The organism is Roseateles sp., from assembly GCF_039595595.1.
Classification (GTDB): Bacteria; Pseudomonadota; Gammaproteobacteria; order Burkholderiales; family Burkholderiaceae_C; genus Roseateles.
Genome location: NZ_JBCNLG010000008.1, coordinates 1 through 111866 on the forward strand (window position 1 = coordinate 1; position 111866 = coordinate 111866).

Annotated in this window: 110 protein-coding genes and 1 tRNA gene (1 of these 111 running past the window's edge); 56 read left to right on the plus strand and 55 right to left on the minus strand. The window is 69.3% G+C overall.

Going from position 1 to position 111866, the window contains the following annotated elements:
• Nucleotides 1-252: 252 nt before the first annotated feature.
• Together ABDW61_RS11880 and ABDW61_RS11885 are read left to right on the plus strand one after the other, a co-directional pair.
• Complete coding sequence (locus ABDW61_RS11880; RefSeq protein WP_343639148.1) at nt 253-996, plus strand: SDR family oxidoreductase; 744 nt, start codon at nt 253-255, stop codon at nt 994-996.
• Nucleotides 997-1054: 58 nt separating this feature from the next.
• Complete coding sequence (locus ABDW61_RS11885; protein WP_343638874.1) at nt 1055-1366, plus strand: hypothetical protein; 312 nt, start codon at nt 1055-1057, stop codon at nt 1364-1366.
• 77 nt (nt 1367-1443) lie between these two features.
• Here ABDW61_RS11885 and ABDW61_RS11890 read toward each other — a convergent pair whose 3' ends face one another.
• The 24 genes from ABDW61_RS11890 to ABDW61_RS12005 form a co-directional block, all read right to left on the minus strand.
• Entirely contained in the window at nt 1444-2181 is a 738-nt protein-coding gene (locus tag ABDW61_RS11890) for an AvrPphF family type III effector (protein WP_343638876.1), read from the minus strand.
• A 145-nt stretch (nt 2182-2326) separates the two neighbouring features.
• Entirely contained in the window at nt 2327-3232 is a 906-nt protein-coding gene (gene rsgA, locus ABDW61_RS11895) for a ribosome small subunit-dependent GTPase A (protein WP_343638877.1), read from the minus strand.
• On the minus strand, nt 3229-4503 hold the full coding sequence (locus tag ABDW61_RS11900; protein ID WP_343639150.1) for a M48 family metallopeptidase: 1275 nt from the start codon (nt 4501-4503) through the stop codon (nt 3229-3231). The genes rsgA and ABDW61_RS11900 overlap by 4 nt, the downstream gene beginning before the upstream one ends.
• 139 nt (nt 4504-4642) lie before the next feature.
• Nucleotides 4643-5821, minus strand: coding sequence for a LytR C-terminal domain-containing protein (locus ABDW61_RS11905; protein WP_343638878.1), 1179 nt, complete (start codon nt 5819-5821; stop codon nt 4643-4645).
• Between the two features lie 9 nt (nt 5822-5830).
• The gene (locus tag ABDW61_RS11910; RefSeq protein ID WP_343638879.1) at nt 5831-6769 is read right to left on the minus strand and encodes a type II secretion system F family protein; all 939 of its coding nucleotides are present in this window, start codon (nt 6767-6769) and stop codon (nt 5831-5833) included.
• A gap of 87 nt (nt 6770-6856) precedes the next feature.
• Nucleotides 6857-7828 (minus strand): type II secretion system F family protein, encoded by a 972-nt coding sequence (locus ABDW61_RS11915; RefSeq protein WP_343638881.1) that lies wholly within the window; start codon nt 7826-7828, stop codon nt 6857-6859.
• A gap of 11 nt (nt 7829-7839) precedes the next feature.
• Complete coding sequence (locus ABDW61_RS11920; protein WP_343638883.1) at nt 7840-9213, minus strand: CpaF family protein; 1374 nt, start codon at nt 9211-9213, stop codon at nt 7840-7842.
• Nucleotides 9210-10388 (minus strand): AAA family ATPase, encoded by a 1179-nt coding sequence (locus tag ABDW61_RS11925; RefSeq protein ID WP_343638885.1) that lies wholly within the window; start codon nt 10386-10388, stop codon nt 9210-9212. Before ABDW61_RS11925 ends, ABDW61_RS11920 begins: the two co-directional genes overlap by 4 nt.
• On the minus strand, nt 10385-10855 hold the full coding sequence (locus ABDW61_RS11930) for a TadE/TadG family type IV pilus assembly protein (protein ID WP_343638887.1): 471 nt from the start codon (nt 10853-10855) through the stop codon (nt 10385-10387). Before ABDW61_RS11930 ends, ABDW61_RS11925 begins: the two co-directional genes overlap by 4 nt.
• Entirely contained in the window at nt 10852-11352 is a 501-nt protein-coding gene (locus ABDW61_RS11935; RefSeq protein WP_343638889.1) for a TadE/TadG family type IV pilus assembly protein, read from the minus strand. Before ABDW61_RS11935 ends, ABDW61_RS11930 begins: the two co-directional genes overlap by 4 nt.
• Nucleotides 11353-11359: 7 nt before the next feature.
• Nucleotides 11360-12706: a Tad domain-containing protein gene (locus ABDW61_RS11940; RefSeq protein ID WP_343638891.1), complete on the minus strand. Its 1347-nt coding sequence runs from the start codon at nt 12704-12706 to the stop codon at nt 11360-11362.
• Nucleotides 12707-12721: 15 nt separating this feature from the next.
• On the minus strand, nt 12722-13012 hold the full coding sequence (locus ABDW61_RS11945; RefSeq protein WP_343638893.1) for a hypothetical protein: 291 nt from the start codon (nt 13010-13012) through the stop codon (nt 12722-12724).
• 2 nt (nt 13013-13014) lie between these two features.
• Nucleotides 13015-14772, minus strand: a complete 1758-nt coding sequence (locus ABDW61_RS11950) for a type II and III secretion system protein family protein (RefSeq protein ID WP_343638894.1) — start codon at nt 14770-14772, stop codon at nt 13015-13017.
• A 68-nt stretch (nt 14773-14840) separates the two neighbouring features.
• A complete protein-coding gene (gene cpaB, locus ABDW61_RS11955) occupies nt 14841-15704 on the minus strand; it encodes a Flp pilus assembly protein CpaB (RefSeq protein WP_343638895.1) in 864 nt (287 codons plus the stop codon).
• Nucleotides 15701-17065 carry an ATP-binding protein gene (locus ABDW61_RS11960; RefSeq protein WP_343638896.1) on the minus strand — a complete coding sequence of 455 codons (1365 nt, stop codon included), beginning with the start codon at nt 17063-17065 and terminating at the stop codon, nt 15701-15703. The genes cpaB and ABDW61_RS11960 overlap by 4 nt, the downstream gene beginning before the upstream one ends.
• A 14-nt stretch (nt 17066-17079) precedes the next feature.
• Nucleotides 17080-17628, minus strand: a complete 549-nt coding sequence (locus tag ABDW61_RS11965) for a prepilin peptidase (protein WP_343638898.1) — start codon at nt 17626-17628, stop codon at nt 17080-17082.
• Nucleotides 17629-17641: 13 nt separating this feature from the next.
• Nucleotides 17642-17821, minus strand: a complete 180-nt coding sequence (locus tag ABDW61_RS11970) for a Flp family type IVb pilin (protein WP_343638899.1) — start codon at nt 17819-17821, stop codon at nt 17642-17644.
• 97 nt (nt 17822-17918) lie between these two features.
• Nucleotides 17919-18116: a Flp family type IVb pilin gene (locus ABDW61_RS11975; protein ID WP_343638901.1), complete on the minus strand. Its 198-nt coding sequence runs from the start codon at nt 18114-18116 to the stop codon at nt 17919-17921.
• Between the two features lie 121 nt (nt 18117-18237).
• On the minus strand, nt 18238-18438 hold the full coding sequence (locus ABDW61_RS11980) for a Flp family type IVb pilin (RefSeq protein WP_343638903.1): 201 nt from the start codon (nt 18436-18438) through the stop codon (nt 18238-18240).
• Nucleotides 18439-18448: 10 nt separating this feature from the next.
• Nucleotides 18449-18994: a response regulator gene (locus ABDW61_RS11985; protein ID WP_343638905.1), complete on the minus strand. Its 546-nt coding sequence runs from the start codon at nt 18992-18994 to the stop codon at nt 18449-18451.
• 104 nt (nt 18995-19098) lie between these two features.
• A complete protein-coding gene (locus ABDW61_RS11990) occupies nt 19099-19764 on the minus strand; it encodes an isoprenylcysteine carboxylmethyltransferase family protein (protein ID WP_343638906.1) in 666 nt (221 codons plus the stop codon).
• 14 nt (nt 19765-19778) lie between these two features.
• On the minus strand, nt 19779-20663 hold the full coding sequence (locus ABDW61_RS11995; RefSeq protein ID WP_343638907.1) for a phosphatase PAP2 family protein: 885 nt from the start codon (nt 20661-20663) through the stop codon (nt 19779-19781).
• Between the two features lie 315 nt (nt 20664-20978).
• On the minus strand, nt 20979-21719 hold the full coding sequence (locus ABDW61_RS12000) for a response regulator transcription factor (RefSeq protein ID WP_343638908.1): 741 nt from the start codon (nt 21717-21719) through the stop codon (nt 20979-20981).
• Nucleotides 21720-21775: 56 nt separating this feature from the next.
• Nucleotides 21776-23470: a histidine kinase gene (locus tag ABDW61_RS12005; protein WP_343638909.1), complete on the minus strand. Its 1695-nt coding sequence runs from the start codon at nt 23468-23470 to the stop codon at nt 21776-21778.
• Between the two features lie 374 nt (nt 23471-23844).
• Here ABDW61_RS12005 and orn point away from each other — a divergent pair, with 374 nt between their 5' ends.
• The 9 genes from orn (at nt 23845) to ABDW61_RS12050 (ending at nt 37499) form a co-directional block, all read left to right on the plus strand.
• Complete coding sequence (orn, locus tag ABDW61_RS12010) at nt 23845-24411, plus strand: oligoribonuclease (protein WP_343638910.1); 567 nt, start codon at nt 23845-23847, stop codon at nt 24409-24411.
• Nucleotides 24412-24465: 54 nt separating this feature from the next.
• Entirely contained in the window at nt 24466-26439 is a 1974-nt protein-coding gene (locus tag ABDW61_RS12015) for a chorismate-binding protein (RefSeq protein ID WP_343638911.1), read from the plus strand.
• The gene (locus ABDW61_RS12020; RefSeq protein ID WP_343638912.1) at nt 26384-28684 is read left to right on the plus strand and encodes a hypothetical protein; all 2301 of its coding nucleotides are present in this window, start codon (nt 26384-26386) and stop codon (nt 28682-28684) included. The genes ABDW61_RS12015 and ABDW61_RS12020 overlap by 56 nt, the downstream gene beginning before the upstream one ends.
• Before the next feature lie 498 nt (nt 28685-29182).
• Nucleotides 29183-31144, plus strand: a complete 1962-nt coding sequence (locus ABDW61_RS12025; protein ID WP_343638913.1) for a DEAD/DEAH box helicase — start codon at nt 29183-29185, stop codon at nt 31142-31144.
• A 36-nt stretch (nt 31145-31180) separates the two neighbouring features.
• Nucleotides 31181-31900 carry a cold shock and DUF1294 domain-containing protein gene (locus ABDW61_RS12030; RefSeq protein ID WP_343638914.1) on the plus strand — a complete coding sequence of 240 codons (720 nt, stop codon included), beginning with the start codon at nt 31181-31183 and terminating at the stop codon, nt 31898-31900.
• Nucleotides 31900-32418, plus strand: coding sequence for a GNAT family N-acetyltransferase (locus ABDW61_RS12035; RefSeq protein ID WP_343638915.1), 519 nt, complete (start codon nt 31900-31902; stop codon nt 32416-32418). The genes ABDW61_RS12030 and ABDW61_RS12035 overlap by 1 nt, the downstream gene beginning before the upstream one ends.
• A 22-nt stretch (nt 32419-32440) precedes the next feature.
• Nucleotides 32441-33973, plus strand: a complete 1533-nt coding sequence (locus tag ABDW61_RS12040) for a hypothetical protein (protein ID WP_343638916.1) — start codon at nt 32441-32443, stop codon at nt 33971-33973.
• Nucleotides 33970-34683, plus strand: a complete 714-nt coding sequence (locus ABDW61_RS12045) for a hypothetical protein (RefSeq protein WP_343638917.1) — start codon at nt 33970-33972, stop codon at nt 34681-34683. The genes ABDW61_RS12040 and ABDW61_RS12045 overlap by 4 nt, the downstream gene beginning before the upstream one ends.
• The gene (locus ABDW61_RS12050) at nt 34683-37499 is read left to right on the plus strand and encodes an ATP-binding protein (protein ID WP_343638919.1); all 2817 of its coding nucleotides are present in this window, start codon (nt 34683-34685) and stop codon (nt 37497-37499) included. Before ABDW61_RS12045 ends, ABDW61_RS12050 begins: the two co-directional genes overlap by 1 nt.
• Here the strand turns inward: ABDW61_RS12050 and ABDW61_RS12055 are convergent.
• Nucleotides 37493-38464 carry a metallophosphoesterase gene (locus ABDW61_RS12055; RefSeq protein WP_343638921.1) on the minus strand — a complete coding sequence of 324 codons (972 nt, stop codon included), beginning with the start codon at nt 38462-38464 and terminating at the stop codon, nt 37493-37495. The genes ABDW61_RS12050 and ABDW61_RS12055 overlap by 7 nt on opposite strands.
• A gap of 260 nt (nt 38465-38724) precedes the next feature.
• On the opposite strand from ABDW61_RS12055, the gene tssI reads away from it, so the two are divergent.
• Genes tssI through ABDW61_RS12090 form a run of 7 tightly spaced genes read left to right on the plus strand, consistent with a single transcriptional unit; the run spans nt 38725 to nt 52173 of the window.
• Entirely contained in the window at nt 38725-40809 is a 2085-nt protein-coding gene (tssI, locus tag ABDW61_RS12060) for a type VI secretion system tip protein TssI/VgrG (RefSeq protein WP_343638922.1), read from the plus strand.
• A gap of 13 nt (nt 40810-40822) precedes the next feature.
• Nucleotides 40823-42373, plus strand: a complete 1551-nt coding sequence (locus ABDW61_RS12065; RefSeq protein ID WP_343638923.1) for a hypothetical protein — start codon at nt 40823-40825, stop codon at nt 42371-42373.
• Entirely contained in the window at nt 42370-46437 is a 4068-nt protein-coding gene (locus ABDW61_RS12070) for an RHS repeat-associated core domain-containing protein (RefSeq protein ID WP_343638924.1), read from the plus strand. The genes ABDW61_RS12065 and ABDW61_RS12070 overlap by 4 nt, the downstream gene beginning before the upstream one ends.
• Nucleotides 46438-46440: 3 nt before the next feature.
• Nucleotides 46441-47361: a hypothetical protein gene (locus tag ABDW61_RS12075; RefSeq protein WP_343638925.1), complete on the plus strand. Its 921-nt coding sequence runs from the start codon at nt 46441-46443 to the stop codon at nt 47359-47361.
• Nucleotides 47362-47418: 57 nt separating this feature from the next.
• On the plus strand, nt 47419-47820 hold the full coding sequence (locus tag ABDW61_RS12080; RefSeq protein WP_343638927.1) for an SMI1/KNR4 family protein: 402 nt from the start codon (nt 47419-47421) through the stop codon (nt 47818-47820).
• 55 nt (nt 47821-47875) lie between these two features.
• On the plus strand, nt 47876-51901 hold the full coding sequence (locus ABDW61_RS12085; RefSeq protein WP_343638928.1) for an RHS repeat-associated core domain-containing protein: 4026 nt from the start codon (nt 47876-47878) through the stop codon (nt 51899-51901).
• A gap of 26 nt (nt 51902-51927) precedes the next feature.
• The gene (locus ABDW61_RS12090) at nt 51928-52173 is read left to right on the plus strand and encodes a MafI family immunity protein (RefSeq protein ID WP_343638929.1); all 246 of its coding nucleotides are present in this window, start codon (nt 51928-51930) and stop codon (nt 52171-52173) included.
• A gap of 369 nt (nt 52174-52542) precedes the next feature.
• Here the strand turns inward: ABDW61_RS12090 and ABDW61_RS12095 are convergent.
• Both ABDW61_RS12095 and ABDW61_RS12100 read right to left on the minus strand, forming a co-directional pair.
• Nucleotides 52543-52619, minus strand: a tRNA-Arg gene (locus tag ABDW61_RS12095).
• A 171-nt stretch (nt 52620-52790) separates the two neighbouring features.
• Nucleotides 52791-54776, minus strand: a complete 1986-nt coding sequence (locus tag ABDW61_RS12100) for an OPT family oligopeptide transporter (RefSeq protein WP_343638930.1) — start codon at nt 54774-54776, stop codon at nt 52791-52793.
• 316 nt (nt 54777-55092) lie between these two features.
• Here ABDW61_RS12100 and ABDW61_RS12105 point away from each other — a divergent pair, with 316 nt between their 5' ends.
• The 8 genes from ABDW61_RS12105 (at nt 55093) to ABDW61_RS12140 (ending at nt 77224) form a co-directional block, all read left to right on the plus strand.
• Nucleotides 55093-56544 (plus strand): bifunctional diguanylate cyclase/phosphodiesterase, encoded by a 1452-nt coding sequence (locus ABDW61_RS12105; RefSeq protein ID WP_343638931.1) that lies wholly within the window; start codon nt 55093-55095, stop codon nt 56542-56544.
• Nucleotides 56545-56733: 189 nt separating this feature from the next.
• The gene (locus tag ABDW61_RS12110; protein WP_343638933.1) at nt 56734-57444 is read left to right on the plus strand and encodes a response regulator transcription factor; all 711 of its coding nucleotides are present in this window, start codon (nt 56734-56736) and stop codon (nt 57442-57444) included.
• Complete coding sequence (locus ABDW61_RS12115; RefSeq protein WP_343638935.1) at nt 57441-59096, plus strand: FecR domain-containing protein; 1656 nt, start codon at nt 57441-57443, stop codon at nt 59094-59096. The genes ABDW61_RS12110 and ABDW61_RS12115 overlap by 4 nt, the downstream gene beginning before the upstream one ends.
• The gene (locus ABDW61_RS12120) at nt 59096-61057 is read left to right on the plus strand and encodes a CHASE2 domain-containing protein (RefSeq protein ID WP_343638936.1); all 1962 of its coding nucleotides are present in this window, start codon (nt 59096-59098) and stop codon (nt 61055-61057) included. The genes ABDW61_RS12115 and ABDW61_RS12120 overlap by 1 nt, the downstream gene beginning before the upstream one ends.
• A gap of 88 nt (nt 61058-61145) precedes the next feature.
• Nucleotides 61146-61865 carry an aquaporin Z gene (aqpZ, locus tag ABDW61_RS12125; RefSeq protein WP_343638937.1) on the plus strand — a complete coding sequence of 240 codons (720 nt, stop codon included), beginning with the start codon at nt 61146-61148 and terminating at the stop codon, nt 61863-61865.
• 269 nt (nt 61866-62134) lie between these two features.
• Entirely contained in the window at nt 62135-70096 is a 7962-nt protein-coding gene (locus ABDW61_RS12130; RefSeq protein ID WP_343638939.1) for an SdrD B-like domain-containing protein, read from the plus strand.
• A 54-nt stretch (nt 70097-70150) separates the two neighbouring features.
• Nucleotides 70151-74377, plus strand: coding sequence for an OmpA family protein (locus tag ABDW61_RS12135; protein ID WP_343638940.1), 4227 nt, complete (start codon nt 70151-70153; stop codon nt 74375-74377).
• 252 nt (nt 74378-74629) lie between these two features.
• Nucleotides 74630-77224: an RICIN domain-containing protein gene (locus ABDW61_RS12140; protein ID WP_343638941.1), complete on the plus strand. Its 2595-nt coding sequence runs from the start codon at nt 74630-74632 to the stop codon at nt 77222-77224.
• A 202-nt stretch (nt 77225-77426) separates the two neighbouring features.
• Here the strand turns inward: ABDW61_RS12140 and ABDW61_RS12145 are convergent, their stop codons facing one another.
• The 27 genes from ABDW61_RS12145 to ABDW61_RS12275 all read right to left on the minus strand — a co-directional run bounded on the left by ABDW61_RS12145 (nt 77427) and on the right by ABDW61_RS12275 (nt 91428).
• Entirely contained in the window at nt 77427-78488 is a 1062-nt protein-coding gene (locus ABDW61_RS12145; protein WP_343638942.1) for an integrase, read from the minus strand.
• Between the two features lie 8 nt (nt 78489-78496).
• Complete coding sequence (locus tag ABDW61_RS12150) at nt 78497-78751, minus strand: hypothetical protein (protein ID WP_343638943.1); 255 nt, start codon at nt 78749-78751, stop codon at nt 78497-78499.
• On the minus strand, nt 78744-78875 hold the full coding sequence (locus ABDW61_RS12155; RefSeq protein WP_343638944.1) for a hypothetical protein: 132 nt from the start codon (nt 78873-78875) through the stop codon (nt 78744-78746). The genes ABDW61_RS12150 and ABDW61_RS12155 overlap by 8 nt, the downstream gene beginning before the upstream one ends.
• Nucleotides 78872-79399 (minus strand): DUF551 domain-containing protein, encoded by a 528-nt coding sequence (locus ABDW61_RS12160; protein ID WP_343638945.1) that lies wholly within the window; start codon nt 79397-79399, stop codon nt 78872-78874. Before ABDW61_RS12160 ends, ABDW61_RS12155 begins: the two co-directional genes overlap by 4 nt.
• The gene (locus tag ABDW61_RS12165; protein ID WP_343638946.1) at nt 79392-79733 is read right to left on the minus strand and encodes a hypothetical protein; all 342 of its coding nucleotides are present in this window, start codon (nt 79731-79733) and stop codon (nt 79392-79394) included. Before ABDW61_RS12165 ends, ABDW61_RS12160 begins: the two co-directional genes overlap by 8 nt.
• The gene (locus ABDW61_RS12170) at nt 79730-81133 is read right to left on the minus strand and encodes a metallophosphoesterase family protein (RefSeq protein ID WP_343638947.1); all 1404 of its coding nucleotides are present in this window, start codon (nt 81131-81133) and stop codon (nt 79730-79732) included. Before ABDW61_RS12170 ends, ABDW61_RS12165 begins: the two co-directional genes overlap by 4 nt.
• 1 nt (nt 81134) lies before the next feature.
• Entirely contained in the window at nt 81135-81326 is a 192-nt protein-coding gene (locus tag ABDW61_RS12175) for a hypothetical protein (protein ID WP_343638949.1), read from the minus strand.
• Between the two features lies 1 nt (nt 81327).
• Complete coding sequence (locus tag ABDW61_RS12180) at nt 81328-81570, minus strand: hypothetical protein (protein ID WP_343638951.1); 243 nt, start codon at nt 81568-81570, stop codon at nt 81328-81330.
• Between the two features lie 2 nt (nt 81571-81572).
• Nucleotides 81573-81842, minus strand: a complete 270-nt coding sequence (locus tag ABDW61_RS12185) for a hypothetical protein (RefSeq protein WP_343638953.1) — start codon at nt 81840-81842, stop codon at nt 81573-81575.
• The gene (locus ABDW61_RS12190) at nt 81842-82525 is read right to left on the minus strand and encodes a hypothetical protein (protein WP_343638954.1); all 684 of its coding nucleotides are present in this window, start codon (nt 82523-82525) and stop codon (nt 81842-81844) included. Before ABDW61_RS12190 ends, ABDW61_RS12185 begins: the two co-directional genes overlap by 1 nt.
• Nucleotides 82518-83000 (minus strand): hypothetical protein, encoded by a 483-nt coding sequence (locus ABDW61_RS12195; protein WP_343638955.1) that lies wholly within the window; start codon nt 82998-83000, stop codon nt 82518-82520. Before ABDW61_RS12195 ends, ABDW61_RS12190 begins: the two co-directional genes overlap by 8 nt.
• 139 nt (nt 83001-83139) lie before the next feature.
• Nucleotides 83140-83271, minus strand: coding sequence for a hypothetical protein (locus tag ABDW61_RS12200; protein ID WP_343638956.1), 132 nt, complete (start codon nt 83269-83271; stop codon nt 83140-83142).
• Nucleotides 83268-83585: a hypothetical protein gene (locus ABDW61_RS12205; protein WP_343638957.1), complete on the minus strand. Its 318-nt coding sequence runs from the start codon at nt 83583-83585 to the stop codon at nt 83268-83270. The genes ABDW61_RS12200 and ABDW61_RS12205 overlap by 4 nt, the downstream gene beginning before the upstream one ends.
• Entirely contained in the window at nt 83582-83875 is a 294-nt protein-coding gene (locus ABDW61_RS12210) for a hypothetical protein (RefSeq protein WP_343638959.1), read from the minus strand. Before ABDW61_RS12210 ends, ABDW61_RS12205 begins: the two co-directional genes overlap by 4 nt.
• Nucleotides 83872-84111: a hypothetical protein gene (locus tag ABDW61_RS12215; RefSeq protein ID WP_343638961.1), complete on the minus strand. Its 240-nt coding sequence runs from the start codon at nt 84109-84111 to the stop codon at nt 83872-83874. Before ABDW61_RS12215 ends, ABDW61_RS12210 begins: the two co-directional genes overlap by 4 nt.
• Nucleotides 84108-84344: a hypothetical protein gene (locus ABDW61_RS12220; protein WP_343638963.1), complete on the minus strand. Its 237-nt coding sequence runs from the start codon at nt 84342-84344 to the stop codon at nt 84108-84110. Before ABDW61_RS12220 ends, ABDW61_RS12215 begins: the two co-directional genes overlap by 4 nt.
• Complete coding sequence (locus tag ABDW61_RS12225) at nt 84341-84553, minus strand: hypothetical protein (RefSeq protein ID WP_343638964.1); 213 nt, start codon at nt 84551-84553, stop codon at nt 84341-84343. Before ABDW61_RS12225 ends, ABDW61_RS12220 begins: the two co-directional genes overlap by 4 nt.
• The gene (locus tag ABDW61_RS12230) at nt 84550-86454 is read right to left on the minus strand and encodes a YqaJ viral recombinase family protein (RefSeq protein WP_343638965.1); all 1905 of its coding nucleotides are present in this window, start codon (nt 86452-86454) and stop codon (nt 84550-84552) included. The genes ABDW61_RS12225 and ABDW61_RS12230 overlap by 4 nt, the downstream gene beginning before the upstream one ends.
• A 10-nt stretch (nt 86455-86464) precedes the next feature.
• Entirely contained in the window at nt 86465-87283 is an 819-nt protein-coding gene (locus ABDW61_RS12235; protein ID WP_343638966.1) for an ERF family protein, read from the minus strand.
• 12 nt (nt 87284-87295) lie between these two features.
• Entirely contained in the window at nt 87296-87538 is a 243-nt protein-coding gene (locus ABDW61_RS12240; RefSeq protein ID WP_343638967.1) for an acyl carrier protein, read from the minus strand.
• A gap of 93 nt (nt 87539-87631) precedes the next feature.
• Nucleotides 87632-87811 (minus strand): hypothetical protein, encoded by a 180-nt coding sequence (locus ABDW61_RS12245; protein WP_343638968.1) that lies wholly within the window; start codon nt 87809-87811, stop codon nt 87632-87634.
• Between the two features lie 81 nt (nt 87812-87892).
• Nucleotides 87893-88138 carry a hypothetical protein gene (locus ABDW61_RS12250; protein WP_343638969.1) on the minus strand — a complete coding sequence of 82 codons (246 nt, stop codon included), beginning with the start codon at nt 88136-88138 and terminating at the stop codon, nt 87893-87895.
• Nucleotides 88139-88142: 4 nt separating this feature from the next.
• Nucleotides 88143-88787 (minus strand): hypothetical protein, encoded by a 645-nt coding sequence (locus ABDW61_RS12255; RefSeq protein ID WP_343638970.1) that lies wholly within the window; start codon nt 88785-88787, stop codon nt 88143-88145.
• On the minus strand, nt 88784-89143 hold the full coding sequence (locus ABDW61_RS12260) for a hypothetical protein (RefSeq protein WP_343638972.1): 360 nt from the start codon (nt 89141-89143) through the stop codon (nt 88784-88786). The genes ABDW61_RS12255 and ABDW61_RS12260 overlap by 4 nt, the downstream gene beginning before the upstream one ends.
• 161 nt (nt 89144-89304) lie before the next feature.
• Complete coding sequence (locus ABDW61_RS12265; protein WP_343638973.1) at nt 89305-89961, minus strand: hypothetical protein; 657 nt, start codon at nt 89959-89961, stop codon at nt 89305-89307.
• 61 nt (nt 89962-90022) lie between these two features.
• A complete protein-coding gene (locus ABDW61_RS12270; RefSeq protein ID WP_343638974.1) occupies nt 90023-90223 on the minus strand; it encodes a hypothetical protein in 201 nt (66 codons plus the stop codon).
• A 470-nt stretch (nt 90224-90693) separates the two neighbouring features.
• Entirely contained in the window at nt 90694-91428 is a 735-nt protein-coding gene (locus ABDW61_RS12275) for a hypothetical protein (protein WP_343638976.1), read from the minus strand.
• On the opposite strand from ABDW61_RS12275, the gene ABDW61_RS12280 reads away from it, so the two are divergent.
• A complete protein-coding gene (locus tag ABDW61_RS12280; protein ID WP_343638978.1) occupies nt 91427-91681 on the plus strand; it encodes a hypothetical protein in 255 nt (84 codons plus the stop codon). The two genes, ABDW61_RS12275 and ABDW61_RS12280, sit on opposite strands and share 2 nt — an antisense overlap.
• Nucleotides 91682-91684: 3 nt before the next feature.
• A complete protein-coding gene (locus tag ABDW61_RS12285) occupies nt 91685-91888 on the plus strand; it encodes a hypothetical protein (RefSeq protein ID WP_343638980.1) in 204 nt (67 codons plus the stop codon).
• Nucleotides 91889-92040: 152 nt separating this feature from the next.
• On the opposite strand, the gene ABDW61_RS12290 is transcribed toward ABDW61_RS12285, so the two are convergent.
• A complete protein-coding gene (locus tag ABDW61_RS12290; RefSeq protein ID WP_343638982.1) occupies nt 92041-92181 on the minus strand; it encodes a hypothetical protein in 141 nt (46 codons plus the stop codon).
• A gap of 194 nt (nt 92182-92375) precedes the next feature.
• Here ABDW61_RS12290 and ABDW61_RS12295 point away from each other — a divergent pair, with 194 nt between their 5' ends.
• From ABDW61_RS12295 to ABDW61_RS12430, 28 genes are all read left to right on the plus strand, one after another.
• Entirely contained in the window at nt 92376-92735 is a 360-nt protein-coding gene (locus ABDW61_RS12295) for a hypothetical protein (protein WP_343638983.1), read from the plus strand.
• A gap of 13 nt (nt 92736-92748) precedes the next feature.
• On the plus strand, nt 92749-93036 hold the full coding sequence (locus tag ABDW61_RS12300) for a hypothetical protein (protein ID WP_343638984.1): 288 nt from the start codon (nt 92749-92751) through the stop codon (nt 93034-93036).
• Between the two features lie 2 nt (nt 93037-93038).
• The gene (gene rdgC, locus ABDW61_RS12305; protein WP_343638986.1) at nt 93039-94217 is read left to right on the plus strand and encodes a recombination-associated protein RdgC; all 1179 of its coding nucleotides are present in this window, start codon (nt 93039-93041) and stop codon (nt 94215-94217) included.
• Complete coding sequence (locus tag ABDW61_RS12310; protein ID WP_343638987.1) at nt 94214-94492, plus strand: hypothetical protein; 279 nt, start codon at nt 94214-94216, stop codon at nt 94490-94492. The genes rdgC and ABDW61_RS12310 overlap by 4 nt, the downstream gene beginning before the upstream one ends.
• Complete coding sequence (locus tag ABDW61_RS12315; protein ID WP_343638988.1) at nt 94489-94926, plus strand: hypothetical protein; 438 nt, start codon at nt 94489-94491, stop codon at nt 94924-94926. The genes ABDW61_RS12310 and ABDW61_RS12315 overlap by 4 nt, the downstream gene beginning before the upstream one ends.
• 121 nt (nt 94927-95047) lie before the next feature.
• Nucleotides 95048-95368 carry a hypothetical protein gene (locus ABDW61_RS12320; protein ID WP_343638990.1) on the plus strand — a complete coding sequence of 107 codons (321 nt, stop codon included), beginning with the start codon at nt 95048-95050 and terminating at the stop codon, nt 95366-95368.
• Entirely contained in the window at nt 95365-96897 is a 1533-nt protein-coding gene (locus ABDW61_RS12325; protein ID WP_343638992.1) for a DNA cytosine methyltransferase, read from the plus strand. The genes ABDW61_RS12320 and ABDW61_RS12325 overlap by 4 nt, the downstream gene beginning before the upstream one ends.
• A 163-nt stretch (nt 96898-97060) precedes the next feature.
• Nucleotides 97061-97912: a phosphoadenosine phosphosulfate reductase family protein gene (locus ABDW61_RS12330; RefSeq protein WP_343638993.1), complete on the plus strand. Its 852-nt coding sequence runs from the start codon at nt 97061-97063 to the stop codon at nt 97910-97912.
• Nucleotides 97913-97916: 4 nt separating this feature from the next.
• Entirely contained in the window at nt 97917-98294 is a 378-nt protein-coding gene (locus tag ABDW61_RS12335; RefSeq protein ID WP_343638994.1) for a nucleoside 2-deoxyribosyltransferase domain-containing protein, read from the plus strand.
• A complete protein-coding gene (locus tag ABDW61_RS12340; protein WP_343638995.1) occupies nt 98291-98497 on the plus strand; it encodes a hypothetical protein in 207 nt (68 codons plus the stop codon). The genes ABDW61_RS12335 and ABDW61_RS12340 overlap by 4 nt, the downstream gene beginning before the upstream one ends.
• On the plus strand, nt 98497-99255 hold the full coding sequence (locus ABDW61_RS12345) for a hypothetical protein (protein WP_343638997.1): 759 nt from the start codon (nt 98497-98499) through the stop codon (nt 99253-99255). Before ABDW61_RS12340 ends, ABDW61_RS12345 begins: the two co-directional genes overlap by 1 nt.
• On the plus strand, nt 99252-100595 hold the full coding sequence (locus tag ABDW61_RS12350) for a replicative DNA helicase (protein WP_343638998.1): 1344 nt from the start codon (nt 99252-99254) through the stop codon (nt 100593-100595). The genes ABDW61_RS12345 and ABDW61_RS12350 overlap by 4 nt, the downstream gene beginning before the upstream one ends.
• Nucleotides 100592-101155 (plus strand): hypothetical protein, encoded by a 564-nt coding sequence (locus ABDW61_RS12355; protein ID WP_343638999.1) that lies wholly within the window; start codon nt 100592-100594, stop codon nt 101153-101155. Before ABDW61_RS12350 ends, ABDW61_RS12355 begins: the two co-directional genes overlap by 4 nt.
• On the plus strand, nt 101152-101628 hold the full coding sequence (locus ABDW61_RS12360; protein WP_343639000.1) for a hypothetical protein: 477 nt from the start codon (nt 101152-101154) through the stop codon (nt 101626-101628). Before ABDW61_RS12355 ends, ABDW61_RS12360 begins: the two co-directional genes overlap by 4 nt.
• Nucleotides 101625-101867, plus strand: a complete 243-nt coding sequence (locus ABDW61_RS12365) for a hypothetical protein (protein WP_343639001.1) — start codon at nt 101625-101627, stop codon at nt 101865-101867. The genes ABDW61_RS12360 and ABDW61_RS12365 overlap by 4 nt, the downstream gene beginning before the upstream one ends.
• Entirely contained in the window at nt 101864-102355 is a 492-nt protein-coding gene (locus ABDW61_RS12370; protein WP_343639002.1) for a recombination protein NinB, read from the plus strand. Before ABDW61_RS12365 ends, ABDW61_RS12370 begins: the two co-directional genes overlap by 4 nt.
• On the plus strand, nt 102352-102570 hold the full coding sequence (locus ABDW61_RS12375; protein ID WP_343639004.1) for a hypothetical protein: 219 nt from the start codon (nt 102352-102354) through the stop codon (nt 102568-102570). Before ABDW61_RS12370 ends, ABDW61_RS12375 begins: the two co-directional genes overlap by 4 nt.
• An 11-nt stretch (nt 102571-102581) precedes the next feature.
• Nucleotides 102582-103253: a recombination protein NinG gene (locus ABDW61_RS12380; protein WP_343639005.1), complete on the plus strand. Its 672-nt coding sequence runs from the start codon at nt 102582-102584 to the stop codon at nt 103251-103253.
• Between the two features lie 49 nt (nt 103254-103302).
• Nucleotides 103303-103830, plus strand: coding sequence for a hypothetical protein (locus ABDW61_RS12385; RefSeq protein ID WP_343639007.1), 528 nt, complete (start codon nt 103303-103305; stop codon nt 103828-103830).
• Entirely contained in the window at nt 103809-104372 is a 564-nt protein-coding gene (locus tag ABDW61_RS12390; RefSeq protein ID WP_343639009.1) for a Hin recombinase, read from the plus strand. The genes ABDW61_RS12385 and ABDW61_RS12390 overlap by 22 nt, the downstream gene beginning before the upstream one ends.
• On the plus strand, nt 104359-105777 hold the full coding sequence (terL, locus tag ABDW61_RS12395; RefSeq protein ID WP_343639011.1) for a phage terminase large subunit: 1419 nt from the start codon (nt 104359-104361) through the stop codon (nt 105775-105777). The genes ABDW61_RS12390 and terL overlap by 14 nt, the downstream gene beginning before the upstream one ends.
• Before the next feature lie 21 nt (nt 105778-105798).
• Nucleotides 105799-107229, plus strand: a complete 1431-nt coding sequence (locus ABDW61_RS12400; RefSeq protein ID WP_343639012.1) for a phage portal protein — start codon at nt 105799-105801, stop codon at nt 107227-107229.
• Nucleotides 107226-108146 (plus strand): phage minor head protein, encoded by a 921-nt coding sequence (locus ABDW61_RS12405; RefSeq protein ID WP_343639014.1) that lies wholly within the window; start codon nt 107226-107228, stop codon nt 108144-108146. Before ABDW61_RS12400 ends, ABDW61_RS12405 begins: the two co-directional genes overlap by 4 nt.
• Before the next feature lie 148 nt (nt 108147-108294).
• Nucleotides 108295-108840: an HNH endonuclease gene (locus tag ABDW61_RS12410; protein ID WP_343639015.1), complete on the plus strand. Its 546-nt coding sequence runs from the start codon at nt 108295-108297 to the stop codon at nt 108838-108840.
• The gene (locus tag ABDW61_RS12415) at nt 108837-110180 is read left to right on the plus strand and encodes a hypothetical protein (RefSeq protein WP_343639016.1); all 1344 of its coding nucleotides are present in this window, start codon (nt 108837-108839) and stop codon (nt 110178-110180) included. Before ABDW61_RS12410 ends, ABDW61_RS12415 begins: the two co-directional genes overlap by 4 nt.
• Nucleotides 110180-110635 carry a hypothetical protein gene (locus tag ABDW61_RS12420; protein WP_343639018.1) on the plus strand — a complete coding sequence of 152 codons (456 nt, stop codon included), beginning with the start codon at nt 110180-110182 and terminating at the stop codon, nt 110633-110635. The genes ABDW61_RS12415 and ABDW61_RS12420 overlap by 1 nt, the downstream gene beginning before the upstream one ends.
• A 9-nt stretch (nt 110636-110644) precedes the next feature.
• Nucleotides 110645-111637 (plus strand): major capsid protein, encoded by a 993-nt coding sequence (locus ABDW61_RS12425; protein WP_343639019.1) that lies wholly within the window; start codon nt 110645-110647, stop codon nt 111635-111637.
• A gap of 2 nt (nt 111638-111639) precedes the next feature.
• A protein-coding gene (locus ABDW61_RS12430) for a hypothetical protein (RefSeq protein WP_343639021.1) crosses the window boundary here: on the plus strand, nt 111640-111866 show its 5' portion. The gene runs 298 nt beyond the window's last position; only the first 227 of its 525 coding nucleotides appear in the window; the start codon lies at nt 111640-111642; the stop codon falls past the right edge of the window.

The following is a 111866-nucleotide window of genomic DNA, read 5'->3' on the forward strand; positions in this document are numbered from 1 at the left end:
GACGAACCGAGGTCGGCCGCCACGACCCTCGCTCTCCCTCGGTATGGCGCCCAAGCGCCTACCCTGGGCGGGTCGGCCTGTGGCGGCCTGGGCGTACTTTGCTACATACAAGGGCGGGGGAGAGGGGGCGCCCAGCTTCCCTATGATGCGGGGATGGACTCCGCCCACGCCGCCCTCGATCCCGTCGCTGCCGATGTGAACGCCTCGCCCGAGGTCGTCCCGCTCGCGGCGGCGTCACCGCTCAAACATCCGATGCAGACGCGCTTCGCGGCCGTGACCGGCGCCGGATCCGGCATTGGCCGCGCCGCGGCGTGCGCGCTGATGCAGGCGGGCTGGCAGGTCGCGCTGCTGGGCCGCCGCGAGGACGCGCTGCGCGAGACCGCCGCCATCTCCCCCGACCGTGCCCTGGTGCTGCCCACCGACGTCGCCGACGAGGCGCAGGTGGCCGCCGCGTTCGCCGAGATCGAACGCCGCTGGAGCCGGCTGGACTTCCTGTTCAACAACGCCGGCCGTGGCGCGCCCGCGATGGACATCGACGAGCTGAGCGTCGAGACCTGGCGCGCTGTCGTCGACGTGAACCTGACCGGCAGTTTCCTGTGCGCGCGAGCCGCGTTCGGGCTGATGAAGCGGCAGTCGCCGCGCGGCGGTCGCATCGTCAACAACGGCTCGATCTCGGCGCACGCGCCGCGGCCGGGCTCGATCGCATACACGGCGACCAAGCATGCGATCACCGGTCTGACGAAGACGCTGGCGCTCGATGGCCGCAAGCACGACATCGCGGCGGGCCAGCTCGACATCGGCAACGCGGAGACCGATCTCACCGAACGCTTCAAGCATGGCGTGGCGCAAGCGCACGGCGGCACGATGGTCGAGCCGGTGATGGACGTCGATCACGCGGCGAGCGCGCTGCTCTACATGGCGGAGCTGCCCTTGTCGGCCAACGTGCCGTTCCTGACGGTGATGGCCACGAAGATGCCTTACATCGGCCGAGGCTGATGACGGCTTCGACTCCGACGCACTTGAAATTGCTTGATCGCCCCGACTTGAAAGCCTGATGAACGCCTTGTCCGCTCTCTTCTCGATCGCTGCCCGCCTGGTGCTGGCGGTGGCTTCGCTGGTGCTGTTCCTGGCGCTGCTCGCCGCGGGGCTGGTGATTTTCGGCGTGGTGCTGCTGTGGAGCTTGATCCGCGGCCGCAAGCCGACGCTGCACACGGCGACCTTCCAGCGCGCGGCGCAGTTCCGATCCCAGGCGTTCCGCGCCGGCGGCATGGGCGCGGCGGGACGCGCGCCGCGAGGCGAGGTGATCGATGCCGAGGTCCGCGAAGTGCCGGACGCGACGCCGGCCGATCCTCGGTTGGAGCGCTGATGCGATCAGCGCTCAGGGCAGAGTGCCGCCGGCGCTGAAATAGTCGCGCCCGAAAGATAGTCGCGCCCCGAAAGCATTCACTCGGTGGATTGAACTGGCGGCGGTAGCACGCTGACCGGAACGTGCGCGCGCTTGGGTAGCGTGACAATCAATGCTTGAGCATTTGGAGCGTTCATCGCAGCACTCACATCAAAATAGACGTCTCCCCCGCCAGCCCGACGGAAATCCCCGAGGGTCATGGAGACCAATTCACGATCGCCGCGTTTGGCATAGCCCGCGATTTGCCGCAAGGCCTGTGAGCCATACATCACGTTGACAACAGGCGTTCCCAAGTTGTGAGCCTTCATATCAACCGGCATGTGCGTGGGAATATTCCCGTATCCACTATAGCCGGCCATCATTGTGTGGTATGAATTCTCACGCACCACATTATGGTTGGCGATCATCGCGTGCGACTCGGGATTCCCAGACAGCGCGCCGTTCTTGATCCACTTCTTCTCGGTGACTCGATAGAGCACAGAATCATCGGTCAGACGCAGATTTCGAACAGGATCGTGCTCGCGCAGGAATACTTCGCGGGCCGCGTCCGGAAGGGTATCCACCGACGTATACATCTTCCCGCCAATGGAAACCCTCGGCGCGTGGGCGGTTGAGCTGGTACTGGCGCGGGAACGCAACCCGGCCAATTGACCTGTTCCTTCCAACGTGCCGGAAGGCGTGGCCGTACCAATGGCTGTGCCGGTCTGCGAAGACGGCGACGACGACGTATGGCGGGTCACATTTCCGCCGCCGCCACCAAAACATACATTACCCATGAATGATCCGATCCGAAATTGATCTTCGGATCGTGCATCGAATCCAATTCCGCTCGGTTGTACAGGCGAAGAATGAGATTCAGAAGCGAAGGCTGGCAATCTGCATGACGTCGTCACCGGCCCAAACTTGCGAGCAGGGGCGGATTCAGTACTTCGGCGGCGCGCTGAGCTCTTCCCAGAGCTCGTCGTAGATCCGATAGCGCGACGGGCTGATGCGCCCGGCCTCGACCGCCGTCAGCACCGCGCAGCCTGGCTCGTGCCGGTGGCTGCAGTTATGGAACCGGCACTCGCCCAGATACGGCTTGAAATCCGGCATGTAACTCGCCAGATCCGGCGCGGCAATTTGTCGCAGTCCAAATTCCTGGAACCCCGGCGAGTCGATCAGCGCATCCTCCCGCGCTGCATCCATCCAGTACCACTGTGTCGTCGTCGTCGTATGACGGCCCGAATTCAACGCCTGCGAAATCTCCCCGACCTGCGCCTGCGCATCCGGCACCAGCAGGTTGATCAGCGTGCTCTTGCCCGTGCCGCTCGGCCCCAGCACCAGCGTCGACTGCCCGTGCAGCAGCGGGCGCAGCGTCTCCCGCGACTCCTGCGCGCGGCCTTTCAGACTCAGCTCCAGCACCCTCTGACCCATCGCCTTGTACGGCGCCAACCGCGCCCGCGCCGCATCGGCGCCCGGCAGGTCGGTCTTGTTCAGCACGATGTCAGCCGCGATCCCCGCGCTCTGCGCCGCGATCAGCGCCCGCGTCAACTGCGACTCCGAGAACTGCGGCTCCACCGCCACCAGTACCAGCAGCCGGTCCAGGTTGGCCGCGAAACTCTTGGTCTTCCACTCGTCCTGCCGGAACAGCAGGTTGCGCCGCGGCTCGACCTTCTCGATCACGCCCTCGTGATCGCTGCTGCGCTGCCAGCGCACCCGGTCCCCGACGACGCAATCGCTCTTCTTCCCTCGCGTCAGGCAGTGCACCCGCGTGCCGTCCTGGTCCTCGACGACGTAGTGCCGGCCATGCCCGCGCACCACCAATCCGATCTGCGCGGTCTTGCTCATGCCGGACGTCCCGTCGGCGCGCCCAGCGCGGCGATCGCCGCCAGGCGCTCGCTGGCCGGCGGATGCGAGTAGTAGAAACGCGCGAACACCGGGTCCGGCGTCAGCGTGCCGGCGTTGTCCTCATGCAGCTTGAGCAGCGCATTCGACAGGTCCGCGCCGCTGGCCTGCGCGCAGGCGTAGGCGTCGGCCTCGAACTCGTGCTTGCGCGACCAGAACGACATCAGCGGCGTCAGGAAGAACGAGAACGGCGGCAGCGCCAGCATGATCAGCAGCAGCGCCAGCGCGTCGTTGGGCGCGTCCAGGCTCGGACGCACGCCCAGGCCCAGGTAGAAGCCCGCCTGGCCGCTCAGCCAGCCCAGCAGCGCGAAGCCCGCCAGGCTCAGCGCGAACATCAGCGCCATGCGCTGCGGCACGTGCCGGCGCTTGAAGTGACCGAGCTCGTGCGCCAGCACCGCCTCGACCTCCGGCGGATTCAAGCGCGCCAGCAGCGTGTCGAAGAACACCACCCGCTTGGCCGCGCCCAGGCCGGTGAAGTACGCGTTGCCATGCGCCGAGCGGCGGCTGCCGTCCATCACGAACAGGCCCTTGGCCGCGAAGCCGCAGCGCGCCATCAGCGCCTGCACGCGCTCGCGCAGCACGGCGTCCTCCAGCGGCTGGAACTTGTTGAACAGCGGCGCGATGACCGTGGGATAGAGCACCAGCATCAGCAGGTTGAAGCCCATCCACGCGCCCCAGGCCCACAGCCACCACGTGGCGCCGGCCTTGGCCATCAGCCACAGGATCAGCGCCGCGATCGGCAGGCCCAGCAGCGCTCCCAGCGCCAGGCCCTTCAGCCCGTCGGCGATGAAGAGCTTGAGCGTCGTGCGGTTGAAGCCGAAACGCTCCTCCAGCCGGAAGGTGTTGTAGAGCGACCAGGGCAGGTCCAGCAGGCTCGAGATCAGCGCGAACGCCGTCAGCAGACCGAGCTGGTAGCCCATGTCGCCCAGTTCGGCGCGCCACGACAGCACCCCTTGGTTCAGCAGGTCCAGCCCGCCGAGCAGCGTCCAGCCCATCACCAGCGCGGTGTCCCAGGCCAGGTGCAGCGTGCCGAAACGGCCACGCGCGACGGTGTAGTCGGCCGCCTTCTGGTGCGCCGTCAGCGGCACCGTGCCGGCGAAGGCCGCGGGCACCGCGCCGCGATGCCGCGCCACATGGCGCATCTGCCGCGACGACAGCCAGAGCTTGAACAGGAAGGACAGGATCACCGCCGCGACGAAGACGGCGGTGAGCATCAGCGGGGAGTGACTCAGCGCCGAAGGCGCCGGGGCGGCGGCGAGCGCCGCGGGTGAGATCTGCATGGGCTCGAAGTGTAGGTCCCCGGGCAGGCCGTCCGTTGAACCGCCGCGAGCCCCCGGCGGCGGCGCATCCCGTTCAGAGGCCGGCCAGCGTCTGCGCCGGCGCCACGCCGCGCGCGGGCCAGTCACGGCCGATCACGAGGCGCACATCGCCGCGCAGTCCCGCCTGCTCGCGCAGCTCCGAGGGCGTGTCCGGTGGCATCGCCCGCGCGACGCAGCGCGCGGCCTCGGCCTGGCCGGCGCCATAGTCCACGCGTGTCCGTACGACGTCGTAGGCCGGCTGGTTGGTCAGGCGCGCGCGCGGCAGGCCGCGTCGCGTCAGCCAGCCGTCCACCCGCGCCGCCAGGCCGGTCGCGCCCATGCCATTGCTGACCTCGAGCCGCTTCGGGCGCTCGCACGCGCTCGGTGGCGGCGCCGTGTCGCCGGGCGAGCCCATGGCCGCGATCGTCGCGGCGGTCGTGACCGTCGCCAGCGCACTCTCCGGGACACGCGCCGTGGGAATCGTGGCCGTGTCGAGCTCCGGCAGTGGCGACAAGGCGACCTCCGTCGCCGGCCGCGCGGCGGCGAGCCGCGACATCGCTTCCTCGCGGTTCGCGCGCGCCATCGCGTGCGAGGGATCGAGCTTCAACGCCTCGTCGAGCGCCGCGAGCGCCGGCGCCGGTTCGTCCTTCAGCAGCAGCACGTAGGCGAGGTTGTTGTGAGCGCGAGCGCGCTGCGGCGCGAGCGCCACCGCATGGCGCAGCGCGGCCTCGGCCTCGTCGATCCGGCCCGCCGACGCGAGCGCGCGCCCCAGTCCGTCCCACGCGGCCTCGGACGCCGCGTCGCGCTGCGCCGCCTTGCGATAGGACTGCGCCGCCCGCGCCCAGTCGCGCGAGCCCTCGAAGTAGCGGCCCGCGGCGAGGTAGGCCTCGACCGCCTGCGGCGTGTCGTCGATGCGGTACACCGGCGCGATCTGGTAGCCGCGCGGCGGCGCCTCGGACGGCCACAGCGCGCAGCCCGCCAGCGTCAATGCCGACGCCGCCGAGCCGAGCGCGACCGCCCGACGCACCCGGCCAGCGCGCGCGTCCCGTCGCCGCGCGGCAGACGCCACCGCCTCGTGCGGCGCGCCAAGACCGTGCGCGGGATCCAGATCGAGTGCGACATCGACGCCATCGCGGGCGCCGGGGACGTCACTGGCGAAATCGGGGCTGGCGCCGTCGAACGCCGGGGCGGGCAGGGCGGACGCAGGCGACGGAAATCGGCTTTGCACACGCATGACTCCTCCTCAGTTGCCGGCCATCGTGGGCAGCAGGACGCGGTAGATCTGGATCATGGCCGGGCCCATCAGCACGACCATCAGCGAGGGAAAGATGCAGAAGATCAGCGGGAACAGCAGCTTCAGCGCGATCTTGGCGGCGGCCTCCTCGGCGCGCTGGCGGCGCCGGGTGCGCAGCATCTCCGCATGGATGCGCAGCGACGCGGCGATGCTGGTGCCGAAGCGCTCGGCCTGGCTGATCATCGTGACGAAGCCGTCCACCTCCTCGACACCGGTGCGTATCGCCAGGTTGCGCAGCGCACGCTCGCGGTCCGAGCCAGCGCGCAGCTCCAGGTTCACCAGCCGCATCTCATCGGCCAGCGCCGGACTCTTGAGCTGCAGGTCATCGGCCACGCGCAGCATCGCCGCCTCGGTCCCCAGGCCCGCCTCCATGCACACCGTCATCAGGTCCAGCGCATCGGGGAAGGACTCGAAGATGTCGCGCTGGCGCAGCGTCACCAGCCGGTTCAGCACCACGTTGGGCCCGTAGTAGCCCACCGACGCCAGCACCAGCAGCAGGAGCATCAGCGGCGCGCCGCGCGGCAGATCGCCGCCGGTGGACATCAGCGCGAAGCCCGCCAGCGGCAGTCCCAGCGTCAGCAGCGTCTTCAGGCCGAAGAAGGCGGTGCCCGCGATCGGGCTGCGGATGCCGGCGTGCACGAAGCGCAGCCGGATGCTGGACTTCTCGAAGCCTTCCTCCGGCATCGACAGCCGGCTGATCGGCCGCGTCAGGTCGGCCACCACCTGCATCAGCCGGTCGCCGGACGGCGCCCGCGCCGGGTCGCCGCCCTCGATCGCGCGCAGCCGCTGCCGCGCCGGATCCGGCTTGAGCAGCGCGCCTACGCCCAGCACCGCCGTCACGACGACCACGAACACCAGCGCCAGCACCATCCATTGCATCGGGGACATGTCGGGGACTCCTTGGCGGCGGCCGCGTGGGAAGGGCTTGGGGACGTTGAGCAGCGGGGCGTGGCAGCGGCGCGTCGGCGATGCGCGTCAGACGCGGATGCGGATGATGCGGCGCATCCAGAAGATGCCTGCGGCCATCATGGCCAGCGACACGCCCACCATGCGCAGGCCCATCGGATCGGTCCACAGCACCGCCATGAATTCGGGATTCACGATGTTCACCACCAGGCCCACGCCGAAGGGCAGCGCCGTCAGGATCAGCGCCGACAGCCGGCCCTCGGCGGACAGCGTGCGGATCTCGCCGAGCAGGCGCAAGCGCTCGCGCACCAGCGCCGCGATCTTGTCGAGCAGCTCGGCCAGGTTGCCGCCGGATTCGCGCTGGATCATCACCGCCACGACGAAGTAGCTGACGTCGGCGATCGGCACCCGCTCGGCCAGGTGGGCCAGCGCGTCGTTGGCCGGCACGCCGTAGTTGATCTCGTCGAACAGCACCCGGAAGTCGCGGCCCAGCGGCGCGGGCATCTCCTCGGCCACCATGCGGATCGCCGACGGGAAGGCATGGCCGGCGCGCATCGCGCGGCCCATCAGGTCGAGCGCCTCGGGGAACTGGCGCTCGATGCGCGCGATGCGGTCCGCCGCGCGCGAGGCCACGCGCCACCACGGCAGCGCGCCCAGCGCCAGCGCCGCGCCCAGCCCCACCACCATCGGCTTGCCCAGCAGCGGCGGCAGCAGCAGCCCGCAGGCGGCCAGCGCGATCGAGAGCAGCAGCAACTCCGCCACCGACGCCGTCACCGCCGCCGCGCCGGTCAGCCGGCGCAGCCTGCGGCCCGGGCCGGTGAGCGCGATGAGCGCGTTCAGGCGCGGCAGCCGCTCGGGCGCCATCGTGCGCTCGATGCTGGCCGCGCCAGCGGGCACGTCGCCCGACAGCGCCGCCAGCCGCGCCTTGATGCGCCGCGCCTGCGCGCTATGGCGCGAAGCCCACAGGATGTACAGCCCCTCCAGGGCGAGCAGCACCGCCAGGAAGGCGACACCGGCGAACAGGATCAGGCTGACGTCCATGACGGCGCTCCTCAGATCTCCACGCGCATCGGCGTGAACAGCGTCTGCGGCAGGTCGATGCCGCGCGCGCACAGGCGGTCCCAGCAGCGCGGCCGCACGCCCGTGGCGCTGAAGTAGCCCTGCACCGCGCCATTGGCGCCCACGCCGGTCTGCTTGAAGGAGAAGATCTCCTGCAGCGTGACCGTGTCGCCCTCCATGCCGGTCACCTCCTGGATGCTGGTCAGCTTGCGCGTGCCGTCGGACAGCCGGTTCGCCTGCACGATGACACCGATCGCCGAGGCGATCTGCGCCCGCGCGGCCTTGGCCGGCAGGTCCACGCCGGCCATCGCGATCATGCTTTCCAGCCGCGCCAGCGCGTCGCGCGGCGTGTTGGCGTGCACCGTCGTCATCGAGCCCTCGTGGCCCGTGTTCATCGCCTGCAGCATGTCCAGCGCCTCGGCGCCGCGGGTCTCGCCCAGGATGATGCGGTCCGGCCGCATCCGCAGCGCGTTGCGCACCAGCGCGCGCTGCGCCACCTCGCCGCGGCCCTCGATGTTGGGCGGCCGCGTCTCCAGCCGCACCACGTGCGGCTGCTGCAGCTGCAGCTCGGCCGCGTCCTCGATGGTCACGATGCGCTCGCTGTGCGGAATCGCGCCGCTGAGGATGTTCAGCAGCGTCGTCTTGCCCGAGCCCGTGCCGCCCGAGATCAGGATGTTGGCCCGCGCCTGCGACAGCGCCGCCAGGAAGCGCGCCATCTCCGCCGACATGGACTTGAACTCGATCAGGTTCTCCGCCTTCAGCGGCACCGCGGCGAAGCGCCGGATCGAGAGGATGGGACCGTCGATGGCCAGCGGGGGAATGATCGCGTTCACGCGCGAGCCGTCGGGCAGCCGCGCGTCGACCATGGGGCTGGCCTCGTCGACGCGCCGGCCGATGCGCGACACGATCTTGTCGATGATCTTGAGCAGGTGGTCATCGTCGGCGAAGCGCACGTCGGTCAGCTCGAGCCGGCCGCGCCGCTCCACGTAGACCTGCGCATGGGTGTTGACCAGGATGTCCGACACCGTCGGATCGGCCAGCAGCGGCTCGATCGGGCCGAAGCCCAGCATCTCGTACTGGATGTCGCGCACCAGCGCGCGGCGCTCGGCGGCGTTGAGGACCAGGTTCTCCTCGAACAGCAGCCGCTCCACCATCTGCCGCAGCTCGTCGCGCAGCGCGTCGGTGCCCAGGCCGTCCATGGCCTCCAGGTCCAGCCGCCCCAGCAGCAACTGGTGGATGCGCGTCTTGGTCGCCTGGTAGGCCTGGGTCGGCGCGGCGGCCGTCTCCTCGGGCGCGCCGTCGGCGGGCGCGAAGCCCGGCAGCGCGGCGCCCAGCCGCTCGCGCAGCGTCATGGTCATGTCCTTCATGCGGATGCTCCCCGGAACAGGCCCGACAACCAGCGCCGCTGCGGCGCCGGCGCTTGCGGCGCGATCTCGGCGGCCAGCTCGCGCAGCGCGCGGGCGATGCTGCTGGCGGGCGCGATGCTGTCCACCGGCACGCCCTGGTTGACCGCCGCGGCGACGGCCTCGTAGTGGTTGGGCAGCGTCAGCGGCTCGTCGATGGCCAGCGTGCGGCGCAGGTCCTCGAGGCTGAACTGGCTGTCCTTCTGATAGCGGTTGACGATCCAGCGCACCTTGTCCGCCGGATAGTCGAGCGAGCGGAACACCTCGCGCAGCCGCTTGCCATCGCGGATGAAGGGCAGCGTCAGCTGCAGCACCGCGAACAGGCGGTCGGCTTCGTCCAGCACCGCCAGCGTGGCCGCGCTCAGCGAACGGCCGACATCGACGACGACGAAGTCGAAGCCCTCGCGCGCCTGGCGCAGGATGGCCTGCACCTGCGCGGGCGTGACGTCGGCCGCATGCGCCGGATCCTCCGGCGCGGCCAGCACCCACAGGCCCGGGCCGGCCTCGGTCATCGCCGACTGCAGCAGGTCGGCGTCCAGCCGCGCGATGTTGCGCGCGACATCGGCCACATGGCTGGGCGGCGTCTGGTTGCCCAGGAACAGCGCGGCGTCGCCGAACTGCAGGTTCATGTCGATCAGCGCGACGCGGCGGCGTCCGCCGGCGGCCAGCAGGTGCGCCAGGTTGGCCGCGACGAAGGTCGCGCCGCTGCCGCCCTTGCAGGACAGCAACGCCAGCAGCTCGCCATGGCGCGCCGGCTGGGCGGCGATCGCGGCGCCCGCGCCGCGCTTGCGCTGCAGCCGGCGCAGCGCGGCCAGCACGGTCTCGCCGGCGGCCGGCGCGGGCAGTACCTCGCGCACGCCGGCGCGCATCGCGCGCATCAGGAAGTCGGGCGAGAGGTCGGGCGCGACCAGCACCACGTCCACCTCCGGATGCGCGCCGGCGAGCCGCTCCAGCGCGAGGAAGTCCTCGGCCGCCGCGCATTCGGCCAGCAGCAGGTCGGGCCGGCTGCCGTTGACGATGGCGTTGACCTCGCGCAGCGGCCGCTCCAGCGCGGCCACCGAGAAGGCGGGCTCGGCACGCAGCGCCTCGGTCCAGGCGAAGGCATGCGCGGGGTCGGCCGTGACGATCTTGACTTTCACTGGCACACCTCGTTGGCGGCGCTGTTCATGTACTCCTTGCGCAGCGTCGTGGCGAACGCGGGCAGGGTCAGGCTCAGCGGGACAAAGGGAATCATCGTGCGGTGCGTGTAGCCGCTCAGCGCGACCTGCACCGCCTTGCAGTCCGCCGGCGTGCAGGTGTTGGCGGCACTGGGCGGGTTCAGGTAGCTCACCGTGATGTTGGACGAGCTCAGCGTCGGCAGGCGCGAGATCATCCGCGTCTTGATGTGGCTGTCGTTCATGTCGCAGACCACGGCCAGGCGCGCACCGTAGCGCGTGGCCTCGACGGCGGCGTTCCAGGTCCACAGCAGCCGGCCCATCTCGATCACGCCCAGCACCAGGGTGCTGAGCAGGCCGCAGACCAGCGCGAACTCGACGGCCGCGACGCCACGCATGCGAGCGCGCACGCGCGGCCGCGACATCGATGCGCAGCGGAGATGGCGGTTCATAGCTGCGCCCTCATCGTCACGGCGATGGTGTTGAAGTTCATGTCCGGGATGACGAACTTGACCACCGACCGGTAGGGATAGTTCTGGATGCTCGCGGACACCAGGTTGACGGTGCCGCTGCCGGTCAGCTGGTTGGCGTGCGTCGACGGGCACAGCGACGCGTCGCAGATCGCGACCATCGCCGTCGTCAGGCCCGGCGCGAGCACGCTGCCGCTGCAGTCGGTGGTGCCGTAGACCGCGAGGCAGCGCGCCTCGGCGGCGATGGTGGTGTCACCCGGTCCGTGCTGCGAGAGGTGGCGGGCGGCGTCGCGCACCGACTTGTCGAGCATGTTGTAGCTGAACACCGCGCGGCCCAGTTCGCTGGCGCCGAAGACGAGCAGCAGCAGCGGCGACATCAGCAGCGCGAGCTCGACCGCCGCGACGCCGCGCAGGGCGCGGCGGCCGGCCGCGTTGCGGGAGCGGGGCGGGACGGCGGTGAAGGCGCGGGCGGCGCTCATGGCGTCCTCACTGCACCAGCGCCGGGACCATCGGTCCGATGCTGGCGGAATCGCCCGCCACGCCGGAGGAGGCGCAAGGGCTGCCGGTGGCGCTCGACAGGCCGATGTACTCCATCTTCAGCGTGTCGTTGGGGTTGTCGATCGGCTGCAGCATCAGCATGCAGCCCCAGCCCAGCACGGTGGTGGTGTGCGTGCCGCCGGTGAGCGCGGCGCAATCGATGATGGGGGCGATCACCAAGCGGCGGTCGGCGCCGTACTGGACATGCTGGGCGGTGGTGGTGGTCGGGTTGTAGGCATTGCTGATCGTCAGGCCGGTGACGGCGTTGCCCGCCGCGACGCTGCTGCCATAGGGCGAGTGCGTGCCGCGCTTGGCGATGAAGTCCGGCAGCGCGTTGGCGCCACTGGGCCAGTTGGTGGTGGTGTAGCCGTAGCCGGTGAAGTCCGGCGGCGCGTTGGTGACGTTGGTCGAGCCCGTCTGGTAGAGGCCGAAGCGCGTGTTCCAGGCCTTGGCCGCGGCATTGCCCATGTTGCCGGGCGCACCCACCGGCGAGCTCACGTTCAGCGAGCACATGCCGTTGCCGGTGAGCAGGCCCGCGAGCTCGCTCTCGCCGCCATTGGGCGGGCTGAAGTCGATCCAGTTCCAGTTGCCGCCGCCGTCCTTGAAGCGGCCGGTGACCCAGCTGCCTGGCGTCAGGCCGAAGGGCGGCGAGGCGCCCGCGCCGGCGCCGGCCTGGCGGCACACGCCCAGCGGCACCGCGCAGTTGCTCTGTGCTGGCGTCAGCGTGGCGGTGGCGATGGCCGCGACCGACTGCGCGCCGAAGCCCATCACCTGCATGAAATAGGGCGAGAAGCCGCCGCGCTGCAGCGTGCAGCGCACGTACTTCGATGACGCGGCGGCAGCGCCCGCGGTGCTCCACAGGCTGCCCGCCGCGAGCGAGCTGCCGAAGCCGACGGTGATGTCGCTGTCGGCGATGGCCGCGCCCTGGAAACCGACGCGGTTCTGCTTGGCGATCGCGCGGCCGGCGGCCTCGGCGCGCGGAAAGGCCGCGGCCGGGATCGACGGCGCGCCGGTCAACTCGTAGCTGGCCGCGAGCGCGCAGGCATCGGCGGTGTTCTGCAGCTCGGTCTTCGCGAGGTAGAGCCGGCCGCCATCGATCGCCAGGCCGAGGAAACCCACCATCACCGTCAGCAGCAGCGCCACGACGATCGCCACCACGCCGCGCTCGCGGCGCGCGGGCGCCGCGACACGCCGCCCGGCGCGCGAGGCGCCCGAGACGCGCGGCGTGCCCGGGACGCGCGTGGACGGTGCGATCGGCACGATCGTCGCGACGGTGATGGGCGCGCGCGGGGACATGGCGTCGGTTCCGGCTCAGCGATCCGCGGCGCCCGCGCCGACGCCGATGTTGATGACGTTGCTGGGCGGGGGCGCCTTGTAGCTGTCGACCACGCGCACGCCGGCCTGGCGCGTCAGGCGGCCATCGGCTTTGGTGCCCAGCGACGCGTTGCGCGAGGGCGCGGCCGGATCGAGCACCTGCTGCGCCATCAGCGCGCGGCTGGCGTCGCCGAAGTCGCGGTCCATGGCTGGCGTCGTGGTCGCGGCGCAGCCGCACAGCAGCGCCGCGGCCGCCGCGCAGAGCGGGAGGATGACGGGGGTCTTCATGATCACTCCTTGTCGAATCCGCCGCGGGCGGGCGGGGCGTTCTTCGCGGGCGCCGGCGCCGGGCCCGCAGGGTCGGCGTCGGCCGCGGGCTTCGTGCCTTCCATGCGGCCCTGCAGGATCAGGTCGCCGCGCGTGGGCGGCACGTAGTTGTCGGTGGGCAGCCGGTAGCCGGGCGGCAGCGGCTGCACCAGCCGCGGCGTGATGACGAAGACCAGCTCCGAGCGGTCGGTCTGGAACTGCGTGCTGCGGAACAGCGCGCCCACCACCGGCAGCTCGCCCAGGAAGGGGAAGGCCTTGATGTTGGTGGTCGTGTTGTTCTTGATCAGCCCGCCGATGGCGAAGCTCTGGCCGTCCATCAGCTGCACCGTGGTCTCGGCCTTGCGCGACGTGAACGAGGGCAGCACCGAGTTCAGCGAGCCGGCCGTGATCTGCACGCCGGAGGCGTTGAGCTCCGACACCTCCGGGCGCACGCGCAGGTGGATGCGGCCGCCGCCCAGCACCGTCGGCGTGAACTTCACCGAGACGCCGAATTCCTTCTCCTCCAGCGTCACCGTGCTGCCGCCGATGCTGCCGCTGTTCTGCACCACCGGGATCAGGATCTTGCCGCCGGCCAGGAAGCTGCCGGTCTGGCCGCTGATGGCCATCACGGTCGGCTCGGCCAGCACCTTCACCAGGCCGTCGGTCTTCTGCATGTTGAGCGCCGCGTTGGTGGCGCTGCGGCCGGGCACGGTGCCGTAGGTGGTGGTGTAGGTCGGGCGGCCGAAGGCGTCGTAGGTGACTGTGACGTTGCCGCCGCTGATGCCGGGCAGCGGCACCTGGCCGCCGACCACCGCGTCGACCGAGCTGAAGGGCACGTTCTTCGGCCCCGTGCCGGTGATCTGGCCGATCACGCCGGCCGAGCCGCCGAAGATGCCGCCCAGGAAGCGCACCATCGAGCCGTCGCCCGGCGCGTAGGCGCGCGAGAAGTCGATGCCGAAGGCGTCCAGCAGCGACTTGGAGATCTCCGCCACCTTGACCTCCAGCATCACCTGCTGCGGCGCGCCGACCTGCACCATGTTGACCACGCGCGCGCCGGCTTCCTTGCCGTCACCGCGCACGAAGGCGGTGGCCAGATCGATGGCGCGCGTCATCGCCTCGGTGTCCGAGACCTCGCCCGAGAGCACGACGGAATCGAAGGCGGCGCTGACGCGCAGGTTGCGCTCGGCCGGCAGCAGCTGCTGCAGCACGGCCTGCAGCGCCGCGGTGTCCATGCCCACGACCACGTCGAAGGCGGTGCAGGTGCCGGCGCGGTCCAGCATCACGACGTTGGTCGAGCCGATCGCCTTGCCCAGCAGATAGATCTCGGTCGGCGCGAGCAGCAGCACGTCGACTTCGCCGACGCCGGGGCGCGTGTCCTGGGTCTGCGCGGCGCCCTTGGCATTGGCGTCGTCCTTCTTGCCATTGCTGCCGTTGGTTTCGGCGGGACGCGCGGCGCGGGTGTTCTCCGGGTTGCCGAGCAGGATGCGCGTCACCGGCTGGGCCGGCCGCAGCACCGTCGACTTGCCCACCGGCACCGTGACCGCCGGGGCGGTCTCGACGCGCGAGCACATCGCCGCGCCGGATCCCGTGGAAGCGGCGCGGGCCGCGGCGGCCGTCGCGGTGACCGGCGCGGTGGTGGGACCGGGCGCGCCGAAGCAGGCGGCCGGCGACAGCAGGATCGCCAGGGCCGTCAGCCCGGCGAGCGGCGCCGAGACGGGGATCAGGAGCGGGGACGTGGGCATGGGCGGTCTCCGGTGAGGCGGGCGTGGCGCGGTCGGGGGGCGGTCGGGAGCGGTCAGGGGCGGTGCGGTCAGAAGCACTCGGTGACCTTGTCCAGGCCGCGGATCAGTTCGACGCAGCCGGTGCGCGCGACGGCGGCGACTGGCACGGCGGCGGGCGCGGCGGCGCGGCGCGTCGCGGGACGGGGCGCGGCCGGCGCGGGCGGCGGCGCGGCGGGCTCCGCGCGCGCGGCCATGCCGAGCAGCGCCGCCTTGGTCGCGCCCAGGCCGGCATTGGCGGCCTTGGGATCGGTCTGGTTGCGCAGCACCAGCGAGAGGTTGCCCACGCTGCGCGCCAGGTCCAGCAGCTCGGCCTCGTCGGGCGTGACTTCGAGCGTCACCGCGTTGACGACCTTGGGGCGGGTCGTATCGCGGTCGGCCTCCTGCGCGACGGCCAGCACCAGGATGCGCTCGAGCACGATCTTGGAGATCGAGTGGTCGCGGTCGTTGCGCGCCGCACCCTCGTCCTGCGTGTTGACCATCACGTCGACATAGGTGCCGGGCAGCGCGAAGCCGGCGACGCCGACCACGTCGTTGACCCGCACCGTCATCGCGCGCTTGCCGGTGGGCACCACCGCGGACAGGCCGCCCTTGGTGCCGACCGGCGCCAGCCGCGCCTCGGTCAGCGGCTCGCCGCGCTGCATCGACACCAGCACCACGCGGCCTTCCAGCGCCGCCGGGTCTTCGAAGGCGCCGGCGGGCACGCTGCCCTGCGGCCAGTCGGCCATGCGCACCATCTCGCGCGAGATGCGGCCGCCGAGCTCGATGTCGGCGTTGGCGATCGCGATGCGGCCCTGGTTGCCGCTCTGGCCCTGCATCCAGCGCGCGGCCATGACGACCGCGGCCAGGCCGGCGATCGCGGCGATGAAGAGCATCAACAGACCTCGTGACCTCATGGCTGCCTCCTGGACGGCTCGGCGGTGGCGGAAGAAGAAGCGGCGGGCGTGTCGCCGAAGTGGGTGCGCCAGGCCCAGTCGAGCAGGCCGGCGTCGAGCGAGGGCTCGACCTCGAGATAGCGCGCGCGGCTGGCCACCAGGCGCAGCAGGTCGCGCGGATGGCAGGCCAGCAGCGAGCGGCCGTGGCGCTGGTGCAGGCCGTCGATCAGGTGCACCAGGCCGAAGGCGTCGTAGGGCACGCCCTCGTCGGCGCAGGCGGCTTCGAAGATGCGGCCGTAGGACGCGGCGTCCACCGGGCCGACCTCGATCTTGTGGCCGATGCGGCGCAGGAAGGCGTCGTCCAGGTCGCGCGGCGACAGGTTGGACGAGAACACCAGCATCATCTCGAAGGGCACGGTGAAGCGCGCGCCCTGGCGCAGCGTCAGATGGTCGTGGCGGCGCTCCATGGGCACGATCCAGCGGTTCATCAGCTCGCGCGGCGTGACGCGCTGGCGGCCCAGGTCGTCGACGATGAACAGGCCGTTGTTGGCCTTCAGGTGCGGCGGCGCCTCGTAGTAGCCGGCGCGCGGATCGAAGCCCAGGTCCAGCATCTCCAGCGTCAGCTCGCCGCCGCAGGCGACGACGGGGCGTTCGCACAGCACCCAGCGGGCATCGGGCCGGTGGCGGCTGTCCAGGCCGCCGCGGTTGGCCGCGGGGCCGTCCAGCGGCTGGTGGACCAGCGGGTCGAAGACGCGGATCACCTCGTCCTGCACGCTGATCGCGTACGGCACCGCGACCGGGCCGGGCAGCAGTCGCGACAGGCTGCGCGCGATGTAGGTCTTGCCCGAGCCGGCCGGCCCGTGCAGCAGCATCGGCCGGTGCGCGTTCATCGCGGTGCCGAGGCGGTCGACCAGCTCGTCGGCCAACACCAGCCCGGCGAAGGCCTCGCGCGCGATGCGCAGCGTGACCGGATGCAGCGACGCGGCCTGCGCCGCGACGCGCTCGGCATAGAGCTCGGCCGGCACCGGCGCTGGCCCGATGTAGGCGCTGCGCGAGCACGCATCCAGCGCGCGGGCGCGGCCGGCGAGGGTCAGGTCGTACTCGACGTCGGCCTCGTGGGCGCCGCGGCGCGCCACTTCGAGCAGGCCGTCGCGGCGCATCGCCTGGCACAGCGCCTCGACGATCACGCCGCCCAGGCACAGCCGCGCGCCCAGCTCGACCAGCCGGCCGGTCGCGCCCTGCAGCAGCGTCTTGGCCAGCAGGTCGGTGAGGAAGGCCGGCGACAGGCCGGTCTCCTCGACCGTGCGCGGCGCGGCGGGCAGCGCGCCGGCGGACGGCGCGGTCCGCGGGGCCGGGGCGTGGGGGAATTGAAGCAGGGACATGGGGCGGTCCTGTCCTAGATCAGCGGGGGCGCGATCAGCGCCATGGCCGTGCCCATCGCGATCGCGACCGCGTAGGGCAGGCGCGCGGCGGTGCGCGCCAGCGGCGAGGCACCCGGGGCATGGGCCGAAGATGCGCGGCGCTGAGCTCTCATGCTGGCCATCACGCGGGCCAGCACGCTGGCGTCGCGCATCGCGAGCAGCGACAGCAGGCCGCCCGCGAGCATCGTGTAGAGCACGGCCGCGGCGACCGTGGCCGCGCCGGCGAAGGCGCCGACGACCGCCATCAACTTCACGTCGGCAGCGCCCATCGCGCGCAGCAGGTACAGCGGCAGCATCAGCGCCAGGCCGGTGGCGGCGCCGCCGAGCGGCGACCACCAGCGCTCGCCGGCCGGAGCGGGGCTGCCCGCGGCCAGCGCCGCGGCATGCAGGCCCAGCGCCAGCGCCAGGCCGAAGGCCAGCCAGCGGTTGGTCACGCGCCGCACGCGCAGGTCGCTGCGCACGGCGCCGCCCAGCACCAGCGCCAGGGCGGCCAGCGTGACGGGGGCGGAGACCAGGGTCGACATGGCGGCGGTCCGGTCAGAGTGCGGCGGTGATCGCCGTGGAGATCGCGGTGAACACGGCGTCGAGCTTGGAGCCGACGAGCGTGACCGACGCGATGATGAAGACGGCGATGAGCGCGGCGATCAGGCCGTACTCGATGGCGGTGACGGCATCGTCGTCGCCGGCCAGTGCCTGGAGGCGGTGCAGCAGTGTCATGGTGGATCTCCTGGGGAGGGAGCGGAAACCGGTGGTGGACCTGGAAGACCTGGAAGAAGCGCGGCCGGCATGGGCCGGCACGGCCGCGCCGGCGCCGTCACAGCGCCGCGGTCAGTGCGGTCGAGATCGCGGTGAACACCGCCGCCAGCTTGGAGCCGACGATGGTGACCGAGCCGATGATGAACACGGCGATCAGCGCGGCGATCAGGCCGTATTCGATGGCGGTGACGCCCTCGTCGTCCTGGACGAATTGCTGCAGTGCGCGGGTGGCCTTGGAGAGGGGGAGCAGTTGCATGATGAAAGTCCTTGAAGTGGGGAGGAAAGGAGATCCATCGGGGTCGGATCCATACCCTGCCGGCCTGTTGGGGGAGGACGCCGGCCGGCGAGGCGCGTCTTCGGTCCTGTGCGTGTTCATGTCAGAGCGCGGCCACCACGGCCGACGACCAGTACTGGTACAGCGCCGCCAGCGACGAGCCGGTCAGCGTCAGCGCGCCCAGGATCGCCACCGCGATCAGCGCGGCCATCAGGCCGTACTCGATCGCCGTGGCGGCGCGCTCGTCGCGCATCAGCGCGGTGGCGATCGCGGCGGCGGGGATCGGGTGGCGGGGCGTGTCCATGGCGTTCACTCTAGGCATCGCGGTCACGGCGCGCAGCGGAGGAAGGCGCCATGTCGCGGGGGGAGCTTGACCCTTGGCGGGGGGGAGTTTTGTCATGGGCCGCGTCGTCCTCCAGCGGCGCGAAGGCGCTCAGCGGCGCGGCGCCGGGGCGGCCGAGTCCGCCCAGCCGCACCAGCGTGCCCAGCAGCTCGGCGGCCGGCAGGTGCTTGGCGAGAAAGGCCTGCGCGCCCAGGCGCAGCGCGCGGTCGCGCGTGGCGTTGTCGTCGTGGCAGGTCAGCACCAGCACGCGCGACTGGATCAGCAGTTGCGGCAGCAGCGCCAGGCCGTCCTCGCCGTTGAGGTCGACATCGACGACGACGACATCGGGATGCAGTTGCCGGGCGGCGAGCAGCGCCTGCTCCCCCGTGGCGACGGCGCCCAGGCAGCGCAGCGTGCGCGGCGAGCAGGCAATGAGCCGCGACAGGCCGTCGCGCACCGCTTGCTGGTCGTCGACCAGCAGCACGCCGAAGGGGCCGGAGGCGGTGACGGCGTTGACAGTGGAAGGCAGCGGGCTCATGGATCGATGCTAGGCAGCGAAGGCGCGCATGGCGCGGGAGCTTGCGGGCGGCCGGGGAGGGAGATTCCTCCCACGCCGCGCGCGGCGGAGCGGCGTCGGAGACGTCAGTAGACGAAGGGGATCAGCCGGTAGGGCACGCGGCGGCGATAGGCGCGGTATTCGGCCTGCAGGTCGTCGAGCATGGCTTCCTCGCGGCGCATGCGCACCACCTGCGCGACATAGAGCAGCGCCAGCACGGCGGCATTGCGCGGTGATGCGTTGACCAGCAGGAAGCCGCAGTGGCCGATCAGGTAGCCGAGGTAGATCGGGTGCCGGACGATGCGATAGGGCCCGCGAACGACCAGCCCGCGCCGCGCCGGCAGCAGGCCGAAGGAGCGGCCGAGCGTGACCTTCGAGGCGAACTGCCAGGCCAGGCCAGCCAATTGCAGCGCGGCGCCGGCCCACTCCGGCGCGAAGGCGCGCGTGCCCGAGGGCGACAGCAGCACGACGAAGCCAGTGGCGTAGAGCGTCGCGGCGATGGCGGAGATCGACAGGTCGCGGCGCTCGGCGCGCCGGGCCAGCAGCACCAGCAGCAGCGTGTAGCCCTCCGAGAGGATCAACAGCAGGAGCGTGCCGCGCGCCGGGTCCTGCCACCAGGCGTAGCCCCAGCGCGCCAGCACGAAGGCCAGCGCCAGCAGCGCGAAGCTGCGCAGCAGCCATTCGGTGAGGCGGCCCTCGCGGCGGGGCGCCGCGCTCACGCCGGTCATGGATCTGGCGAAGGGGATGGACATGGCGGGCTCCAGGTTCAGCGGGGCGCGGTGGGGCGGGGAGAGCGGAAGGGTCCGAGATGGCGGGAAGGGCGGGAAGGGCGGGAAGGGCGCCACGCGATGGCGGCCGCCGCGACCGCCATGCCCGCGATCACGTCCACGACGTAATGGCCGCCGAGCACCGGTGTCGCGGCCAGCATCAGCGCGTTGAGGGCGAGCGCCGGCCAGCGCAGCGGCGTCGCGAAGAGCGCCTGGGCCAGCAGCACCGCCATCGCCGCATGCAGAGAGGGCATCGAGATCAAGCCCTGCATCGCCTGCAGCGACAGCGTGCGCAGGCCGCCGTCGCGCAGCGCCTCGAAGTGCCAGAGGTCGGCGGCCGGGCCGAGGCCGAAGTGCTTGAAGGCGCCCGCCGCCGGGATCGGCGCGGACAGCAGGATCACCAGCAGCGTGACGGCGGCGTAGCGATTCATGAAATCGTGCAGGCGGTCGCCGCGGCCGCTGAAGCCCAGGTACAGCACGACGGCGAGGATCTGCGGCAGGCCACTGTCATAAGCCGCGCTCAGCACGATCTGCGCGAGGGCCGGCAGCGCGGCCTGGCTCTGCCGCAGGACACGCCAGTCGATGCCCAGCGCGGCGTCCCAGCGCGCGAGCGTGGCGTCCGTCAGCGGCGGCGCGAGCGCGATCAGCAGGTAGCTGAGGCAGGCCGCCGCGGCCTGGAACACCAGCAGCAGCGCCGCGCATCGCAGCGCCGGCGCGATGCGCGGGTCATGGCGATAACGCGGCGCCAGCAAGGGCAGTGCCAGTGCCGCGAGAGCCGCGGCCAGCACGGCGAAGTCGCGCGCCACCAGATGCCAGCCGCCAAAGGCGATCCCGAGGGCATCGGCCGCGATCACCAGCGTGGTCAGCAGCAGGGCGGGGCGCAAGGGCTCGCGCCGGACGAGCGACAGCACAGGGCGCAAAGCCCGTGAGACGGTGGGCGCAGGGTCCGATGGCGACGAGGGAAAGAGCGGCGAGGGAGTCGGTGACGCCGGGCGGATCGGCACGACCTTCGCGCTTCGGGGACGCTGCGAGGACACGAGGTCCGGGCCGGCATGCGCGGAGGCAGCGCGGTCGGCGGGGGTGCCGGGGGTGCCGGGGGACGTCGGCAGGCGGTGGATCGACATGGCGGCCTCGTGCAACGATGGCCCCATGGTGGGCGCGCGTGCGCGCCGGCGCCAGGGAGGCGCCGCGCCGGCGGCCTAGGACAAAGCTCCCCCCGCCGGGCGCGCGGGCTCGCGATCCAGGCCGTGCGCCGTCGCGTAGACGTGCAGCTCCAGCCGGCCGCGCACGCCCAGCTTGGAATAGATCGCGGTGAGGTGGTTGCGCAGGGTGTGCTCGCTCATGCGCAGCGTGTCGGCCACCGCCAGCAGCTTGGCGCCGGCCTGGCGCAGCAGCACGCCGATGATGTCGCGCTCGCGCGGCGTGAGGCTCGCGAGCCGCTCGGCCTCGGGGTCGCGCGGCGCCGTCTCGCGGGCGGCGCCGCCGTCGGTCAGCAGGCCCAGCACCTCGCCCATCAGCGCGCGGTGCAGCCAGACCTCGCCGTCGTTCACGCACTCGATGGCGCGCAGGATGGTCGCGGCCGGCGCCGACTTGTGGACCACGCCGCGCGCGCCGCGCATCACCGCGCTGCGATGCCGCGTGGCGTCGTCGGCGCCGGTCAGCACCAGCACCTGTGCCTTGCCGCGGCGGCGCAGTTCCTCCATCGCGGCGCAGGCGTCCTCGCCGGCCAGGTCCAGGTCCAGCAGCAGCAGGTCGGCCTGCGCCAGGCCGTCGTGATGCAGCAGCTCGTCCAGCGTCGAGGCGCAGCCCACCATCTCCATGCGCGGGCGCGACGCGTCGATCAGCTGGTGCAGGCCCCAGAGCGTGATCTGGTGGTCCTCGGCGACGAAGACCCGGATCGGCCGCGGCGTCTGGCCCGGCAGGTGTGCGCTGAGGTTCATCGGTGTTCTCCTTCGTCGATCGTCCGGCCGCGCATCGACGCGGCCGGCTTGGGGATTCAGGCCGGAATGCGGAACAGCAGTTCGGTGTCGAGGCCGTCGCGGCGCGAGATCGTCAGCGTGCCGCCGAGCTCGGCGACGCGCTCGTGCAGCGAGTGCGGATGAAAGGCCGGCGCGGGCCGTCCGGTGACGGAGCCGCTGTCGTCGCTCACGCGCAGCGTGACCGCGCCGTCCTCGCCGCTCAGCGCGATCGAGACATGGCGCGCCTGCGTGTGCTTGCGGATGTTGTTCAACGCCTCGTTGAGCAGATGGAACATCGCGCCGGCCAGCGCGCGCGAGCTGGGCAGCGATTCCGGACAGTGGACCTCGACCTCGATGCCGAACAGCAGCGCGAAGCGCCGCGCCTGCCGCCGCACCGCCGGCACGAGCGCGTTGTCGCCGCCGCGCGCGCCGGTGCGCAGGCCCGAGATCAGCTCGCGCAGCGAGGCGACCTCGGCATTGACCAGCTCCGCCAGCGCGTCGACCTCCGCCCGGGCCGGGTTGTCGGCCGGGATGCGCAGCGCCACGCATTCGACCGCGTACTTGAGGCCGAGATAAGGCTGGATCGCGCTGTCATGCAGATCGCGGCCGATGCGCGCGCGCTCATGCGACGCGCTCTCGTCCTGCAACTGATCGACCAGCCCGGCCTGCTCGATGACGCGCAGCAGCTCGGGCATCGCGTCGGTCAGCGCGCGCAGGTCCTGGCGGTGCGCGCGCAGCCCGTGATAGCCGATCACGACGTGGCCGTGCTGGCGGTCGTAGCGGGTCAGCGGCGCGATGTGCAGCCCGGCGACGTCGAGCATGCGGGCCAGCGATTCCAGCGGCGTCAGCAGCGCGCGCGAGGGCCGCGGACCGGCATGGACGCGGATGCGCGGGCGCGGATCCCACCAGCGGCGCGAGGTGAAGCTCAGCGCCTGCGGACCGGTCTGCGCGAGCAGCTGTTCCAGCGCCTGATGGACCTCGGGCCGGGCGCGGAAGCCGCCGTCCTCGCGGCTGGCGATCATGGCCGGCGCGCCGAAGCGGCTGGGCAGCACCAGCGCGAGCACGTCGGCCTGCGTGCCCTGGCGCAGGCGCTCGACCAGCTCGCTGCAGATCGGCTCCAGGCCGCGGCGCGGATCGAGGCCGGCCTCGATCTCGTCGATCAGCGCGATGCGCCGGTGCAGCGCGCGCATCGGCCGGGCCAGCAGCGCGGCGGCCGGGATCAGCGCGAGCAGCAGGATCTGGGCGTAGCCGCCGAGTCCCTCGGCCGTGGGCAGCGGCGCGCGCCCGGTGTCCGGATCGATCGCGATGGCCACCGTGCCCAGCGCGGCCAGCAGCAACCCGTGGCCGACGCCGTAGCCGATGCTCGCCAGCACCACCGGGTGGACCAGCGCCAGCATCAGCATCATGTTGCCGACGCTGAAGTGCCACATCATCGACGTGGCCCAGGCCACGTCCAGCCAGTAGGCGGCCAGGCCGGGAACGATGGGGCGCTCGCGGGCGTCGGCCCACATCAGCAGGCCCGCCCAGGCGATGTAGACCAGCATCGTGACGGCGGCCCCAAGATCGACGGCGGGCTTGCTCGAGATGAGCAGCAGGCTGCACATCAGCGCCGTGACGACACGCAGGCCCGCGGAGAAGCGGCGCATCTCGGCCGACGGCCCCGGCACCTGGCGGACCGGCGCCGCGGTAGCGGCCCCTGCGGGGGCGCCGGGCCGGCTGGCGGGCTCACGCACGCCGGCGGCTCCGGCAGGCCCGGCGATCCCGTCCGCGAGGGACGGGTCCAACGACTCGCGCATCATGTTGTTGACCTCTGGGCACTGCCGTGGTGGGCGGCGTGCTTGCGGCAAGTCTGACACCGGCGCCGTACGCCGTACCCCCCGGGATCGGGTGCCCCGCCGTGGCGGCGCGTCAACTTTGCGGCGTTTTCCCGCATGGGGACGGGGCTGGCGGGCCGCGCCGGCCGCTCGTCCGCGCTGACGGGCGGGGTGTTCCCGGGACGCCCGCCAACGCTGCGACAATCCGCGCCATTCCCGCCGGCCGGGCGGCGCTCCTTGCGAAGAGGGGGCCCCCGGTCCGCCAGACCTCAAGAGAAGACAAGGACGCCGCCATGAGCGACAACCCCGTGCTGCCGCTGAATGACCAGAACCTGATCTGGATCGACCTGGAGATGACCGGCCTGTTCCCCGACAAGGACCGCATCATCGAGATAGCCGTCGTCGTGACCGACGCGCGGCTGACGGTGCGGGTCGAGGGACCGGTCTTCGCGATCCACCAGTCCGACGCCATGCTGGACGGCATGGACGCCTGGAACAAGGGCACGCACGGCAAGAGCGGCCTGATCGACCGCGTCAAGGCGTCGACGATCGCCGAGGCCGACGCCGAGCAGCAGGTCATCGATTTCCTGAAGGCCTATGTCCCGGCCGGCAAGTCGCCGATGTGCGGCAACTCGATCTGCCAGGACCGCCGCTTCCTGGCCAATTACATGCCCAAGCTGGAAGACTTCTTCCACTACCGCAACCTGGACGTGTCCACGCTCAAGGAGCTGGCGCGCCGCTGGAAGCCGTCCGCGATGGAAGGCTTCAAGAAGGCCCAGAAGCACACCGCGCTGGCCGACATCCACGAGTCCATCGACGAGCTGATCCACTACCGCGAGCAGTTCCTGAAGCTGGACTGAGCGCCGCGGCCGGCCCCTTCACGAGCACCGCGCACCCGCGCGACCGAGACCCCGATGGACATCCCGCGCCGCTCCCAGGACCTGTGGGCGGCCTTCGACTTTCCGCGCCATCCGCTGGCGCGCGAGGACGGCGAACGCCTGCGTGGCGCCTTCTTCGCGCCGCCGGCGGAGCGCCTGATCGCGCGCGATCCGGATCGCCTGCGCGCCGTGCTGCGCCTGGCGCATGCCGCGGCGCGCGCCGGCGCCTGGGTGCTGGGCGGGCTGCGCTACGAGGCGGCGGGGGCGCTCGATCCGGTGCTGCGCACGCGGCCGGCGGGGGCGGCGCCGCTGGCGGAGTTCCATGTCTGGCATGAGGCGCCGGCGCCGTGGCCCGAGGCGCTCGCCGCCGCAGGCGCGGGCCGCGCCCACCCGATCACGCCCTGGCGCGACGTCCAGGCGGATGAGGCCGAGCAGGCGCAGGTCGAGCGCATCCGCGATTACATCCGCGACGGTGACTGCTATCAGGTCAACCTGACGACACGGCTGGACGCGCAGCCATTGCCGCTCGGCGGCGAGGGCGATGCCTTCGACCCGGCGTTGCATTTCTTCGCGCTGCACGCGGCGCAGCCGGGCGGCTTCGCGCTGTTCCTGCGCACCGGTGGCGGTGACGAGGGCAAAGGCGAAGGCGAAGGCGAGGGCGGTAACGCGTCGGGCAGCGTGGCGAGCGTGTCGCCCGAGCTGTTCTTCGACTGGCGTCCGCTGCCGGAGACGCCGCAGGCCAGCCACACCTGGCTGCTGTCGGCGCAGCCCATGAAGGGCACCGCGCCGCGCGGCCGCGACCGCGCCGCCGACGAGGCCGCCCAGGCCTACCTGCGCACCAGCGCCAAGGAGCGCGCCGAGAACCTGATGATCGTCGACCTGCTGCGCAACGACCTCTCGCGCGTGGCGGTGACGGGCTCGGTGCGCGTGCCGCGGCTGTTCGAGCTGCATGCGCTGCCGACGGTCTGGCAGATGACCTCGACGATCGGCGCGGTGACGCGCGCGGGGCTCGCGCTGGACGAGGTGATGGCGGCGCTGTTCCCCTGCGGCTCGGTGACCGGCGCGCCGAAGAAGCGCGCGATGGAAGTCATCGACGGCCTCGAGCCCGGGCCGCGCGGCTGGTACTGCGGCGCGCTGGGCCTGCTGCAACCGGGCGGCGCGGCGACCTTCAACGTGCCGATCCGCACCGTCGAGCAGCACGGCACCACGCTGCGCTGCGGCGTGGGCAGCGGCATCACGCTGGACTCGCAGCCGCGCGGCGAGATCGATGAATGGTGCGCAAAGGCGCGCTTCCTGAGCCGGGCGCGGGCGCCGGTCGAGGCGCTCGAGACCATGCGGCTGGAGAAGGGCGAGTTCGCGCATGCGGCGCGCCACCTCGCGCGGATGCAGCGCACGGCGCGGCACTTCGGCCTGGCCTGGTCGGCGGACGCGGTCAAGGCGCGGCTGGTCGAGATCGCCCGGCGCCATCCCGGCGGCACGTGGCGCGTGCGGCTGACGCTGGCGCGCGATGGCGCGCTGAGCGATTCGGCGCAGCCGCTGCCGGCCGCCGAGGACCCGGGCCCGCTGCGCGTCGCGCTGGCCTCCGCGCCGATCGACACGCGCGGCGCCGACGCCGAATTCATCCAGCACAAGACCACCCGCCGCGAGCTGTACCAGGCCTTCCTGGACGCGAAGCCGGCGGATTGCTTCGACGTGCTGCTCTTCAACCGGGACGGCGAGCTCACCGAGGGCTGCCTGACCAACCTCGCGCTGCAACGCGCGCCGGACGGGCCGTGGCTGACGCCGCGCGCCGATGCCGGCCTGCTGCCCGGCACGCTGCGCGAGGAGCTGCTGGAACAGGGCCGGCTGCGCGAGGCGCGGCTGACCCTGGACGATCTGCGGCGGGCGCATGCGCTCGCCATCTTCAACAGTGTCCGGGGCTGGCGCGAGGCGCGGCTGCGGCACGAGGACCTTCATGACGACGACTTCCCAACGGCGCCGCCCGGCGGCGCGCAAGACCAGAGCGGATGAGGCGGCGGCGCTGCCGGCCGAGGCGGCCATCGACCCCGTGATCGACCCCGTGATCGAGGTGGCGGCCGATTCCGTCGAGGCGCCCAAGCCCGCGCGCAAACGCGCGAGCCGCGCGAAGGCCGTGGCGGCCGACGCTGGCGGCGTGGCTCTCGGCGAGGTGGCGGCCGCCGCGCCGGCCGAGGCCGAGCCGGCCCCCGAGCCGCAGGCGCCCGCGCCCGCGCCGAAGAAGCGCCCAGCCCGCAAGCGCGCGGCCGCCGTCCAGAGCGTTCCTCAGGCTGCGGTGGAGGCGGCAGTCGACGCTGCGGTGGAGCCGGCTGCTGAGCCGGTCCAGGCCGTGCAAGGCCAGGAGCGCGAGGAAGGCGAGGAAGGCGCCGGGCCCGCGCCGGCCCGCAAGGGGCGCCGCAAGCCGAAGGCCGAGCCGGTCATCGAGGAGGCGCCGCCCGAGCCGCCGCGCTTCACGCTCGGCCCGCGCGAGGACGACGGCGTGTTCGGCGACTACGAGTTGCGCGACGCCGAGACCGCCGGCACCTTCCGCCTGCGCCTGTTGGGCCGCCACACCTGGCGCTGCGATTGCGCCGGCTATCGCGCCCAAGGCACTTGCGAGCATGGCGCGCAACTGCTGTCGCTGTTCGACGAGGCGCAGCATCGGGCGCTCGATGCCGGCTGGCCGGCGCGCGAGGCCGAGGTCTGGCTGGTGCCGGGCCCCGAGCGCGGCCTGCAGTGGGTCTGCGGCCGCGATGTGCCGGAGCGGCTGCGCGACCAGGACGGCCTGGACGAGCAGCAGCGCCGCGCCGCAGAAGGCGGCCATGCCTGGCTGCAGCAGGTGCTGAGCGACGCCCGCGCGCTGGGTGTGGTGCTGCGCGTGGACGCGCCGGTGTGGCCGCAGCTCGCTTGCGGCCGCGATGCGCAGGCGCGCGTGCAGCGCATCGAGGCCCTGATGGCCGACGGCATCGCGATGCGCGCGCTGCTGCGCGAAGAATTGCCGGTCCACGCGTGGGAAGCGGCACTGTTCGCCGTCTGCGCCGGCCGCGCGCTGATCGCCGACGACCTGGGCCTGGGGCAGCGCGGCGCCGCCATCGCGGCGATCCGCCTGTGGGCCGAGCTCTTCGGCGTGAAGCCGGCCGTGGTCATCGCGCCCGAGGCCGCGCACGCCGCATGGCAACGCGACCTGAAGCGCTGGCTCGGCGACGAGGCGAAGTCCGTGACGGTGGCCGCGACGCCGCCCGCCAAGGCGCAGCCGGCGCTGCTGGTCGTCGATGGCATCGAGGCGGTCGACGCCGGGCAACTGGCCGCGCTGCGCGCGCTGCCGGCGGCGCAACTGCTGCTGATCGCGCATCAGGAGCCGCTCGGCGACGCGCGGCTCGGCGAATGGATCGAGTGGCTTGACGATGCCTGCCGCGGCCCGCTCGCGCGGCTGCAGTCGCTGCCGGCCGATGCCGGCAAGAAGCTCAAGCGCGAGGCCCTCGCCTCGGTCGTGCTGTCGCGCCGCAGACGCGAACTCGACGAACTCCCGGCCGCCTTGCTGACGCCGCTGTGGCTCGATGGCGCCGGTGCGAACGGCGCCAGCCTGCCGGCCGCGCCGCTGAAGCAGCTCCGCCAACTGGCCGAGCGCTGGCGCGCGCTGCGCTTCCTGTCGAGCAGCGAGCAGCAGCAGGTGCTGGAGGCGCTCGCGCTGCTGCCGCCGGCCTCGCGCCAGGCGCTGGCCGCGAAGGCCGAGGCCGTGCTGGCGCTGCGCCGCGAATGGATCCAGGGCGCGGTGCCGGCGGCCTCGCGCCTGGTGGTCTGCGCGCGCTCGGAGACGCTGCTGGACAGCCTGTCGATGTCGCCGCAGCTGCGCCGCCTGCCGCCGCAGCGCCTGCGCGCCGGCGACGCGGACGAGTCGCGCGAGGCCGCGCTGTCCGCCTGGCGCGGCGCCGAGGCCGGCGTGCTGCTGGCCAGCGATGACGCGCTGGGCGGGCTCGAGCCCGGTGCGCTGGCCGACGACCGCGTCGCGCTGGTGCACGCGGACCTGCCGTGGCAGCCGGCCGTGCTGGAGCAGCGCGTCGACGCGATCTGCGGCGGCGATGCGCGCGGCGTGCCGGCGGCGCTGCTGCTGATCGAGGAGTCGCTCGACGCGGCCGTGCTGCGCGCGCAGCGCGACGGCGTCGCCTTCCCCGACTGGCTGGATGCCGCGCCGGCCTGGCTGGATGGCGATCAGCTCGACGCGCTGATGGCGGCGCTGCCCAAGCTGCTCGAAGGCCTGTGATTCGGCGAACCGGCGCCGCGGGAACCGCGGCGCAACTGCGGGATCTGGGGCACTGATGAAATCGTGCTAGGTGAAAACTCGAAAAGTCGCTATACTCTCGGGCTTCACCGTTTCGTGCGGTGCTTCGTACGTCTCCTCTGACCTCTTGCAGTCCGCTGCGCCGACCCCCGAGCGGGGTTCACGCAGGCTCCGGTTCTCCACCGGGGCGGTGATCCGACAGCGGATCGCTCGCACTTGCATGCCCTCGGGTTCGGTCGGCGGCGATGCCGTCGCTTGACTGTTCCCCGGCGCCTCACCAGGCCCTTCATGCCGATCGCAAGTCCGTGTCCACGGGCGCGCCGCGCATGTGTCTTTCTTTCCTGGTGATCGACGCGAGCTTTCTCCCAGCGACATCACTTTCCGCCGCGACCACTTGATTTCGCGCGGCGGAACTGCGCTCCGGCGCTGACGCCCATCACAGGGACGTCCGCCCTGGCGCGCACTCTTGGACTGCAAAGAATGAGTTTCGAACACGACATGAACGCCGACGCCCAGAACCAGACCGTGGACCCGAGCCAGGACGACGAGCTCGACCAGGCCATCGACGCCATCGAACTCGGCGCCGATGCCGAGACCACGGGCACGCCGTTCTCCGCGCTGGGCCTGCACGACGCGCTGCTGCGCGCCGTCAAGGATTCCGGCTACGAGAACGCCACCGAGGTGCAGGCCCAGGCCATCCCGCCGGCGCTGACCGGCGTGGACCTGATGGTCTCGTCGCGCACCGGCTCGGGCAAGACCGCGTCGTTCATCCTGCCGGCCCTGCAACAGGTGCTGGACGCCCGCGCGGCCCGCGCCGCCGGCAACAAGACCCGCGTGGTCGGCCCGCGCGTGCTGGTGCTGGCGCCGACCCGCGAGCTGGCGATGCAAGTCGCCAAGTCCGCGATGACCTACGGCCGCCACATCCAGGGCCTGCGCGTGGCCACCGTGCTGGGCGGCATGCCCTACGCGCAGCAGCTGCGCGCGCTCAGCGGCCAGCTCGACATCCTGATCGCCACCCCCGGCCGCCTGCTGGACCACATCAACAGCGGCCGCTGCAAGCTCGAGAACGTGACGATGTTCGTGCTCGACGAGGCCGACCGCATGCTGGACATGGGCTTCATCGACGACATCAACTTCGTCGCCGGGCAGATCCCGGCCGAGCGTCAGACGCTGATGTACAGCGCGACCTTCGCCGGCAACACCGGCCGCCTGGCGGCCCAGTTGATGAAGGACCCGCAGCGCATCGACGTGTCGGGCCACACCGAGACCCACGAGAACATCGAGCAGCGCCTGCACTGGGCCGACAACGGCATGCACAAGCGCAAGCTGCTGGAGCACATCCTGGGCGAGCGCGATGTCGACCAGGCGGTGGTCTTCACCAGCACCCAGCAGGACACCGAGTGGCTGGCCGAGCAGCTGGAGGCCATCGGCCACCGCGTCGCCGCGCTGCACGGCGGCATGCGGCAGGGCAAGCGCAACCGCACGCTGATGGCGCTGCGCCGCCGCGACCTGCGCGTGCTGGTCGCCACCGACGTGGCCGCTCGCGGCATCGACGTGCCGACCATCTCGCACGTCATCAACTTCGGCCTGCCGATGAAGGCCGAGGACTACGTCCACCGCATTGGCCGCACCGGCCGCGCCGGCCGCTCCGGCATCGCGGTGACGCTGGCCGAGCGCGGCGACATCTCGATGATCAAGCGCATCCAGCAATTCACGACGCAGCAGATCCCGGTCTCGCGCATCACCGGCCTGGAGCCGCGCAACGAAGAGCCGCGCATCTTCCCGTCGCGTCCGGGCGGCGATCGCGGTGACCGCGGCTTCGGCGGCGGCCGCGGCGGCTTCGGTGGCAACCGCGGCGGCTATGGCCGTCCGCAGGGCGGCGGCTTCCGCGGCAATGACCGTGGCGGTGATCGCGGCGGATTCGGCGGCGACAACCGTTTCGACAACAGCGCCCGCTTCGAGCGTCCGGAAGGCCAAGGCCGTGCGCCGTTCGGCGAGCGCCGTGAAGGCGGCTTCGGCGGCGGCCAGCGCTTCGAGCGCCGTGATGGCGCTCCGCGCTTCGGCGGCCGCAACGAGCGCCCGCAAGGCGACCGCCCGTTTGGCGACCGTCCGCGCTTCGGCGATCGTCCGCAGCGTGACGGCCAGGGCTTCGGCGGCCAGCCGCGCGGTGCGTTCGAGCGCCGTGAAGGTGGCAACGCTGGCAACGGCGGCGGCTTCGAGCCGCGCCGTGGCGGCTTCGATCCGCGCTTCGACCGTTCGGCCGAGAACAACGACCGCTACGGTCCGCGCGCCGAGCGTCCGGCGTTCAAGGGCAACGAGCAGCGCTTCGAGCGTCCGGAAGGCCGTCCGGCGGGCAAGCCGTCGTTCGCCAAGGGCCCGCGCGGCCAGGGCGGCGATGAGCGCGGCGGCTTCGTCAAGAAGGGCCCGCGCAAGGGCTTCTGAGCCCTCGCGGGCTCGGCCGGGGAAGGGCGCTGACGCATGCGCGTGGAGGGCCGGATCGTCCAGTGGGATGACGCGAAGGGCTACGGCTTCATCGCGCCGTCCGATGGCGGGCCCAAGCGCTTCGTGCACATCAGCGCCTTCGCGCTGCGCGCGCGCCGGCCCTTCGTCGGCGAGCGCGTGAGCTACCAGCCCGGCGCCGACGCGCAGGGCAAGCCCCGCGCGCTCGAGGTCCGGAGCCTGGAGCCCAAGCCGGCGCCAGCCGGCCCCGCGCCAGGCCAAGGCGGCGCGGCCCGTTCGCGCGGCCGCTCGCAGCCGCCGCGCGGCTCAGCCCCATCCCCCGACCGTTCGGCGGACACCGGCGCCTCGCTGTGGCTGGTGCCCGGCTTCGCGCTGCTGGTGCTGCTGACCCACCTCGCCTGGCCCTTGCCGCGCGGGCTGTGGGGCACCTACTTCGCGATGAGCTTCGCCACTTTCGTCGTCTACGCGCTGGACAAGCGCGCGGCGCGGCTGGGGCAATGGCGCGTCAAGGAGGCGACGCTGCATGGGCTCGCGCTGCTGTGCGGCTGGCCCGGCGCGCTGCTCGCGCAGCATCTGCTGCGCCACAAGAGCGCCAAGCCGTCCTTCCGGCGGCTTTTCTGGTTGAGCGTCGCGCTCAACATCCTGGTTTTCGTTTGTCTCTTCACGCCGCTGCTGTCGCCTTTCTTCTCGGGGATCTCCGACCACTGGAACACGCGATCGGCCGGCGACTTCGTTTGATGCTGCAGTTGAAAGTGATCGGCACGGCGGACCTTCCCGCCGTGCTCGCCTTGCAGGCCCAGTGCTATGGGCCCGAGTTCCTGGAAAGCGCCGAGGCCTTCGAGGCCAAGCTGCGCGCGGCGCGCCACCTGCACTGCTCCTACCTGGCCCTCGAGGCCGGCGAGCCGCTGGCCTATGTCGTCAGCCTGCCGGTGGACGACGCGCAGCTGCCGGCCCTGAACGCGTCCGAGGTCGCGCCGGCGCGCGCGCCGCGCACGCTGTACCTGCACGACCTGGCGGTGTCGCCGGCGGGCCGCTCGCGGCAACTGGGCCGCAAGCTGCTGCGGCAGGTGGTGAACCGCGCGCAGGACATGGGCCTGGCGCAGATCGCGCTGGTGGCGGTGCAGGGCTCGCGCGAGTACTGGCAGCGCCAGGGTTTCGCCGCCGCGCACGCGCTGCCGGGCTCCGCGCTGGCGCAGAAACTGGCCAGCTTCGGCCCCGGGGCGACCCTGATGCGAAGGGCGCTCGGACCCGTGTGAGGGGGCGCGATAATCCCGCCCCATGACAGTGATCCCGGGAGGCGCGGACGACGCTCTGCGCGACGATCTCCCCGAACCCTCTTTCGAAGACCATTTCCGCGACGGCCAGCTCCCGCAGGATTCGCTCCTGTGGTGGCAGCTGGAACGCAACGATGCCCTGCTGAGCGCGCAGCGCGCGCTGTTCCACGGCCCGGCCACGCTGGTGCGGCTGCGCGTGTGGGTCTTCATCGAGCTGATGAGCCTGCCGCACTCGCGGCTCTCGCGCGACGACCTGAACCGCCATTTCCACGTGCTGCGCGACGAGGCGCTGGAGCTCGTGCTCAAGCGCCTGCGCGACGCGCAGCTGCTGGCCTGGGACGCGTCCAACCAGCAGTACGGCGTGACGCCGCTGGCGCAGCAGCTGATGGCGATGGTCTCGCCCCTGACGCAGGGCCAGGCCGCCGACGAGGACGGCGACCTGGCCGGCCTGCTCGCCAACGTGGCGGGCGCGCAGCAGCTCGGCACGCTGGAGCCGGCGCAGCTGCAGCATCTGCTGGCCCAGCTCTCGCGGCTCTACAACGAGTTCGCCGATGCGATCGCCTCGGGCTCCGAGTTCCATCTGCGCCGCGCGCGCATGCGCTTCGAGCGGGCGCTCAAGCTGGTCGAGCGCGCCAGCGAGGCGCTGTCCGCGATCATCCGGCAGGCCGAGAACGACGGCAACGCGCGCCTGGAGCGCCTGGCGCGCGAGCTCGGCCTGGCGCAGGCGCGGCTGCTGGCGATGGCCAGCCAGTTCAACCGCGCCCTGCAGCAGGCCGACCGCCAGCGCGTCACGCTGGGCTCCACCGGCATCACGACGACCGACGTGCGGCGCTGGCTGCAGGAGGTGCCCTTCCTCGAGAACCTGGCGCTGGGCGCGCTGTCGCGGCCGGTGCATCCGGTCTTCGTCGCGCAGCATGAATTGCTGGACGGCTGCGAAGCCGAGTTCGAGCGCGACCGCCCGGTGCCACCGACGCCCGAGCCGCTGCCCACCGGCCTGGCCGCGCCGCCGGGCGAGCTGGCCGTGATGAGCCTGCCGCCGGAGATGGCCCAGTTGCAGGCGCTGCTGGGCCGCTGGAGCGGCGACGGCGTGCCGATGAACGACCTGCGCCCCGCGGTGCTGGGCGGCAGCTACGCGCGCGCGGCCTACCGCGCGCAGCTGCTGCCGCTGCTGGGCGATCCGCAGGCGCAGCATCTGGCCGGCGCGACCGGCGACATGGCGCGCCAGCCGTGGCGCGTGCGCTGGTCCGCCGAACAGGGCGAGATCGATGACGAGCACGTGCGCTGGATGAGCCAGGGCGTGCTGCACTCGACGGACGTGGAGCCGCCCGCCGAGCCCGAACCCGAACCCAAGTGGCGCCCGCCCGAGGAAGCGCCCCGGCGCGGCCGCCGCAAGGCCGCCGCCGCTGCTGCCGCGCCTGATGCGCCTGATGCGGCTGCCGCTGCTCCTGTCGAAGCGGCCGCAGGCGACGCGATCGCCGCCTCTCCCGAACCTGCCGCCGACGCCAGCGTCGCGGCTGAACCGCCTTCCCAGTCATGAGCAATCAACTCGACGACGCCGCCCAACTGGCGGCTCAACTGCTGGCGCGCCGCTGGCTGCCGCGCAACCAGCCGCTGGTGCGCCGCGCGCTGATCGACCAGGAACTCTGGCGCGCGGTCAACGAGCGCGTCGCCGCCGTCGGCCTGCGCGTGGTGGACAACGTCTACGCCGACCACATCACGCTGGCGATGCTGCGTCCGGCCGAGGTCGCCGTGTTCGGCGAGACCGGCCTGGCCTCCAACAACAACCTGGACCTGCCGCGCGACGGCGTGGCGCTGCTGGTGGTGCTGTGGGCGCTGATCGTGCTGCCCAAGCGCCAGCGCCAGCTCGCGCGCGCCGAGGAGGCCGCCGAGGGGCAGGGCGAGATGTTCGCCAAGGACAAGCCGCTGCCCAGCGCCGCGAGCAGCGCGCCGACGCTGTCCTACCGCAGCCTGCTGGCCGACTTCGGCAACCAGTTGGGCAAGAAGATGCGGCTGGACGCCAACCTCAAGCTGCTGGAGCGCCAGGGCTTCATCACCCGCAAGGGCGAGGACATCTGCGAGGGCCCGCTGTTGGACCTGCTGCTGGACTACGACACGCTCGCGCCGCGCATCCTGGACGGCGCGCTGGCCGACGTGCTGGCGCGCAGCACCGATGCCGAAGCCGGCCCGATGCTGGGTGCCATCCTGGCCGCCCGCCACAACGAAGAATCCGACCTGAGCGACGCCTGATGTTTCACCTGCAATCCCTGGAACTGCTGCACTGGGACTACTGCCGCCGCGTCTCGATGCCGCTGGACGGCAACATCATCACCATCGCCGGGCCCAACGGCTCGGGCAAGACCACGCTGCTGGACGCGATGCGGACGCTGCTGGGGCTGGAGTGCTCCGGCGGCCGCACCTACAAGACCTATGCCCGCCATGCCAACGCCGAGCACGCCTGGCTGCGCGCGCTGGTGGACAACCGCCCGCGCGGCCGCCAGAACAGCAGCCGGCCGTTCGCCAGCTCGCTGCTGTACGCGGACCAGGTGACGCTGGCCTGCCGCATCTCGCGCCAGGGCGGCGACTGGGTGCGCCGCTACATCCTGGTGGACGGCGTGCATGAGATCGAGGAGCTCGACACCAAGGGCGACAAGGACTGGCTGGGCATCGAGGCCTGGAAGAAGCGCCTGGAGGCCGCGGGGCTCACCCGCGCGATCGGGCGCGTGCTGGCGCTGGAGCAGGGTCAGACCGACCGGCTCTGCGAGCTGTCGTCCAAGGAGCTGCTGCGCCTGGTGTTCGAGGTCTTCGGCGACCAGGAGGTGCTGGATCGCTACGAGCTCGCGCGCAACCACCAGCAGCAACTGCTCAAGGAGGTCGAGCAGGCGCAGCACGAGCTGTCGCATGCGCAGGCGCAACTGTCCGACCTGTCCAACCGGGTCAACAGCTACCAGCAGTACCAGCTGCGGCTGAAGGAGCGCGAGCGCCTGGCCACCGAGGTCGTGCCGGTGCTGCAGTGGAGCGAGCAGCGCCAGCGCACCGCGCAGCAGCTGCGCGAGCTGCATCGGCAGCGGCTGTTCGCGCGCTCCGATGAGCGCGGCATCAGCGACAAGCGCGCGCAGTTGCTCGCGCTGTTCAAGGCGCAGGAGGCGGCCAAGGACAAGCTGGCCGACCTGGAGCAGCAGCGCAAGCAGGCGCGCCAGGCCTTCGAGGCGGCGCGCGAGGGCGAGCGCCCGATGGAGCAGCTCGCCAAGCGCGAGGAGGATCTGAAGGCGCTGGCCGCGGTGGAGACCGATGGCGCGGCGCTGACGGCCAAGCTCGAGGAACTGGGCACGCGCCAGCATCAGCTGCGCGAGAGCTTCACGCGCCAGAACGACCAGCAGCGCAAGGCGCAGCAGGCGATGGACGAGCTGACCGGGCACCGCGTGCCGCCGCCGCCGGCGGAGGTCACGCGCTTTCGCAAGGCGCTGGACGAGGCCGGCATCGCGCATCACGTGCTGGCCGACGCGATCGACATCGCCGACGACCAGTGGCGCGCCGCGGCCGAGGGCTTCCTGCGGCCGTCGCGCTGGGTGGTGGTGCTGGCCCGTGCCAGCGACGAGAGCCAGGCCTACCGCATCGCCTCGCGCGAGCGCTACCGGCATTACGTCGTCGCCGATGGCGAGCATGCGCCGGCGGTGAGCCCGAAGGACAGCCTGCTGTCGGTGCTGAAGTTCAACGCCAAGGCGCCGGGCTGGCTGCTGCGGCAACTGGCTTCGATCCGCTGCGTCGCGGACACCGAGAAGGGCGCCCAGGTCGGCGGCGAGTGGATCACCACCGAGGCCTACTACCGCGATGGCCGCGGCGGCCGCAGCCTGTGGGTCGAGCCGCGCGAGTACCAGTTCGGCGACTCCGCGCTCGATGCGCGGCGCGCCTCGCTGGACAAGGAGCTGACGCGCTACGACCTGGAGCTGTCCAAGCTCGCCAAGGAGCAGCTCGAGATCGAGCGCCAGCTCAAGGACGCGCAGCGCGCGGCGCAGGGCCACAAGGCGGCGCAGGAGCTGGTGGAGCGGGCCGAGGAGTTCGCCGAGGCGCGCGCGCGCCTGCCGGGCCTGCGCCAGTCGCGCATCGAGGCGGCGACGCGGATGGCGGCGCTGGATCAGGAGCATGACCGCTCGGTGGCCGCGGCGACGCGCGCCGAGCGCGACTACGAAGCCGCGCAGGCCGGCCTGAAGGCCAGCGAGGAGAACGTGCTGCGCGCCGAGCGCGACTGGGCCAGCAAGCGCGACGACCTGATCGCCACCGCCCGGGCCTCGCGCGAGGCGCGGGCGAAGTTCCCGGCCGCGTGGGTGCATCCGATGCGGCTGGCCGCGCTGCGCGACGAGTTCGAGAACGCCAAGCAGGCGGAGATCGCCTCGCGCCATGTGCAGCAGGAGCTGGACACCGGCGTGTGGGAAACCGATGCCGGCGTGCAGGAGCGGCATGCGCGCATGCAGATGGCGGTGCTGGAGCAGACCACGCAGCTGGACGACCGCCGCGCCAGCAACGAGATGGCGCGCATCGCCGCGTTCAACGCGCGCGAGCGCTACATCGACGTGCTGCGCGCGACGGTGCGGCGCTACAAGAAGAATGTGCAGGAGCTGGGCGAGCTCGCCGGCGTGCATGCGCAGGCCGAGCTGCCGCACCTGGACAACGACGACACGGTGCTGGCGCAGGCCGGGCTGCACGTGAAGTTCAACTTCGACGGCAAGGGCGAGGTGGGCCTCAACGACGGCGAGGCCTCGGGCGGGCAGCAGGTGCTCAAGAGCCTGATCCTGCTGGTGGGATTGATGAAGGACGACGACGCGCCGGGCGGGTTCGTCTTCATCGACGAGCCCTTCGCCCACCTGGACGTGCGCAACATCCAGCTGGTGGGCCACTTCCTGAAGAGCACGCGCGCGCAGTACCTGCTGACGACGCCGATCACGCACAACGTCGAGGTCTTCGAGCCCTCGGAGATCACGCTGGTGACCAGCAAGAAGCCGCGCGGCGAGCGCTGGGCGCCGCCGATCGCGGTGCTGGCGCGGCGGCCGGAGAAGTCGGTCTACTGAGCGGAGGAGTGGGTGGAGGACAGGGTGGGGGACCGGGCGGAGGAGATGGCCTCGCGGGCCGCGTCGCCGATGCGGAACATCACCCACTCCGGCCGCATGTTGATGCGGATCGGATAGATGCTGACGCCCAGGCCGCTGGTGATGTAGATCGGGCGGCCGCCGACCCGGACCCAGCCATGGGTCTGGTCCTTGGGCCAGCCATGCGGCGCCACGGCCGAGCCCATGAAGGGGATCCAGACCTGGCCCCCGTGCGTGTGCGCCGCGACGGTGAGGCCGGGCAGCGGCGCGAGCTCGCGCGCGCTGGCGGGATCGTGCATCAGCGCGAGCGCCTGCGCGCCGCGCGGCAACTGGCGCGCCGCGCGCTCCGGCTCGCTGTGGCCGGACATGCGATCGCCGACGCCGACCACCCAGACTGGCGAGTCCGGCCGCGGCGAGGCTGGCCGCGGTGAATCCGGCCGCGGTGAATCCGGCAGCGGCACGGCCTCGTTGAGCAGCACGGTGATGCCGGCGGCGCGCAGCGCGCGGTTGAAGCGCGTGCCGTCGGTCCACCAGTCGTGGTTGCCGAGCACCGCGTAGACGCCGCGCGGGGCCTTGAGCCGGCCCAGCACGGCGGCCACGTCCTCGGGCGTGGTGCCGTCCTCGCCGCGGCCGGAGATGAAGTCGCCGGGCAGCAGCACCACGTCGGGGTGGGCGGCGTTGATCTGGTCGACGAGGGCGTTGGCGCGAGCGATGGTCATCACGCGGCGCACCTCGTGCGCGATGTGCCAGTCGGAAGCGACGGCCACTTTCAGGCCCTGCGGCCCGCGCCAGCCGGGGACGTCGACGGCGATCTCGCGCGCGGCCACCCAGCGCGGTTCGATGACGAAGCCCCAGATCGCCAGCAGCGCGGCGGCCAGCAGCAGGAAGAGCAGGGATTTGAAGAGCTTGCGGAGCGCGGACAGGAACACGGCGGGAAGGGATGGCACCAAAGACGGGGCCGCAGTATGAGGGACGCGGCGCGAGCGCCGCGCGAAGGTCTCGTCAAACGGCGTGCCCGGCCCCCGCGATCCGGCCCGAAAAGACACCGCTCGTCACGAGCTTCACATCTGCCGGCATGTCTCCCATGCAGGTCGTCACCCTTGAGCAAATAGGGGTCCTGAATCAGCCTCGCGGGTGGTGACTTTCGTCGCTTTACCCCCCTGGGCGGCGCTGCCTCTAATGCAAGCCCCACCGAGCACCGCGCGACATGACCGCTTCACTACGGCTTGAATCCCCTCTGCCCGACGGCACGCTGCGCGTGCACGAGTGCTACGCCCGCGAGGCGCTGAGCGAACTGGGCGAGATCCGGCTCCGGCTTCTCAGCGAGCAGATGGACATCGCGGCCAGCGACCTGCTCGGCAAGCCGGTGACGGTGGTCATCGCGCTGCGCGATGCCGGCGTGCGCCGCCTGAGCGGCCACGTCGCGCGCTTCGTGCAGGGCGGCTTCGAGGGCCGCCACGCGGTCTACGAGATGACGCTCAAGCCCTGGCCCTGGCTGATGACGCGCACCGCGGACTGCCGCATCTTCCAGGACATGAGCGTGCCCGACATCGTGGCCGCGGTCTTCCAGGACCATCCGGCGGCGCGTTTCGAGCTCAAGCTGATGCGCCCCTACCGCCCCTGGGTCTACTGCGTGCAGTACCGCGAGACGGACTTCAACTTCGTGGCGCGGCTGCTGGAGCAGGAGGGCATCTACTGGTACATCGAGCACGACGAGCGCGGTCACAAGCTGGTGCTGTGCGACGCGGCCGGCGCGCACGACACGACCCCCGGCTGCGACTCGCTCCCTTTCTACGGCAACGTCGAGCAGGCGCCGCCCCTGCTCGAGCACATCAGCCGCTGGACCAGCGAGCAGCGCATGCAGCCGGGCAAGGTCGTGCTGACGGACTACGACTTCGAGCGGCCCTCGGCCTCGCTGCTCAGCGAGCAATCGCGCGAGCGCGACCATGAGCTCTCCGACGGCGAGGTGTTCGACTTCCCGGGCGGCTACCGCCAGTCGGCCGATGGCTCCCAGTACGCGGAGGACCGGCTGGACGAGCTGCACAGCGCGTTCAACGTGCTCAGCGGCAGCAGCAACGCGCAGGGCATCTGCGTGGGCCGGCTGCTGTCGATGAGCCGCCATCCGCGCGACGACCAGAACGGCAAGTACCTGATCACCGCGACCACGCTGACGGTGCGCCAGGCCGCCAGCGAATCGGGCAGCGGCCGCACCGAGCTGCGCTGCGACTTCGGCGCGATCCCGGCGGCGCAGCAGTTCCGGCCGCCGCGCCGCACGGCCAAGCCGATCGTGCCGGGGCCGCAGACGGCCACGGTGACCGGGCCGGGCGGCGAGGAGATCCACACCGACAACTACGGCCGCGTGAAGGTGCAGTTCCACTGGGACCGCCGCGGCCGGCGCGACGAGCGCAGCTCCTGCTGGATCCGCGTGTCGCAGCCGTGGGCGGGCAAGGGATGGGGCGGCGTGTCGATCCCGCGCATCGGCCAGGAGGTGGTGGTCGACTTCCTCGAGGGCGATCCGGACCAGCCGCTGATCGTGGGCCGGCTCTACAACGCCGAGCAGATGCCGCCGTTCAGCCTGCCCGATGGCGCGATGGTCAGCGGCATCAAGACCAAGACGCACAAGGGCACCGGCTACAACGAGATGTCGATGAACGACACCGCGGGGCAGGAGCAGATGACCCTGCACGCGCAGTACGACATGTCGACGACGGTCCTGCATGACCAGACCAACACGGTCAAGAACAACCGCACGACCACGGTGACGGTGAACGACACGCTGACCGTCAATGCCGACCGCACGATGAGCGTGGTGGGCAAGCTGGCCGAGACCGTGAACGCCGGCCATGAGATGACGGTGACGGCGGGCGGCTACACGCAGACGATCACCGGCGCGACCACACGCACGGTGACCGGCGACCTGACCAACACCGTCAACGGCAAGCGCGAGAACACCGTCAACGGCCGCTTCGTGGAGACGGTGACCGCGGGCGAGGAGAAGACGGTCACGGCGGGCAAGCGCCTCACGGTGAGCGGCGGCTACACGCAGGCCATCACCGGCGCGCTGGACGTGCAGACCACCGGCGCGGTGACGCATGGCGCGACCGACACGATGGCGCTGCACGCCACTGGCGCGGGCGCGTACACCTCGGCCAGCTCGCTGACCTTTGGGGTGGGCGGGTCGACCGTCGTCATCGATGGCGGCAGCATCACGATCAGCGCGGGCGGCTCCGTCATCAAGGTCGACGCCAGCGGCGTGTCGGTCAACGGGACGGAAATCTCCCTGAACTGCTGAAGAAAGGGTGGCCATGGCCATCAACCCGGTGCAGCGCCGGCTTGCCGAGCTGCTGCAGCACTGGCAGGCGTTCATCGACCTGCCTGACAAGCGCCTGCTGCTGTGGCAGGCGCCGGACAGCGGCAGGCGGCTGCTCGACTGCTTCTTCGAGATGCAGCGGCACGAGGACCCCGAGGGTCAGGCGGCGAGCGGCACCAGCGGCGACACCTTCATCGTCTTCGAGGCGCCATTCGAGCAGGCGATCGCGTATTCGCGGGCGCTGAAGGAGGCGCTGGCGGGCCAGTACGCGGCGAGCCACGACGAGTTGCGCCGCGCGGGCCAGACGCCGGACTGGCGCTTCGAGCCGGACGAGGCGCCGGACACGGCGGCTGCGTTCGTGCGGGCGCTGGGCTCGCTGGCGGGGCATCACGCGGTGTTCGGGCATCTGGTGGCGGTGCTGTCGCCGTCGGTGGTGCATGACGACGAGGCCTGGGCCGCGTGGGTCGAGCGCGCGCTCCAGGCCGGCGTGCCCGAGGGCGTGCGGCTCCTGGTGCCGGACTTCGTCGAGGTGCCGCGGCTGGAGCGGCTGGCGGCGGCGGATCGTCCCGAGGTGCTGGTGCAGGCGCTGGCGCTGGATGCGTGGTCGGTGGCGCAGGAGACCTTCGCGCAGGAGCCGGCCGTGGGGCCGGGCGGGGTGTTCCGCAACCTGCTGACGGGCTTGTTCGCGTTGGCGGAGAAGGGCTCGGCGGAGCAGGTCCTGCTGAAGGCGCGCGATGCGCTGGCCTTCGCGCGCCAGCAGGGCTGGCCCGATCAGGAGGTGGCGGTGCGGCTGCTCACGGCCGGCGTGATGCTCAAGGAGCGCCGCTGCGACGAGGCCGTCAATCACTATCGCCACGCGCGCACGTCGGCGGAGACCGCGCGCGCCGCCGGCCATCCGGCGGGCGGTCAGCTGGTGCTGCAGTCATGGTTCGGCGAGGCGGCGGCGCTGCTCGCGGCGGGCCAGCCGCGCGAGGCGGCGCCGTGCTACGAGGCCGCCGAGCGGCTCGCGGCCGAACTGCCGAATCCGCTGCTGCGCATCGAAGCGCTGCGCATGGGGACCTTCTGCCTGGCGCGAGCCGGTGACACGCGGGCTGCGCTCGAGTTCGGCCGGCCCGCGCTGGACGTGGGCGAGCGGCTGCGGGCGACGTCGCGGCCGATGACGACGCTGCCGCTGCATTGCTTCGAGATGCTGCGGCTCATCGAGCCCGAGCGCGCGGGCCGCATCGAGGCGATCCGGCATGAGTTCGATCGCGAGCAGGCGCGCCGGCGCGCGCTGCTGGATCAGCAGGCCGCGGCGCTGGAGGCATCGAGCGAGGTGGCCGAGCTGCGGCGGGTCGAGCTGCAGCACTTCGATGAAGGCGAGGCGCTGCAGCAGCAGGCGCAGGAGCGCGCCGACCGCGAAGCGGCGGCGGGCGAGGCGGCGTTCGTCGAGCTGTACACGCAGTCGCAGGGGCTGTTCGGGCCGTCGTGGCCGGTGGCGATGCCGGGGGCCATCACGGCGGCGCCGGCGAAGGCCGAAGCGAAGGCCGAAGAGGCGGCCGCATGAGCCTCTCCGCCAAGCACGGCGATCCGCAACTGGGCCTGGACATCCACCTGTGCACCACGCCGGCCGGCCCGATCCCGCTGCCCACGCCGCATCTGTCGGTGGTGTTCGATCCCTTCGACTACGTCCCCTTCATCGGCGCGACGGTGAAGGTGATGGGCATGAAGCGGGCGACGGCGGGCACGTCGGCGATCGTGGTGCACATCCCGCCGGGTTTCCCCTTCGCGCCGATGATTCCGGAGAAGGACGACGAGCTGTTCATGGGCAGCGCCACGGTGGTGGCCGACGGCGACCCGCTGTCGTACCAGGCGCTGCCGGTGCTGGGCTGCCAGGTGGCCGGGATGCCCAGCCCGATGCGGCTGAAGAAGAAAAAGCTCAAGCCGCCCAGCCTGCTGCCCACCAGCTTCAACCTGGCGATTCCCAACACGGTGAAGGTGGGCGGGGCGCCGACGATCTCGATGGCGGGCATGGCCGCGCGCGGGCTGTTCGCGGGGCTGGGCAAGCTGGCCAAGTCGCGGCTGGGCAAGGCGCTGGGGGCGAGGTTCAAGAAGTTCCGGCAGAAGCTGTTCAAGAACATGGACCCGGGGTTCCTCAAGTGCAAGGTGCTGCGCGCGGAGCCGGTGAACATCCTGACCGGGGAGGTCAGCGTCGAGCAGAGCGACTTCAGCCTGCCGTGGCGCATTCCGGTGGACTGGGTGCGGAGTTACGCGTCGGGACGCGAGCGGGCGGGGGCGTGCGGCGTGGGCTGGGAGAGCCCGGCCGACGCGCGGCTGGAGATCGACGCGGCCGATGGCAGCGTGGTGTTCCTGCATCCGGATGAAGGGCCGGCGCTGTTTCCCGAGCTGCCCAGTGCGCAGGGCGATGCGGCCGCGGTGCTGGAGCTGATGGATGGGGCGCTGCTCAGCGACCACGGCGACGAATGGCGCGTGCGGACCAAGGGCGATCTGATCTATCACTTCCCCAAGAAGCGGGAGATCCTCACGCAAGAGCAGGTGAGGGAAGTGCCGCTGGAGCGCGTGAGCGACCTGTGCGGCAACTGGCTGCAGTACGAATGGGTGGAAGGGCGGCTGAGCGCGATCCGCGAGTCGGGCGGACGGCATTTGCTGGTGGAGTACGCGGGCCGCTTCATCCGGTCGCTGTCGCTGTACGTGCCGGAGGCGGAGTTCAGCCACACCTTCGTGAGCTACGAGCACGACGCGCAAGGCTGCCTGGTGGCGGCGAGCGATGAGCTGGGGAATCCGTACCGGTTCACGTACGACGGCCGGCACATGGTGCGGCACACCAACCGGACGGGGCTGTCGTTCCATTACGAGTACGACAAGAGCGGCGACGGGGAGTGGCAGGTCGTGCACGCGTGGGGCGACGGCGGGCTCTACGACTACCAGTTCGCGTACTGGCCCGCGATCCGCGAGGTGCGCATCACCGACTCGCTGGGGCATGTGTCGACCGTGCAATGCGATGAGAACGGGCTGCCGATCCTGGAGATCGACCCGCTGGGCGGTCGCACGATCTTCGAGTACGACGAGGTCGGACGCACGACGGCGGTCGTGGATGCGGCGAATCGGCGCACGGAGTTTGCCTACGACGAGCGCGGCAGCCTTCTGAGGGTCAAGTGGGCGGACGGCAGCTCGATGTCGGTGGAGGTGGACGCTGGAGGGCGGCCGGTAGCCGTCACTGATGCGGTCGGAGCCAATTGGCATCAGCGCTGGGACGAACGAGGTTTGCTCGTCGAGCAGACCAGTCCGCTGGGTGCGGTCACGATTTACGAGTACAGCGACGACGGTCTGCTTCTGAGCATGACCGATGCACTGAAGGCCACGACGCGTCTTGGCTACAACACCGACGGCTATCTGACCAGCGTGAGGAATGCGCTGGGGCAGGTGACGCGGCTCGAGCGAGATTTGCTGGGTAACGTGCTCGGCCGGTCTGATCCGCTCGGCCGCGCGGTCCGCTACCGCTATGACCGAAAGAGTCGCCTCATCGAGACGAATTTGCCAGCGGGCGGACGCGTTCGTTTTGCCTACGACGCGCAGGACAACCTGACTCACCACGAAGATGAGAACGGTGCTCGCACGAGCTTCGAGTACTTCGGCCAGGGGTTGGTTACCAAGCGACATCAACCCGATGGGTACGTGGTGGAGTACCACTACGACACCGAAGAGCAGCTCATCGGCGTGAGCAACCAGCGCGGGGAGACGTATGAGCTGCGGCGAGATGCGCTGGGGCGCGTCGTCGAAGAGGTCGACTATTGGGGCCAGGCCACGCGATACGTCTTCGATCTCACCGGCCATCTGAAGCAGAGCATCGACCCGCTGGGGCGAGCCATTGACTTCACGACCGACAAGCTCGGCCGAATCCGGCGTAAGCGCTTCCAGCATCCCTTCGATGCGGGTCGGCAGTTCGAAGAGACCTTCGACTTCGACGCGAACGGCAATCTCACCGGCTGCGCGAATGAGCACGCGACGGTGCGGCGCACGTTAGACCTCGAAGGACGACTGCTCGAGGAGAAGCAAGGCGACTTCGTGATCAGGAACTCGTTTGATGCCCTGGGGCGTCGAATCCGTCGTGAGACGACCTCAGGCAACACCATCGCCTACGAGTACGACGCGCTCGGGCAGCCAACGGCCATCCAGATCAACGACGAGCCGCCCATCACGATCGAGCGCGACGAGGCGGGACAAGTCGTCAAGGAGGTGCTCGCACCTGGCCTGGAACGACAGTATCAATACGACGCTGAAGGCCGCCTCACGGGGCAGGGGACTCGTCGCGATGCCGAGTGGCTGTTCATCAACCAGTACGCCTACGACGTGGCGGGCAATCTCACGCATCGCAAGGACAGCCAGTACGGCCTCGACCAGTACCGCTATGACCCGCTCGGACAGGTCGTCGAGCACATCGATCCGCAGGGCCGACTGAAGAAGTTCTTCCAAGATCCGGCCGGGGATCGATTGACCACCGGGGTCAAGCTAGGCGAAGGACCTTGGCGCCGCGAAGGCTGGTGCGAGGGCGTGCATTACCGCTTCGACGCTGCAGGCAATCTGGTGGAGCGGCGCGATGAGCGCGAACTCGGCGACGCCGAGGTGCCGATGACGCTTGCGTTGGAATGGGACGCGAATCACCGACTGGTGCGGCGCTCGTTGCGGCCGACCTTCGGCGCGAGTCAGTCGGAGGCGGATGCTGTCTATGGCTATGACCCGCTGGGGCGACGAGTCCTCAAGCATTCCGACAGCGGCTCGATCCAGTTTGGGTGGGACGGGGACGCGCTGGTGTCAGAAGCGACCGATGGTGCGTTGCAGAACGCGATTCGGCGCGAGTACGTGTATCTCCCCGATAGCTTCGTGCCGGTGGCGCTCGTTGATGGAGAAAGCAGCTACCGATACCACAACGATCCGAACGGATGTCCGACACGCCTGACTTGCGTTGACGGGCGAGTCGTGTGGTCCGCCCGCCACGACGTGCATGGGCGGGCTCAGGTCTTCGTCAACGAGGTCGTCAATCCACTGCGTTTGCAGGGACAGTATGACGACGGCGATACCGGACTGCATTACAACCGATATCGATATTTTGATCCGCACTGCGGTGGATTCGTCTCCCAGGATCCTATTGGGCTACGCGGCGGAGAAAACGCCTACGCTTTGGCGCCGAACATTTTCAGCTGGGCCGATCCTCTCGGGCTGGTCAAGGCGCCGCCGTCGTTGCCGAATGAGCCCGGGATCTACATTATTACCAACGGAAGTGAATCCTACGTTGGGAGTGCAGGTTATGGTGCTCGCGGTATGTCAAAGCGCATATCCGGCACCGATCACAAGATCGCCCAGGATCTGTTGAGCCGCGAGGGTACGAAAGTCCAATATGTGCGCGTCAGGATGGGGACTGCTCCGCTCGGTAGTGATCGGAATAACATCTTGCGCCACTTTGAAAAGCGAGAATATGATAAGCAGGTTGCGCGAGGTTTTACCATGCTGAACGACGCACCTATTCAAGATCCAAAAAAGGTGGCCCACACGTTGGGATTGATTAACGAGCACGGGGTAAAGGCTTCCGCTCGGCGAACAACTTGCAAATAGAAGATGAGCACTAAATCGTATTTCAATCAAAGCAGGCAGCGGTTCTTGGATCCTCTCGCACCTGGCGTTGTCGGTGTAGGTGGTCGAGACGAATGCGATTTTCTTGGCGAGAATTCAACTCGTTTTGCTTGGGGTAAGGTCCCCGACGCTTCGCAGTTGCAGGATGTGCGACTGATCTATCTGTTGCCCACTCCTGCACAGGCGCGAAAACCCGTGCTTCCAGAATTTGTCTCTCAATTGCCAGAGGCTTGGCTACTCGCCATGCCTGCGCCTTTCCTGAACGGCTTGCGGCTCGAACAGCTGCCTCCACTGTTGAGAACGCTGGTCATTGACATGGACGCTCGCTTTATTCCGGCGGATTCTCCGCGCTGGCCTGATGAACTTGTATTGAAAGACTTGCGCGGTCTGATGTTTCGTGGCGGAGATACCGTTTCGGCTAATTGGGCCCGAATGGGGATTGAGCCATTTCGCGTTCCAGGCCTTGAATTTCTTCACTGCCAGATCGATAAGCAGTGCGAGGTTCTTGCTGCGCTGGAAACGTTCCAGGGGCTGGTCCATCTTGAGTTGACCGGAGTGGCAGATCACAACATATTCGAGAGCATCTCCGGTCGGCTTGAGGTACTGTCCATCAATAATTCGGGCAAGGCATTTCCCGTCGCGAATATTTCCCGTCTCTTGGCTTTGAAGACGGTTGTTCTGAACGGCGTCAAAGCACCGGTCGATTGCCGCATCTTCAAGGATTTGCCTGGTCTTGTTGAATTGGAAGTATTGAATTCCGGAAAAATCGAGCATCCCGAGGCGCTGCTCGAATGCGCTGGCTTGCGAAGTATCTCGTTCCGCAACTGCAAAAGCCCGTTCAAAGGCGACTTGAAGCGGGCCATGGAGGAGCGCGGGTATGAGAGGCTTGAGATCAGGTTTGCTTGAAACGCGAAGCGCCGCAGTCGCCGCCTGCGGTAATTCTTTGAGTGGATATTCCAGAAGGTGGCGCTCGTGCAGACAATGATTTCAAATATCCAGCGGCTGCATGCGCAGAGGGCGCCGGCAAGCGATGCTGAACTGCAGCATGCAGTTACACAAGGAAGCTGGTCTGCTCTGCCTGGTGCTCTGCGGCAGCTCCTGAAACTCAGTAATGGATTCCTCACGCCCGGCGGCGTCCATCTTTATGGGACTGGCGATCTCGCCGAGCGCAATCAGACTTTTGAGATCAGCGAGTACAGCCAGGGTTACCTGCTGATTGGCGATGACAGCGGTGGCAAGGGGTATTTGATGCGTCTTGGCGATGAGGACTCCGCGATCTTCAGTTCTGGTTTGGGCGATCTGGACGTAGCCGGCTTCCGGCAAGAGGCCGCGACGTTGCAAGAGTGGATCGACGCGTTGAACTGACCGTCATGCCGAACCTGATCTGCGTAATTCCATCGAGCACCCAAGGACCCGCCGCATGAGCCTCTCCGCCAAGCACGGCGATCCGCAACTGGGCCTGGACATCCACCTGTGCACCACGCCGGCCGGCCCGATCCCGCTGCCCACGCCGCATCTGTCGGTGGTGTTCGATCCCTTCGACTACGTCCCCTTCATCGGCGCGACGGTGAAGGTGATGGGCATGAAGCGGGCGACGGCGGGCACGTCGGCGATCGTGGTGCACATCCCGCCGGGTTTCCCCTTCGCGCCGATGATTCCGGAGAAGGACGACGAGCTGTTCATGGGCAGCGCCACGGTGGTGGCCGACGGCGACCCGCTGTCGTACCAGGCGCTGCCGGTGCTGGGCTGCCAGGTGGCCGGGATGCCCAGCCCGATGCGGCTGAAGAAGAAAAAGCTCAAGCCGCCCAGCCTGCTGCCCACCAGCTTCAACCTGGCGATTCCCAACACGGTGAAGGTGGGCGGGGCGCCGACGATCTCGATGGCGGGCATGGCCGCGCGCGGGCTGTTCGCGGGGCTGGGCAAGCTGGCCAAGTCGCGGCTGGGCAAGGCGCTGGGGGCGAGGTTCAAGAAGTTCCGGCAGAAGCTGTTCAAGAACATGGACCCGGGGTTCCTCAAGTGCAAGGTGCTGCGCGCGGAGCCGGTGAACATCCTGACCGGGGAGGTCAGCGTCGAGCAGAGCGACTTCAGCCTGCCGTGGCGCATTCCGGTGGACTGGGTGCGGAGTTACGCGTCGGGACGCGAGCGGGCGGGGGCGTGCGGCGTGGGCTGGGAGAGCCCGGCCGACGCGCGGCTGGAGATCGACGCGGCCGATGGCAGCGTGGTGTTCCTGCATCCGGATGAAGGGCCGGCGCTGTTTCCCGAGCTGCCCAGTGCGCAGGGCGATGCGGCCGCGGTGCTGGAGCTGATGGATGGGGCGCTGCTCAGCGACCACGGCGACGAATGGCGCGTGCGGACCAAGGGCGATCTGATCTATCACTTCCCCAAGAAGCGGGAGATCCTCACGCAAGAGCAGGTGAGGGAAGTGCCGCTGGAGCGCGTGAGCGACCTGTGCGGCAACTGGCTGCAGTACGAATGGGTGGAAGGGCGGCTGAGCGCGATCCGCGAGTCGGGCGGACGGCATTTGCTGGTGGAGTACGCGGGCCGCTTCATCCGGTCGCTGTCGCTGTACGTGCCGGAGGCGGAGTTCAGCCACACCTTCGTGAGCTACGAGCACGACGCGCAAGGCTGCCTGGTGGCGGCGAGCGATGAGCTGGGGAATCCGTACCGGTTCACGTACGACGGCCGGCACATGGTGCGGCACACCAACCGGACGGGGCTGTCGTTCCATTACGAGTACGACAAGAGCGGCGACGGGGAGTGGCAGGTCGTGCACGCGTGGGGCGACGGCGGGCTCTACGACTACCAGTTCGCGTACTGGCCCGCGATCCGCGAGGTGCGCATCACCGACTCGCTGGGGCATGTGTCGACCGTGCAATGCGATGAGAACGGGCTGCCGATCCTGGAGATCGACCCGCTGGGCGGTCGCACGATCTTCGAGTACGACGAGGTCGGACGCACGACGGCGGTCGTGGATGCGGCGAACCGGCGCACGGAGTACGTGTATGACGAGCGCGGGAATCTGCTGAAGCTGACGCGGCCCGATGGCAGCGCGATGTCGGTAGAAGTGGATGCGCGCAACAAGCCCGTGGCGATCACCGATCCCAACGGTGCGAGCTGGCGTCAGCGATGGGATGACTGCGGGCTGCTTGTCGAAAAGACCAGTCCGCTCGGGGCGGCGACCGTTTACGAGTACAGCGCGGATGGCTTGCTGCTAAGCGTGACCGATGCGCTCAAGGCCACGACGCGTCTGGGGTACGACACCGATGGCTATCTGACCAGCGTGAGGAACGCGCTGGGGCAGGTGACGCGGCTTGAGCGAGACCTGCTGGGGAACGTGGTCCGTCAGTCCGATCCTCTCGGCCGGACCACTCGGTTTCGCTACGACCGGAAGTGCCGGCTCGTCGAGGCGAACCTGCCGGCAGGCGGGCGCATCCGCTGTGTCTACGACGCGCAGGACAACCTGACCCACCACGAGGACGAGAACGGCGCACGCACGCGCTTCGAGTACTTCGGACAGGGACTGATCGCCAAGCGCCATCAGCCCGATGGCCACGTCGTCGAGTACCACTACGACACCGAAGAGCGGCTCATCGGCGTGAGCAATCAGCGGGGCGAAACGTATGAGCTGCGGCGCGATGCCATGGGGCGCGTGGTCGAGGAGGTCGACTACTGGGGCCAGGCGACGCGGTATGTGTTCGATGTCAGCGGCCATCTGAAGCAGAGCATCGACCCGCTGGGGCGAGCCATTGACTTCACGACCGACAAGCTCGGCCGCATCCGGCGCAAGCGCTTCGAGCATCCCTTCGACGCGTCGCGGCAGTTCGAGGAGACCTTCGACTTCGACGCCAACGGCAATCTCATCGGCTGTGCCAACGAGCACGTGACGGTGAAGCGCACGCTCGACGCAGAAGGGCGTCTGCTCGAGGAGAAGCAGGGCGACTTCGTCATCAAGAACGGATTCGATGTCCTGGGCCGCCGCATCCGTCGCGAGACCAGCCTCGGCAACACCATCGCCTACGAGTACGACGCGCTCGGACAGCCGACGTCCATCCGCATCAACGACGAATCGCCGATCACGATCGAGCGTGATGAGGCGGGGCAGGTGGTCAAGGAGGTGCTCGCCCCGGGTCTTGAGCGGCAGTATCAGTACGACGCTGAAGGCCGGCTCAAGGGGCAAGGCGTCCGGCGGGAAGCCGAGTGGCTGTTCAGCACGCAGTACGCCTATGACTCAGCGGGCAATCTCACGCATCGCAAGGACAGCCAGTACGGGCTCGATCAGTTCCGCTATGACCCGCTGGGACAGGTCGTCGAGCACATCGACCCGCAGGGGAAGCTCAAGAAGTTCTTCCAGGATCCGGCGGGGGATCGGTTGACCACCGGCGTGAAGCAAGGCGACGGACCTTGGCGTCGCGAAGGCTGGTGCGAAGGCGTGCATTACCGCTTCGATGCGGCGGGCAACTTGGTGGAGCGGCGCGATGAGCGCCAGCTCGGCGACACCGAGGAGCCCAAGACGCTGGCGCTGGAGTGGGATGCGAATCAGCGGTTGGTGCGGAGTCGTGCGAGGTCGACCTTCGATGAAGGCCAAGCGGACACGGAGACTTTCTACGGTTATGACCCGCTGGGGCGGCGCATTTTCAAGCGTACCGGGGGCAGTGACACCTGGTTTGGCTGGGATGGGAATGCGTTGCTGGCCGAGTGGGCGGGTCATGCGTCTCAAAGGGCGGCGCAACGCGAGTACCTGTACTACCCGCACCGTTTCGCGCCGCTGGCGCTGATCGACGGTGATGGCAGCTATCGCTATCACAGCGATCCCAATGGGAGTCCGACGCGGTTAATCCGGATCGACGGGCAGGTCGTGTGGTCCGCACGGTATGAAGCGTGGGGGCAGGCCCGCGTGCTGCTCAATGAGATCGCCAATCCGATACGACTGCAGGGGCAGTACGAGGACGATGAAACCGGGTTGCATTACAACCGTTGCCGATACTACGATGCGGTCGCCGGTTCGTTCATATCGGTGGATCCTCTCAGGCAAGCCGCCGGAGAGCGCCTATACACGTTTGCCCCCAACGCGCTCGGATGGATCGATCCACTCGGCCTCGTCGGCTGCAGTCCCAAAGCCCGTCAACATATTCTCTATGGCGATGGGCCAGGGAGTGGCGGCCACCTCTGGCCAGGCCAACCAGGGAAGACAACTTATCCCCAATCCTGGGACGCCGACAAAATCATCTCGAACGTCGACGACATCGTCACTTCACCTCATACGACTTGGTATGCCCAGACAGGCAGCGGTGGTGCACTGACGAATGCCGGCGACCCAGCAAAATGGGTCGCGTGGGAAACGCGCGATGGCGTTCAGATCCGTACTGTCATCAAACCAGCAACTGGTGAAGTCATCACTGCCTTCCCGGATCCTGGACCGATTCCAAACCTTCCATTGGCAAATTAATGAATTCAGGCAGGAACTGGAACACCTTGCGCCAGCGCTTCGAGGGCAGGCTTTCGGAACGATTCCTCGATCTCGCGTTGGATTACGTTCGTTTCGGGGAAGAGCCCTTGGCGCTGGAAACGCTTTGCGACTATTTGCTGGAGGAGGCGGTGCCGCTTTCCGCTGGCGATTTTGAGCATCTGATGGAATTTAACGCTTCAATGCAGCCAAGGCTTTCCTCAAACGTCGTGGCGGCAGTCAAAAGATTGATCAAGTCCACCGGGCAAGCTTGAGTTTCATTTGGGCGCCGTCAGTCTCGGAATTGATGTTGAACGAGATCGGTTTGAAAAATAAAAATCTTCGGGCCCAAATCGCCGAAGTCAAGAAGATTGCCGAGGCTCACATAAAGGCTGGCACTAATCCGTTCAAGGGTTGCACGTCATGACGAAATCTGGGGTGCATAAACGTCCAGCACCGATAGTGGCGATCGAGCAGATGATGCGGCTTCAACCGAGCAGTTCCGCTCTTGATGCGGCAGCCGAACGACGCAATCCACCAGCGGACGTTGGGACAGACTGAAACCCGGACGTTGTCGATCGGCGGTGACGATCTGACGCGTCGTTGGTGGTCGCTGAACGGTATCGTGGCTGCTGACTTCAACGTGGCCTGCCCGGAGGGACTCGAACCCCCGACCTGCTGCTTAGAAGGCAGCTGCTCTATCCAGTTGAGCTACGGGCAGACTGATGTCGGTAGACCGACGGGCCCGTGCGTCCAGATGAACTTCGGGCCCTTGGAGCGCGTTCCCACGCCTCCGAAGGGCCCGAATTGTGCCATGCGTTGCGCCGTCAACAGCGCCGATCAGGCAGTTCGATTTCGACCAGCATCCGGTCGACTGTCGACGATCTGAAATTCAGATCAGCACGTTCACGATCGCGTTGCCGATACCCATCAGCGCCGCGCCCGAGATCAGGCCCGCGCACACCGGCTCGCACCCGTCCACCCAGCGCTTCCAGCCCGCCGTGCCCGGCGTCTTGTGCACCTTCGCCATCACGAAGAACATCATCGCCCCGACCCACATCGCGAAGGTCGACTCCGGCGGCAGCACCACGCCCAGACCGATCGCCACCGACGACAGCGGGAACTTGCCCTTCGTCGCCATCTTGATCAGCTCGATCCCCACCGCGCACACCGCCGCCACCGCCATCGTGATCAGCGCCGACGCCGGCAGGCTGTGCAGCCCGTTGGCGATGATCTCCGCCACGCCGCGCCATTGCACCGCCGCCGGCATCGAGAACTGCTCCGAAATGATCGTCGAGGTGCTGCGCACCCCCTCCGCGTTCTTCGGCACGAACAGCAGGAAGAACAGCGGCACGCAGAACAGCACCCCCGCCACCACCCCGATCACGTGACCGATCGCCTGGTGCCGCGGCTTGCCGCCCAGCATGTAGCCCGGCTTGATGTCGCTCAGCAGGTTGGCCGCGTTGGACGAGATCTCCGAGGTCATGCCCGCCGGAATCAGATTGGACGCCGGATTGGCCCGGTCGATCGCGCCCATCGTGAACTGCGTGATCTTGGACAGCGCGCCGGTCGGCGTCCACGAGGTCAGCGCCATCGAATTCGTGCAGATCACCGTCAGCACGAAGATCAGCGGCAGCGAGATCAGCGCCATCACGAAGGGCACGCCGAAGAACACATGCGCCACGTACGACGACAGCACCCCCAGCACCGGCACCCCCACGAAGGAGATCCACAGCGGCACCTCGATGTGCTTGAGCAGGTCGCTGCCCGCGTCCGCGCCGCCCGGCTTGCGGCGCAGCGACTTGAACACCGCGATGAACAGGTCCGGCTTGGCCAGCAGCGTCGTCAGCGAGCCCGCCACCATCATCGCCACGCCCCACCACATCGACCACTGGTTGACGATCTCCGCGCGCGAGATCGGGATCGGCGCGCCCGTGGCGCTCACGCGCTGAACGATGTCGCCCGCCTGGATCATGATCGGCGCCAGCACCACGAAGTTCACGAAGGCGCCCAGCAGGCAGCTCGTCGCCACCGCGATGCCCATCAGCCCGCCCACGCCGAGCATCGCCACGTCCAGCGTCAGCCGCAGACCCAGCGCGCGGATGTCGATGCCCAGGATCTTGGGGATCCAGATCTCGGCCTTGGCCGCCAGCCCGTAGTAGTACTGGTCCAGCCGCTCGTGGAAGGTCCAGGGCTCGGTCATGCCGGCCCACTTGTCCATGCGCAGGATCTTGAACTGCAGCAGCTTCATCCAGCCGTCGCTGATGACTGCCTGGTACAGCGCCGCGCCGCCCGCCACCTTGGCCAGCAGCTTGGCCTTGTAGATGCCCTCGCCCCCCTCGCCGGTGTAGAGCGAGTCCAGCACCACGCCGCAGGCGCGCCCCTCAGGGAAGGGCAGCTGGTCCTCATTGATGAAGCGCCGCTTCATCGGGAAGGCCACCAGCACGCCCAGCACCGCGATCAGGATCATCCAGATCGTCATCTGCCACCACGGCACGATGCGGTCCACGAAGAGCATGTACGCCGCCAGCGACGAGAACAGCGGCGACACCACGTAGCCCGCCGCCGTCGCGATCGACTGCGTGCAGTTGTTCTCCAGGATCGTGTAGTCCTGGGCCCAGCCCAGCGTCGCGAAGATGCGGAAGATCGCGAAGGCCAGGATCACCGACGTCAGGCCCACCCCGACGCTGATGCCGGTCTTGCCGCCGATGTACAGCGAGGTCGCCGCCAGGATGCCGCCCAGCATGAAGCCGGTGAAGCCCGAACGCAGCGAGAGCTGCGCCATGTCGCCGCGGAAGACGTTCTTGAACCACCACTCGTCCTTCTGCGCGCGCGTCCAGGTCTGCACCTGTTCGTCGGTCAAATGCTGAAGCGCCATGCTCTGCTCGATCTTTCCGGGCCAACCCGTTGGCGCGCCGGTCCCGGCTCGTGACCGGGAGGCGCAGTTCTGAAACAAAAAAACAGCGCGCATTGTCCCCGGCTGACACGGTGCTGACACCACGAGGGCGATGGGGTTTCCCCCTACGGGCGCTCGCCGGTGCGCCCTTACGCATTTCTCCGGGCGGTGTCCTCACGGCGTGTGAACTTGCCGCCTTTGCGCGTCTCGTCCCCCCGTGAACCGGTGTCGCGCGCCCCTGCGGCGGCCTTCAGCGCCTAGCATCGAACCCTCTTTCGCGGCTTCCGGAGCCCTCCTGATGTTGATGTGGGTCTTGCTCGGCGTCCTGTTGGGCGCGGCGCTGGCGCTGCTTCCGCTCTCGGCGGTCCAGCAGCGCTGGAAGCGCGCGCGCCGCCGCCGCCAGTGCGACCCGCTGACCGGCCTGCCGCTGTCACGCCGCTTCGAGGACGACTTCACCGCCGCGCTCGAATCGCTCGCGCGCCGTGGCGGCGAGGGGTGTCTGCTCTACATCGGCCTGGACGGCTTCCGCCTCGTCAACGACGAGCATGGCAAGGAGAACGGCGATCAACTGCTGATCCACACCGCGGCCCGGCTGCGGCAGCTCGCCGGCGAGCGCGCGCTCATCGGGCGGCTGGGCGGCGACGAGTTCGCCGTCTGGAGCGAGATTCCCGCGGCGCAGACCGACCGGCTGGTGAAGCAGACGCTGGAGACACTGTGCGAGCCGGTCGTCAACGGCGGGACGGCGCTGCGGGCCGGCCTGTCGGTTGGCGTGGCGATGTCGCCGGAGCATGGCGGCTCGATCCGCCTGATCCGGCGTGCCCAGACCGCGATGCGTTCGGTCAAGCGCCTGGGCGGCAATGGACACGCCTTCTTCGACGCGGTGCAGGAAGAAGTGATGCGCGAGGAAATGGCGCTGGCACGCGAACTGCGCGAGGCGATCAAGCGCCAGCAGCTCGAGCTCGTCTACCAGCCCAAGGTCAATGCCGCCACGCTGCAGGTCACGTCCGTCGAAGCGCTGCTGCGCTGGCGGCATCCGACCCTGGGCATGGTCAGCCCCGCGCGCTTCATCTCTGTGGCCGAGCGCTACGGGCTCATCGACGCCATCGGCGACTGGGTCGCCGACACCGCGCTGGCCCAGGCGGCGCATTGGCGCGAGCTCGGCCTGCGCATGCGCGTGGCCATCAACGTGTCGGGCTACCAGATGCGATCGGACGACTTCATCGCCAGGCTCGAAAAGGGCTTGAAGCTGCATCGCCTGCGCCCCGAGCGCTTCACCTGCGAGATCACCGAGTCCGTCGCCATGGAGCACGCCTCCGTCACCGAACGCGCCTTCAAGCGCCTGGGCGCGCTGGGCGTGCATGTGTCGATCGACGATTTCGGCACCGGCTACTCGAGCCTCGCGGCGCTGCGCCAGTTGCCCGCGCAGGAGTTGAAGATCGACCGCGCCTTCGTCGGCGATGTCGCCGGCAGCGTCGAGGCGCAGGCCATCGTCCGGGCGGTGGTCGAGATGGCTCGCGCGCTGCAGATGAAGGTGGTGGCGGAGGGCGTCGAGACGGTGGCCCAGCGTGACCAGTTGGTCGCCATGGGCTGCGATGAGCTGCAGGGCTACCTGTTCGCCAAGCCGATGTCGGCGCGCGCGATCGAGGTGCTGGCCTCCGATGCGCGTCCCGGCGCGGGCGGTGGTCCCGAAGCCTTCCGGCCGTCGATCTTCGTGGAGACGGCGGCAGTGCCGCTGGACGCGCGGAGCTGAACCGGCGCCGCCGCGCGAGCGCGCCAGACCCCCTCATGTGAAGGGGGTGAGCGGGCCTGAAGCGTTGGATCGCCGTCGTCATCGGGGTTTTCGTCCACGTACCGCACGGGGCCACGGGGTCAGGTTATGACAGGGCGGGACGGTGGCGCACACAATGCGCGCCAATCCAAAAACCGCGTCCGCCCGTCCATGCAAGTCGCCCTTCTTGACGACGATCACCACCAGCTCGATGTCCTGACCCGGGCGGTGGAAGCGCTCGGTTACACGGGGCATCGCTTCGCCACCGGCGGCGCCTTGCTGCAGGCGCTGCAGCGCGCCACCTTCGACCTGATGCTGGTCGACTGGGAGCTGCCCGACATGCCGGGACTGGACGTGCTGCGCACGCTGCGCTCGCGGCATGGCGTGCGCACGCCGGTGATCTTCGTGACGCATCGCGACGACGAGCGCGACGTGGTGCAGGCGCTGACCGCCGGCGCCGACGACTACGTGATCAAGCCGGTGCGCGGCGCCGAGCTCAAGGCCCGCATGCTGGCACTGCTGCGCCGCAGCTATCCCGGCGACGACGCGGGCCTGCGCCATGGCGGCTTCCTGCTGCAGCCGGCCACCGGCACGGCCTTCTTCGAGGGCGAGCCGATCGAGCTCAAGCAGCGCGAGTTCGACCTGGCGCTGTGCCTGTTCCGGCAACTGGGCCAGGTCTTGTCCCGCGCCTACCTGATGCAGACCGTGTGGGGCCGCGGCGAGGACCTGCCCACCCGCACGCTGGACACGCACATCTCGGCGGTGCGCAGCAAGCTGGGCCTGCGGCCCGAGCGGGGCTACCGCCTCAGCGCGGTGTATGGCCACGGCTATCGGCTCGAGGTCATCGCACCCGGCATGTCCGCCGCGGAGACACGCGAATGAAGCGCTCGGCGATGGCGATGGCCGCCGCGCTGGCGGCCCTGCCGGTGCTGGCCGGATGGGGCGGCGCCGCGCGGGCCGGGGAGCTCTTCCCCTATGAAGTGCAGCACGGCGATTCGCTGTACACGGTCGCCGGGCGTCTGCTCGAGGACCCGCGCCGCTGGCCCGAGGTCGCGAAGCTGAACCGGCTGGCGCAGCCCTCGCGGCTGCGGCCCGGGCAGCGGCTGATGCTGCCGGCCTCACTGCTCAAGGGCACGGCGCGCCCGGCTCGCGCCGAGTACGTGCGCGGCCCCGTGCGCGCCGGCGGCCAGGCGCTGCGCATCGGTGACGAGGTGACCGAGGGCGCGGTGCTGGAGGTCGGCGCGCAGGGCTTCGTCAGCCTGCGGCTGCATGACGGCTCGCTGCTGCAGCTGCAGGCCAACAGCCGCTCGAAGCTGCTGCGCCTGCGCGACCTGCCGGTGGGCCAGCGCCGCAACACGCTGGTCGAGCTCGACGGCGGACGTGTCGATGCGACCGTCGCGCCGCAGCCTGGCGGCTCGCGCTTCGAAGTGAAGACGCCGCTGGCGACGGCCGGCGTGCGCGGCACGCGCTTCGGCGTCACCGTGCCGGCGGCGGGCGCGCTTGCCACCGCCGACGTGGTGGAGGGCCGCGTCGAGGTGCAGGCGCAAGGCCAGGCGCAACGCGCCGGCGAGGCCGTCGCGCTCGCGGCGGGGCAGGGCGCGGTGGTGCGCCGCGGCGCCGCGCCGCTGCTCAAGCCGCTGCTGCCGGCGCCGGCGCTGCCCGGCGGCACGATCCGGCTGGAGCGCATGCCCGGCGAGATCCCCTTGCCCGCGGTGCCCGGCGCGTCGCGCTACCGCGTGGAGGTCGCCGACGACGCGGCCTTCACCCGCGTGCTGTGGTCGGGCGAAGGGCCTTTGCCGCTGGTGGTCGAGGGCCTCGACGATGGCCGCTATCCGCTGCGTGCGCGGGCCATCGACGCCGATGGCCTGCTTGGCGCCGAGCGCGCCGGCGAGTTGTGGGTGCGCACGCGGCCGGTGGCGCCGCTGGCGCAGTCGCCCCGGCCGGACGAGATCGTCGCCCCCGATGCGGTGACCATTGATTGCACCTCGGTGCCCGGCGCGGCCGCCTATCGGCTCGAGGTCTCGGCCAGCGCCGGTTTCGAATCGCCGCTGCAGCGCGCCGAGTCCCGCGATCGCTGCCACTTCGCGCTCCCGGCGCTGCCGGCGGGCGAGTTGTATTGGCGCGTCGCCTCGGTGGCGGCGATGGCCGATGGCCGGCTCGAACGCGGTCCCTTCAGCGATCCGGGCCGCTTCGTCGTGGTCCCGTATCCGGCCGCGCCCGCGGCGGCCGACATTGGCATCGACGGCCAGCGCCTGCATTGGAAGGCGTTGCCGGGCTACCGCTATCGCGTGCAGATCGGCACGGACACGGCGTTCGCCACGGTGGTGCAGGACGAGGTTGTCGAGGTCGGCGAGCTGCGCCTGTCGCTGCCGCCGGGCTGCACGCCCTATGCGGTGCGCCTGCGGGCGGCCGACGCGAACGGCCGCTGGAGCGCGTTCTCGCCGCCGCGCGTGATCGAGGCCGAGGCCTCCGTCTGCAGTGGCGATGGCGCGCCCGTGCGGTCGGACGGCGGTCCGGTGCGGACGGCGCGCTGATGGCCCGCTGGCGCGGCAGGACCGGCGCCTGGCGCCTGGGCGTCGCGCATCGCTCGGGCCTGGCGCTGCTGCTGTTCGCCGCGGTCGCGGGCGCGCTGGGCAGCCTCAATGGCCTGGGCCGCGTCGACGCGCTGATCGCCGATCGCTTGATGGCCTGGAGCGGCCGCGCGGCGCCGACGGACATCGTCATCGTCGGCATCGACGACGCGAGCCTGGCCGCGCTCGGCCGCTGGCCGTGGCGGCGGGAGACGCATGCGCGGCTGCTGGACGCGCTCAGCGCCGCGGGGCCGCGCGCGATCGGCCTGGACCTGATGTTTTCCGAGCCCGAGCCGGCGGGCGACGCGGTGCTTGCCGCGGCGATGCGCCGCAATGGCCGCGTGGTGCTGCCGGTGCGGATGGCACCGCTGCAGTCGGGCGACGCGATGGTGTCGCTGCCAGTGCCCGCGCTGGCCGCGCAGGCCGCGGCGCTGGGGCATCTGCATCTGGAACTGGATGACGACGGCGTCGTGCGCACGATCTTCCTGCGCGAGGGCTTTGGCGCCGTGCTGTGGGACCACTTCACGCTGGCGCTGCTGCGCACGGCGGGCGAGGCTCTGCCCGCGCCGCCGGCCGCGCCGCCTGCGGGACGTCCCGGCTGGTGGCACCGGGAGCAGGCCTTCCGCATTCCCTATGCCGGACCGCCGGGGCATGTGCGGCGCGTGTCCTACCTCGACGTGGTCGAAGGCCGCGTCGCGCCCGAGGCGCTGCGCGGCGCCATCGTGCTGGTCGGGGCCACGGCGCCGGGCCTGACCGATGCCTATCCCGCGCCGGTTGCGAGCCAGGACACGCTGATGCCGGGCGTGGAGATCTCCGCCCAGGTGCTGGCGGCGCTGCGCTCGGGGCGCTCGCTGCGCGACGCGTCGCCGGGCGAGGCGGCGCTGCTCACGCTGGCGGCGCTCGCGCTGGCCGTGCTCGCCTTGCGCTTCGTGCGGCCGCGCTGGGCGGCGGCCACCGTCATCGCGCTGCTGCCGCTGACCGTGCTGGCGGCCTGGGCGCTGCTGCAGGCCGGCGTGCAGTGGCAGCCCGGCGCGGCGCTGCTCGGTCTGCTGCTGCTCTATCCGCTGTGGGCCTGGCGGCGGCTGGACGTGGTGCTGGCCTACCTCGCGCGCGAGTTCGACCGCATCCGGCAACAACTGCCCCCGCATGAACGTCCGCGCCCGGCCCGCTCCGGCGGCGACCTGCTGGACCGCCGCATGGCCGAGCTCTCCGCCGCGGCGCTGCACGTGCGCGCGCTGGAGCGGCAGCGGCGCGAGGCGCTGGACTTCCTGTCGCATGACCTGCGCGCGCCGCTGTCGGCGACGCTGGCGCTGATCGAGCTGCAGGGCGAGGCCTCGCAGGCGGCGCCGCTGCCGGCGATCCAGGCGCAGATGCGGCGCGCGCTCGCACTGGCCGATGGCTTCGTGCAGCTGGCGCGGGCCGAGTCCGCGCAGGGCTATCGCGACGAGCCGCTGGACCTGCGCGACGTGCTCGTCGAAGCGGTCGATGGCTGCTGGGCGCAGGCGCAGCGGCAGGGCCAGCGGCTCGACAGCGTGGCGCCCGCCCAGGAGTGCCTGATCCGCGGCGATCACGGGATGCTGGTGCGCGCGCTGACCAATCTGATCGACAACGCGCTCAAGCACGGCGGCGCTGGCGCGGTCCGGTGCCGCTTGACGAGCGGCGCGCCGGGCGCCGGCCGCGCCGGGGACTGGCGGCTGGAGGTGATCGATGGCGGCACGCCGCTGTCCGCGGAGGTCGCGGCCCGCCTGTTCGAGCGCTTCCAACGCGGCGCCAGCGGCGCGCCCGGCACCGGCCTGGGCCTGGCCTTCGTGCAGGCGGTCGCCCGGCATCACGGCGGCCAGGCCGGATGGCGCCTTGCGGAGCCGGCCGAGGCGCAGCACGCGGCGCCCGGCAACGCGTTCTTCATCGACCTGCCGCGCGGCTGACGCCGGCGATTGTCAACAAAGGTCAACGGCTCTCCCCAAGCGCGCGGCGGCGCCGGATCATGCCGCCGGTTTGCAATGAGGGGGATTCATGAAGAAAGCTCTTGCCGCCGAGTTCATCGGCACGTTCTGGCTCGTTCTGGGCGGTTGCGGCAGCGCCGTGCTGGCCGCGGCCTTTCCGCAACTGGGCATCGGCCTGCTCGGCGTGTCGCTGGCCTTCGGCCTGACGGTGCTGACGATGGCCTATGCGGTGGGGCCGCTGTCGGGCGGCCACTTCAATCCCGCGGTGTCGATCGGCCTGTGGGCCGGTGGACGCTTTCCCGGCTCGCGCCTGCTGCCCTACGTCGCCGTGCAGGTGCTGGGCGCGATCGCCGCGGGTGGCGTGCTCGCGCTGATCGCCACCGGCAAGCCCGGCTTCGACCTGGCCGCCAGCGGCTTCGCGGCCAACGGTTATGGCGAGCACTCGCCGGGCGGCTACTCGATGGCGGCGGCGGCGCTGACCGAGGCCGTGCTCACGGCCGGCTTCCTGCTGGTGATCCTGGGCGCGACCTCGCGCCAGGCCGCGCCCGGCTTCGCGCCGCTGGCCATCGGCATGGCGCTCACGCTCATCCACCTGATCAGCATCCCGGTCACCAACACCTCGGTGAATCCCGCGCGCAGCGCCGGCGTGGCGCTGTTCGCCGGCGACTGGGCGCTCGGTCAGCTCTGGCTGTTCTGGCTCGCGCCGATCGGTGGCGCCGTGATCGGCGCACTGGCCGGACGGGTGCTCTTCGACGCGCCGCCGCTGGCCGCCACCGAGGACGCGCGGTGACGAATGTGTCGCGCGGGCGCCTCATGAAGCGGCCGTGACAAGCGCATTAAGGCGCCCGCTCTACGCCGGTGATGAACGTGTGAAGACTCGCCGCGGCTGATCCGCGACCTTACGCCCCTCGCTTGAGGTGCTCGCGCCTGCTGCGGTCCGCAGGAGGCCGGGACCGGTGGACGTTCGTCCCGGTCCCGCCGCACCGCGCTCGCGAATTCCATCCCTTTCCGATCTTCCTGTCTCAGCACGGGTGGCTTGCCGCTGCCCGGAGAACGACGATGACGTTTGACCGACTGTTGAATCTCCTCGCGCTCGCGCCCGCTCTGGGCCGGGCCGCGCTCCGGCGGGCCGCGCTCGTCGCTGGCCTGGGCCTCGGCCTGGCCGGCGGCGCGCACGCGCAGCTCGTGATCACCGGCATCCCGGACAGCCCGGACCCGGTGGCCGCCGGCGGCACCGTGACCTACACCGTGGGCATCGGCGACGCGACCGGCCTGGCGAGGAGCAACGTCACGCTGAACTTCGACGTGCCGGCCGGCGGCCGCTATGCCGGCACCGGCACGCTGCCCGCCGGCGCGAGCTGCGGCGGCATGGCCCTGAACCAGGCGGGTCCCGGCACGCTGACCTGCACCGGCATCAACGTGCCCGCGCAGGCCACCGTGCAGTTGCCGATCAAAGTGCGCACCATCGCGGCCGGCACGCTGACGGTGACCGGCACCGTCGTCGGAGGCAGCTCGCAGAGCGAGACCACCACCGTCGACAACGGCGCGGATCTGCAGGTGGCCATCTCGGCACCGGCGACGGCCGCGGCCGGCAGCACGCAGAACGTGCGCTTCACGGTGAGCAACAACGGTCCCGACGCCTCGCCCGCGTCCACGCTGACCTACAACGTGCCGCCGGGCTTCGCGCTGACGGGCACGCCGGGCGGCTGCTCGCTGTCGGGCAGCACGCTGAGCTGCGCGGTGGGCGCGATCGCCAATGGCGGCAGCAGCGTCATCACCGTGAGCGGCGTGATCGGTGCCGGCGGCAGCTCGACGCTGACGCATGCGGCGGACGTCGCCAGCGGCGGCGGCGTCGGCGATGGCGACAACAGCAACAACGTGGCCAGCGCCAACACGGCGGTCACGGCCGGCACCAGCCTGTCGGTGACCAAGACCAAGTCGGTCGCTGATCCGGTGCAGACCGGGCAGGCCTTCAACTTCCAGTTCGCGGTGCGCTACAGCGGCGACTTCCCGACCGCGGCGCAACTGACCGACAACCTGCCCGCCAACTTCTGCGCCGCCGCACCCGCGACCTTCAGCAGCGGCGGCTGGACCTGCACCGCCTCCAGCACCTGCCCCTCCGCCGGCGGTACGCTGACCTGCACGCGCAGCGGCAGCGGCAGCGCGGGCAACAACGTCTCGCTGGGCACGATCAGCGCGCCGGTGCAGGCGCTGACCAGCGGCATCGGCATCGTCAACACCGCGACGGTGAGCGCCACCGGCGTCACGCCGGTCAACGGCGCCGTCAACACGACCGTGGTCGATCCGGCCGCGGACCTGCGCGCCAACAAGGCCAAGAGCTGGCCGCAGTCCGCCGTGCCGGTGGGCCAGGCCTTCAACTACACCATCTCCACCACCAACCTCGGCCCGAGCGCGATCCCGTCCTCCGGCACGATCACGCTGACCGACACGGTCCCGGCCAACCTGCAGGTCAACAGCATCGCGCCGCCGGCCGGCTTCAACTGCCTGTCCTCGGCCGGCGCCACCTTCCCGCAGGCCGGACCGCTCACCATCACCTGCACCAGCAGCAACCTCGCGCTGGGCGTGGGCGCGACCACCAGCAACGTCACGATCAACGCGCAGGCGACCGCCGCCGGCGGCACGCTGGTCAACCAGATGTGCGTCAGCTCGGGCAACGCGCCGGCCGACAACGTCGCCGCCAATGACTGCGCCAGCGTCGGCGTGAACCCGCAGGCCAATGGCGCGCAGGCCGATGTCTCGGTGCTCAAGCGCGTCGTGGGCCTGGGCGACAGCGCCGGCAACCGGCAGGAGGCGGGCTCGCCCATCGTGTGGGAGATCGAGGTCGTCAACGCCGGCCCGCAGGCGGCCACCAACGTCGCCGTCACGGACACCTTCAACAACGTCTTCAACGCCAGCCCCGCGCAGTACGCGCTGAACGCGATCGCCGGCAGCGCGACGATGGGCAGTTGCGGCCTGTCGCCGTCGGGCTCCGCGGTGTCGCTGAACAACTGCACCATCGCCGCGCTGCCGGTGTGCACGGCCGGCGTCGATTGCCCGCGCCTGCAGGTGACGGTGCGCCACTTCGGCGACGGCACCGTGTCGGATCCGCAGTTCACGGTGAACAACACGGCCTTCGCGCTGGCGCAGAACGAGGCCGATCCCAACCTCGTCAACAACAACGCCAACAACAACACGCCGGCCACCGCCTACTTCATCGCGCGCGCCGACGTGGCCGTCACCAAGACGGACAACCCGGACCCGGTGCCCGCCGGCCAGCTGCTGACCTACACCATCACGGCCAGCAACCCCTCGGCCACCAGCGCGAGCCGCGCCTACAACGTCGCCATCAACGACACGCTGCCGGCCGGCCTGGTGTTCCTCTCGGCCAGCGCGAGCGGCGGCGGCTCCTGCACCACCGAGCCCGCCGCAGGCAGCGCCACGGGCCCCGGCAACAACACGCTGGTGTGCGGCTGGAGCTCGATCGGACGCGGCTCGCAGCAGACCGTCACGGTGCGCGTGCGCGCCAGCGCCGCGCTGGCCGCGTCGCTGGGCGGCAGCGGCAGCATCACCAACACGGTGACGGTGTCCACCACCACGCCGGAGATCGCCGGCGGCGCCGCCAACAACACCGCGACGCAGGACACCGCGGTGACCTCGCCGTCCTACGACCTGATCGTCAACAAGGTCGACGACGTGGACCCGGTCAATGTCGGCGACAACGTCACCTACACGCTGACCGTCACCAACAGCAGCGCGTCGACGGCCGAGAACGTCGTCCTCACCGACACGCTACCCGCCACGGCCGGCGCGCCGACCTTCGCCGGTCTCGTCACGCCGCTGCCCGCGGGCGTGAGCTGCAACACCGCCGGCGTGACCGTCGGCGTGGCCGGCGGCAGCATCAGCTGCACCATCGCCACCCTGGGCGGCACCGGCGGCGGTGCGACCGGGGAGGGGAGCACGGTGCAGGTGCGCGTGCGCCTGCAGGGCGCCGACAAGGGCACCTACCCCAACGCGGCCTCGGTGCGCTTCGCCAACGCGGCGCTGGATGCCTTCGATCCGCAAGCCAACAACAACGTCTCGGAGCCGACCACCTTCCGCTACAAGGCCGACGTGCAAGCCGTGGACAAGGCGGCCGTCATCAGCGGCACCAGCACGCCGCTGGCCACCGTGGCGCAGGGCCAGGCCTTCGACTGGCTGATCCACGTGCGCAACAACGGCCCGCAGGCGGCCGAGATCACGCAGGTCGCCGACACGCTGCCTGCGGGTCTGCAGCTCGCCGGCACGCCGGTGTTCACCGTCACCGCCGGGACCTTCACGCCGGCGGCACCGAGCTGCACCGGCGGCGCCGGCGCCGCCGCCACGACCTGCGCGATCGCGAGCATGCCCTCCGGCGGCGCGGCCACGCTGCGCATCCCGGTGCAGCTGGCGGGCTCGCCGGCCAACGGCACGGTGCTGAGCAACACGGTCACCATCGTGACGACCGGTTCGGGCGACACCAATGGCGGCACCGATCCCAACGGCGGCAACAACTTCGCCACCGGCACGATCACCGTGCAGACCGCGACCCTGTCGGGCCGCGTCTATGACGACCTGAACGGCAACGGCCAGGCCGACGCGGGCGAGCCCGGCATCGCCGGCGTCACGCTGACGCTCAGCGGCACCGATGGCACCGGCACGCCGGTCACCCGCACGGTCACGACCGATGCGGCGGGCGCCTGGAGCTTCTCCGTCCCGGCCGGCACCTACACCGTCACCGAGACGCAGCCTGCGGCCTATCTGCCGGGCATCACGCGCGCCGGCGGCGCCAGTGGCGCGGGCAGCAGCGCCGGCAGCGTGCCGGCCAGCGGCGCCGGCATCACCAGCGGCACCCGCGGCTCCAACGCGAACGTGATCCAGAACGTCGTGCTGGGCGCGGGCGGCAGCTCCACCGGCAACCTGTTCGGCGAAGTGCGCGCCGCCTCGGTGGCGGGCCGCGTCTATCAGGACCGCGACTACAACGGCGCCTTCAGCGCGAGCGAGCCCGGCATCGCCGGCGTGACGCTGCAGCTCACCGGCACCGACCTGTTCGGCAATGCCGTGAGCGCGAGCACCACCACCGCGGCTGATGGCAGCTACGGCTTCGCCACGCTGATGCCGGGCAGCTACACGGTGACCGAGCCTACGCAGCCCGACGGCTTCGCCGATGGCAGCGAGACCGCCGGCACGGCGGGCGGCAGCATCGCCGTCAATGACCGCATCTCCGGCATCACGCTGGGCAGCGGCACCGCCGCGACCGGCTACCACTTCGGCGAGCGCCTGCCGCGCGTGACGGTGCGTGTCTTCGAGGATGCCGACAACGACGGCCTGCCCGCCGCGGGCGACGCCGGCATCCCCGGCGTGACGCTGCACCTGACGGGCACGTCCAGCACCGGCGCGGCGGTCGACATCGTCGCCACGCCGATCGCCGGCCAGCCGGGCCGCTATGAGTTCCTCAACGTGCCGCCGTCGGCGGCCGGCGGCTACACGGTCACCGAGACTCAGCCCGCGACCTACGCGCCGGGCAAGGCCAATCCGAACGGCCATGCCGGCACGGCCCAGCCGGGCGGCAATGTGATCGAGGGCGTGGTCATCCCGCTGACCGGCACGCCGGCGAGCGTGGGCGACTACCTGTTCGGCGAGCTCACCAGCAGCCAGTTGCGCGGCCGCAGCTTCTACGACCGCGACGGCGATGGCAGCCAGGGCGCCACGTCGAGCGAACCCGGCATCCCCGGCGTGACGATCACGCTGACCGGCACCGATGCCAACGGCAACGCCGTGTCGGTCACCACCGTCACCGATGCCCATGGCGACTACGTCTTCGACAAGGTCGCGCCCGGCACCTACACGGTGACCGAGACGCGTCCGGCCGGCTACCTGCCGGGCCTGACCCGCGCGGGCACGGTCACTGGCGCCGGCTCGGCGCCGGGCAGCGTGCCCGCCAGCGGCGCGGGCGTCGACGCGGGCCCGTCGGGCTCCAACGCGCCGCTGATCCAGCAGATCCGCCTGGGCGCGCCGGGCTCGAGCTCGAGCGGCAACAACTTCGCCTCGGTGCGCGCGGCCTCGCTGTCGGGCCACGTCTACGCCGACGTCGCGCCCGCCAATGGCCAGCGCGATGCGGGCGAGCCGCCGATGCCCGGCGTGACGGTGACGCTGAGCGGCACCGACTTCCTCGGACGCGCCGTGACCAGGACGCTGACGACGGCGGCCGATGGCGGCTTCGCGGCCACGGGCCTCTTGCCGGGGCGCTATCAGCTCGACGAGACGCAACCCGCGGGCACCGGCGACGGTCCCGAGCACCTGGGCCTGGTCGGCGCCGCGCCGCGCGGCACCGCCAACCCGGGCGGCGTCAACGACCGGTTCGGCGACATCGCGCTGGCTTCGGAAGAGGCCGGCACGGACTACGACTTCGGCGAGCGCGGCGGCCAGATCTCCGGCCACGTGTACGTCGACAGCAATGGCAACGGCCGCCGCGACGCCGGCGAGCCGCCGATCGCAGGCGTGACGCTGACCCTCAGCGGCACCAGCGCCGGCGGACTGCCCGTGACGCTGACGGCCGTCACCGGCGCCGATGGGCAATACCTTTTCGACGGCGTGCTGCCGTCCGATGCGACCGGCTATGTGATCACCGAAACGCAGCCGGCGGCCTACGCCGATGGCGCCGAGACCGTGGGCCGCCTCAACGGCACGGCGGCGGGCGCGCTCGCGGGCAACGACCGCATCGGCGGCCTGGTCTACACCGGCGGCTCGGGCGATGGCTACGACTTCGGCGAGCAGGGCGCCTCGATCGCGGGCACGGTGTTCAACGACGTCAATGGGAATGGCAAGCGTGAGCCGGGCGACCTGCCGCTGGCCGGCGTGACGCTGACGCTGACCGGCACCGATGCCTCGGGCCAGCCGGTCACGCGCAGCACCGTCACCGCGCGCGACGGCAGCTATCGCTTCGCCGACCTGCCGCTGGACAACGGCGCGGGCTACACCATCGTGCAATCGCCGGTGCCGGGTTCCATCCATGCCGGCGAAACCCCGGGCTCGCTGGGTGGCAGCGTGCCGGCCCCGGGCCGTCTCAACGTCAAGCTGCCCGCCGTGGCGGCGAACGGCACCGGCTACGACTTCTTCGAGAAGTCCACCTCGCCGGCGGCGGTGAGCGGCCGCGTCTGGCGCGACACGGACCACGACCGGCTGGCCGGCAACGGCGAGCCCGCCGTGGCGGGCTGGACGGTGGAACTGGTGGCCTGCCTCGACGGCGGCACCACCTGCGCCAACACCGGCGCGCAGGTGCTCGACACCCGCGTCACCGCGGCCGATGGCAGCTACCGCTTCGACAACGTCGTGCCGGGCTCCTACCAGGTGCGCTTCCGCGATCCGCAAGGGCGCCTGGTGGGCGGCGTCTGGCCGACCGACCCGGCGCTGAACGGCCCCGGCGGCGCGTTCCCGACCGTCGCCGGCATGGCGCCCCGCGGCTGGATTCCGCTGGCCATCGGCGCGGGCACGGCTGTGGTCCGCCAGGACCTGCCGCTCGACCCGGGCGGCGTGGTGTATGACAGCCTGAGCGCCGAGCCGGTCCCTGGCGCGGTGGTCACGCTGAATGGTCCGGCGGGCTTCGATCCGGCCCTCCACCTGCTTGGCGGCAGCGCGTCGGTCACCACCGGTCCCGACGGCTCGTACCAGTTCTTCCTGCTGCCGGGCGCCCCGATGGGCAGCTACACCGTGACGGTCGCACCGCCGGCGGGTTACCTGCCGTCGACGACCTACCCGGCCGCCGCGGGCCCGCTCGACGCCGTCAATTGCAGCGCGCCCAGCACCGCGGGCGCCCGCGACGCCGCCAGCCGCGGTGTTCGCCTGAGCGGCAGCGACGCCTGCGTCGTCAGCGCCGCGGCCGCTCCGGTGGCCGGGCCCGCGACGCCTTATTTCCTGAACTGGCAATCCGGCGGCGCGGCGCACCAGGTGGTCAACAACCACCTGCCGCTGGACCGCGAGGGTGACGGCACGGCCATCGACCTGCGCAAGTCGACCTCCAAGCTGACGGTGAAGAAGGGCGAACCGGTGCCGTACGTGATCACCGCGCGCAACGCGAGCGGCGGCCCGATCGGCAACGTCGCGCTGCTGGACACGCTGCCTCCGGGCTTCAAGTACCTGGAGGGCTCGTTGACGGTGCAGACGCTGCCCGGCGGCCCGATCGTGGCGGTGAAGCCGGCGATCGTGGGACGTCAGCTGACGCTGGCCGACCAGTCCTTCCTCGCTGGCGAGACCAAGCGCGTGTCGATGGTGCTGGCGGTGGGCGTCGGCGTTGGCGAAGGCCAGTACGTCAACAGCGTGGTCGCCACGCAGGGCCCCGGCGGCCGCGCGCTGTCCAACACGGCCACCGCGTCGGTGCGGGTCGTGCCGGATGCGCTGTTCGACTGCACCGACGTCATCGGCAAGGTCTATGACGACCGCAATGCCAACGGCGTGCAGGACGAGGGCGAGCCCGGCATCCCCAACGTGCGCATCGCCACCGTCAACGGCCTGCTGGTGAGCACCGATGCCGATGGCCGCTATCACATCGCCTGCGCGGCGGTGCCCAAGGAGGGCACGGGCAGCAACCTGGTGCTCAAGGTCGATGAACGCACGCTGCCCTCGGGCTACCGCGTGACGACCGAGAACCCGGCATCCGAGCGCGCCACGCGCGGCAAGGCGATCAAGCTGAACTTCGGCGCCACCGTGCACCGTGTCGTGCGCCTGGACCTGAAGGCGGCCGCCTTCGCCGACGGGCAGCTCGCGCTGCTGCCGGCGCACGAGGCGCGTCTGGACCAGGCTGTGGCGGCGCTGACGGAGCGGCCCTCGATCCTGCGCCTGGCCTACCAGCCGGCGGCGGACGAGCCGCGCGCGCTCGGCGACGAGCGCATCGCGGCGCTCAAGGCCGGACTGCTGGCGCGCTGGAAGGCGCTCGGCCAGTCCCAGGGCCGCAGCCTGTTCAACCTGGACATCGAGGTCGAGCGCATGCCGGCCTTGCTGAACCGCTGACAGGGGGACGCCATGACGACGTTCCTGTCTTCTCCCTTCTTTCGTGCCACACGCATGACCCGATCGACATTCCCCCGCGCGGCCCTGGCCAGCGCCGCGGCGGCCGCCTGCCTGGCCATCGGCCTGCCGGCCTCGGCGCAAGACGGCCAGGCCGCGCGCCGCGACGACGGCGCCTGCCATGCCGATGCGCGCGGCCGCTTCAGCGACCGCTGCGCGGCCGACGTGCGCGCCGTCGAGATCGATGGACGCGATCATCTGCCGGCCTCGAGCGAGCGCGAGCTGCCCAAGCTCACCGTGATCCTCGGCGACCCGCGCGCGCTGCAGGAGCGGCGCGACGAGACGACGCGCACCGTGCCCGGCGCCGAGCAGCCGCGCGAGGAGTCGCACACGCCGCACTTCGACTCGGGCGAGGACCTGCTCAAGCCCGAGGACAAGGCGCGGCTGGACGCGATCGTCGCGCAGGTGCGCGGCCGTGAGGGTCTGCGCTTCGAGATCGTCGGCCACACCGACGTGCAGCGCATCAAGCCGGAACTGCGCCCGCGCTTTCCCGACAACCATGCGCTCGGCCTGGCGCGCGCGCAGCAGGTGGGCCGCTATCTGACGCAGCAGCTGGGGCTGCCGGCGCAGGCCTACGTGGCGGATTCACGCGGTCCCGACGAGCCGCTAGCCTCGCCGCGGGAGGACCGCGCGAACTGGTCCGCCAACCGGCGCGTCGAGGTGCGCGTCTACTGGAAGGACACGGCGCCCGCGACCGTGGAGACCGTGTCCAGCGTGACGCTGGTCGACCCGAGCGCCTGCGGCATGCTGACGCCGTATGCGCCCGACGATGCGGCGCTGCGCCTGACGATCGATGGGCAGCCGGTGGTGGGCGCGGACAGCTCCAGCGCCGATCGCCAGCGCTGCATCGACGTGCGCCTCGAGCGCGACCGGCTGCGCCTGCAGTACGACAACCTCGTGCAGCTGCGCCGCCTGAACGGGACCGCCTGGCCCGCCACCGCCGTGCCCGGCGACACGGTGCGCTTCAACGGCTACAGCAACTACCGGTTGTTCCTGACGCGCGGCGAGCTGCGCGTGTTCAGCGCCGATGGCGACATGCGGCCGCAGCTGCTGGCCACCGTGCCGCTGGACAGCGAGTTGCGCGCGGCCTGGATCGTGCCCGCCGAGTGGGCGCAAGGACCCATGGCGCGCCGCAAGCTCTACTGGCGCGTGCGGGTCTATGACCGCGATGGCCGCTTCGACGAGACCGAGGACATCCCGCTGGCGCTGGCCGATCGGCATGCGCCGGGCTTCGAGCAGGAGCCGACCGAGGCGCAGCGCCTGCTGGCGGGCTATGGCGAGAGCCGGCTGTCCATCGCCAACATCCCGATCACCGGCGGCACGGTGACGGCCAGCGGCGAAGGCATCGCGGCGGGCGAGCAGGTGAGGGCGCTCGGACTGGCGGTGCCGGTCGACGCGCAGGGCCGCTTCGTGATGCAGCAGCTGGTGCCGCGCCGCGTGCAGACCGGCGAGATCGTTGTGCGCGGCGCCGAGGGCCAGGAGCGGATCTATCGCCGCGACTTCGAGCTGCCGCCGCGGGACTTCTTCTTCGTCGGGCAGGCGGATCTCACCATCGGCCATGACCGCACGACCGGCCCCGCCGCGCTGGTGACGCAGGAGCGCAACCGCTACAACAACGACACCTGGACCGAAGGGCGCCTGGCCTTCTACGGCAAGGGCATGCTCGATGAGCGCTGGACCTTGACGGCGAGCGTCGACACCGAGGAACGCCCGCTCAACGAGCTCTTGCGCAACCTGGACCGCAAGGACCCGACCTCGCTGTTCCGCCGCATGGATCCGGTGGACAGCTGGGGCACCTTCGGCGACGACTCCACCAGCGTCGAGGACGCGCCCACGCAGGGACGCATGTACCTGCGCGTGGACGATGGCCGCTCGCATGCGATGTGGGGCAATTTCAAGATCAACCTGGGCGCCGACAACACGCTGGCGCAGATCAACCGCGGGCTGTATGGCTTGAAGGGGCACCTCGTCGGCGAGGAAGCGACCAGCTTCGGCGACGCGCGCTTCACCGCCGACCTGTACGCGGCCGAGCCCGGCACGCTGGCCGCGCGCGAGGAGTTCCGCGGCACGGGCGGCTCGCTGTACTACCTGCGTCATCAGGACGTGAGCCGCGGCGCCGAGAAGGTGTGGCTGGAGATCCGCGACCGCGATTCCGGCTTCGTGCTGCAGCGCCGCGCGCTGATCCCGGGCAGCGACTACGACGTCGACTACCTGCAGGGACGGGTGCTGCTGACCTCGCCACTGCCCAGCCTGGCCGACAACGGCCAGCTGGTGCGGGCGGGCGGACTCAGCGGCCAGCCGGCCTTCCTGGTCGTGGACTACGAGTACACGCCGCTGTCGGGCGATCTGGACACGCTGGCGGTGGGCGGACGGACGGCCTGGTGGGTGACGGACGCGGTGCGCGTCGGTGTCACCGCCGCGAAGCAGCAGCAGACCGGCGGCGATCAGCGCCTGGGCGGCGTGGACCTGCTGCTGCGCAAGAGCGAGAACACCACGCTGAAGATCGAGGCCGCGCGCAGCGATGGCCCCGGCATCGGCACGACCAGCTCGCTCGATGGCGGCTTCGGGTTCTCGCAGAACACGCTGGCCACCGACACCCGCGGCGCGAATGCGTGGCGCGTCGAAGGGCAGGCGGATCTCACCGATCTCGGCGTGGCCAAGAGCGGGCATGTCGGCGCCTACGCGCAGCTGCGCGAGGCGGGCTTCTCGACGCCCGGCCAGGTCGCGGCCAACGAGACCCGGCAGGCCGGCCTCAGCCTCACCGCGCCGGTGGGCGAGCAGGTCGAGCTGCGGCTCAAGGGCGATCACAAGGACGAGCTCAACGGCTACAACACCGATGCCGGCGAGGCGCAGGTGGCCTGGCGCGTCGATGAGCGCTGGACGGTCAGCGGCGGACTGCGGGCCGACCGCAAGTCCACCGATGCGGTGAACACCTCGCCGCTGCTGCCCAGCTCGGGCGTGGTCAGCGGCGAACGCACCGACGCGGCCGTGCAGGTCGATTACGAGAGCGGGCAGGGCTGGGGCGTGTACGGCTTCGGCCAGAAGACGATGGACCGCACCGGCACGCGGCAGGACAACGACCGGCTCGGCGCGGGCGTGCGCTATCGCGTCAACGACAAGCTGTCGCTGCGCGGCGAGGCCTCGGGCGGCAATGGCGGCTCGGCGGGCAAGGCGGGCGTGGACTACCAGTACAACGACCGCTCCAACGTCTACGTCACCTACGCGCTGGACACCGGCCGCACCGACGAGACCTTGAACGCGCGCGGCGGCACGCTGGTCGGCGGCATCAAGTCGCGGCTGGCCGACGGCCTGAGCGCGTACACCGAGCACAAGCAGACGACGGGCGTGCTGAGCGGCCTGACGCATGCCTACGGCGTGCAGTACGCGCCGGACGATCGCTGGACGCTGGCGGTGAGCGCGGAGAACGGGCGGCTGGAGTCGGAGAACGCGGGGCAGACCGATCGCGAGGCGCTGGGCTTCTCGGTGGGCTTCAGCGACGCGAGTCTGAAGTACGCCGGCGGCGTGGAGTACCGGCGCGATCGCACGGGGCTGGACACCCGGCGCAGCTGGCTGCTGAAGAACTCGGTCAGCGTGCAGGACGGCCCGAACGCGCGCTGGCTGGGCAAGCTGAACTGGGCGGACAGCGACAGCGCGGCGAGCGCGCTGGCCGCGGCCAAGTACACCGAGGCGGTGCTGGGCTACGCGTTCCGGCCGGTGAGCAACGACAAGCTCAACGTGCTGCTGAAGTACACCTACCTGTACGACCTGTCGTCGCCGGGCCAGGTGGTGGCGACCGACGTGACGCAGACGATGGTCAGCACGACGGGCATCGACTACCAGCAGCGCAGCCAGGTGGCGGCGGTGGATGCGACCTATGACCTCAGCGCGCGATGGACCATCGGCGGCAAGCTGGCGTGGCGGATCGGCGAGCTGCGGCCCAGCCGCGACGACAGCGCGCCGTGGTTCAAGAGCAGCGCCCAGCTGGCGATCGCGCGGGTGGATTGGAAGGTCGTGCGGCGCTACGACTGGCTGGTGGAGCTGCGCATGCTGCGGGCCGGCGAGCTCAGCGAGCGCAAGACGGGTCTGCTGACGGCGGGGTACTACCACGTCAACGAGAACTTCAAGGTGGGGCTGGGCTACAACTTCACCGATTTCTCGGATGACCTGACGGACCTGAGCTATCGCAGCCGCGGGGTGTTCCTCAACATGCTTGGGAAGTTCTAGTGCCTGGCGGGCCATTCAAAAGCAATTGGCCTGACCAAAAGTTTCAAAAGACGAAGTTTCGGTTGCAAAAACTTCGTATTTGTTGGCGCAAACCCCATATTTCTCATTTGATGTTGACGATGAACATGCCCCTGTTCCGTTTTGGTATGACCAAAAGGTGCTGTGGCGCGAGTCCGGCCTGAAGGGAGGCAGCCAACGCGGAATGTCCTGTCAACACGCCGGCGCCTGGACCGGCACACGGAGACAAACCGCATGAAGACCTGGATCCTCGCGCCCCTGGTGGCGTCCGTTCTGGCGCTCACGGGCGCCCCCCACGCCCAAGCCCAGTCCTACCGCTGGAGCAACGTCGCCATTGGCGGCGGCGGCTACGTGACCGCTGTCATTCCCAGCAAGACGCAGCGCAACCTGTTTTACGCCCGCACCGACGTGGGCGGTGCTTACCGCTGGGACGTCACGAACTCGAAGTGGATTCCGCTGCTGGACGGCTTCTCCCAAGACGACGTCGGCCTCTACCACGTGGAGTCGCTGGCGCTGGATCCAAACAACAGCGCGGTCGTCTACGCCGTCGCCGGCGTGCCTTACTTCAGCAATGGCAAGACGGTGGTGATGCGCTCCACCGACTATGGCGCCACCTGGAGCCGCATCACGGACGTGAGCAACCTGTGGCGTGCCAATGGCAATGGCATGGGCCGCGGCAACGGTGAGCGGCTGCAAGTGGACCCCGGCAACGGCAGCGTGGTCTACGCCGGCTCGCGCGCCAACGGCCTCTTCAAGAGCACGGACGCTGGCGCGACCTTCTCGCGCGTGACGTCGCTGCCCGTGACGAGCACGCCCAACGGCGCGGGCGTCGCTTTCGTCTTGATGGATCCCACCAGCGTCGTCAACGGCGCTGCCCAGCGCATCTTCGTGGGCGTGTCGCGCTACGGCTCGGTGGGCACGAACTTCTACCGCAGCGACAACGGTGGTGCCAGCTTCGCGGCCGTGCCTAACGCACCTGCTGCCTACCTGCCGCAGCGAGCGGCGCTGGCCAGTGACGGCAATCTCTTCGTCACCTACGCCAACGGCGCCGGTCCGAGTCCCGACGGCAACGGCGGCACGAACGTGAACCCGCCCGAGCCGCTGGATGCCGGCCAGGTGTGGAAGTACAACGTCGCCAGCGGCAGCTGGACCAACGTGACGCCGAGCGGCATCACCCGCCCGTTCTCCGGCATCTCGGTGGACCCGGCCAATGCCCAGCGCGTCATCATTTCCACGAGCAACACGTGGATGCAACAGAACCCCAATGTCTGGGGCGACCATTTCTTCCTCTCCACCAACGGCGGTGTCACCTGGACCGATCTCGTCGCCAAGGGCTACAGCCTGGACCCCAATGGCGTGAGCTGGATCTCGACCGAGTCCATCCACTGGGCCACGGACATCGAGTTCGATCCCTTCGACAGCAAGGCCGCCTGGGTCACGTCCGGCAACGGGATCTTCCGTTCCGCCAACGTCGACGCCGCGGCCCCGGCCTGGACCTTCACGGTCAAGGGCCTGGAGGAGACTGTGCCGCTGGGGGTGGTGAGCGTGCCGGGCGGGCCGCTGGTCTCCGTCATCGGTGACTTCGACGGCTTCCGCCACACCGGCAGCATCGACAGCTACGGCCAGGTCCACAAGCCGCGCATCGGCACGACCTCGGGTCTGGCCGTCGCAGCGGGCGCGACCGCGACGATGGTGCGCGTGGGCAACTCGATGAAGCGATCCAGCGACACCGGCGCCACCTGGACCGACGTTCCCGGCATCAGGGGTACCTTTGGCACCGTCGCGCTCGCCGCCAATGGCAGCGCGCTGCTGCACACCTTCAGGAACTCCGACGGCACCTACGCCACCTACCGGTCCACCAACTTCACGTCCGGCTCGCCGACCTGGACTGCCGTTGGCGGCCTGGGCACCGGGAGCATCGCTCCCGTGGCGGATCCCGTGAACTCGAACAAGTTCTACGTCTACGACAACGGCGCCATCCGCGTGAGCACCAACGGCGGCGCCAGCTTCAGCCCCACCGCGACCATCGCCCAATGGGGATCGTCACTGCTGCGCACCGCCCCCGGCCGCGAAGGCGACGTTTGGGTGGCTCTGAACGGCAGTGGCCTGGCGCGCTCGACGAACTCCGGCAGCTCGTTCAGCACCATTGCCAACGTCAGCTATGCCGGCGCGGTCGGTTTCGGCAAGGCGATGAGCGGCTCCAGCTACCCCACCGTCTTCATCTGGGGCACGGTGGGCACGGGCAAGCGGGGCATCTACCGCTCCACCGACGCCGGTGCGAACTGGGTGCGCATCAATGACGACACCCACCAGTTCGGCGGCCCGGGCAATGGCAGCCTGATCACCGGTGACATGAACACCGAGGGCCGCGTCTACATGAGCAGCGTCGGCCGCGGCCTCATCTCTGGCACCCCCGCGGGCGGCATGCTGCAGGCCCGTCACAGCAGCAAGTGCCTGGACGTGCGAGGCGCCAGCGCCAGCGCCGGCACCACGCTGATCCAGTGGGGCTGCAGCGGCAGCGGCAACCAGCAGTGGAGCTTCGAGGACGCCGGCGGCGGCTGGTCGCGCCTCAAGGTCAGCCATAGCGGCCAATGCCTGGATCTCGCCAGCCAGAGCACAGCCAACGGCACCGCCCTCGTGCAGGCCGCCTGCAACGGCAACACCAGCCAGCAGTGGGTCACGGAGGACATGGGCAGCGGCTACTTCCGGCTCAAGTCGCGGTTCAGCGGCCTGTGCATGGACGTCAATGCGGTCAGCACGGCGGACGGCGCCAGCGTGATCCAGTGGGCCTGCGGCACGGGCACCAACCAGCAGTGGAAGAACCTGTGAAATGAAAAAGCCGCAAGGAGCAGAACTCCTTGCGGCTTTTTGAAGAGGTGGTCGGGGCGGCGGGATTCGAACTCGCGACCCTCTGCTCCCAAAGCAGGTGTGAAATCCAGCAACCATCGCGCAAAAGCCGGAAATCTTCTAACGATCTGGCGCTATTTCCCCGCCTATTCATCGCGTTCCTAGCTGGTGCGTTAGAAAGGTTTTATGCCGCCGCTGAGGTCCTGCGCGCCTTCTTCCGGCGGATGTAATCAGCCGTCTGCTGTTCCGTCGTGTGGTCCAGCAGCGCGTTCGCGCCGGTGATGCCGTCCTTCTCTTCCTTGTCCGTGGCCGCCTTCGCGCGCAGGTCCCGTAGCATCGTTGGCGGCAGCTTGGCGCGCGCGCGCGCCTTCTGCCAAGCCGACGACAGAGCTTCGTAGGTCCACGGTGTCCCATCCATGCCGATGAACAGGAACGGGGTAACGACGCGTTGCTGTGCGCGCTTCTTGTTCTGCTGAGCGGCCTTGATGGACTTCAGCTTGGCGACCACCGCGCGTAGCCGCGGCGTCCACTCCACGATCACGGGCCGGGAGGTCCGCTCGGTCTTGTCGCGGCGCACGAAGATGCCATCGGCGCAGACATGCGGCTCGTCCGGGTTCTCAGGGTCTCGCTCCTCACGCAGGCGCAGCAGCACCCCGACATCCGCTCCGGTCAGGAAGGCGACCTCCAGGAAGCAGGCCAGGTTGATTCCGGTGGGCGTGCGCCGCCCGTTGGCACCGTAGATCCCTCCGATCTTCACCCGCCGCAACTCGCTGTCGGTGATGTAGCGGTCGCGCGGCGCGCTGCCCATGGTCGGTATGGCGGAGACGGGATTGCTTCCGGCCTTGCGGTAGCCCTTTAGTTCGGCCAGTTGGAAGATGCTGCGCAGTTGGGACCGGAACAGGTCGTGCGTGCGCGCCATGTGCTGGAAGGGCTTGAGGAAGTCGTAGCAGTCCGGCGTTTCCACCTCGCCGGCGCCCAGCGTCTTGAAGCTCTCCGCGATCACGCTCGCGCGGCGCTTCTCGTCGATCTGGGTCTTGGCCGAGTGCTTGACCATCACCTCCGTCTGCCACTCTGCCACCAGCTTCGGCATGGTGTCGTCGCGAGAGTCCCGGCCGAGCGAGTCGGCGAGCGCGGTGTAAAAGGCCGGGAGGCCCTCTCTGACCTTCGTGAGCGGGATCCAGAGTCTCTTCGCCCCGTCCGCCTTCACCCGGTAGTACCGCCCCCCCTTGATCTGGACGCCCTTCACTGGCCCCTTCATCCGCGCGTCCCCGTCCGTCGCGGTGCGACCACCGGCGGCGTGACACGGCCGCGAGGCTTCTCCACGGTGCCGCGGCACACGGCCTCGAAGTGGGGGCGCTCGAGCACCACGGAACCGGCGCGCACGTAGGCGCGACTGAAGCCGCGATCATGCAGTTCCCGAAGCTGATCGGCGGCGCGCTTGTAGCGCGTCAGTTCCTCAATCTCACCGACCGAGAGCACAACGCTCGGATGCCTAGGCGCGTCAGCCATGGCTGTCTCCCTTGTCGAGCACGTAGGCCAGGACCACGAACGGGAAGGCGAGGATCGCGAACAACCCGGCTGTGATCAGGAAGCCGGCCGCGAAGCAGTTGGCGGGGATGTCGGCGCGCTTCACGTCGGGCCCCCACTGGTCAAGTCCTGCTTGACGACTCCCTCAGCGCCAGGAGAAGGGGCGGCGGGGAGGGGCATCCAGTGGGACACATCGTGCGGATCGTTGTTGTCCCAGTCGAATCCGGTTTCAATGGTCGGGCCGCCCATTCCGAGCGGGTCTTCGTGATGCATCGCCCAGCGATCGAGCATGACGTAGGGGCCACTTCCATCGTCGTAATCGACGCAGACCAGCACCTCGTCGCCGTCAGGCGGCATGCGGTCGCGAACGCTGATCCATCGAGGCGACTCGCTTGAACTCTCCGGCGCGGCCGGATAGTTGCCCTGCGACGCGCGCAGGGCGGATGCCTTCCACGCCTCCCACCGGTCAATGGCGTTCGGGTGGATGTTGCGGTCATCGCCCTCGACGAATGCGCTCATGGCTGGCGAGAGCGAGTTCGTCATGGTGTCCCACTGCGCGAACGCTAAGCGCTCAGCGCGCTCATCGAACTGAGGCGACCGCGCCTGCTGGTGGGTGGTCTGGTCAGTCATTGGCTGGGCCCTTGTTGATCGCGTGCATGAGCTCGAACTGGCGCGCGAGGCGTTGAGCGTTGGACTCTTTGACATCGGCGGCAAGGTCGCGGAATGCCAGCTTGGCGCGGCTCTTCTGAAGCGTGTAGCCGCGACGGGCCATGAACCACAGGAAGACGTCCATCACGTAGCACTGGGCGGCGATTGGATCGATGGAACCGGGGCCGCCCATCTTGTCCACCTCCGCGCGCTCGTGGATCGCCTTGAACAAGTCCTTGGCGTCGTGGAAGTCGCGCATCTCGGGCGGAAGGTGTCGGCCCGCCTTGATCCAGCCGCCGGGGTCGATGGTGCTCATTCCCCGCCTCCCTTCGCCATGGCGGCGTCGGTGATGCCGTGCGCGCGCTCGATGGCGCGAGCGAAGCGCACGAGGTTGAAAACGGTCTGGCGAGACATGCCTCCGACCCACACGGCCGGGTCGTCCGCAACGTGCATGACCTGCTCGTTCGTCAGCGGCTTGCGCTCCCCGTCCTTCGCATCCTCGGCAGCGGAAGGGGCGGGGTGGGAGAGACCCCACATGCGCGTCTTCACGTCCTCGATGGCCTCCCCGAAGCCGTAGGCGCTGGACCATTCAGGACGATCGAGGCCGAGCACTTCGTCGAGGATGGCGTTGATGACCTCTTCGCGTTCGTCGCGCTCGGCCAATGCCTGGTCCATCTCGCGTTCGTGCTCGGTCAGCGCCACGGGCTCATCCGAAGGAGCGGGGGTGTTGGCTTTGAGGGTGGCGAATGGGCTGCTGATGAAACCGTGCTTGACCCCGTAGGAGATCGCCCTGAACACGTGTCGGATGGCCTTGTCGGAGTTGCCGCACGGAAGGCCGCTGTTAGGGCAGACGCCAGACTCGTCGGCGCAATCGCGGCAGAAGCCACCGAACCGCGCGGCGTAGCTGACGTGCTCATCGGTGAACGCTACAGGCTCAGCCACCGGCGCTTCAGCCTTCAGGGCGGCGCGTTCATGTCGCTCCGTTTCGAGACGAACGATCAGATCGCCGAGGACCACCACCAAATCAGCGCCTTGCCGATCGACCTCAGCCGCCTTCAGCAACTTCGGCAGCGTGCCGTGAATCAATTTGAGCCATTCGATGTCGTTGGGTCCATACGGGAGCGGTCGCAACTCATTCGACTTGCTAGTCCCGGCTTCGGTCGGCTGCGGGGCAGGAGGGGCGGCGAGCGTCATTTGCGCCGAATCCATCGGGCGCGCGTCGACCCACGCTTGGCATTGGTCCACGAGAGGAATCTCTCCGTCCTCGATTCCGCCGCCCCATTCGTCGTAGCACTCACGAACCATTTTCAGCAGGTCGCGCAGCAGGATGGTTGCCTCATCCACCAGCGCGGACAGGTGACCGATCGCGATCTCGTGACCAGCGGCCTCTGCGCGGAGTTCGTTGATCTCCTGCGACGTCCAACCGGGCGCCACCGGCTCTGCCGCAGATGGTGCGGGGGCGGTGAGGGAGGCGCGGGCCCGCCATGCGTCAGCTTCATTCGGCATGAACCCGGTTTCGTTCACGAACCAGTTGCGCCACTTCTCGAAAGCCTCCCGCTCCCCCTTCTCGTCCATGACGGTGGAGGAGGGGGAAGAGAGGGCGTAGATCGCGTCAGAGATCAAGTCGAGCACGCGCCACTTGGCGATCATCTCGACCGGCTCCGACTTGATGTCTTCCTTCAGCGCTTGCAGCGCCTGTGCTTGGGTGGGGTTCATGTCAGGACTCCTCATCTTCCAGGTCGACCTCTTGAAGGCCAACTTCCACGACGTCGAACTGCTTGGTCCCCGAGTGCTCGACGAGCAGGTCGTGGAGGTCGTGTGCATCTGCCTCCGATGTGAAGGCGCGAATGACGCCGTGGTCGCTGCCATCGCTGTAGCGCCAGGTCAGGACGTAGATGGTCGTCAGCATGTCAGGACTCCTTCGTGATCGTGCGGTACTCGATCGCGCGGTTCGCGCCGAGCAGGTCTTCGGCGACCAGTTGCGGATGGACGTCCTCATAGCCTTCCGGACGCTTGAGCGCGACCAGCACCTCGTCATCGGCGATCGGCTCAGCGCTCACCGCCCAGTCCAGCAGCTTCGCGGTCTTCTCGTCGCCAGCATCCAGAAGCTGCAGGCGCGCGGCGCGGACGGATTCGAGTTGGATGGGGGTCATGGTCAGAATCCTTGGAATTCGGGCAGCGCGTCGAACTGGCGCTGGGTCATGTAGACGTCCGTGACGCGGTACTCGTCGCGGTGCTCTGGGTCGATGTAGGCCTCGGCGTCCTCGGGCGGGCACAGCACCCAACCGCCGTCGTACTCGACGCGGGTGAAGCGCAAGCGGCGGCCGAAGATCGCGTCCCAGTAGTCCGCGAAGGTCTTGCGCTCCTGATGGACGGGCGGATAGGGCGGATTGGCCCAGGGGAAGACGTCGGGGAAGTGGCGCATCACACGCCCTCCACGCGGCGGAACTCGACGACCCAGACCCAGGGGTTGGCGCCCCAGGAGTCGGGGCCGTTGATGTCGCGCCAGAGCCGGGCGAAGCCCTGGCAGTAGGTGGGCTGGGCGTGGGCGTGGACGGTCTCGTTGTCGTCGGCGTCGAGCCAGGAGGGCGCGCAGCCTTCCGCTCCCGCGTCGGCCTCGGTGATCTGCTGCAGCCGCTCGACGCGCACGCCGGTGATCTCCAGCACCAGGCGGCAGGCCCAGCGCGGCATGTGGATGGACGGACGCCATTTGTAGGCCGGCTCATCCAGGCGCGGCGTGGCCGCATATTCGAGCCAGCCAACGTTCGGCCGCGGGTGCGTGACAATGTGCCTCGCCCTGTCGGTGCCGTTCACCGCCTGCCACGTCTCGCGGACCCACAGCCGGTCACCGGGCGCGCCGTAGGGGCAAGGCACCAGGTAGGGCGACGGGCTGCCTTCGTAGCCCGGCGTGTCTTGCACGTGGCTCCGGAACTCCATGAAGGCGCCCGGCTGGTTCGGCAGGTCGGTCAGCACCTTCCCGGAGGGGTAGTAGTTCGGCCCCCAGAGGTACGGCCAGCGGTGTTTCACGACACGCCGCGTCTGCGTCTTCGTGCCGGCGAGCAGGGCGCGCACCATGGGCGCGCTGAAGAGGATGGGGCGCTCACGCATGCTCGCCTCCGCGCAGGACCTCGATCGTCGGACGGATCGTCACGACGTCGGAGTGGCGGCCCATCGCCAGGGGCGGCTCGGGCCGCTGGTCGATGGTGATGACGAAGCCGGCAGCGCGGGCGCGCTTGGCCAGGTCTCGCGCGGTGGCTTCGAACTGCTCGGCGGTCTTGGGCTCGAAGCGCGGGTGCAGATCCAGCGTGTCGGACTCAGGGTCGACGATCTTGTTCTTGTCCCAGAGGATCACGTAGCACATGCCGCCGATGACGCGCCCTTGCCACCCGGGCGAGGCGTTCAACGTTGCCTTGATCGCATCGTAGAAGCGGCGCAGGTGGCGCTCGTCCTCCGGCAAGAAGAACGTCGGCGCGTCATCCTCACCTTCGCTCGCCGGGTAGTAACCGCTGCTGATGTCGTTGAGCACGGCCATCGCTTCGCCAGCGGCGTCGATGTCCTTCTCGGTGGCCTTGGCCATCTTCATTGCTGCTGTCCTTTCTGCGGCTGCTGGGCCTGCTGCTCTCGTCGGGCGAGGTCAGCTGCCAGGGCGCTCCAGTCGATGGGGGATTCGGGCGTGGGCTTCGTCCACGGCCGGGCGTTGGCGCGCTGGCGAGAGCGGCGGCTCACAGCACGTGCTCCTCGGCAGCGATCCAGAGGCCGATGGCCAGGGCCCAACCGCTGTACTCGATGCCAACGAATAGGCCGCCGAGGCCCATGGCGACGAGGGCGAGAGCGGTGATCGTGCGCGTGCTCATGCTGCACCCCCGAACATGTCGATCGTCTTGTCGTCGACCGATGGCTCCGGTGTCGGAGCCACACCCCATTCCTCCGGGCACCACTTCATGACGTCGATCTTGTGCCCTGGCTCGCTGTGGGGCCAGCGCACCACGCGCATCAGCGTCGACTCGATGGACGGCATCGCCTCGGGGCAGGATGAGTTGGCTTGCATCCCGGCATACGTGACGCGCCATGCAGCGTTGTATGCCGCTGCAACGCGCTCCGCCTCTTCCAGGCTCGGAGCCGCGAACAACTCGTCCGGGCCGGGAATGTGGACTGCGTAGAGGGTCATGCTGCTCTCCTGACTCCCGTCACCGCGTCCGCGATCTCGCGGCAGGTGGTGGCGATGTAGGCGGGGTCTCGGTCCTTCGTCTCACCGTGGGAGAGGATTCCCTGAACGGAGGCGATGAGGACCACGTCGTGGAACGAGGCGCCAGGCGGGATCTGGGCACCGGCGAGCATCGGCCCATCGGACGCCAGCGGCGCGCGCCGGATCGCGGCGACGACCCACACGACGATGGCGATCGCCACGATCAGGCAACTCACGGCCGACGCGATCAGGGCGAAGGTGGCGGCGGTCATGGCGTGGTCTCCAGCGGCTTGCCGAACAGGTCCTTCCCGGCCTTCTTCATGACCGCCCGCAGGCGGCAACGCTCGCGGGAGGTGAGGGGCCTGGGCTCGGCGGCGTGCATCTCGCGGATCGCCGTGTGGCGGGCGTCACGCGCCTCCAGGCGCAACTCGTCGCCGGTCTTCTGGCCGTTAGCCTTGGCGATCAGGTCCAGGCTCGCCGAAGGCTTGGTGATGCGGTGGCGTGTCATGCGGCCCTCGCCTTCAGCATCGCGTCGGCCAACTCGTAGGCGCGAAGGGCGACCTTCTCAGCCGTGCTCACGAAGTGGCCGGAGTTGCCCTGAGAGGCCTCGATGCCTGCCAACGCCTGCGCGGCGAAGTAGTCGCGAAGGGAGAGGCCCTTGTCCCAGTCCGACCACTTGTCGCCAGCGCCATCGGGGACGTTGGGGAAGGCGGGTCCGCCGTCGTTGATGGCCGCGCTCATGCCTCCGACTCCTCAACTGCCTTGCGACGGATCTCCGCGAAGGTGTCAGCCGCGTGCTTCGCGAGCAGCTCTTCCAGGTTGAAGGACGCTTCCAACTCGGAGATCAGTTCCCCGACCTGACCGAAGTCCATGTCAGCCACGATCTTGATCTCACGGCTCCCGTCCGGCTGGATCGCGGCGTCGTGCGCTTGGATGGTGATCGCGCTCATGCCGCCTTCTCCAGGCTCTTCACCGCAGCGACCTTCAGGGCGTGGTCAGCGATGGCGGAGCAGATGGCGCCGAACTGGGACTCACGGAAGAGGCGGGCGGCCTTGACCTGCGTCGCGGTGAAGCCCAGGGTCGCCAGGAAGTCGGCGGTGACGGTGAAGCCCAGGCGGGCGTTGATTGTGCCCAGCGTGAGGGTCGGCTGTTCATCGGCCGGCGCGGGGGCGGGTTCGGGGCGGCGGACCTGGGACACCGGGGCCGCCACGGGAACGATCGGCGCCGGCGCGGGCGCCGCCGCGCGCGCGGCCAGTTCCTCGTCGCGCGCCTTCTGCTCGCGGTCCCGGGCGGCGGCGAGGTCCGCGGTCAGCTTCTCGATGACCTGGGCGTGCAGGACCTTCGCTTCCTCGAGCCGTGCGCCGAAGGTGTCCTCGCTGGGCACGTTGGAGCGCGTCATCATCAGGACGTTGTCGATCTCCAGCGCGGTGCGGTCGCCGTAGTGCAGGCGGGCGTCGAGCTCTTCGAAGCGGCCCACGATGCGCGCGCGCTTGGCGGACTCCTCCGCTTCGCGCTTGATGCGCTCTTGCTCGGCCTGGCGCTGCTGGCGGGCCTCGTCTTCCGCCTTCTGGTCGGCGATGCGCAACTTCACGAGCGCGGTCAGGTCCTCGGGCTGCTTGAGGACGATCGTCGCGGTGTCGTGGAAGAGGCTCTTGTAGTCGGCGGCCAACTCGCGCAGCGTGCCCAGGTTGATCTGGATCCGGTCCGCGATGGCGTTGGCCTCGATCTTGGCGTTGGCCAGGACCAGGTTCACCGCCTCTTGCATGTTGTCGAAGCTCTTCTTGCCCTTGATCGCGCCCGCGAAGTCGGCCGGGATGGCGGGCATCAGGTCGCGGCCCAGGCGGGTGTTCAAGGCGGCGATGTGCTCGCGCAGCGCCTTGGTCGGCACGCTGACCAGTTCCACCTTCCGGCGATCCTTCTCGGCCTTCACCAGCTTGTCCAGGTCCAGGCGAACGCGGCGCGCCTCGGCGCTGATGTCGTCGATCGTGCGGAACAGAGCGTCGATGCTCTCCGTCTGGCTCAGCGCGTGCTGCTTGGCGGCGGCGAGCCGCTCCTCGACGTCGCCGCACCACTTCACGGTCTTCTCCGCGTTGGCGAAGTCATCGTCCGTGGTGAGCTCGCGCTTGATGCCCTTGAAGACGGCGAGGGCAGTCTCCTTGAACGAGTCGAGGTTGCTCGCGGTGACGGCGCCCGTGACCTGGATGCGCAGCGCCGGCAGCGTCTCCGGCGCGCGCCCCGTGGGCTTCGGCGCCTCGGCCACCGGGGGCACGTAGTCGCACAGGTCCTGCTCCAGCTGCGCCCAGCCGGCGGTGATGCGCGCGGCCAGTTCCGGGTTCGGCGTGTACCAGCAGTGGCGCTCCTCGGCGAGTTCGTCGCCGTTCCACTTCGACGCCATGAACAGCACGCGCTCGCAGCCCGAGACCATGCACTGCTGCTCCATCTGGATCTGGTAGTGCAGCGGCAGGTCGGCGCCGGTACAGCCTTCCACCATGACGGCGCGCAGGTCCTTGTTCAGGCTTTTGTGCTCGAAGGCGACGTCATCCAGCATCGTCAGGCCGTCGAAGGACGCGGACAGCTTGCCCGCGGTGCCGGTGACCGGATAGAGGTCCTCACCGATGATCTGCTCGGCCAGCGGGCGCGCGAGCGCTTCCGCGCGATGGCCCTCGTCGAAGATGCGCTGCGTCTCCGGGCTGACGTCGGCGGACAGGCCGGTATGCAGCTCCAGCAGCAGCGCGTCGCGGCTCTTGTACGGCGACTCGCCCAGCATGGCCGGAGCATCGCTCGCGTTGAAGTGGTTGAGGCGGTGGGCATGCCATTCCGGCGAGCCCTGGATCAGGTCGTGCTTTTGCATGGTGTGGTCCTCACTGCGCGCGCTTGATGGCGCGGATCTGCTTCTCTTGCTCGGCGTCGAAGGGCTTCTTGGCCTTCACCGTCTGGACGATGTCGTCGGCCGTCTTCTTGCCGGACTGGATGTACTTCTCCCAGGCGGGGAAGTTGCGTTCGAAGTCGGCGGCGGGGTAGATCTCCGCCGTCGCCGCGGCGCGCGCCTCGGTGCGCGGGTTCTCGCCGTCGGGTGTGTCACCGCGACCGTCGTTGTCTTCGCCGCCTTCGGCCACGCCGCAGATGGCCTTGAGCGTGTAGCGCTGGAGGTAGGAGACGGTCGACGCGATCTGCTGGATCGAGTTCTTCTTGCCCGAGTCGTCCGGCGGCCCGCCCATCTCGACGCTCTCGGAGTGGCCGGCCTTGTGCTTTAGGATGCACGTCACCGAGATCCACGTCGGTGTCTGCTTCACATCCCAGCGGTAGGACATGCCGTGCTTCGCCAGCGCGGGTCCCACGGCCGCCACCACATCGAAGAGCTCCGCGTGCTTGTAGCCGACGAAGGCGCCATCGCGGCCGGTGTAGCCGACCTGTTTGCTCTTCAGGATCGTGATCGCCTCGGCCTTGAAGCCGGCCAGCGCCTCGTTCATCGCGGCGCGCGCCTGGTCGGCTTGCCACTCACGCTGGATGGCGAGCATGTCGCGCAGGTCGGCCGGCGAGACGCCCTTGTCCAGCGCCGCGAGCATGATCGCTGCCGGGGAGTTGGCGACGAGGGCGCCCGTGGACTGCGCAGACACCGGCGCGGCTTCGCGCGGCTCCAGATCGAGCACGAGGCTCTCTTGTTGGGTGACGGCGTTCATGGTCGCTCCCGATCAGGCTGCGACGCCGTTCGTCGTGAGCCACTCCAGCGCCTTGGCCGGCGTGGTGAAGGCCAGGCCCTCATCGTCCGGGATCACGACGTCGAACTCGTCTTCGATCGCCATCACGAGCTCGACCTCATCGAGTTCGTCGCCGTGCATGTCGCGCTTGAAGTCAGAGTCCAACGTGATCGCGTTGACGTCGTAGCCGAACTGCTCGGCGATCACCTTGAAGAGGCGCTCTTGGGTCGTGGGCATGAGGGTGCTCCGTTGAGGGGGTGAGGGGTGGGGTAGCTAGGGTTACCTGTTGCAGGGCATCCCGCCCGCACCTGTCGCCGCCCCGTTGATCGGTCAGGGCTGGATCAGCCGAAACGGCCACGCGCGAGGCGGCTTGCCGATGCGGGAGCGCAGCACGTCGATGTGCGCGGCGGTCGCGCTGTCTTCGACGATGTGGCGTTCAAGTCGCTCCAGCGCGCGCTCGCGGCGGGCGGACTTGCGGGGATGCGTGGTTCGCGAATCGCGAATGCCCATGAGGTTCTCCTGTTGATGAGCGAAAGGGTGGGGCAGCGTTGCATCCCCGGGAGCCCCCAGGGCGCCGCCCCGTGGAAGGGGTCAGCGAGGAATCGCCTCGGCGATGCGCGCGATGAAGTTCACGACCATCAGCGAGAAGACGATGACGGCGAAGACGACGAGCGTCAGAGACGTGGGCGTCCACGAGTCGTAGGTCTGGTCACGCTGGAACACCGACTCGGGCGTGTCCAGTTCACCCGGGCAGGTGTCGGACTCCAGCCACTCGATGCGGCGGGTTGCAGCGGCGGGTGCGGGCGCGATGGCGCGGCGGATCAGAGCGAAGGCCATGGGGTCACTCCTTGAGGGCAGCGTTGATGCGATCGGCGATGCGCGCCATGCCGGTGTCACCGGGGTGGCCGAGGACGCCGACGTTCTCGGGCGAGACGATCAGGTCGGTGATGTCGACCCACCGGCCGCCGCCGGACTCGCACAGCGGTCGCATGACGGCGTCACGGTCGCGAAGAGCCTGGCTGAGCCCCCAGGTCGAGACGCAGACCAGCTTCGAGCCGGCCTTGGCCCGTGCGACGAGCTCGGCGTACTTGGCCGGCAAACCGTTGTCGCCCAGCTGCAGGATCACGACCGTCCCGGCGCCAACGGTGAAGGCGGGCAGCGGCGCATCCGGGTTGCGCTCGTTCTCGGCGAGGTTCATCGCGATGAACGGCACCTGCAGCTTCGCCGCGAGCAGATGGACGTAGTCCTTCTCGGGAGCGCTGGCCGCCATGCCCCAGCCGCCCGGGCCCCACGCGTTGGAACCGGGGACGTAGCCGGCATCGGTCGGAAGGGTAGACAGGCTGTTGCCGGCCACGACCACGTTCGAGAAGGCGCGCAGAGGGGGCGGCGTCGGCGCCGGGTCGGCGCTGCTTCCGCCGCCACCGCACGATGCGCTGATCACCGCCAGCACGCCGGCCATGAACCACCCGACATTGCGCGCGCTCATGCGGCCTCCGGAGCGTGGTTGACGGCGGGGAAGGGCATCACCTCAGCGGTGACGCGGCGCACGCGGTCGAACAGTTCGAGGTGACTCTCACGAGTCTCGCGGCCCTCCGCGATCTGGTCGTTCAGGTGCGCGATCAGGCGCTCCTGCCGGTTGCGCATCACGGCCACGTTGTCGCGGTCCTGCTTCGACCTCACCGATGCGGCCAGGGCCTTCTGCACGGCGCCCAGGTTGCGCGCCGCCGCGGCGTTCGCGCGGTGTTCGATGTAGTCTGCGTGGTGGCGGTTGACCGTCTCGGTCAGCGTGGCCAGGGTCGCCTTCGCGGCGGCCAGCTCGGCCTGGAGTTCAGTGGCATCCATCTGCGTTCCCAGGTTGGGTTGCGATGGACGTAATTTACCCGTAGGTAATAAGTTGAGCAATACCTGTAGGTAAATGATTGTGGCGAACTAGGGTAAACACCTAGAGGCGTGCACGTGTGGCTTGAGGAGAGGAGCCGGGGGAGGACCTCCCGGCGAGATGTTCAGCGCGGGGAGCGCGCGTCGGCCGTCACGGCCTCGAAGACCCTGCGGGCCATCGCGTGCATGTCTGCGTCTGCCGGGTGGCGCGCAACATCCATGTTCGTCCAGGCGCCTTGCGCGCCCTTGTAGATGTCGCCGATGTGCACCCAGGTCGCACCAACGGAGCGGGCGGCCCGCTGCATCACCAGATCCGCGACGGGCCTGCGCCAATACGTCGAAGTGCATGCGATGCTGCCGGCGCCCGAAACGAGGCGCAGCAGGTCCTGGTAGCGCGCCGCCAAGCCGTTGTCGCCGAGGGCCACCACGACCAGAGTGGAGGTGTCGACTTGGACCTGCGGCAATGGAGCTTTCGGGTCCATCTCGATGGAGGCCACATTTACTGCGGTCACCGGCACCCGCAGCATCGCGCCGAGGGTGTGGGCAAAGTCTCTGTCCTGCGCGCTCGCGGCCATGCCCCAATTGCCCACCCAACCCGCTGAGGGGAGGGGTCCATGCTTCGTGATGCTGTTGCCCAAAACCACCAGCTTCGTTATCTCGCCGGACTTTCGCTCGGCGACAGGCGCCCATTTGCGACTCAGGACGAACCAACGCAGCTCGGTGACCAACCTGCGCGCACGCTTGCGCTCGACCAGCGCGCGGCGCCACACCTTCCTTAGCACTGTGTTTCTCCCTATATCAACTGTTTCGCCTGCGTAGGCAGGCGGCCCGGATTCTGACAGTTCAGGGCTTGCGTCTGGGCGCTTGTTGAACGCTGAACGTGATCGGACCGCTGAGCGTGACGCCCAGGTTCTCGATGTCGCCGCCCACGTAGAGGTTCGGCAGCTTGGCTAGCGCTGTCTCACGAGCCGAAAGTTCTTCAGCGGGCAGCGCATCAAGGATGCGCTTGACGATGGACGAAGGATTGCTATCTGGCTTTTCCATGACTGTTGTAACTCCCAGCGAGCCTCCATCTTCAGCCGCCCGGCAAGGCGGGATGTAATGGAAAATACTATGTCGGGAATCGGTCAGGAAATCCGTTTTATGGCGTCAAGCTGAATTGCCAGAATCGCCAGTAGGAGTGCGACGACCAGCGCTCGATAGGCGCGCCGACGCCAAGGCCGCCGGTCCTTCCCGCATCCGCGGCAAACGGGCGCGTGAGCCCAGTTCAGAGCCCCGCAACCCTTGACGCGGCACGGAATGCCGACTTCTTTAGGAGGAGGCATTGTTGCGACTTGTAGAACCACATCCCCGTCGGCCGTATAGCCCAACTGGGTGACGTCCCCCTGGACGGAGACGCCTGGCTTGGATTCCTGATCCATGCACCACGACTGCTAAAAGTGGCGCCTGTTTTATTGATTCAACGTGCGGCGGCCGGAGTTATCCCCCAAGGGTGTGGTTGCGCGTGAACCACATCACGACCGGCCCGCTGGGGCTTGTGCGGCCTGCGTTTGATTCAGATCAAGCGTTGCGCGGTATGCGGAGTTTATGGCGTCCAGTAGGACGTCAGGCGCCATGCTCCTGCGCGCACTTTGGAGGTGCGTGAGCGTTTCCTCAGCCATGGCCCGCCAGGTACGCAACTCGGGGGGGTGAAAGGATTGCAGCTCTTTGGCCAGCCGCTCGCGGGCGATCCGGCTGTCAGGAGACTTGGCGAAGGTGGCGCACAGGTCCGCAACCACATCCCGTCGCTCGTCCGACACCGCGGATAGCAGCTGCGCGAGCAACTCCGTCAGCTCATCAGGCCCAAGTCCCAGGGCCCGGATCTCCGCGGGCGGCCTGGTCGCATTGCGCGGCCGGGCCGGAATCGGCTCCCCCAAGCGTAGCTCCTCGGGGAAGAGCATGTGTCCTGGCGCGAGCTCCAGCGCGGACTCGATCTGCAGAGCCATCTCGTCGCCGATCGCCTTCATGGGGCGGCGAGCGTCGGCTTCGCCCTCGTCCTTCAGCGCCCTGCTGAGATAGGACGCAGGCATCCCCATGGCGGCAGCTGCCTCCTTCTGGGAAGGGTACTTGGCCGCGAGCGCCGCGAGGGCGCGCTGGCGCGCTGCGTGGAGTGCTCGGATGTCCATCGCGGGACGATAGCTGCCACGATTTACCCCTGGGTGCACGATTTCGCTTGCAAACAAATTACCTATGGGTAAACTGCGGCGCATGCATGGACCTTTCTATGACTACTTCTTCGGCATGGCAGTCCCCGACCGGGACGCGTTGGCCGCGCGCGCGGGGACCACTCGCGGAGTGCTGACGCAGGTGGCCTACGGCCACAAGCAGATCGAACTCGGGTTCGCTGACGCGCTGGTCGCGGTCTGCGCCGGGAAGGTGGTCCTCGACTGGCTGCCGCTCACCGACAACGCCAAGCGCCAGCGGTCCATCCGTGAATCGGCGCTGGTGGGGCAGGTGGCTTGAACCATGACCGCCATCCCTGACCAGCCCGACAAGTGCGCCACCTGCTCCAAGAGCCGCAAGGCCATGGATGCACAGGACTGGGAGTGCAGCGCCGTCGAGTGTCCGTGCCGGCCGGTGTGCTGGGCTGGCGGTCGCGCGCCGACGCGCAACGCCGTGGCGAGGGTGCCCAACCCGATCGCGGACCTGCTGGACCGGGTGGAGGTCTGAATGTCGGCCGCGCGACCCAACGAACCACACCCCATAGCAGATGGGGCCCGCCAGCCATCCGGGGAGAAGCACCCCACCGCCAAGGACGCTGGAAGAGCGGGAGATTTCACAGGGCCAGCCCGAGGTCCCCTGACGAATCTGCTGAACCTCGATCACTTCGGCTTCGCCTTCAGTTCGGCCGCGCGCAGGTGGCGCGCATCGGTCTCCAACTGCGCGGCGAGCGAGCGCAGGCAGCGCCGGAGCGTCTCGCGCCACGCCTCCTTCGCCCATTCGATGTCCTTCTGCGTCGCCATCTCTTCGCTCCTTTCGTCCGTGTGTCTTCGCGGAGCCGCCCAGGTCCAGAAGGTCCCGTCAGCCGTCTCCCACTCCTGGTGGGAACGGACGGGCCTGGGCGTCTCCGCGAGGTCATGAGCCTCGAAGTCGTATCAACCTTGAGTGGGAGCTCGCAACCATGGGAGAGAGTCTCAGCAGAAACCAGTGTGGACCTTTGGAAAGCACTGGAAATCACCGTACTTCTCAGGCGTCTCAGGACGCCGAGGAGGGATTCGAGGTCGCGCTGCTGACGGCCGATCAGTTGGAGCGGTGGTCGCATACGAAGTGCTTCAACGAAGCCTTCCGACACGACGACCGGACCGACAAGCAAATCGCGCGCGCCGCCGGCATCAGCCAGAGCCAAGTGAGCAAGCTGCGCGCGGTCCTGTGGGAAGAGCGAGCCCGCCAGATTGAGGCCGTCATGACGACGGTCCGCCACGCCGGCTTCGTCCAGAAGCTGCTGTGGGACCTGGATCTCGAAGTGGTGCGCAAGAAGCGCCCGCGCGCGGCACGCCGCCGCCCCGTCAATGCCTGACCCCGGAGCAATCATGCCCATCTACTCGCGTCGTCAGATCGCGGAGCACTTCCGCGCCTTGCTGCAGCATCACCCGCGGCTTCACGCCATCCAGCTCACCGCATCCCACTTCGGACAGTCCGCGGCGACGGTGGAGCAGGTCGTGAAGGACGCGGCGGTCACCGCCTACCTGCACGCCCTGGGTCTCGATCCGTCGGCCCCCGCGTCGCTCGTGCTCCACACCGCGGCGAAGGCCCACGGGATGGACGCTGACGCGCTGCGTGTGGCGGTCGATGAGCACTGCGAATCGGTGGGGGGCTGATCATGCTCAAGTCCCTGATCATCTACCGCCTGTCCAAGGACTGGACGCCCAAAGCAGATCTCTTCGAGGAGTCGCTCGAGCGCGAGGCCTTCACGCCGTGCGGCGCCACGCAGGCGCTGTCGGTCGGCTGGGTCCCGCCGCGCGGCGACAGCGAATCGCCGCTCCTGGAGATCATCGACGGCCAGTGGCTGCTGACACTCCGCGCCGAGAAGCGAATCCTTCCCGCCAGCGTGATCCGCGAGGCTCTGGAGGATCGCCTCGACCATATCGAGCAGGAGACTGGCCGCCGGCCGGGCAAGAAGGCGCAGACCGACCTGAAGGAGCAGGTGACGCTGGAGCTGCTGCCGCGCGCCTTCACGACCTCCTCGCATGCCCGCGTCTGGATCGACCCGACGCTGGGCCTGTTGATGGTGGATGCGGGCTCGGTGAGCAAGGCCGACGAGGTCGTGACGATGCTGGTCAAGGCGGACCCGTCGATCAACCTCCACCTGCTGCAGAGCGCCGAGGCGCCGGCCGCGTGCATGGGCGCCTGGCTGATGGACGGCATCCCGCCCGAGGGCTTCACGATCGACCGCGACCTCGAACTGAAGGCCGCCGACGAGATGAAGTCCGCGGTGCGCTTCACCCGCCACAACCTCGATCGCGCTGACGTCCGCGACCACCTCACCGGCGGCAAGATGCCGACGCGGCTCGCGATGACCTGGAAGGAGCGCATCAGCTTCGTCCTCACGGACTCGATGCAGATCAAGGGCGTGAAGTTCCTGGACGTGGTCTTCGATGGCCGCGACAAGCCGGCCAAGGACGAGGCCTTCGACGTCGACGCGGCGCTGGCCACGGGCGAGCTCTCGCGCCTGATCCCCGCGCTGATCGAGGCGCTGGGCGGCGAGCTCGACTTCATCGGGCAGAGCGCCAAGATCGCCGCCGAGCACGCGCCTCGTGAAGCGGTGCCTCCCCATGTGTCCGGCGACGGCCCGGACCCCATCTATCGCCGAGCAGTCGAGATCGTGCGCGCACAGCGCCGGGCCTCAGTGTCTCTGCTGCAGCGGATGCTCATGCTTGGCTACAACCGCGCGTCTCGCTTGCTCGATCGCATGGTCGCCGAAGGAGTGCTTGAGCCGCCCGGGCCTGATGGCCGATACGTGCTCGCCGCCGCGATCGAACTCACGGAGCCGACGCCATGACCATCAAGAAGGACGACCTCTGCGAGGTCATCGGCGGGATGCGTGGCAAGGAAAGCCCCAACGTCGGGCTCGTCGTCCGAGTGATCGAGTTCCGTGGCGAGCACTCCCAGTTCGGCCGCATCTGGCGCTGCGAGGCGGAGTACGCGGAGCTGGGACAGCCTGGCGTCGGTTGCCCGCCCGGACAGGCGGACTTCGCCCAGGACTGGCTCCGCAAGCTGCCGCCGGACGCAAAGCCGCCCGAGCAGGTCAAGACCGAGCGCGAGGTGTCGGCATGAGCTACTGCCGCTGGTCCTCGGACAACTTCCGCAGCGACGTCTATGTCTACGAGAACGTCTCCGGCTACTGGACGACCCACGTCGCCGGACGCCGCCGTCTGATCCCGCCGATCCCCGAATTCCCTTACCGCTGGATACCTCGGTTCGGCGGTGAGTACGTGCAGGCCGAGAGGCGAGTGGTTTATCCCTCGCGCACCGCCAGGCTCTGCGCGTCGGTGTTCTTTGCCATTGTGGCGGGATGGAACCGGCTTCATTACGCGTCGCTGCGGCTGATCCCGAGCCGCGCTCTCAACCTCCCGCACGACGGCGAAACGCTCAACGATGTTTCGGCCGCCGAGTGTGCGAAGACGCTGATCCTGCTGCGCAATCTCGGATACCACGTCCCCCAATTTGCAATCGAGGCCCTTCGCGCCGAGGCCGAGGAGACCGCATGAAGCACGACGACCCGAACAACCGCTGCTGTGCCTGCGGTCGCCAAGGACACCGCGCGCACGCGTGCCCGGCTCCGATGCCGCCCGCGCCGACGAAGCCCGCACAGCCTCAGGAGAAGCAGCGATGAAGCACGCGATCTCCCTCGTCGCGTACCCGGATCGTCAGGGCCGCTTCATCTTCGCCAAGGTGCCCAACGAGCGCGGGCGCTACCTGCGCACGGACAAGAGCGTCGCGCTGGTCGCGTGCCCGAAGTGCGAGGCCATGGTCGGAGAGCCGTGTAAGGACACGAACGGCTATGGCGGCACGACGCATTACTGGCGCCGCCGCGCCGCGCAGAGCCTCTACGGGCATGGCCTCAAGGCTGATGACCTGATCGATCCCAACGACGGCGCCGTGCCTCTGCCGGAGTACGTCCCCGATGAACACATGGAGGCTGCGGCATGACCTTGCGCTTCGGATCTGTCTGCTCCGGCATCGAGGCCGCGAGCGTTGCCTTCGGTCCTCTGGGCTGGAAGGCGGCCTGGTTCAGCGAGATCGAGAAGTTCCCGAGCGCTGTCCTGGATCACCACTATCCCGACGTGCCCAACCTCGGCGACATGACGCAGATCGCCAAGGCGGTTCTGCTCGGCGAGGTGGAAGCGCCGGACATGTTGTGCGGCGGCACGCCGTGCCAGGCATTCAGCGTCGCCGGCCTGCGCCAATCACTCGCGGACGACCGCGGCAATCTCACGCTCAAATTCGTGGAGCTTCTCGATGCAATTGATCATGTTCGAGGAATGCGAGGCAAGCCCTCCTGCATCGGTTTCTGGGAAAACGTTCCCGGCGTCCTCTCGACCGAAGACAACGCCTTCGGGTGCCTTCTGGCAGGCCTTGCCGGAGAAGATGGCGCGCTGGAACCTCCAGAGCCCAGGCCAGCCGACGGACGGTCATCACGCCACTGGAAGTGGAATCGAAAGCTCGGCTGCCACGTCGCGAGCTGGTCGAACGCTGGTGCTGTGTATGGACCCCAGCGAGCAGTCGCATGGCGGACCCTGGACGCCCAATATTTCGGACTGGCCCAACGACGCCGCCGTGTGTTCGTTGTCGCAAGTGCTCGAGACGGGTTCGATCCCGCCCAGGTTCTTTTTGAGTGGGACGGCCTGCGCCGGGATTCTGCGCCGAGCCGAAAAGCGGGGGAAGAGGCTGCCGCAACCCTTGACGCTCGCGCTGAGGGCGGTGGCTTCCCCGGAACCGACGGAGCCTGCGGAGGTCACGTCCAGCCCGTCGCGTACGGCGGAAACCGCATCAGCGGTCCCCGCGATGTAGCCTCGGCCCTCTCGGCCCACGGCGGCACCGGGCGCCACGACTTCGAGACCGAGACCTTCGTCACCCACAGCCTACGCGGCGAGGGCTTCGACGCCAGCGAGGATGGAACCGGGCGGGGCACGCCGCTGGTTCCTGTGGCGTTCGATACCACGCAGATCACGAGCGCGGCCAACTACAGCAAACCGAAGCCAGGCGACCCGTGTCATCCGCTCGCCGCTGGCGCACATCCGCCCGCCATCGCCTTCAGCAGCAAGGATCACGGCGCCGATGCAACGGCTGACCTCGCGCCAACCCTGCGCGCGATGAACCACGCGAAGAGCCATGCCAACGGTGGCGGCCAGATGGCAGTCGCCCACGCCTTCGACGCCAGGCAGTCTGATGTCCTTCAATACGGAGACCGCACGGGCCCGCTCGATACCGATGGACAGACCATTGGACTGCAGGTTGGCATGTCCGTGAGGCGGCTGACGCCGACGGAGTGCGAGCGACTCCAGGGCTTCCCAGACGGGTACACGGCGATCCAGTGGCGCGGCAAGCCCGCATCGGAGTGTCCTGACGGCCCTCGCTACAAGGCGCTCGGTAACAGCTGGGCGGTGCCATGCGCGCGGTGGATCGGCGAGCGAATCGACCGCGAAGTCCAACGTTTGAATCTTCGGGAGGCCGCATGAGCGCCGTTCCTTCTGTCCCCGCCGTCATCCGGCGAGACCCTGACCGCCAGCAGCCGGCCCGCCGGAGCCGTCTCCACATCGAGGACAGAGAGCTCTGGCCGGTCCGCGCGCCGCGTCGCGAGGTGTCGGCGCGCGAGATGCGCCGGGCGGGGAGGGTGTCCTAATGAGCGATCCTTTCAAGATCGACGGCCCGACCTGCATCAGCTTTAGCGGCGGCCGGACCAGCGCCTACATGCTCTGGCGCGTGCTGCAATCGAACGGCGGGCTCCCGGCCGATACGGTCGTGGCGTTCGCGAACACCGGTCTCGAAGCAGAGGAGACATTGGCGTTTGTGGCGCGTTGCGCAACCGAGTGGGCGGTGCCCATCCGATGGATCGAGTACCGCAACGATGCAGCCGGCTTCGCCTTGGTTGACCACGCGAGCGCGAGCCGCGACGGCGAGCCTTTCACGGCGATCATCACGAAGCGGTCCTATCTCCCGAATCCGGTCACACGGTTCTGCACTTCGGAGCTGAAGATCAGGCCGATGCACCGCTACGTGCGGACGCTTGGCTGGGATGAGTGGGACCAGTTCATCGGCATCCGAGCTGATGAGCAGCGCCGCGTCTCGAAGATCCGCGCGCGCGGGCACAGCACCGAGAGCAAAGACGAAACGATGTGCATGCCGCTGGCTGACGCCAAGGTGTCCGTCCAGGAGGTCAATCGCTTCTGGAACTCCCAATCGTTCAACCTGGAGTTGGCCACCGACGCTCGCGGCCGGACGACCGAGGGCAACTGTGTCTACTGTTTCAACAAGCCGCCAGCCCAACGCTTGTCTATTGCAAAGGCTGGTCGATACCCCATTGCCTGGTGGGTGAAGGCCGAGGACGGGTCGCTGATTCCTGGCGCGACCGGCCGGGGAGCTAGGTTCACGAAGGACGGGCCCAGCTACGCAGACATCGAGCGGTACGCCGCTGAGCAGGCCGACATGTTCGACCCCAACGAAGAAGCAATTCCGTGCTTCTGCGGAGATTGATCACATGAATCTGAAGACGACCGTCTATCTCGCTGGCGGCATGAAGTCACATTGGCAGGATCGCGTCATTGCGGCCTTTCCGGACGTCGACTTCATTGACCCGCGGTCCCATGGGCTTCTTGACGAGAAGGCCTATACCGAGTGGGACCTGAACGGGGTCGCCCGGAGCGATCTGGTGCTGGCGTACATGGACAGCGCGAACCCGAGCGGTTTCGGCCTCAATCTCGAAGTCGGGTTTGCCAAGGCCTCCGGAGTGCCGATCTGGTACGTCTGCGAGGACACCACGCAGCGGCAGCGCTACTTCGGCATGGTCCGTGCTTGCGCGAATCGCTGCTTCGACTCCTTGGATCACGCGATCGAGGCGTTGGAGGAAATCTGGTGAACAACGCCTTCTCCACCGACTACGTCTCCCAGCTCCGACAGGACACCCAGCGCGAGCGCGCCGCGGCGTCCGCCGGTCGCAAGCTGAGCGCCATCAACCAAGCGAAGCTCGAGGCCCATGGCCCGGCCACGCTGCCGACGGTCGCGCAGCGGCGCGCCGACGAGGACCGCAATCGGGCCATCAAGGCTGGCAGGGGGATCTGATGGCGATCCTTCGCGTCCGCAGCTGGGACGACTTTCAGCACTACAAGGACCGGGCGCCGGTCTGGATCAAGCTGCACAAGAAGTTGCTGGACAACTACGACTATGCGCGCTTGCCGCTTGCTAGCAAGGCGCTAGCGCCAATGCTCTGGCTGCTAGCGAGCGAATCCACGGACGGTACGGTCGACTTTGATCTGGGTCGAATCGCTTACCGGCTGCGGGAGTCGGAGGACCTCGTGATCGAGGCGATTCAGGGCCTTCTTCGTGGCGGATTCCTGATTCTGGACAACGACTTAGATGGCGCAGCTAGCGAGCTGCTAGCAACGTGCTCGCAGGATGCTTGCCTAGAGACAGAGAAAGAGAAGAGAAAGAGTATCGAAGAAGCTAACGCTTCTTCTCGTCGGAAGCGTGCCGCTCCCGACCTGCCGAACTGCCCCTTCGACGAGATCGTCGCGCTGTACCACGAGAAGCTGCCAGAGCTCCCGGGGGTCCGGCTCATGGAAGGGAAGCGGAAGGACGCCGTCCGGGCCTTCTGGCGCTGGGTGCTCACCTCGACGAAGAGCGATGGGCAGCGGCGAGCCAACGACGCCGATCAGGCGCTGACGTGGATCGGGCAGTACTTCGAGCGTGGGCGCAGCAACGACTTCATCATGGGCCGGACTGGTCGCGGTGAAGGGCATGCCAATTGGCGGCCTGACATCGAGTTCATCATCGGCGAGAAGGGGCGCAAGCACATCATCGAGAGGACGGTGGACGCATGACCGCCGACCATCTGGCTACCCTGGCCTCACCCGAGGCCGAACAGAGCGTCCTGGGTGCCATCCTGCTCGACAACGGGGCATTCGATGCGGTGGGAGGACTCCTCGAAGCGTCCGACTTCCACCGCGGCGAGCACCGCTTGGTCTACGAGGCGCTCGCGCGGCAGATCATCGCTTGCAAGCCGGCGGACCTGGTCTCCACGTACGAGCTGCTGAAGGCCGAGCAGGATGAGCCGGCCTTCGGCGGGCTGTCCTACCTGACCGCGCTGGCTCACAGCGTCTTCAGCGCGGCACGTGTGCGGCGCCACGCGGAGATCGTCAAGGAGAAGGCCAAGCTGCGCGGCGTGCTCGCCAAGCTGGACGAGGCGCAGGAGATCGCGCGTGGGCCCGGCGAGCTTTCGGCCAAACTGGACGCCATTGCCGGGCTGCTCAACGGCATCGACGCGAGCAACAGCGCGCGGATGCCTAAGCCGATGTCGGACGTCATGCTGCGCGTCATCGATGGCATCAACGCGGCGGCCGAGGGCTCGGCGACGCCAGGGTGGCCGACGGGCTTTCCGACCCTGGATCGCTACCACAACGGCGGGCTGCGGGCGGGCAAGGTCTACGTGCTCGCCGCGCGGCCGAGCGTGGGCAAGTCGAGCGTCTCCTGGCAGATCCTGGAGCAGAACGCCGCCGCCGGCCGGCCGTGCCTGGACCTGAACCAGGAGATGGAAGACGAGGAGATCGGGCAGCGGGCCCTGGCCAACGTGGGTCGCATCGACTACGGGCACATCCAGACCGGCCAGCTGACCGAGGAGGAATGGGGCAGGGTGGCCGAGGGCGTGGACAAGCTGGGCAACGCTCCGATCTGGGTGGACGACGAGCCGAGCTTGACGCTCCGCGCGATCAACTCCAAGGCCCGCTACGTCCGCGGCCTGAAGGTGCTCCTCGTGGACTACCTGCAGCTGTGCGAGGGCGAGGGCGAGACCCGCTCCGCCGCGGTCGGCTCCGTGAGCCGAGGCCTGAAGAAGCTGGCCAAGCAACTCGGCATCGCGGTGATCCTGCTGTCCCAGCTGAACCGCAAGGTGGATGAGCGCCCGGACAAACGCCCGCAGATGAGCGACCTGCGGGACTCGGGAGAGATCGAGCAGGACGCCGACGCCATCTGGTTCATGTGGCCGCTCGAGAACGAGCTCGACGCCGAGGTGCGGTCGGTGGGATTCGAGGTCGCGAAGAACCGCGGCGGCAAGAAGGGTGCCTTCGTCATGAACTTCGACGGGGCGCGTCAACGGTGGTCGGAATCGACGCGGCGGCTGGACGAGTTCCAACGCAGCAAGGCAAGAGCAGGAGGTTTCGAATGAACAAGGGCAAGAGGCTGAACAGCATCAAGACGGTCGAGGACCTGATGGGGCGTTGCGTGGTCGACGATCTCACGGGCCACTGGGTGTGGAAGGGAGGGCAGAGCCAGGGCCAGCCGCGCGCCTACTGGATCCACCCTGTCACCGGCCTGGAACAGTCAAGCCACGGTCGCCGGGCCGCGAAGGTCCTTGAGCGCGGCGCTGACCTGCCGAAGGGGCAGCGCGCCTACGGGACGTGCGGCAACCCCCTGTGCGTGAACCCGGAGCATGTGGCCGTGGGCACTCGCAAGCAGGAATGCGCCTTCCATGTGAAGCAAGGCACGCTGCGCAACAACCCGCGCCGCAAGGCGGCGACGCTGATCTCAAATCGAGCGAAGAGCAAGCTGACCATGCAGGACGTCGAGTACATCCGCTCCAGCCCCAAGCTCGGTACCGACCTGGCCAAGGAGTTTGGCGTGAGCACGACCGCCATCAGCAACGTGCGCATCGGCAGGACCTTCCGCACCGAGGCTGCCAACGGCTTCAGCGTGTTCAACCTCTCAGGCTGGAGAAATGCGGCATGACCAAGCCTCGCAAGAAGTACCGCCCGCGCGGCGCCAACCCCATGTCGTTCCTCCTGACGATGAAGGGCGCGACGCTGCTGCTCAAGGACGACCAGATCATCAAGGCCGAGCTCATGCGCGCTGCTGTCGATGCGGCGGCCCGCGCCGAGGCGAGCACCGGGCACTGGCGCGACATCTGCGACGTGCTCAACATGCTCGAGGCCTTCGCGGCGATGAGGCTGCTGAAGGCCGAGGACGGCTTCTTCGACCAGCAGAAGAAGAACCTGGTCGACGTCCACGGGCGAATCCGCGCCAGCGGTATCCGGACGCTGCGCGCGCCGGAGCTGCAGTTGCTGCGCGACCTGCAGGTGGCGTGGGCCGCCGCGCTGGCCGGCGTCACGAACAACGAATACCGCCAGGCCGAAGAGCGTGTGCTACGCAAGATCGCCCAGGCGGTGAACGATCCCAACGTCACCGTGCTGGAGGCCGCATGAGGCTCACCCATCGCGTGCTGAAGGCTCTGACCGGGCCCAAGGATCAGTTCCAGATCGCCGGCGAGTGCGGGAGCCGCTACCGGGTGCAGGACGTCTTCTCGATCCTGATCAACCTGGAGAACCAGGGCGTCGTGGTGCAGCGTGGCGGCCTGTGGGAGCGGGCCGCCGAGCTGCCCGTGGTGGCGAGCCCGCGGTGGGCCGCCGCGAACTCCGTCTTTGACCTCGCGAGGGCCGCATGAGCCAAGCCATCCGAACCTACCTTCCGAACGTCGCCGAGGGCAAGGAACTGCTCGCCATCTTCGGGCGTCAGGTCAACTCGATCATGCGCAACAGCGCGCACGGCGTCACCATCGTGGCCTACGTCCCGCAGAGCCGCGACCAGCAGAGGATCTACCACTCGGCCCTCACGGACCTCGCCAAGCAGGTGGAGATCGACGGGCGCCTCCACACGCCGGCGGTCTGGAAGCGCATGACGCTCGCCGCCTTCTTCGAGGAGACGCGCGAGATGGACGAGTTCCGGGAGGAGTGGCGCGCCCTTGGGGCGTTGCTGATCCAGGGCCGCCTGATCACGACCGTGACGTCCGCCGAGTTCTCGATGGAGCTGGCCAGGGCCTACCTGACCTACCTGCACGCGCTCGGCGACGAGCAGCGGGTGAAGTGGAGCCCCACCAGTCTGGGCCGCGAGGCGGCGAACGATGCGGCAGGCCCGCGCTCGGAGGCCGCATGATCGTGATGCAGCTATTGCTCGCCGCTGTTGCGCTTCTCTACGGGACCCTTTACTGGCTTACGGGAGAGCCTGACGGATGGGAAGTCCTGATGAGCTACAAGAACCATGACCGCATGGCAGCGGGATGGACCAGGGTCAAGTGGATAGGCTGGGGCCTGCTCGCCGCCTTCGATGCCGCGATGTGGCCGTTCGTCTGGGAGCTGCTGACGAAATGAAGCGCTCGCCCATGAACCGCAAGACCCCGCTCCGCGCCAAGCCCGCCGACGGTGCCCGCCCGGCGCCGCGCCCGGTCAAGTGCAAGGCGCCAGGCTGCGAGAACCGCTTCGTCCGCCGGTCGATGACGCACAAAGCTTGCGGTCCGGAGTGCGCGGCCGCGCTGGCGCGGATCGTGAACCAGCGCGCGGCCGCGCGCGCTGCGATCGACGACCGCAAGCAGACGCGCGCCCAGCTGGAGGCGCTGAAGGGGCTCAAGGAACTCCGCGCCGAAGCGCAGGCCGCGTTCAACCGCTACATCCGCCTGCGCGATCGCCGCGCCGGCCATGCGTGCATCTGCTGCGGCGAGCCGCTGAACTGGACGAGCAGCCTGACCGGCGGCGACGTGGATGCAGGGCACTTCCTCTCGCGCGGCGCGCGGCCGGAGCTCGCCTTCGACGAGCGCAACGTCAACGCCCAGCGCAAGGGCTGCAACAGGACGGGCGGCACGACCTACACCCGCTTCCGCGCCGGCATGGTCGCCCGCTACGGGGAGGAGGTCGTCGCGCAGCTGGAGGGCCCGCACCCAATGCCGCACCTGAAGCACGACGACTACCGCCAGATCCGGGACGCCTACAAGCTCAAGGCCCGGGCGCTGGAGAAGTTTGCGGCCAACGATGCCGACGGATTCGCGCGCGCTGCCTGAATTTTTCCCTAGCATGCCCACGCCATGCGCACGTGAAGGAGCGGAGCACATGGCGGTACAGACGGCAACCTGGGGAGGGGCCGCCGAGCAGTTGGACCTGTTCGGCGGCTTTGTCGCGTCCATCGTCGAGGTCGTGAAGCGCCAGCGCGTCCGCCGCCCGGCCGCCAACGAGCCCGAGTACACCCAGCTCACCCTCGCGCCCGAGGAAGCGCCTGCCGACATCCTCCCGCGCCTGGTGCTGGACGACGACGAGGACGATTACCCGGTCCACCGCCTGACCAGCGCCTCCCAGTGCGAGATCCCGAAGGGCATGGGCCCGGCGAGCATCTTTGCGGCCGGCGCCGCGGCCTGCCTGTCCAACCTCATGGGCTCCGCCCGCCAGGACCAGCCCGAGCCGATCCACCGCAAGATCGTCCGGGACGTCGGCCATGTGGTGCACCACGCCCTGCGGGTCCAAGAGACCCAGGAGTGGATCGAGAAGGAAGCGCGCCGCCGCGCCCGGCAGAAGCTGCCCAAGCCGCCGAAGCAGAAGTTCAAGACGAAGGGGAGCCGGGTGTGGGCCGACGCTCGAAGCTGACAGACGCCCAGTGGGCAGACATCGAACGGAGGATGCTGGAGGGGGAGGCGGTCCGAGCGCTGGCCCGAGAGTTCCAGGTCTCCGAAGCGGCCATTCGTGCCCGCAAATCTACGCAGGTCGAGCAGATCAAATCCGTTGCGAATCAGATAGTTGCGACTGAGCGCGCAGTTCAGGCACTGCCGATTCCTGCGCAGATTACTGCGCATAACCTCGCAGCGAAGCTCAGGGCGATCAGCGACAACCTCGCCAGCGCAGCCCACTATGGCGCCGCCACTGCCCACCGGCTGAATGCCCTGGCCAATTCCGAGGTGGCGAAGATCGACGATGCCGATCCCCTGAAGTCGGGAGATAGCCTGAAGGGCGTCATGGTGCTGAGCAGGCTGGCCAACGACTCCGCCTCGATCGCGCTCAATCTGCTGGCCGCCAACAAGGAATCGGTCCAGAAGCTGAACGAGGATGCCCCGCCGGCCCCGACGGTGGATCCTTCCAAGCTCTCCGACTCGGCCCTGGCCGAACTGATGGCCGCCCGTGCTCAGGCTTAACGACGAAGACTGGCTCGGCATAGAGCGGGAGTTCTGCCGGCGCAAGCTGGGCAACTTCATCCGCCGGGCGTGGCCGGTGCTGGAGCCTGGCCAGCCGTACATCCATGGCTGGCACATGGACGCGATCAGCGAGCACCTCGAGGCGATCACCACGGGGCAGATCAAGCGCCTGCTGATCAACATCCCGCCGGGGACGATGAAGTCGATGGCGACCGCGGTGTTCTGGCCGGCCTGGGAGTGGGGCCCGCGCGGCATGGCCGCCATGCGCTTCATCGGGGCCTCCCACGAGGAGAAGCTCGCCATCCGCGACAACGTGAAGATGCGCCGGCTGATCCAGTCCGACTGGTTCCAGGCGCTCTGGCCGACCGCGATGGCCGGCGACCAGAACGCCAAGACCTACTTCGAGAACGACAAGACCGGATGGCGCCAGGCCTGCCCGGTGAAGTCGATGACCGGCCGCCGCGGCGATCGCGTGCTGTGGGACGACCCGCACAGCGTGGAGGACGCGCACAGCGACGCGGCCCTGGAGGAGGCGAACCGGATCTTCCGTGAGACGCTGCCTACCCGTCTCAACAGCCCGAAGGACTCGGCCATCCTGATCGTGATGCAGCGCCTGAGCGTCAAGGACGTGTCCGGCGTCATCACGTCGGAGGACATGGGCTACGAGCACCTGTGCCTCCCCATGGAGTACGAGGGCCCGCGCAAGATCACCAGCATCGGCTTCGTGGACCCGCGCAAGGAACAGGGCGAGCTCCTGTTCCCGGAGCGCTTCCCGCGCGAGGTGGTGGAGCGGGACAAGAAGATCATGGGGCCGTATGCCGTGGCGGGCCAGTTCCAGCAGCGGCCCAGCCCCGCCGAGGGCGGCGAGTTCCTGCCCGACATGATCCAGGTCGTCGACGTGCTGCCGGCTGGCTTCATCCGTTGGGCGCGCGGGTGGGACTTGGCCGCTACGGAGGGGGCGGGCGACTACACCGCGAGCGCCAAGATCGGCATCCTGCAGGACGGCCGGATCATCGTCGCCGACGTGAACCGGAGGCAGTACGGGACGGCCAAGCGGGACCAGTTCATCCGCAACACCGCGGCGGCGGACGGAGCCGGCCGGGTCAAGCAGTCGCTGCCCCAGGACCCGGGCCAGGCCGGCAAGAGCCAGGCGCTCGCGATGACGAGCATGCTCGTCGGGCACCACGTCGAGACGACCCTCGAATCCGGAGACAAGGTGGTCCGCGCGCGGCCCTTCGCAAGTCAGGTGAACGGCGGGAACGTGCTCATGCTGCGCGGGCCCTGGAACAACGACTTCATCGAGGAACTGCGGCTGTTCCCGAACGGCCTGAATGACGACCAGGTCGACGCCTCGTCGCGCGGGTTCAACGCGCTGCTGCATGCGCCGGCTGGGATCTTCACCTGACCCTACCTAGCATCCGGCCGCATGGCCGAGATCACCACCAACACCTACGACGTCGCTCGCGCGCGAGCTGACTTCATCGCGGAGCTCGGCTTCGGGCTCGATGCGAAGCGCCCCGGCGCCTGGACCGAGTACGGCTACAAGGAGCATCTCGGCTTCGACGACTTCCGGCGGGCGTATGAGCGCGGCGGGGCGGGCCACGGCGCGGTGCAGAAGCTGCTCGCCCGGTGCTGGGCCGAGTGGCCGCGCATCAAGAAGCCGGAGGCCGACGAGGAGTCGCCGTGGGAGAAGTCGGTGCTGGCGATCCTGGATGGCATCAAGGGCTGGCAGAAGTTCCAGGGCTTTGACCGGCGCAACCTAATCGGGCGCTATGCCGCGCTGATCTACCGCGTCGCCGACAGCAAGGCTCTTCGGGAGCCGCTGCTCAAGGCCTCCAAGCTGGTCGACATCGTTCCGCTCTTCGAGGACCAGATCAAGGTCACCGACTGGCACTCGGACCCCACCGACTACGAGAACTACGGCAAGCCGCGGATGTTCCAGTACAGGACCCGCAGCCAGTCTTCCACCACGGACGCCGAGGCCAAGCCGGTCGAGTGGGTTGACGTCCACCCCAGCCGGGTGCAGATCCTGGCCGAGGGCGCCGACAGCGACGACTTCTATGAGGGCGTCCCGCTGCTGAAAGCCGGCTTCAACGCCCTGGTGGACATTGAGAAGCTGAGCGGCGGCGGCGCGGAGTCTGCGCTGAAGAACAGCGCCCGCACGATCAAGTTCGAGTACGACTCGAACGCGGCGCCTCAGACCATCACAACGAACCCGGACGGCACGCCGGGCACGAAGTCGGTCCGAGAGGTCCACGAGGAGCAGACTCGCAAGCTCAACCGCAGCCAGGACAGCGCGATCGTGATCCAGGGCGGCAAGGCCGACACCCTGCAGACCCAGGTCGCCAACCTCTCGCCCCAGTTCGAGATCGCGGCCAACCTCTTCAGCGCCTCGGTGGGCATCCCCTTCACGATCCTCTTCGGCCAGCAGACCGGCCGGCTGGCCAGCGACGAGGACCAGAAGGAGATGAACGCCCGCGCCGCCGCGCGCCAGCGCAACGAGCTCACGCCCATGCTGACCGAGTTCGTGCAGCGCATGCAGGCCTGCGGCGTGTTCGAGGCGGGTGACTTCGAGATCGAATGGAAGGACCTCGGCGCGCCGACCGACGAGCAGAAGATCGACAAGGCTCTGAAGATGGCCACCATCAACAAGACCGCATTCGACGGCGGCGCGACCGCGCCCGTCTTCGACACGGAAGAGATCCGCAAGGCGGCGGACTACGAGGAGCGGGATGGGGGCGGGGACGAGTTCCGCGAGGAGACGCCACCGCAGGACCCCAACGCCCCGGGCGCCCGCGTCGAGCCCGATGACACCAAGGGCGCCAAGCCTGCTCCCACCCCGGCGCCGAAGAAGTGAACCGCCGTCCGCGCAACCCGATCATCCCGGGCTCGCTGAAGGAGCGCACCGGCTCGATGCCGATCCTCCGCCGGGCGGTCCGGGAGATCAACCGCCGCTTCGATGGGCTCGAGCGCCAAGTGCTCGACATCTTCGGCCGGATCCGGACCTACTCGCTGAACGACACCGCCGCGCGCGCGGTCCTCTACGGCTTGAACCCTGAGGAGCTGGCCGCGCTCAACGGCGAGCTGCAGGCGGCGCTGGATTACTGGATCGCCACGGGCCGGCAGTCGGCGAACTCCTTCTGGTGGTCGCCGTTCGTGTCCGAGGCGTCGCAGCTGGGCACCGCGCAGACCGCGGCGAACCTGACCAACCTGTCCGAGGCCTACGCTGCCGCGCGCAGCCTCGCGCAGATCGTCATGTCCGAGCCCTACCGCAACCGGGTGGGCATCGCGCAGGTGAAGTCCTACGAGCATTGGGTGGGGCAGGGCGCCGAGATCAAGTCCGACCTGGCCCAGGTCATCGGCAGCGCGGTCGCCGACGGCCGCAATCCCAAGGAGGTGGTGACGCTTCTGCAGACCCGCCTGGACGTGTCGCGCTCCAAGGCCAAGGCCTTCGCCCAGACCGACATCACCGACAGCCTGCGCCAGGCGCGTTGGGCTGAGAGCGATCAGGCGGCCGAGGAGTTCGGCCTCAACATCGCCGAGCTCTGGACTTCCGCGCTCCTGCCCACCACGCGGCCCTGGCACGCGGACCGACACGGGCGGGTCTACACGACCGAGCAGGTCCGCAAGTTCTACGCGGAGCGCGGCAACCGGTACAGCTGCCATTGCGGGCAGACCGAGTGCTTGCTGGACGAGAACGGAAGGCCGATCCTCACCGACCGCCTCAAGGCGGCGATGGCGAAGGAACTGAAGGACTGGGCGCCGGCCGCGTGAGCGCGCACAGGCCCAGTGCTGTACCGACCCGATACAGCACGGAGGCTGTCCGAGCGTCTTCCTAGCATGCCGAAGGGCGGATAGGGATGCACCCCGAAAAGCCTTAAGCAAGCCTGCCGCCTTCGTTGTGCTGCTCAAGGGGCTTGCCTTGAAAACTGAACTGACCGCCGCGCGTCTGCGCGAGCTGCTTTACTACGAGCCGAAGACGGGAGTCTTCACCTGGAAAGTACCTCCCCGGAATGCAAAGGCCGGCGACATCGCTGGCGGCGTTCGCCGTGATGGCTACGTGTCGATCCGCTGCAGCGGTGCAAGCTACGTCGCGCATCGACTCGCATGGCTGTACATGAAGGGCGATTGGCCGGCCCAGGACATCGACCACAGAGACGGCAATCGAGCGAACAACGCCTTCGACAACCTGCGCGAGGCCTCTGACTCCGAGAACGCACAGAACCGTGCGATCAGGTCGGATAACGCTTCGGGATTCCCCGGCGTCGGCTGGCACAAGGGCAAGGGTGGCTGGCAGGCCAAGATCGGGATCAACGGTCGCCGCTTGTTTCTCGGGCTGTTCGAGACGCCCGATGAGGCTCACGAGGCTTACCTGCGCGCCAAGGAGCGATTGCACACGTTCCAACCGGTACACCGGAGCGGAGCGGTGCCGGCGTCGAATTCGCCCTCCATAGCATCAGCCGCATGAGTAAGCGTCGCATCAACATCGTCACGGCCGTGAACTCGGCCAACGTGTCCAAGAGCGGGAACATCTACACGATCCGGGACGTCGTCCATGCGATCGATGGGATCGTGCTCAACCGTCGCCTCTACCCCGGTAAAGAACTCGAGAAGGCGGCCAAGGGGCTGGAAGGAAAGCCGGCCCCCGCCGGCCATCCGAAGGACCGAAAGGGGCGGCACATCAGCGCCACAAACGGCGAGGCGCTTGCTGCCGCATGGATCGGCGCCTACTGCCAGAACAGCCGATATGAAGGCGGCCGGGCGATGGTGGACATCGTGCTGAACGGCAACCAGGCCCAGGCGATGCCCGAGGGTCGCGCTGTCGTGGAGCGACTCGACGCCGCCATCGCCGGGACCAACACGGATCCCATCGGCGTGAGTTCCGGACTGTTCCTGGAGGAGGTCAACGCGCAGGGCAAGAGCCTCGGCAAGGACTATGACTCCATCGCCACGAACATGCGATTCGACCATGTGGCGATCCTCCTGAATGAACGGCCCGCAGGCACGCCCGAGGAGGGCGTGGGCATGTTCCTGAACGCCCAGGGCGAAGAGGAACCGGTGGAGGTCGTGACGATCAACGCCGAGCCGGCCGACCGCCGTGATGAAGGTTTGCTCGCCGGCTTGCGGGCCACGGTGCGACGCCTGCTCGGCAACGGCACGTCGGATGTCAGCTTCGACCAGATCAGCCAGGGCCTCTACGCTCTGCTGCCTGAAGGCGGCTGGCTCCAGGAGGTCTTCCAGCGGTACACCGTGTGGCGCGATCGCGACGGGAAGCTCTTCAAGCAGGACTACGCGCTCTCTTCGGATGGCTCCGTAGCATGGATCAGCAACCCGGTCGAAGTTGAACGCCGGGTCGATTACGTCACCGTCACCAACCACAAGGACGACCAAGTGAAAGAAACCATCATCGCCGCGCTCAATGCAGCCGGCATCAGCGGCGTCGCGGCGATGACCGATGCGCAGCTGCTCGCCTCCTACGAGGCGCTGAAGGCTCAGCCGCACGTCAACGCGCTGAACGAGGCCAACGAGAAGCTGACCGCGGCGAACTCGAAGCTGGCCGAGATCACCGCCAACCAGCGCGCGGCCGAGGAAGTCGAGCTCACCACGCTGGCGACCAACCTGGCCTCCGACGTCCTGTCGGTGGATGACCTGAAGAAGCTGGGCCTGCCCCGCCTGAAGGAGATCCAGGCCAACGCCGAAGCCGCCGGCAAGAAGGCCGCCCCGGTCACTCCGGCAGGCGGCGGTGCCGGCAAGAAGGACGAGTTCGACGGCTACTCGCTGAACAGCCACTTCGAGGAGACCAAGTAATGGCCGCCCGCGTCTACCGTGGTCCCCAGGACCGCAACCCCAAGACCCTCAGCAACCGCACCGTCAACGGCGCGCTGCTGCCGTGCACCGCCGTCGTGGTGAGCGCGACCCAGTTCAGCCAAGCTACCGCGGTCAGCGGCGGACGTCTGGCGCTGCTGGCGGATCGCGACTACTACGGCGTCAACCACTTCAACGCCAACGACCCGCTGAAGACGGCCTACACCTCGGGTGATACCGGTGTGGCCTACATCCTGGAGCCGAGCCAGGAATACCAGTGGGCGATGGCGGCCGGCACCTACACGAACGGCCAGGAACTGACGCTGGGCGCCGGTGGCCGCCTGACCGCTGCCGCCTCCGGGAACATCGTCGTCGCGTACTACGACGGCCCCGGTGCGACGAAGGCGGCCGGCGACCTCGCCGACGTCATCACCGCCATCTTCTACACCAAGGCCTAAGGAGGGAGCATGCTCCGTTTCACGCAGAACCAAGAGCGCCAGATCCTGGCCTCGCGCCGCGCGTTCAATCGCGCCATGGAGACCATGGCGGCGAACCATCAGGACATCGAGGGCAACGCCTCGCAGATCCCACTGGACGCCTGGCGCCGCATCGACGGTCGAGCTGTGCAGCTGATGCGCAGCAAGATGGCGGTCTTCAACCGGCTGGCCCGCGCCAACACCACGCCGGTGGACATCGCCGACCTGGTGAACTACTTCCCGCAGGTGTCCGACAGTGGCGACGTGACCGTCACGATGGACGGTCGCAACGACGGCAAGGCGGACCAGGCCACGGTGAAGTACGAGGGCACGCCGGTGCCGATCTTCCGCGGCAACACGCGGATCGGCTGGCGCGAGATGGCGGTGATGATGCGGGGGCAGCGCCTGGAAATCGCGTCCATCGCCAACGACCAGCGCAAGATCGTGGAGCGCCTGGAGAACATGGCGCTCAACGGCGAGCCCAACATCCTCGTGGCCGGCACGCAGATCTATGGTCTGCGCACCTTCCCGCTGCGCAACGCCGCCACCACCGGCATCACTCTGAACGGTGCCACCGGTGCCCAGTGGCTGGCCGTGTTCGCGGCGCTTCTGAACCAGCTGCTGGGCGACAACAACTTCGGCAAGGTGACCGTGTTCATGAACTACGGCGACTACCGCTATGCGGACGTCAACGAGTTCACGGCCGGCTACCCGAAGACGATCCTCCAGCGCCTGAAGGAGATCGATGCCGTCGGCGAGATCATTCCGTGCTCGGCCATGCCGGTGGACGAGCTGATCGGCATCGACGACATCGACACCAGCGACTGGGGCACCGTGCTGAACGCGATGGGCCTGACCACCCGTCCGAAGGCGCGCCTGAATGCAGAGGACGACTACGTCTTCGGCACCATCGCTGCCACGGCCCTGCAGCTCAAGTCGGACTTCGACGGCCGCTGCGCGATCGCCCACCTGACGAAGACCTGACCATGAAGGTGCGCATCACTCACATGAAGGCGCCCTGGCCCTCCGGGGCCTCGGTCGGCCAGGTCGTGGCGTTCGAGGGCGGCGAGATCGCTGGCTGGGCGCGCGGCAAGTGCGTTCCGGTCGGGGACGACGAGGAGGTGAATCACACCGTCGCCGCGTCCCGCGAGGTCGTCATGACGCTGTCCGTCGACTCCGCCGAGGTGCAAGAGGCGTTCCACGGGCTCCGCCA

Excerpts from the sequence above, each read along its gene's own strand:
- rsgA (WP_343638877.1), bottom strand. The coding sequence starts at position 3,232 with ATGAGCAAGACCGCGCAGATCGGATTGGTGGTGCGCGGGCATGGCCGG.
- ABDW61_RS12280 (WP_343638978.1), top strand. The coding sequence starts at position 91,427 with ATGCATGGACCTTTCTATGACTACTTCTTCGGCATGGCAGTCCCCGAC.
- ABDW61_RS12130 (WP_343638939.1), top strand. The coding sequence starts at position 62,135 with ATGACGTTTGACCGACTGTTGAATCTCCTCGCGCTCGCGCCCGCTCTG.
- ABDW61_RS12195 (WP_343638955.1), bottom strand. The coding sequence starts at position 83,000 with ATGAAGATGGCCAAGGCCACCGAGAAGGACATCGACGCCGCTGGCGAA.
- ABDW61_RS12100 (WP_343638930.1), bottom strand. The coding sequence starts at position 54,776 with ATGGCGCTTCAGCATTTGACCGACGAACAGGTGCAGACCTGGACGCGC.
- ABDW61_RS12220 (WP_343638963.1), bottom strand. The coding sequence starts at position 84,344 with ATGAGCGCGGCCATCAACGACGGCGGACCCGCCTTCCCCAACGTCCCC.
- ABDW61_RS11890 (WP_343638876.1), bottom strand. The coding sequence starts at position 2,181 with ATGGGTAATGTATGTTTTGGTGGCGGCGGCGGAAATGTGACCCGCCAT.
- ABDW61_RS12205 (WP_343638957.1), bottom strand. The coding sequence starts at position 83,585 with ATGACCCTCTACGCAGTCCACATTCCCGGCCCGGACGAGTTGTTCGCG.
- ABDW61_RS12325 (WP_343638992.1), top strand. The coding sequence starts at position 95,365 with ATGACCTTGCGCTTCGGATCTGTCTGCTCCGGCATCGAGGCCGCGAGC.
- ABDW61_RS12075 (WP_343638925.1), top strand. The coding sequence starts at position 46,441 with ATGAGCACTAAATCGTATTTCAATCAAAGCAGGCAGCGGTTCTTGGAT.
- ABDW61_RS12345 (WP_343638997.1), top strand. The coding sequence starts at position 98,497 with ATGGCGATCCTTCGCGTCCGCAGCTGGGACGACTTTCAGCACTACAAG.
- ABDW61_RS11970 (WP_343638899.1), bottom strand. The coding sequence starts at position 17,821 with ATGACACTGCTGCACCGCCTCCAGGCACTGGCCGGCGACGACGATGCC.
- ABDW61_RS12245 (WP_343638968.1), bottom strand. The coding sequence starts at position 87,811 with ATGGGCATTCGCGATTCGCGAACCACGCATCCCCGCAAGTCCGCCCGC.
- ABDW61_RS11905 (WP_343638878.1), bottom strand. The coding sequence starts at position 5,821 with ATGCGTGTGCAAAGCCGATTTCCGTCGCCTGCGTCCGCCCTGCCCGCC.
- ABDW61_RS12150 (WP_343638943.1), bottom strand. The coding sequence starts at position 78,751 with ATGGCTGACGCGCCTAGGCATCCGAGCGTTGTGCTCTCGGTCGGTGAG.
- ABDW61_RS12320 (WP_343638990.1), top strand. The coding sequence starts at position 95,048 with ATGAAGCACGCGATCTCCCTCGTCGCGTACCCGGATCGTCAGGGCCGC.
- ABDW61_RS12120 (WP_343638936.1), top strand. The coding sequence starts at position 59,096 with ATGGCCCGCTGGCGCGGCAGGACCGGCGCCTGGCGCCTGGGCGTCGCG.
- ABDW61_RS12250 (WP_343638969.1), bottom strand. The coding sequence starts at position 88,138 with ATGGCCTTCGCTCTGATCCGCCGCGCCATCGCGCCCGCACCCGCCGCT.
- ABDW61_RS12175 (WP_343638949.1), bottom strand. The coding sequence starts at position 81,326 with ATGCTGACGACCATCTACGTCCTGACCTGGCGCTACAGCGATGGCAGC.
- cpaB (WP_343638895.1), bottom strand. The coding sequence starts at position 15,704 with ATGAGGTCACGAGGTCTGTTGATGCTCTTCATCGCCGCGATCGCCGGC.
- ABDW61_RS12360 (WP_343639000.1), top strand. The coding sequence starts at position 101,152 with ATGACCAAGCCTCGCAAGAAGTACCGCCCGCGCGGCGCCAACCCCATG.
- ABDW61_RS12070 (WP_343638924.1), top strand. The coding sequence starts at position 42,370 with ATGAGCCTCTCCGCCAAGCACGGCGATCCGCAACTGGGCCTGGACATC.
- ABDW61_RS12310 (WP_343638987.1), top strand. The coding sequence starts at position 94,214 with ATGACCATCAAGAAGGACGACCTCTGCGAGGTCATCGGCGGGATGCGT.
- ABDW61_RS12385 (WP_343639007.1), top strand. The coding sequence starts at position 103,303 with ATGGCGGTACAGACGGCAACCTGGGGAGGGGCCGCCGAGCAGTTGGAC.
- ABDW61_RS12315 (WP_343638988.1), top strand. The coding sequence starts at position 94,489 with ATGAGCTACTGCCGCTGGTCCTCGGACAACTTCCGCAGCGACGTCTAT.
- ABDW61_RS11985 (WP_343638905.1), bottom strand. The coding sequence starts at position 18,994 with ATGAGCCCGCTGCCTTCCACTGTCAACGCCGTCACCGCCTCCGGCCCC.
- ABDW61_RS12300 (WP_343638984.1), top strand. The coding sequence starts at position 92,749 with ATGCCCATCTACTCGCGTCGTCAGATCGCGGAGCACTTCCGCGCCTTG.
- ABDW61_RS12365 (WP_343639001.1), top strand. The coding sequence starts at position 101,625 with ATGAGGCTCACCCATCGCGTGCTGAAGGCTCTGACCGGGCCCAAGGAT.
- ABDW61_RS12400 (WP_343639012.1), top strand. The coding sequence starts at position 105,799 with ATGGCCGAGATCACCACCAACACCTACGACGTCGCTCGCGCGCGAGCT.
- ABDW61_RS12020 (WP_343638912.1), top strand. The coding sequence starts at position 26,384 with ATGACGACGACTTCCCAACGGCGCCGCCCGGCGGCGCGCAAGACCAGA.
- ABDW61_RS12225 (WP_343638964.1), bottom strand. The coding sequence starts at position 84,553 with ATGAGCGCGATCACCATCCAAGCGCACGACGCCGCGATCCAGCCGGAC.
- ABDW61_RS12135 (WP_343638940.1), top strand. The coding sequence starts at position 70,151 with ATGACCCGATCGACATTCCCCCGCGCGGCCCTGGCCAGCGCCGCGGCG.
- ABDW61_RS12285 (WP_343638980.1), top strand. The coding sequence starts at position 91,685 with ATGACCGCCATCCCTGACCAGCCCGACAAGTGCGCCACCTGCTCCAAG.
- ABDW61_RS12105 (WP_343638931.1), top strand. The coding sequence starts at position 55,093 with ATGTTGATGTGGGTCTTGCTCGGCGTCCTGTTGGGCGCGGCGCTGGCG.
- ABDW61_RS12230 (WP_343638965.1), bottom strand. The coding sequence starts at position 86,454 with ATGCAAAAGCACGACCTGATCCAGGGCTCGCCGGAATGGCATGCCCAC.
- orn (WP_343638910.1), top strand. The coding sequence starts at position 23,845 with ATGAGCGACAACCCCGTGCTGCCGCTGAATGACCAGAACCTGATCTGG.
- ABDW61_RS12065 (WP_343638923.1), top strand. The coding sequence starts at position 40,823 with ATGGCCATCAACCCGGTGCAGCGCCGGCTTGCCGAGCTGCTGCAGCAC.
- ABDW61_RS12215 (WP_343638961.1), bottom strand. The coding sequence starts at position 84,111 with ATGACACGCCACCGCATCACCAAGCCTTCGGCGAGCCTGGACCTGATC.
- ABDW61_RS11965 (WP_343638898.1), bottom strand. The coding sequence starts at position 17,628 with ATGTCGACCCTGGTCTCCGCCCCCGTCACGCTGGCCGCCCTGGCGCTG.
- ABDW61_RS12370 (WP_343639002.1), top strand. The coding sequence starts at position 101,864 with ATGAGCCAAGCCATCCGAACCTACCTTCCGAACGTCGCCGAGGGCAAG.
- ABDW61_RS12330 (WP_343638993.1), top strand. The coding sequence starts at position 97,061 with ATGAGCGATCCTTTCAAGATCGACGGCCCGACCTGCATCAGCTTTAGC.
- ABDW61_RS11960 (WP_343638896.1), bottom strand. The coding sequence starts at position 17,065 with ATGTCCCTGCTTCAATTCCCCCACGCCCCGGCCCCGCGGACCGCGCCG.
- ABDW61_RS12355 (WP_343638999.1), top strand. The coding sequence starts at position 100,592 with ATGAACAAGGGCAAGAGGCTGAACAGCATCAAGACGGTCGAGGACCTG.
- ABDW61_RS12275 (WP_343638976.1), bottom strand. The coding sequence starts at position 91,428 with ATGCGCCGCAGTTTACCCATAGGTAATTTGTTTGCAAGCGAAATCGTG.
- ABDW61_RS11990 (WP_343638906.1), bottom strand. The coding sequence starts at position 19,764 with ATGTCCATCCCCTTCGCCAGATCCATGACCGGCGTGAGCGCGGCGCCC.
- ABDW61_RS12425 (WP_343639019.1), top strand. The coding sequence starts at position 110,645 with ATGCTCCGTTTCACGCAGAACCAAGAGCGCCAGATCCTGGCCTCGCGC.
- ABDW61_RS12190 (WP_343638954.1), bottom strand. The coding sequence starts at position 82,525 with ATGCGTGAGCGCCCCATCCTCTTCAGCGCGCCCATGGTGCGCGCCCTG.
- ABDW61_RS12040 (WP_343638916.1), top strand. The coding sequence starts at position 32,441 with ATGACAGTGATCCCGGGAGGCGCGGACGACGCTCTGCGCGACGATCTC.
- ABDW61_RS11920 (WP_343638883.1), bottom strand. The coding sequence starts at position 9,213 with ATGAAGGACATGACCATGACGCTGCGCGAGCGGCTGGGCGCCGCGCTG.
- ABDW61_RS12335 (WP_343638994.1), top strand. The coding sequence starts at position 97,917 with ATGAATCTGAAGACGACCGTCTATCTCGCTGGCGGCATGAAGTCACAT.
- ABDW61_RS12000 (WP_343638908.1), bottom strand. The coding sequence starts at position 21,719 with ATGAACCTCAGCGCACACCTGCCGGGCCAGACGCCGCGGCCGATCCGG.
- ABDW61_RS12260 (WP_343638972.1), bottom strand. The coding sequence starts at position 89,143 with ATGGATGCCACTGAACTCCAGGCCGAGCTGGCCGCCGCGAAGGCGACC.
- ABDW61_RS11975 (WP_343638901.1), bottom strand. The coding sequence starts at position 18,116 with ATGCAACTGCTCCCCCTCTCCAAGGCCACCCGCGCACTGCAGCAATTC.
- ABDW61_RS12380 (WP_343639005.1), top strand. The coding sequence starts at position 102,582 with ATGAACCGCAAGACCCCGCTCCGCGCCAAGCCCGCCGACGGTGCCCGC.
- ABDW61_RS12415 (WP_343639016.1), top strand. The coding sequence starts at position 108,837 with ATGAGTAAGCGTCGCATCAACATCGTCACGGCCGTGAACTCGGCCAAC.
- ABDW61_RS11945 (WP_343638893.1), bottom strand. The coding sequence starts at position 13,012 with ATGAAGACCCCCGTCATCCTCCCGCTCTGCGCGGCGGCCGCGGCGCTG.
- ABDW61_RS12290 (WP_343638982.1), bottom strand. The coding sequence starts at position 92,181 with ATGGCGACGCAGAAGGACATCGAATGGGCGAAGGAGGCGTGGCGCGAG.
- ABDW61_RS11980 (WP_343638903.1), bottom strand. The coding sequence starts at position 18,438 with ATGGACACGCCCCGCCACCCGATCCCCGCCGCCGCGATCGCCACCGCG.
- ABDW61_RS11940 (WP_343638891.1), bottom strand. The coding sequence starts at position 12,706 with ATGTCCCCGCGCGCGCCCATCACCGTCGCGACGATCGTGCCGATCGCA.
- ABDW61_RS12200 (WP_343638956.1), bottom strand. The coding sequence starts at position 83,271 with ATGAGCACGCGCACGATCACCGCTCTCGCCCTCGTCGCCATGGGCCTC.
- ABDW61_RS12050 (WP_343638919.1), top strand. The coding sequence starts at position 34,683 with ATGTTTCACCTGCAATCCCTGGAACTGCTGCACTGGGACTACTGCCGC.
- ABDW61_RS12270 (WP_343638974.1), bottom strand. The coding sequence starts at position 90,223 with ATGGAAAAGCCAGATAGCAATCCTTCGTCCATCGTCAAGCGCATCCTT.
- ABDW61_RS12350 (WP_343638998.1), top strand. The coding sequence starts at position 99,252 with ATGACCGCCGACCATCTGGCTACCCTGGCCTCACCCGAGGCCGAACAG.
- ABDW61_RS11930 (WP_343638887.1), bottom strand. The coding sequence starts at position 10,855 with ATGAACCGCCATCTCCGCTGCGCATCGATGTCGCGGCCGCGCGTGCGC.
- ABDW61_RS12240 (WP_343638967.1), bottom strand. The coding sequence starts at position 87,538 with ATGCCCACGACCCAAGAGCGCCTCTTCAAGGTGATCGCCGAGCAGTTC.
- ABDW61_RS12110 (WP_343638933.1), top strand. The coding sequence starts at position 56,734 with ATGCAAGTCGCCCTTCTTGACGACGATCACCACCAGCTCGATGTCCTG.
- ABDW61_RS11915 (WP_343638881.1), bottom strand. The coding sequence starts at position 7,828 with ATGGACGTCAGCCTGATCCTGTTCGCCGGTGTCGCCTTCCTGGCGGTG.
- ABDW61_RS12085 (WP_343638928.1), top strand. The coding sequence starts at position 47,876 with ATGAGCCTCTCCGCCAAGCACGGCGATCCGCAACTGGGCCTGGACATC.
- ABDW61_RS11885 (WP_343638874.1), top strand. The coding sequence starts at position 1,055 with ATGAACGCCTTGTCCGCTCTCTTCTCGATCGCTGCCCGCCTGGTGCTG.
- ABDW61_RS11950 (WP_343638894.1), bottom strand. The coding sequence starts at position 14,772 with ATGCCCACGTCCCCGCTCCTGATCCCCGTCTCGGCGCCGCTCGCCGGG.
- ABDW61_RS12210 (WP_343638959.1), bottom strand. The coding sequence starts at position 83,875 with ATGACCGCCGCCACCTTCGCCCTGATCGCGTCGGCCGTGAGTTGCCTG.
- ABDW61_RS12035 (WP_343638915.1), top strand. The coding sequence starts at position 31,900 with ATGCTGCAGTTGAAAGTGATCGGCACGGCGGACCTTCCCGCCGTGCTC.
- ABDW61_RS11880 (WP_343639148.1), top strand. The coding sequence starts at position 253 with ATGCAGACGCGCTTCGCGGCCGTGACCGGCGCCGGATCCGGCATTGGC.
- tssI (WP_343638922.1), top strand. The coding sequence starts at position 38,725 with ATGACCGCTTCACTACGGCTTGAATCCCCTCTGCCCGACGGCACGCTG.
- ABDW61_RS12015 (WP_343638911.1), top strand. The coding sequence starts at position 24,466 with ATGGACATCCCGCGCCGCTCCCAGGACCTGTGGGCGGCCTTCGACTTT.
- ABDW61_RS12170 (WP_343638947.1), bottom strand. The coding sequence starts at position 81,133 with ATGAACCCCACCCAAGCACAGGCGCTGCAAGCGCTGAAGGAAGACATC.
- ABDW61_RS12160 (WP_343638945.1), bottom strand. The coding sequence starts at position 79,399 with ATGACTGACCAGACCACCCACCAGCAGGCGCGGTCGCCTCAGTTCGAT.
- ABDW61_RS12045 (WP_343638917.1), top strand. The coding sequence starts at position 33,970 with ATGAGCAATCAACTCGACGACGCCGCCCAACTGGCGGCTCAACTGCTG.
- ABDW61_RS12255 (WP_343638970.1), bottom strand. The coding sequence starts at position 88,787 with ATGAGCGCGCGCAATGTCGGGTGGTTCATGGCCGGCGTGCTGGCGGTG.
- aqpZ (WP_343638937.1), top strand. The coding sequence starts at position 61,146 with ATGAAGAAAGCTCTTGCCGCCGAGTTCATCGGCACGTTCTGGCTCGTT.
- ABDW61_RS12420 (WP_343639018.1), top strand. The coding sequence starts at position 110,180 with ATGGCCGCCCGCGTCTACCGTGGTCCCCAGGACCGCAACCCCAAGACC.
- rdgC (WP_343638986.1), top strand. The coding sequence starts at position 93,039 with ATGCTCAAGTCCCTGATCATCTACCGCCTGTCCAAGGACTGGACGCCC.
- ABDW61_RS12375 (WP_343639004.1), top strand. The coding sequence starts at position 102,352 with ATGATCGTGATGCAGCTATTGCTCGCCGCTGTTGCGCTTCTCTACGGG.
- ABDW61_RS12180 (WP_343638951.1), bottom strand. The coding sequence starts at position 81,570 with ATGACCCCCATCCAACTCGAATCCGTCCGCGCCGCGCGCCTGCAGCTT.
- ABDW61_RS12165 (WP_343638946.1), bottom strand. The coding sequence starts at position 79,733 with ATGAGCACCATCGACCCCGGCGGCTGGATCAAGGCGGGCCGACACCTT.
- ABDW61_RS11935 (WP_343638889.1), bottom strand. The coding sequence starts at position 11,352 with ATGAGCGCCGCCCGCGCCTTCACCGCCGTCCCGCCCCGCTCCCGCAAC.
- ABDW61_RS12025 (WP_343638913.1), top strand. The coding sequence starts at position 29,183 with ATGAGTTTCGAACACGACATGAACGCCGACGCCCAGAACCAGACCGTG.
- ABDW61_RS12115 (WP_343638935.1), top strand. The coding sequence starts at position 57,441 with ATGAAGCGCTCGGCGATGGCGATGGCCGCCGCGCTGGCGGCCCTGCCG.
- ABDW61_RS12140 (WP_343638941.1), top strand. The coding sequence starts at position 74,630 with ATGAAGACCTGGATCCTCGCGCCCCTGGTGGCGTCCGTTCTGGCGCTC.
- ABDW61_RS12185 (WP_343638953.1), bottom strand. The coding sequence starts at position 81,842 with ATGCGCCACTTCCCCGACGTCTTCCCCTGGGCCAATCCGCCCTATCCG.
- ABDW61_RS11910 (WP_343638879.1), bottom strand. The coding sequence starts at position 6,769 with ATGTCCCCGATGCAATGGATGGTGCTGGCGCTGGTGTTCGTGGTCGTC.
- ABDW61_RS11900 (WP_343639150.1), bottom strand. The coding sequence starts at position 4,503 with ATGCTCACCGCCGTCTTCGTCGCGGCGGTGATCCTGTCCTTCCTGTTC.
- ABDW61_RS12030 (WP_343638914.1), top strand. The coding sequence starts at position 31,181 with ATGCGCGTGGAGGGCCGGATCGTCCAGTGGGATGACGCGAAGGGCTAC.
- ABDW61_RS12235 (WP_343638966.1), bottom strand. The coding sequence starts at position 87,283 with ATGAACGCCGTCACCCAACAAGAGAGCCTCGTGCTCGATCTGGAGCCG.